Consider the following 114,562-nt stretch of genomic DNA (forward strand, 5'->3'; position numbering starts at 1 on the left):
GTCTCCTGGCGCTGCGGCGGCTGCATGACGCCCGCGTTGTTGATGAGCAGGTCGATCGGCCGACCCTCCGCGCGGAGTTCGCCGGTCAGGGCGGCCACGGAGTCCAGCGACGACAGGTCGAGGTCGCGCAGCGTGACCTTCGCGCCGGGAACAGCGTCATGGATGCCGCGAACCGCCGCCTCTCCCTTCGAGCGCGTGCGCACCGGCAGAATGACCTCGGCGCCGGCCCGCGCGAGGCGCCCGGCGATGACGCGGCCGATCCCGTCGCTCGCGCCGGTGACGACGGCGAGCGTGCCGGTCAGGTCGGGGATGAACGTGTCGTCGATGCGTGGCATGGGGGCTCCTCTGGTCTGCGGTTCACCACCGCGATGAGTGGTGTGACACCAACACTGCGACCGTGCGCGAAATGCATTCAGTGCCTGATGAGCCACTGACCGCGGGACCACCCTTCGGGCGGGCCGGCTCTGACCGAGCGCAGACATGGCTCAGTCGTGCCCCGGGTGGCTCAGTCGTGCCGGTCAGGCCATGCTCTGCGCGCCGACGACCGACAGCAGCTGCAGCTTTTCGTAACTCTCGCTGCCCGGCACCGCGGTGTAGACGAGCAGGCGGTGCGATTGCTCCGGGTCGAGCAGGGTCTGGCACTCGAGCTCGAGCGGCCCGACCGACGGGTGGAGAAAATGCTTCGTCGTGGGTGGGCGCAGGCCCACTTCGTGTTCCGCCCACAGCGCGCGAAACTCGTCGCTCTCGGCGGAGATGCGCGCGGCCAACTGGGCGGCCCGCGATTCGGGCCCACGCAGCGTCACGATCTCGCGCAGTCCGGAGGCGTAGAGGCGCGACATCACGGGCCGATCCGCCGGCGGGTAGACCTCGCGGGCTGCTGCGTCGGTGAACCAGCGGTACCCGATGCTGCGCGCGGCACCGGTGCGGAGGGACGCGTCACCGGTGAGGGCCACGCCGAGCGGGGTCTGTCGGAGGGTCTCACCCAGCTCGGTGATGATCTCGGCTGGCGTGTCATCCAATCGATCGAGAATGCGCAGCAGGCCTGGACTCACGTGATCGGTGGCGGTGCCGCGCGCGGGAGGGTTGTGGCCGGCGAGACGGAACAGGTGGTCGCGTTCGGCGAGGGTGAGGTGCAGGCCCTGCGCGATGGACGCCACCATCTGCTCCGACGGGTGAGGACCCGTGCCGCGTTCCAGCCGGGCGTAGTAGTCGGTCGACATGTGACTGAGCGCGGCGACCTCTTCGCGTCGCAGCCCACGGGTGCGCCTGCGCTGGCCCCGCGAGAGGCCCACGTCTTCTGGCTGCAGCGACTCCCGCCGTCGGAGCAGGAATGTCGCCAGGCCGGTGCGGTCGATCACGGTGCCTCCTCGTGTGGTCGCCCGAACAGCGACCCCCTCGTTCTTACCCGTCGGGGCGTTCAGGTGCCACGGCCTGACGATCCACCCCTCGCGGATGCTTCGTGGGCTCGTGAAGCTGCCGCGATCGCCGCGTTCGTCAGCCGGTGAACTGGGCGATCTGCAGCAGGTTGCCGCAGGTGTCGTCGAGCACGGCGATCGTGACAGGCCCCATGTTCGTCGGGGGCTGGGTGAACGTGACGCCGTCGCCGATGAGCCGGTCGTACTCAGCCTGCACGTCATCGACACCGAGAACGCAGAAGGGGATGCCATCGGCGAGAAGCGCGTCGGTGTAGGCGACGGCCGCGGGGTGCGCCTTGGGTTCGAGGGAGATCTGCGTGGCATCCACCCGATCTCGATCGACGACGGTGAGCCACCGGTGTTCGCCGATGGGAACGTCAGCTGCGATCGCGAAGCCGAGTTTCTGGGTGTAGAAGTCGAGTGCCCGCTGCTGGTCGTTCACGAAGATGCTGACGGTCTGGAGCTTCATTGCTGGTCCTTTCGGAGGGGCCATCGTTCCGCGATCTCGGCGAGTGGTGTGGTGTCGATCGTGTGGAGTTTGTAGCGGCCGCGGCGTTCGGTGCGCACGAGGCCGGCCGCTTCGAGCACGTCGAGGTGCTGTGAGACGGCCTGGCGAGACGGGGTGAGGTCGTGGTTCATCGCAAGTTTCGTGCAGAGTTCAAACAGGGTCTGCTCGTCGCGCGTGAGGAGTTCGTCGAGGAGAAGCCGCCGGGTCTCGTCGGCCAGGGCCCTGTAGATCTCCGACACGGAACGAGCATAGGCAAGTAGTTGCTTGCATGTCAACGGACGCTGCGTCCCGTACATTCGCGGATGACCACCCCGGTTACCACGCGGCCGGGGCGGCGCGACCTCAGTCCGACGTGAGGGATTCGTAAGCCGCCCCGGGAACCTGCGTGGCGAACTTGCCGCCGCTGACGTCGATCAGCGTGCCCGTGATGTAGCTCGCGAGATCGCTGGCCATGAAGAAGAGCAGCTTCGCGACGTCTTCGGGCTCGCCCCAGCGCCGGATGGTCAGGGTGCCGAGCTTCTCGTTCTGCTCCGCGTCCGTCATGTCGGCGAATCCGTTCATGGAGGTGGGGATCATCCCGGGCGCATAGGAATTCGCGGTGATGTTGAACGGGCCGACCTCCCCGGCGAGCGTTCGCGTGAACTGCACGACCGCAGCCTTCGATGCTCCATAGGCGGAGGCGCCGATGCTCGGGATGATGGCGGCGAACGATGCCGCGTTCAGGATGCGTCCGGATTTCTGCGTTTTCATCGTGGGGAGTACGGCCTTGCAGACGTTGAACGTGCCGCGAACGTTGACGGCGAAGCACTGGTCCCACAGGTCGACATCGAGGTCTTCGACGAGCCCGACGGCGTTGATGCCCGCGTTGTTGATGAGCACGTCGATTCGACCGAATCGCTCGACTACCCGGCCGATGACGTCACGCACGTCGGCGTCGTTGCGCACGTCGCATTCGAACTGCGCCCCCGACCACCCCTCGTCGTCGAAGCGCTGCGCAACGGCGTCGAGTTCTACACGGTTCACGTCCAGCGCGACGACCGTGGCCCCCTCGCGCGCGAAGTACTCGGCGATGACTCGGCCGATTCCGCGCGCCCCGCCGGTGATGACCACTACCTGGCCCGAGAAGTCGATCTGCATTGATCCGTCCATTCCGTGACAGTGCCGAACAGCGTGTCCCCAGCGATGAGCATACGTTTGACGACGTGAAGAACATCGAAACCAGCGACCGCACACTGTGGGTGACCGGGGCCGGGAGCGGCATGGGGCGTGCGGTTGCGAGATCGGCAGCACGAGCGGGCTACCGGGTCGCGCTCAGTGGCCGCCGACCCGAACCGCTCGACGAGACATCGACGCTGATCGCGAGCGAAGGCGGTTCTGCGCTCGCCGTTCCGCTCGACGTCACCGACCAGGAGAGCGTGCTGCGCGCGCACGAGCGAATCGTCGACCACTGGGGGCGAGTCAGCCACCTCGTGCTCTCGGCCGGGCTGAACACGCCGCAGCGCTTCTGGCGGGACCAGTCCATGACGGACTTCTCGAGAATCGTGCAGACCAACCTGGTCGCCGCGACCGGAGTCGCAAGTGCGGTGCTCCCATCGATGCGGCAGGCTCGCGACGGGGTGGTCGTGTTCGTGTCGTCGTTCGCGGCATGGCGATTCAACCCTGGTTCCGGAGTCGCCTACAGCGCGAGTAAGACCGCGGTCTCTGCGCTCGCCCACTCGCTGAACGTCGAGGAGAACCGGCACGGGGTGCGGGCATGTCACTTCTGCCCCAGTGACACCGACACCGACTTCCTTGCGATGCGACCTGCGGTGCCAGACGCCGAAGCAAGGGGAACGATGCTGACCCCCGACGACGTCGCATCTGCCGTGCAATTCGTTCTCGATGCTCCGGCCCACGTCTGCATCAACGAGTTCGTGCTCTCGCCGACGGGGGCCCAGGAGGACCCGCGGCCGTGACGTGCTCAGGCGCCATGCCGTGACGGGCGAAGGCTTCTCCCGGCCTCGGCGCATACGATCGCCCTGAGCCCCCGGACCAACCGGTGACCACCATCAGAAGGGAACGTCATGTCCATTGGCGACAAGGCAAAAGACGCCGTTCAGAAGACTGCGGGCAAGGCAGAAGAATTCGTCGGCAAGAAGACCGATGACGCAGAACTGACCGCACAGGGCCAGAAGGACCAGGCCATGGGCGAAGACCGTCTGCAGACCGAGAAGGCAAAGGACGCCTCAGACAACTAGGTCAGCAGGGGTTGCATCGCGTTAGACCGAAACGGCCGCCCCGAGGGGTGGCCGTTTTCGTGCAGTGGGGCGACGGGAGTATCCCCGCCGCCCCACTGCTGTGACTACCTACGAACTACCCGGTCAACCGCGGCTCGCGATGCGGCGTCGTGCCGCGACGAGGAGTCCGACGCCGAGGGCGAGGAGCGAGGCACCTGCGAGAAAAACGAGCGAAGCATCCGTTCCGGTCGCCGCCAGGGTGTCGGGTGCCGTTGCAGACGGAGCAGGCGCCGGTGCGACAGGTGTCGCCGGGGGCGTCGTCGGGTCGGGGGCGACCACGGCGGCGTAGCTCAGGCCGAAGCCGTATTCGAACAGTGGGTCGGCCGTGTCGTTGGGCACGTCAGATAGCTGGGCAGCGACCTGCTCCATCGAACTGGGGAGTTCGAACGGCAGCGTGCCTTCCGGCTGCGCCGCACCCGTGATGACATTCAGCAGCGCCTCGTCGGAGGCACCGTACGCGCCGATAACGGCATCGGAGTTCTCGACCACGTTGCCGAGCACCAGAGGGCGCGACAGCTGCGGTACGGCGATCGTGATCGCACCCGCGTCGTGCGCGGCCTTGAGTGCAACGAAATCCTCCTCGGCGCCGGTGAAGTCCAAGTCGGTCAGGTCGTCACCACCCGTGGGGTCGACGAGACGAATGATCGCGACATCCGCATCGGCAGCGTTCTCGACCACGGTCATGCCAGCGGCGACGGCAGCCTCGGGGGCGACCCCGTAAAGGTAGACCGACGTGCCGGGAGCTACCGTCAGCGGAAGGGTCTCGTCGTCGTTGGCGAGCAGGGTCAGCGACTTCTGCTGGATGTCGGTTCCGACCGCACGGGATTCGGCGCTACCGACGAATGCCTGGGCGGCGGTCGGGTCGACATACGGGTCCTCGAACAGGCCGAGCTCGAACTTCTGCGCGAGCACGCCGGAGGCGGCGTCGATGACCCGCTCCGGGCTGAGCAGGCCATCCTGAACCGCCTGGATGATGTACTGCGGCTGGTCGCTGCCACCGATGATGTCGACGCCGGCGTTGATCGCGCTCGCATAGCGCGCGGGCAGGCTGAGGTCTTCGACGCCCCACGGCATGCCGACGCCCCACGATCCGAAGAACGGTGCGGGTGGCTGCGTATCGCGGCACACCTGCGGGCAGTCGTTCGCGATGCCCCAGTCAGAGGTGACGACGCCGTCGAAGCCGTACTGGCCGCGCAGCAGGTCCTGCAAGAGGAACTCGTTGTGGTTGGCGCCGACCTGTTCGATCTCCTCGCCGTCGATCTCGAGGTTCTGCAGAATCGAATAGGTGGGCATGATTCCCGCGGCGTTCACGTCGAATGCGCCCTCGTACGGCAGGACGTGCTCGTCGAAGTTGTCGCCGGGGAATGCGGCGTAGCGCCCGTAGTAGTAGTGGCTGTCATACCCGTTCACTTGGGCGCCGTAGCCGACCCAGTGCTTGACGACGGTCGCGACGCCGTCGGGGGTGAGGCCGTCGGACCCGCCCTGCAGTCCCTGCACGTAGGCCCGCACCTGGTCCTTCACGGTGGCACCGACGGAGCCGAACGTTCCGTTCTGACGCGTCCAGCGCGGTTCGGTGCTGAGGTCGGCCTGGGGCGAGAGCGCCTCAGAGATACCAACGGAGCGATACTCGGCTGAGATGATTTCGGCCATCTCGAGGGTGACCGTCGGGTCACCGACGGCGCCCAGGCCGATCGCGTCGGGGAACGGGGTGAAGTCGCCGTTCGATACGGTCTGGCCCTCGGTCACGCTGAAGCCGCTGCGCGGATCGGTGCTGATCTTCAGCGGAATGCCGAACGGCTGCGACTCCGCGGCCTCCTGCAACTGGTTGTGCTGGTCGGCCAGGATGGCGGATGGCACGCTCAGTCGCGAGATATAGGTGCTGATATGCCCCGTCTCGAGTAGCGGATCGAACGCCTCCCGGTCGTACGTGCCATTGCCGGTGAGGCTCGCGTGCATCAGCAGGCCAGCCCGCTGCTCGAGCGTCAGCCGTCCGACCAGGTCGGCGGCGCGCTCCTCCGAGGTGAGGCGCCAATCCTCGTATGGCGTCAGGTCACCGCTCTTGTCGAGGTCGCGAAACTGCAGGCCATCGACCTCGATGATCGCGGTAGTTCGCGACTCGAGCGTCGGTTGGTCGGGTGCTGCAGCGGTCTCGATGGTGGATGCTGTCGCCGCCGTCATCGGCAGTGCGCCGAGGCCGAGCGAGGCGATCACGGCTCCACCGACGACGACACCCACCGCCTTTCGCCGATTGACCGACGGGGGAATGGATGCACTCATGACTACTCCTTCGTAGGCTGGCGCACCCCATTCAGGGGCCACTCAGCTCTGGCCACGATAGGCGGTCACCGCCGGCGTGCGCGCCAATTACCGTTTTCAGCGCGTCGAGCTGTACTTCCTGGTGATTCACCGTTGGAGCGAGTGACGGGAATCGAACCCGCACTACCAGCTTGGGAAGCTGGAGTTCTGCCATTGAACTACACTCGCGCGGTCCGCTCGCCTGAGATGCAACGGAACCGGTTTCGATTGTAGGCGCAGGTCGCGTCGGTGCGCAGCGCCCGGCGCCGGGGAACGCGCGCCGTACCGGAGGGCGGAGTCTGGCGGTCGCACGCCGCAGATACGATGGCGGCATGCTGCTCTCAGACCGCGACATCCGGGCCGAAATCGACGCTGGGCGGGTTGCGCTCGACCCCTGGGCGCCCGAGATGATCCAGCCCTCGAGCATCGACGTGCGACTCGACCGGTTCTTTCGCCTGTTCGACAACCACAAGTACCCGTTCATCGACCCGGCAGAAGACCAGCCCGACCTCACCCGCCTCGTCGAGGCAAAGGATGCCGAGCCGTTCATCCTGCACCCCGGCGAGTTCGTGCTCGGGTCGACGTTCGAGCGCGTCTCGCTTCCCGACGACCTCGCCGCGCGTCTCGAAGGTAAGAGCTCGCTCGGCCGCCTCGGACTGCTGACCCACTCCACGGCCGGCTTCGTGGATCCCGGATTCAGCGGCCACGTGACCCTCGAACTGAGCAATGTCGCCACGCTGCCGATCAAGCTCTGGCCCGGCATGAAGATCGGGCAGCTCTGCTTCATCCGGCTGTCGTCGCCCGCCGAGCGCCCGTACGGCTCCGCCGCGTACAGCTCGCGCTACCAGGGCCAGCGCGGGCCGACGGCGTCGCGCTCGTTCCAGAACTTCCACCGCACCGACACGCGGCGCGACGAGAGCCAACTCGACTAGAGGGTGACCCGCGCGGCCGCTAGTCGGAACGGGCGATGGAGGTCGCAATGGTGCGGGCGATCGCGCTGTCGTGGTGGGCGTCGCGCAGGCGCATCGCGAGTTCGCCGGTGACGATCAGCAGCAGCTGGTCGGCGATCTCGGTCGCTCGAGGCTCGCCAGCAGGAGCCGCGAGGTCGTGCAGGCGTGCGCGCATCGAGTCGGTGTCGCGCGTGACCGCAGCCGAGATTTCATCTGGCGCGTCGGCGTACTCGGCGGCCGACCCGAGGAAGGCGCACCAGCGCGCCCCGTCGGCGCGACCGCGAAACTCGTCGAGCGCATCGAAGATCGCGAGAACACGGCCTCGCCAGGTCTGCTGGCCACCGATCGCGCGATCCCATACCTCGAGCCATGAGGCGTGCCGCCGGTCGAGGGCCGCGGCGACCAGTGCTTCCTTGCTCGGGTAGCCGCGGTACAGGGTGGCCGCCGACACTCCGGCGCGCGCGAGCACCGCATCGATGGGCGTGGCACTGATGCCGGCAGTGAAGAACAGTTCGTCGGCGGCATCCAACAGCTTCTTCTCGGTCGATGCGCGGATACCCATGACAGCACCCTAGACTCCCCAATATGAAACGCCCGTTTTTGTTAAGCTATGTCGCTGGGTTCCGCGCCTTCGCGCTCGTCGCGGCCGGATCCGGCCTGATCGCGGCCACCTATGGTCTGGTGCGCCTGGCGTACGGCCTGTTCCTGCCCGACATCCAGGCCGACCTCGGGTTCGACGCGGCGGTCGCCGGTTTCATCTCGTCCGGGGCGTCGGTCGGCTACTGCGTGGGTGCGGTGGCGGGGATGTTCGTCGCCGCGCGGCACCCCCGGCTACTTGTCGTCACGGCCGGTATCGCCGGCACGGTCGGGCCCGCTGGCATGGCGGCGTCGACGAACGTCGGCCTCTTCGCGGTGTTCGCGATCGTGGGGGCGGTGGCTGCCGGTGTCGCGTCGCCCGGGTTGATCCAGCTCGTCACCCGCGCCGTGCGGCGGGAATCGCGCGACTCGAGCCAGGCGATCGTGAACGCGGGCACCGGTCCCGGGCTCGTCGCGGCCGGCGTGCTCGCGCTGGTCCTGCTGCCCGACTGGCGACTGGCCTGGGCCCTCGCCGCCGTGTTCAGCCTCGCGGTCGCGGCGGCGGTGCTGCTGCTCGACCGACGGCACGGGTCAGGCGACGACGGTGTGGAAGACGACGACGGCTCAGGGGACGATGGCGACGTAAACCGCGATGACGGCGCACAAGACGATGACTCGCGGATGCCGCAGCCCGCCGTCACGACGACGTGGTTCGCCGCCCACGCCAGCATCATCGTGGCCGCGTTGCTCATGGGCGCAGGGTCGGCTGCCGCCTGGAACTACGGCAGGACGCTCATGGTCGACGCCGGCGCCGGCGACAGCATGTCTGCCGTGGCCTGGATCGCCCTCGGGTTCGGCGGGGTTGCCGTGATCGCGACGGCCAGGGTGATGGCCGCCCGCACCCCGCGCGCCGCGTGGACCATCACGACGCTCACGATCACCGCGGCCACCGCCGCGCTCGCCCTGTTCCCTGGCTCGACCGCCGTGGCGCTGGTGGCGTTCGCGCTGTTCGGCTGGGGATACATCGCCGGCTCCGGTGCGCTCATCGCGTGGACCAGCCGCATCGACGAGACCCGCGCTGCGGCGGGCACCTCGCTGATGTTCGTCGTGCTCGTGCTGGGGCAGGCGGTAGGGGCATCCGCCCTGGGGCTCGTCATCACCGCCGCGGGATTCACCGTCGCGTTCCTGGTCGCTGCGGCGCTCGCCCTGGCAGCCGCGATCCTGCCTGGCAGGCGCAGGACGCGCGGTATGCCCGACACGCCCGAGGCGCAGAAGCGGACTGCGCGCAATGTCGAACGGCGGCGCGCGACCGCGAGCCCTACGCCGGCAGTCGCTCCAACTGCCAGCCGAGCCAGGGGCTGAACGCGAACGGCGCCGACTCGACGGCCGACCGCAGGTCTTCTGGCGTGAGCCACGCCCACTCCGACACCTCGTCGGGGTTGGGCCGGATCTCGTCGGTCGTCACGGCCGTGTAGACCGGGCAGATCTCGTTCTCGACGATGCCGGATGCATCGACCGCGCGATACCGAAAGTCGTCGAGCACCACGCTCACCGACTGCACCGTGACGCCCAGTTCCTGCATGGCACGGCGCGCGAGTGCGTGCTCGATGTCCTCGCCGGGGGCGGGATGACCGCAGAACGAGTTGGTCCAGACGCCGGGCCAGGTGCGCTTCGCGAGGGCCCGGCGAGTCACCAGAACGCGACCGGACGCATCGTGCAGGTGGCACGAAAACGCCTGATGGAGAGCGGTATCGGTGGTATGCACCGCCGCCTTGTCCGCGGTGCCGATGGCATTGCCATGATCGTCGAGGAGTACTACCAGTTCAGTCACTGCAGTCATACCGGTCAGCTACCCTTAGCGAGTGAACGCACAGCAGCTCGACGCACTTTCGGCGGAAAGGCAAGCTCGAGTCGATGCCGTGCTGGATCGATTCTTCAGTTTAGCCAAGAACCGGGCGGCCGTTTTCGGCACCGAGTACGTGCGCCTCTGGACGACCCTCGAGTCCAGCGCATCCGGCGGCAAGAGGTTCCGCCCCCGCATGGTCATGACCTCGTACGAGGGGCTCGGCGGAGACGATCCGGAGGCCGCCGCGTATGTCGGCGCCGCCTTCGAGCTGCTGCACACCGCGCTCATCGTGCACGACGACGTGATCGACCGCGATTTCACGCGCCGCGGCATCCCCAACGTCTCTGGCAGCTACCGCGACATCGCCACCACCGCGGGCGTCGCGATCCCCGCCGCCGAGCACCGCGGTCTGTCGGTCGCGGTCATCGCCGGCGACCTGGCGCTGTTCAACGCCTACCGGCTCATCGACCGCAGCGGAGTCACGGGCGACGTGCGCGAGCGCCTTCTCGAGATCATGGATGACGCGCTCTTCGCCTCAGCGGCGGGAGAACTGATCGACGTCGACTTGAGCGTCGGCGCCGGTATCCCCGACGTCGAAGACGTGCTCACGATGGAGCGGCTCAAGACCGCGGTGTACTCGTTCGAGTGCCCGCTGCAGGCCGGGGCCGTGCTCGCCGGGGCACCCGAGACCGTCGTCGAGGAGCTCGGCCGGTTCGGTCGCGAGATCGGCATCGCCTACCAGATCGTCGACGACCTGCTCGGGGTGTTCGGCCACGAGAGCGAGACCGGCAAGAGCACCATCGGCGACCTGCGCGAAGGCAAGCGCACCGTGCTCATCGCGCACGCGATGGCGCAGCCCGAGTGGTCGAGCATCCGTCACCTGGTCGGCAAGCCCGACATCACCACCGCCGAGGCCGCCGAGGTTCGGCGCGTCCTCGAAGAGTGCGGCAGCAGGCAGTACACCGCCGACCTCGCCCGGCAGCACGCGCACCGTGCCGTCGCCAACCTCCGGGAGCACGACATGGCAGACGCCCTCACCACCGAACTCGTCGCGGTCGTCGACACCGTGCTGGGCCGGGTCAGGTGACGCCCCGGCAGGGGGCCCGCGATTCGCTCTACGACCGGGTAGCCGAGGAGACCGCCGGCATCGTCATCCGCCGCTACTCGACCTCGTTCGGGCTCGCGTCGCGGCTGCTCGGTGCCGACGTTCGCCAGCACGTCGAGAACATCTACGCGCTGGTGCGCATCGCCGACGAGATCGTCGACGGCAGCGCGGCGGGCGCGGGGGTCGACTCCCTCGCGGTCGCCCGCATTCTCAGCGAACTCGAGGTCGCCACCAACGAGGCGATGGCGATCGGGTACAGCTCCAACCTCATCGTGCACGCGTTCGCCCTCACCGCGCGCGAGACCGGCTTCGGGGCAGAACTCGTGGGCCCCTTCTTCGACTCGATGCGCGCCGACCTCACCGAGGTCGAGCACGACCAGCAGAGCTTCGACGCCTACGTCTACGGGTCGGCCGAGGTCGTCGGGCTGATGTGCCTCCGCGCGTTCATGCTGGGGCACCCGGTGAGCGAGACGGATGACGCGGCGCTCGTCACCGGCGCCCGCCGCCTCGGTGCCGCGTTCCAGAAGGTCAACTTCCTCCGCGACCTCGCGGCAGACTTCCAGGGCCTCGGGCGCAGCTACTTTCCCGGCGTGAACGTGGGCTCGTTCACCGAACGGGACAAGGTGCGCCTGCTCGACGACATCGACGCCGACCTCGAAGCATCCGCCGCCGTCATTCCCATGCTTCCCCCATCGTCGCGTAAGGCAGTTGCTCTGGCGCAGGGGCTATTCTCCGAATTGTCGACGCGCCTGCGAGCCACGCCCGCCGACCAGCTCGTCCGCTCGCGCGTTCGCGTGCCGAACCCGGTCAAGCTGCGCATCGCCGCAGCCGCGGCATCCGGTCGCATCCCCAGAAGAACGGGATGAGCAGCATGACCGCAACACCATTCAGCAGGAGGAATGCAGCATGAGTCGCGTCGTCGTGATCGGTGCAGGTATCAGCGGGCTGGCCTCGGCCGCCCTGCTCGCCCGGGATGGCCACGATGTGACGGTTCTCGAGGGCCGCCCGTCGGTCGGCGGCAGGGCCGGATCGTGGGAGCACCGCGGGTTCCGCTTCGACCTCGGGCCCAGCTGGTACCTGATGCCGGAGGTGTTCGACCACTTCTACAAGCTGCTCGGCACCAGCGCAGATGAGCAGCTCAAGCTCGTGACCCTCGACCCCGGCTACCGGGTGCTGTTCGAGAACGCCGAATCGATCGACATCGTCGCCGACCCGGAGGAGAACCTCGAGATCTTCGAGCGCATCGAGCCCGGATCGCGCGAGCGCATGCAGAAGTACCTCGCCTCGGCTCTCGACACGTACGAGATGGCCAAGCGCCGCTTTCTCTACACGTCGTTCGCCGACCTCCGCCCGCTGCTGCGCCGCGACGTCATCAGCCGGCTGCCGAAGCTCGCCCGCCTGCTGCTCCAGCCGCTGTCGACGCTCGCCGCGAAGACCGTCACCGACCCGCGCCTCCGGCAGATCCTCGGGTTCCCCGCGGTGTTCCTCGGCTCGTCGCCGTTCATCACGCCGAGCATGTACCACCTGATGAGCCACCTCGACCTCGACGACGGCGTTCTCTACCCGATGGGCGGGTTCATCACCCTCATCGACAGCATCGAGAAGCTCGCCCGCGCCGAGGGCGTCACCGTCGTGACCGACGCGCGCGTCACCCGCATCCTCGTCACCGACGACCGCAAGCCGCGCACCACCGGGGTCGAATACGTGGATGCCGCGGGCAAGGCCCACACCATCGACGCCGACATCGTGGTGAGCGCTGCCGATCTCCACCACACCGAGACGACGATGCTTCCCCGTGAGCTGCAGACCTACCCCCAGGAGTACTGGGACAAGCGCACCCCCGGCCCCGGCGCGCTGCTGCTCTACCTGGGCGTCGAAGGCGAACTGCCGCAGCTCGAGCACCACAACCTGCTCTTCACCGAGGAGTGGAAGGAGGGGTTCGACGCCATCTTCGGCGAGAACCCGTCCATCCCCAACCCCGCGTCCCTCTACGTCTGCAAGCCCAGCGGCATCGACCCGTCGGTCGCCCCCGATGGCTTCGAGAACGTCTTCGTACTCGTGCCCATCCCGTCCGACCCGACGATCGGGCGCGGCGAGATCGACGGCGACGGCGACCCCAGGGTCGAAGCGGCAGCCGACCACGTGATCGCGCAGATCGCCAACTGGGCCGGCATCCCCGACCTCGCCGACCGCATCGTCGTGCGCCGCACCATGGGCCCCGGCGACTTCGCGACCGACCTCAACTCGTGGAGCGGCACGCTGCTCGGGCCGGCGCACACCCTCAAGCAGAGCGCGCTGTTCCGCGCCGGCAACATCAGCAAGCGCGTCGACGGGCTCTACTACGCCGGCGGCTCGACCATCCCCGGCATCGGCCTGCCGATGTGCCTGATCAGCGCCGAGATCCTCGTCAAGCGGCTGCGGGGCGACGTGTCGACCGAGCCGATGCCCGAGCCGCTGCGCCCGACGGTCGCCGCGGGTGCCGCTGCACCCGCTGGGGCTGGGACTACCGGCACCGCGGGTGCCCGCGTCGCGCGCGGTGGCGTCGCGTCAGCCGCATCGCCGGCCGCGACGGCGACGGAGCCGACGACCGGGGCGACGGCCGCGGCATCCACCTCTGACGCACCAGCCGAGATGCCAGCCGAGCGAAGCTAGTGGGGCTGCTGTACCTGGCGGCGCTGCTGGTCTCGCTCGCCGGAATGGTCGTGCTCGACCGGGGGTACTCGTTATTCTTCTGGCGTGACCCGCGCAGAGCTGCCATCGTGCTCGTTGTCGGCGTCGTGTTCTTTCTCGCGTGGGATGTCGTGGGCATCACCTCCGGCATCTTCTTTCGCGGCCAGACAGAGTTCATGACCGGGCTGCTGGTGTTCACCGAGCTGCCGATCGAAGAGATCTTCTTCCTCACCCTGCTCTGCTACCTCACGATGAACCTGGTCGGTGCTGCCGGCCGGCTGCTCGAGAAGCGGGCGACGAGATGACCTACTGGGCCATGAACGCGGTCTTCCTCGCGATCGTCGCCGGGGTGGGCATCGTCGCCGTCGCGCTCGCCGCCACCGGCTTCCGCACCGGGGTGCGCTGGGCGTCGATCGGCATCGCGATGGGTATCGTGCTCGTCATGACCGCGATCTTCGACAACGTGATGATCGGGGTCGGGCTGGTGGCCTACGACGCAGACAAGATCTCCGGCCAGTTCATCGGCATCGCCCCGCTCGAGGACTTCGCCTACGCGATCGCCGCCGTGATCCTGCTGCCGTCGCTGTGGATCATCCTGGGGCGCAGGCCCGCCGGTCTTGGTGCGGGTGACGCTGACGGTGCGGGCGGCGGGTCTGGCGGCGGGTCTGCGGTCGGACCGACCAGCCGAGTGGATGCCTCGTGAGCCTCGTTCGCAGCCTGTTCGTGGCATCGCGGCCGCTGAGCTGGGTGAACACCGCGTTCCCGTTCGCCGCTGCGTACTTCGTCACCACACGCGACGTCGACCTCGTGCTCGTGATCGGCGCGCTGTACTTTCTGATTCCCTACAACGTGGCGATGTACGGCATCAACGACGTCTTCGACTACGAATCCGACCTGCGCAACCCGCGCAAGGGCGGGGTCGAGGGGGCGCTGCTCGACCCCGGCGTGCATCGCGCGACGCTCATCGCGGCCGCCGCGAGCAACGTGCCGTTCCTCGTGTACCTGTTCGCGGTCGGGTCGCCGCTGTCGGCCGTCGTCCTCGTGATCAGCGTATTCGCCGTCGTCGCGTACTCGGCGCCCGGGCTGCGGTTCAAGGAGCGCCCGTTCGTCGACTCGATCACGTCGAGCGTGCACTTCGTCTCGCCCGCGGTATTCGGCCTCACCCTCGCTGGAGCACAGGTCACCACAGGGCTCATCGCGATCCTGGTGTCGTTCTTTCTCTGGGGCGCCGCCTCACACGCGTTCGGGGCGGTGCAGGACATCGTCGCCGACCGGGAGGGCCGCATCTCGTCGATCGCGACCGAGATCGGCGGCCGCGCCACCGTGCGGCTCGCGTTCGTGGCCTACGTGCTCGCGGGGGTGCTGCTGCTGTTCCTCGGGTTGCCCGGTGCCATCGCGTCGGTGCTCGCGCTGCCGTACGCGCTCAGCGTGCTGCCGTTCTGGTCGATCAGCGACGAGAACGCCGAGTCGGCCAACCGCGGCTGGAAGCGGTTTCTCGGGTTCAACTTCGCCAGCGGGTTCGTGGTGACGCTGCTGCTCATCTGGTGGTGCGCGACCACGTAGACGCTGCGGGTGCGGTGCGGGACCTTCGACTCTGGTCGGGCCGGGCGCCGCGAACGACTCTGTATGAGGGGGCCTTGCTGGTCGCCACCATACGGAGGGCATCCCATGACCGCACGCCTGGTGACCGGTGCGACGATCGCCGCGACCGACGGCGGCGACACGGCCTCGGCGGCCGCCGACTGGGCTGCCGACCGGGCGCAACGCTCAGAGTCTCCCATGGCACTGGTGCGCGTCGTCGAGCCGATACGCCACGAGCTGGCCACCGACGTCGACCGTCGCGTGGCAGCCGAACGCGCCGACGTGCAGGTCGAGTGTGCCCGCCTGCGCGCCTGCCACCCCACCCTCGACCTCACCACCGACGTGGTCTACGGCGATCCCGGTGAGATCCTGCGGCAGATGTCGTCATCGGCGAACCTGCTGGTGATCGGCAGTTCGTCGCGGCGCCGGCACGAGTCGTTCGTGGTCGACCGGCTCGTGGCGACCACGAACGGCCCCGTCGCGGTGATCCCCGCGGTGCCGGCCAGCACGGCCGAGATCGCCCGCCACGGCATCGTCGTCGGGGTCGACGGCACCGACGCGTCCCTCGCGGCACTCGCGTTCGCAGCCGCCGAGGCCGCCCGCTCCGGGGAGCCCCTCGACGTCGTGCACGCCTGGCTCGACTCGCGGATCATCGCCAAGGCCGACGCGGCGAGGGCCTCCGACGACGCCGCGCGCACGGCACTGCTGCGGTCGCAGCACGAGGCGCTACTCCGTGACTCGGTCACCGCGGTCACCCGCGAGCACCCGACGCTCGCCGTGCGCGAGCGGGTAGTGCAGGGCGACGCGGCCACCGTGCTGCTCGACGCCGCGAGCGGCAGGAGGATGCTCGTCGTCGGAATCAACGGGCGCTCCCGCATCGCGCGGTTCCTGCTCGGATCGGTCAGCCGCGCCATCGTGCGCGCCGCCGCGGTGCCCACCGTCGTCGTCCGCGGAGACACGGGCGAGGAGGCCCCGGCGCACGTCGAGGCCGCGTCCTCGGCACCGGGGCAGTAGCGCCGGTCAGGGCTCCCGGCGTGCCGCCCCGTAGACGGCAGCCTGCGTGCGACGCTCCATGCCGAGGGTGCGCAGCAGGCCGGTGACGTAGTTCTTCACGGTCTTCTCGGCCAACCCGAGCTCGAGCCCGATCTGCCGGTTCGTCATCCCCTCGGCGATCAGGGCCAGCACATCCGCTTCGCGCGGGGAGAGCGCGATATCCGGGCTGCGTGCCCCGCCGGTGATGGATGCCACCACCCGGCGTGACATCTGCAGGTCGACGAGCCGGCGGCCCGCGGCCACGAGCCGGATCGACTCGATCAGACGCTGCCCCCGGATGTCCTTCAGCACGTAGCCCGCCGCCCCGGCGAGCACGGCGGCGACGCTCGCCTCGTCGTCGTCGAACGCGGTGAGCATGAGGCAGTGGATCTCGGGATGCGTGGCGCGGATGTGCCGGCACAGGTCGATTCCGCTGCTGTCGGGCAGTCGAACGTCGAGCACGGCGACATCGGGCAGGGTCGCCGCGATGCGCGCCCTGGCTTGCGCGGCCGTCGATGCTTCGCCGACCACCTCGAGGTCGTCGTGCGAGTCGATGAGGGCCGCGACGCCGCCGCGCACGATCTCGTGGTCGTCGACGAGGAACACCCGGGTCATTCGGTGCCTCCCCTGTGGAGTGCGGGCCCGGGCGACGTGGGTATCTCGGCAGACCAGCGCAACCGGGTGCCGATGCCTGTGCTTGTGCTTGTGCCACTCTCCGCGCCCGTGCCGTCGCCGTCACCCGGCTCCACCCGCAGGGAACCCCGCCATCTCGCGGCACGCACCGCGAGGTTCGCGAGCCCGCTCTCGTTTCTCTCGTGCGGCATTCCGACCCCGTCATCCACTATCTGCACTTCGACCCGACCTTCGGCGGCCGACACCCGCACCGCGACAGCCGTCGCGTCGGCATGGCGCGCCACGTTGCTCAACCCTTCGCGCACGACCGCGAGCACGTCGTCGATGAGGTCGTCGGCGGCACCATCGGACCCCAGGAGGTCGAGCGGGCCCGCGAAGGCGAGCCGCGGGGTCACCGTGAACACGTCGCCGAGTTCGGCGAGAAGGTCGATCACCCGGAACTTGAGGGTCGTCCGCCCGGCCCTGGTCTGCGGGGCCAGCGCGAAGATGGCCGTCCTGATCTCGACGATCGCCGCGTCGAGCATGTCGATGTGGCGCTCGAGACGCGCGCGGGTGTCGTCGCCGACGTCGGACCGCGCCGACGCCTGCATGTCGAGTCCCGCCGCATACAGGCGCTGGATCACGTGGTCGTGCAGGTCACGGGCGATGCGTCCGCGGTCTTCGGCGCGCTCGAGCCGGTGGCGGTCGGAGCGCACCGCGGCGACGTCGATCGCGAGCGTGGCCTGGCGGGCGAAGTCGGTGATCATCTCGATGTCGGCGGCGGAGAATCCGGCGCGGCCGGGGGAGCGAGACACGGTGAGCGCGCCGTGCACGGTGTCAGGGGTCTCGAGCGGAACCGCGATGGTCGGGCCGAGCTGCAGCGGCACGCCCGAGACCTCGGTGAGGGTCTGCAGGTTGGCGGTGACGAGGATCTCGTGCGACTGCAGGGCCCGGCCGGAGAGGGTGCCGTCGGCGGGAACGACGAGGCCCTGCAGGTCGCCCGCGAGCCGACCGCGCGCCGTGTCGACGATCACGGTCGTGGCCGTCGCGGGCAGCACGATGCAGGCGAGGTCGGCGTCGGCGAGGGTGACCACGCGATCGGCGATGAGGTGCAGGGGCGACTCGGCGTCGTCGGAGAGCAGCGAGGTGGCCACCTCGGTGGATGCGGCGCTCCAGGCCTGCCGGCGGGCGGTCTCGTCGAACATTCGCGCGTTGTCGATCGCGATGCCCGCGGTGGCCGCGAGCGAGGTCAGCAGCTCCTGGTCTTCTGCCGTGAACTCGCCGGTGCGCTTCTCGGCGAAGTACAGGCTGCCGAAAAGTTCGCCGCGCACGCGGATGGGCACTCCGAGGAACGACTCCATGGCGGGGTGCGCGGCCGGAAAGCCGACCGATCGCGGGTCGTCGTGGATATGAGCCGTGCGAACGGGGGCTCCGTCGGTGAGCACGGCGCCCAGCATCCCGTGCCCCTCTGGCAGACGTCCGATGCGTGCCACCTGCTCTTCGGTCATGCCGACGTGCACGAACTGTTCGAGTCCGCCGTCGGCCGACCGCACACCCAGGGCGCCGTAGCGCGCGTCGACGAGGCCGACCGCGGCGCCGATCAGCGAGGTGAGCACGGTGGGAAGGTCGAGCTGTCCGACGACGAGCCGGTTGGCCTTGAGCAGTTCGCGAAGGCGGCCCTGCGTGTCGGCGACCTTCTGGGCGCTCGACATGAGCGCGGAGAGCGCCGCGTCGAGATCGGTGCGCGGGCCATCGGGAAAGGCGAGCGAGTGGGGAGTGTTCATTTACCTGGTCCTCGGCGTCTGCGCGGGTCTGGGCGTCTGCGCGGGTCTAGGCGTCAGAGCGAGTCTAGGCGTCGGTCGTGTCGTAGCGTGGGCGTCGAGGGGGACTCATGACCGTTGACCTGCGCTGGCTGACCGCGCCCGCCGACGAGGTCGCCTCGGCGATGGCCAGGGTGCGTCGCGGTTCGCGGCCGCGGTGGATGCCCACCAGGCGGCAGGTGCTCGTTCACGTGAACCACTGCCTGCTGCTCTGGTACCTCTTCTTCGTGCTGATGACATTCGGCATTCGCGTCGACGTCTACCAGGACGGGCGGGTGCTCGCGAGCGATATCGGGCAGTTCGTGATCACGGCGGCGGTGCTCGCGGCCTGGCTGTTCGGCACGTGGCGCCTGTACCGGTGGGCGGCCATGCCCCCGTCGCCTCGCGCGCGGCTGGCGGAGTGGAGGCAGACCCTCACGGCGCTCGCCAACGGGTTCGAGCCGCGGCCGAGCCCCGTCGCGACATTCCCCTCGCTCATCACGGGTGCGGACCGCGGGGTGCGGGAGTACCCGCGGTTCGTCGCGTCGGGCATCGAGTTCGGCAACCTGACGCGACGCCAGGGTCGGACACGGAAGTGGCGATACCTCGCGGTCAGACTGCCCGCGCCGCTGCCGCACCTCGTGCTCGACGCGACGGCGAACGACGGAGTGACCAGCGACCTCCCGGCGAACGTCGCGCGCGGCCAGTCGCTGACGCTCGAGGGCGGGTTCGAGCGGTGGTTTCGCGTGTACACGCCATCCGGCTACCACCGGGATGCCCTGTACGTACTGACGCCCGACGTGATGGCGGACCTCATCGACCACGCACCCGGCTACAACGTGGAGATCGTCGACAGGACCCTGTCGTTCTACGCGCCGGCGGCTGCGGACTACGGCGAGGCCGCCCACTGGGAGTCCCTGCACGCGATGCTCACGACCGTGACACCGCGAATCGTCGTGAAGGCCCAGCGCTACCTCGACGACCGGGTGCCGGGGCAGGAGGTGCCATTCATGCTCACCGCCTACCGCGAGGAACGCCTCCGTCCCAGCCTCCGTTGGGTGGAACCCCAGCCCCAGATCGGACCCGATGGACAGCGACTCACCACCCACGGGCGCGACACGGGCGTGTGGTCCGTACTCGGCGCGATCGGCTGGTACGCGACCCTGGCGTTCCTCTATGCGGTACCCGCCATCTTCGCCTTCGCGGGCTTCATGTCGATCGTCGACGGGTTCTGATCGCTGGCGGCCCTAGGGCTGCCCGAGCTCGCCGGGGTGGGTGAGGCGCCACCAGTCCGTCGGCGGTTCGATGGAGCCGTCGAGTCGCACGGGAGCGGTCGCGGTGTTCGGCCCCGCGGTGAAGGTGATGCTGCCGACGACCTCGCCGTCGGTGTAGGCGACCGGTGTCGTGAGCTCCATCGTCGCCGAGATCGGGGTGTCCGACCAGGTGAAGATCGACGCGTCGGTGCCGATGACCAGTTGGGCGGTGGAACCCCACGGGGTCGACAGCGAACCGACGTTCTGGCCGGCGGTCGCGACCGGCACGTCGTGAAAGCCGTCGCGAATGCTCGCGAGCAGGGTGAGGACGCTGGAGCCGACCGTCTCGCCGGAGTACCCGCCGAGCACGACTCCTGTCACGCCGAGGGGCTCGGCCGCACCGACGTCGAGCGATGCGGTGTACAGCAGGGTGCTGTTGTTCTCGCCGAGGCTGCCGGTCTTGAGGCCCGTGATCCCGAGGTTGCCGAGCAGGTAGTTGGTGTTGGAGACCCTGCCAGTGTCGGGAACCGTGATGGATTCCGTCGCCGCGATCCGCGCGATCACGGGGTTCGCCGCGGCCAGCTTGCCGATGGCGACGAGGTCACCGGGCGTGCTCGCGTTGCGGGGGTTGATGCCGGTGGGCTCCACGATCGTGGTGCCGGTGAGGCCGTGGGCGGCCAGCCATCGCCGGGTGGCGCCGACGAAGGCGTCCTGCGACCCGAAGGCCCAGGTGGACAGCGCCTCGGCGTAGTTGCTCGCCGACGGGATCAGCATGGTCGCGAGTGCCTGGTTCTGCGACATCGAGCTGCCGGTGGGCATGCCCACGGTGGTCGCCCCGAGCGAGTAGTACTTGTCGTAGAGGTCGTTGTCGGCCTCGTCGAAGGTGATGGTCGGCCCCGGGTCATCGGCGCCCGCGAGGGGCCTCTCGTCGAGGATGACCAGCGCGGTGATGAGCTTGCTGATGCTCGCGATGGAGCGGGCTTCACCGGATCCGCCGGCGGCCCAGATGCCGTTCGCCTCGGCTCCGAGGTACGCGTCGGCCCCCGAGATGCTGATCGCCGACGCGACCTCGGTGGGGATGGCCAGTTGCGCGGCAGCGGGCGCGACGACCTCCGGCGTCTCGGACGTCACGGCGGGCGCGCTGACTGGCGCGGTCAGCGCCCACCAGACATAGCTGCCGGCCGCGCCCAGCGCGAGTACGAGTACCAGGGCGACCGCGACCAGGGCCCGGCGGCGTCGGATGCGGTGTCGCTCGGCATCCCGCGGATCACGCCCGTTCACGAACTCGCGTTCGCCGCCCAGCAGCTCGTGCAGGTCGGCGAACTCCGAGTCGGAATGCTGCTGCGTCGCGATGGAGAGCCCCGTTCCTAGTGCCGGGTCTCATCCTCCATCATCGCCGAGCCGTGGGGAAGCCTCAATTTCGGGGGCGGGGGGCGCGATTCGCGAGCGAACTACTCGATTCGGCTCTGCACGGCCTTGACGGGGAGCATGAGCAGCAGGCCCGCGAGCAGCACGATCGCGATGCCGACGATGCCGTAGCGGGTGTCGCCGGTGAGGGTCACGGCGAGCGTGAACAGTCCGGGAGCGAGGAAGCTGACCGCGCGGCCGGTCGTGGCATAGAGGCCGAAGATCTCGCCCTCGCGACCGGGAGGGGTGATGCGCGCGAGGAAGCTGCGACTCGACGACTGCACCGGCCCGACGAACAGGCACAGCGCGAGTCCGGCGATCCAGAATCCGGACTTCGCGTCGCCGATGAAGAGCACGGTGGTCGCCGCGACCACGAGGCCCGCGAGCGAGAACACGATGATCTTCTTCGCACCGATGCGGTCGTCGAGGTAGCCGCCGATGAACGTTCCGATGCCGGCGGAGATGTTCGCGGCGACCGCGAAATAGATGACCTCGGATGATGTGAAGCCAAAGACCTGCGCGGCGATGATGGCACCGAAGGTGAAGACCGCGGCGAGCCCGTCGCGGAAGATGGCGCTCGCGAGCAGGAACAACAGCACCTGCGGGCTCTTTCTGGCGAGCGTCGCGATGGTGCGGAACAGCGCGCGGTAGCTGCCGAGGATGCTCGGCTTCTCGCTGGCCCGCACGCGTGCGGGGATCTCTGGGACCCGCAACAGCACGGGAATCGCGAAGGCCGCGAACCACAGGGCCGAGACGACGACGGCGAAGCGGATGTCGAGGGCTCCGCCATCCGTTCCGAAAGGCACGTTCAGCAGCCCGTTGCCGGTGTCGCTGCCGAAGCTCTGGATGAACAGCACGAGCAGGATGATGAGCAGCACGATGCCGCCGACGTATCCCATGCCCCAGCCGAACCCGGAGACCCGGCCGATGGTCGAGGGTGTCGACACCTGCACGAGCATGGCGTTGTAGTTGACGCCGGCGAACTCGAAGAAGATGTTGCCGACCGCGAGGAGGGCGGCGCCGAGGTAGATGTAGCCGGGAACCGGCTCGACGAAGAACATCGCGAGCATGGCCGCAACGACCAGCCCGGTGTTGATGCCGAGCCAGAGCTTGCGTCGCCCGCTGCCGTCGGAGCGCTGCCCGAGGATCGGCGCGATGAGCGCGATGAGCACGCCGGCGATGGTGAGGGCCCACGAGATGACGGTCGCGTTCTCGGCACGCGCGAGCGTGAGGGCGGCGTCGTTGTCGTTGCCTCCGGCGGCAGCGACGATCGCGGGATCGACGAACAGGGTGCTGGCGAGGTAGGTGCTGAACACGAACGTGGTGACGACCGCGTTGAACGACGCCGACCCCCAGTCCCACAGCGCCCAGGCCCGAACCTGACTCTTCGGTACCGGCGTCTCGTCCTGCAGTGTGTTCGCGACCGTCGCCGCGTTGCCTGCCCCGTCGTCGGGAGTGGAGTCCGTCATGCTCAGAGGCTAGTGCCCCCAGGTGAACAACGAGGAACCGTCACGATGGCCGTAGGCGCGCCACACGGCGCGGACGCCGATGACGACCTCCATGGCGGCCGCCGGCCGGAACCACGCGGATCGTGGCACGTCGAGCATGCGCCCCGCGGTGATGCTCGCGGTCGCGATCGCGATGACGGGCACGGTCCACGCCGCGAACGTCAGGCCGCGGATGACCCGGCTCGGCTCGTGGCGCACGATGAACCACGTCCAGAATGCGGTGTCCGCGAGAAAGTCGGCCTGCGTCCCGAAGCTCGTGACGGTTCCGGTGGCCCTGGCGATCTTGCCGTCGGCGAAGTCCGTGAGCAGCGAGACCACCGGCACGGCGCGCCCGAGGCGATGTTCGATCGCCGGGAGGGTGGCCCGCACCAGCGTCAACGCGTTCGGCACACCGATCGAGCGATGCCCCTCCAGCATGCCGAGGTGGGTGACGGCCATGACCCAGCTGGTACCGATCCAGACCAGCCCGCGACGGCCGGAGAGCACCGCCATCGCGGCGTGGATGAGGGTCGATTCGAGCAGTGGCCTGGGGTGTCGGCTGGCCTGGTGCACCGAGCGGATGGTGGCCAGTGCGATGAAGCGGCCCCAGGCGCGCGGGCGCCAGTGGCCGTCGTGCAGCACGGCGAGCAGGGCATTGCTCGAGTCGCGGCTCGGCAGCGGGTTGATCCGGTCGGCCTGCGCGGCCAGTGTCGGGCCGGGCGCTCCGGACAGGCCGGGCGGTCTGGACGAGCCGCCGGTACCTCGCGCGACCCGCCGTGGTCTCGCGCGCCTGCGCATCATGCCAGCGTTCCGGTGACCGCGTGGATGTGGCCACCGCGGTGCACGGTGTGCGCAAGCTCCGTGCCGGTGCGCTCGAGTTCGCGCCACGGGGCGGCCGAGAGGTCGGCGCCGCCTGCCGCGCAGGCGAGCCTGGCGAGCGGAGCGAAGACGGCAGCGGCGCCGGTGGGCAGTGCCATGTCGACGATCCCGACGCGGCCGCCGGGGCGGAGGGACTGCCGGATGCGCAGCCAGACCGGCACCCGATCGTCGACGACGCTCAGGGAGTAACTGGCGAACGCGGCATCCACCATGGGTCGTCCCCGCTCGGCCGCCGCTATCGACGCAATGGAGGCGACGTCGACCGTCATCAGGTCGGCCTCGATGAACCGCACGTTGGCCCACCCGCGCCTGGCGACGCGCGCGGCGGCGACGCGCAGCATCGACGGGCTCCGGTCGATGCCGATCACGAGTCCGGTGTGGCCCACCGCGTCGAGGAGCAGGGGGAAGTTGAGTCCGGTGCCGCAGCCGAGGTCGAGAACGATGTCGCCGCGACTGAGGCCAAGGGCGGCGATGCCGGCGATCCGACCCGAACGGTAGACGAAGAGCTCCCCCGACAGCACGTCGTAGAACCGAGCCCCCGCGCTGTATCGCTCGACCATGAGACCCCCTGCGCCCAGCCTACGGTGGCGCGCTGCGCGATGGGGGCACGCGCGCTGCGCGCATCCCCACCGCCTACGCTCGCTTTCATGGCGGATAGCGGCAACTGGGATTTCGTGGTCATCGGCGGGGGATCGGCGGGGCTGGTGGCCAGCCGCACCGCGGCGAGCTTCGGCGCGAAGACCCTGCTGATCGAGGGTGCGCGGCTCGGTGGCGACTGCCTGTGGACGGGGTGCGTGCCGTCGAAGTCTCTGATCGCGTCGGCAGCCGCAGCGACGGCCGCGCGGGATTCTGCGCACCTCGGGGTGGCGTCGGCCGAGGCATCCATCGACTTCGCTGCCGTCATGCGACACGTTCGCGGCGCGATGCATGAGATCGCGCCCGTCGACTCGCCCGAGGCGCTCGCGAAGGACGGCGTCGAGGTGCTGCGGGGACACGCTCGCTTCACCGGGCCCCGCGCGCTCGACGTGGACGGGCGGCGGATCGGGTTCGTGCAGGCCATGATCGCGACCGGGGGCTCGCCTGCGGTACCCGGGATCGCGGGCGCCGACGACCTCGAGCTCCTGACGAGCGAGAGCATCTGGGAGCTCACCGAACTGCCACGTCGCCTCGTCGTGATCGGGGGTGGGGCGATCGGGTGCGAGATCGCGCAGGCGATGGCCAGGCTCGGCTCCCAGGTCACGATCGTGCACCGCGGCCCGCGACTGCTGCCCAAGGAGGAGGAGCGGGCGAGCGCGATCGTCACCGCCGCCCTGCGACGAGACGGCGTCACCGTGCTCACCTCGCGCGGCAGCACCGCGCTGGCCGGTGACGGCACGCGACTCGGCGGCACCGTCACGCTCGACGACGGACAGTCCGTGCCGTTCGACGCGATCCTCGCCGCGGTCGGTCGGCGCCCCAATACCGGGTCGCTCGACGCCGCCACGGGAGGGGTGCGACTCGACGGCTCTGGGCACGTCGAGGTCAACGCCCGGCTGCGCACCTCGAATCCCCGGGTATGGGCTGCCGGCGACGTGACGGCGCTTGCGCACTTCACGCACACCGCCGGCGTCAACGGCAGCATCGCGGCATCCAACGCCGTGCTCGGCCTCACGCGCTCCATCGACACGGTGGCCGTGCCGCGGGTCACCTTCACCCACCCGGAGGTCGCCACAGTCGGATTGCTCGCATCGGATGCGGCGGCGAAGGGACTCATCACCCGCTCCATCGACCACCACCACGTCGACCGGGCCGTCGCCGAAGGAGCCACGACCGGCTACACGAGCCTGCTCGTCGACCGGCGAGGGAGGGTGCGCGGCGCGACGATCGTCGGTCCGCGGGCGGGGGAGAGCCTCGGCGAGGCGAGCCTGGCGGTGAAGAACGGCATGAGCACCAGCGACATCGCCGGAACCACCCACGCCTACCCGACCTTCAGCGACGCATTGTGGAATGCGGCCGTCGCCGACGTGCGCGCCCGGCTGGGGAGCGGACTCACCGCCAGGGCGACGAGGGTGCTGCGCGCGACACGGGCTCGACGGCTGCGATGACCGCGCCGGTCACTGTGCGCAGCGCGCGGTCGTCCGGCACCCAGCGCAGCGCGCGGCAGCCGGTCACTCAGCGCAGCGCGCGGTAGCCGACCACGATGCGTTGTGCGGCGCTCGCCGCGACGAAGACCGCCCAGACCGCGGCGATATGCCACGCGATCATCGGCAGGATGAGCCACACGCTGTGCACGATGATCGTCTCTGTGCCCTCCGCCAGCTTGCCGAGGAACGACAGCGAGCGGCCGTCGTCGATGCGGCGCCCGGTGCGCTCGGCGATCGAGGAGAAGGCCAGGAACGCCGCCCCGTTCACGTAGTAGGCGACGAGCACGAGCGCGAACGGCCACCACGGCGACCCGAACTCCGTGCTCGCGCCCACCGCGACGCCGAAGACCGTGCAGCCGTAGACCACGAAGTCGCACACGATGTCGAGGAACCCGCCCGCCTCGCTCGAGCCCCCGCTCGTGCGCCCGCCCGTGGACTCCCTGGCCCTGCGGCGCCGGGCGAGGGTGCCATCGAGACCGTCGAGGATGCGCGAGAGCAGCCACAGCACCAGCGCGAGCCACCACCACGCGCCCGCCGCGGCGAGCGCACTCGCCAGGCCGACCGCGAGGCCCGCGACGGTGAGTCGGTCAGGAGTGACCCACGGCCGGTCGATCGCCGCGGCGATGCGGCCGAGCGGGGCCGCGAGCAGGCGTCTGGCCCGCGAGTCAAGCACCGTCGACCACCGCGCCGCGCCGACGCAGGCGCGCCCCGACGACCACGCCGCCGAGCGTGAGCACCCCGAGGGCGCCGAGCGCGATGTAGAGCGCCGGCCCCGGTTCGAAGCCGAACGCCCCGATCGCCACATATGCGAGGGTGCCGGGGATGATTCCCACGGCGGTACCGATCGCATAGTCGCGCACCCGCACCGCAGTCAGGCTCGCCGTGTAATTGATGACCGTGAACGGCAGGAGGGGGATCAGTCGTACCCCGATCACGCTGGCCAGGCCGCGGCGACGCAGGACGGTATCGACCCTGTCGACCCGAGCGCCGGTGAATCGCTCGACGGCATCGCGTCCGAGGGCACGGCCGATCGCGAACGCGAGGGCCGCCCCGATGAGGGCACCGAGGTAGACCAGCAGGGAGCCGAGGGCGAACCCCCAGATGACGCCAGCCGCGACGCCGACGACGTTCTTCGGAACCGGGGTGAGGGTGACGAGCCCGTAGGCGATGACGAACGCGAACGCACCCGGCAAGCCGGCGGTTTCTGCCGCGGTCCGGATCTCGTCGAGGCTCGGCAGCGGAACGAGAATCCCCACCAGAACGGCGACGGCTACGAACACCACGAGAACGCCGAGCTTCACGAGAGCCCGGCGGCGCGAACGCACCTGAACACCGTCGCTCACGACGCACCTCCCCTGACACGAGAGGTAGCTCTCGGAGGCTTACCCTAGCCGAGTGATCCGTTTCGCCTCGCGCCACGAGTGAACCGTTCGAACACCACCTTCACCGCCGAGGAGTACCCCGCATTGCGTTCAGATCACCCGTGTCCCCGTCGCCGGCCCGGCGTCGCCATCGCGGTCGCCGCGGCCACCGCCATGCTCGCCCTGGCCGGGTGTTCCGCGCCGTCACCGGAGGCGGCCACCAGCGGTTTCGACAGTTGGGACGACGTCGTCGACGAAGCCCAGGGCCAGACCGTGCAGCTGTGGATGTATGGGGGAGACGAGCAGGGCAACGCCTACGTCGACGACGTGCTGGCACCCGCCGTGGCCGAACAGGGCGTCACGCTCGAGCGCGTGCCCGTGAGCGACACCGCAGACGCGCTCAATCGGGTGCTCACCGAGCTACAGGCTGGCCGCACCGACGATGGCACCGTCGACCTGATCTGGGTCAACGGTGCGAACTTCTCCACCGGCAAGCAGGCGGGGGCCTGGCTGTGTGATTGGACCGGACTGCTGCCGAACATGGAGAAGACCGCGGCCGACGACCCGCTGCTCAGCGACGACTTCGGCACCCCCGTCGACGGGTGCGAGGTGCCGTGGCACAAGGCGCAGTTCACGCTCGCCTACAACGCAGACGTGGTGACCGACCCCCCGACCACGCTGCAGGGCGTGCTCGACTGGGCGAGGGCGAACCCGGGCCGCTTCACCTACCCCGCCCCGCCCGACTTCACCGGTTCGGTCTTCGTGCGCGAGGTGCTGTCGAGCGTCTCGGGTGGCTCGGATGCCGTGCCGCTCGCCTACGACGACGAGAGCTTCGACGAGCTCACCCCCGCCCTCTACGCCGAGCTGGCCGACCTCGCCCCGTCGCTGTGGCGTGAGGGCGACACCTATCCGGCGAGTGGCGACGAGCTGAACCAGTTGTATGCCGACGGCCAGGTCGACATGACCATGACGTACGGGCCAGCCACCCTGACCGATCTCGTGGCCACCGGCGTATATCCGGCGGGCACCAGGATCCTGACCCTCGACGAGGGCACCGTCGGCAACGCGAGCTTTCTCGGGTTGCCATCCAACTCGGAGTCGGCCGCGGGAGCGATGGTCGTGGCGAACACCACCCTCTCGGTGGAACAGCAGGTGGCCAAGGCCGACCCCGAGGCGTGGGGACAGTTCACGGTGCTCGACTACGACACGCTGACCGCAGACGAGCAGCGGCTCTTCGATGCGCTCCCCGAGTCTGCCGTCGTCCCCTCGTACGACGTTCTGTCGCGCAGCGCGAACCCTGAATTGTCGGCCGAGTGGGTGCCCCCACTCGACGACGGGTGGCGCACCGACGTGCTCGGCGCCCAGTAGGCCGGCGGCGAGCACCGAGCCATGAGCCCCGCGACATGAGCCCCCGTGTGATGAGCCCGGCGTGAGCCTCGCGCCGCTGCCCACCCGTGCGCCCGTATCCGGGCGTCGGGGGATTATCGGGGCCATGCTCGTACTGCCCGCGGTCTCGCTGGCGCTCGTCGTGCTGGTGGGGGGAATCGGCGCGGCCGTGCTGCAGAGCCTCGGGCTGATGCCGCTGGTCGGACCGGTTCGGCTGAGCTTCGACGCCTACTCGGCGCAGTCGTCGTCGCTGCCGGAATCCATCGCGGTGTCGCTCGGCATCGCCACCGCATCGACCGGGATCGCGGCGGTCGTGGGTCTCGCTGCCGCCCTCGTCATCGTCTCGGGGCGGTGGGGCGGGCGCATCGTCGCGGCGATCGGGGCCGCAACGGTGACGGTGCCGCACCTGGTCGGTGCCGCCGCGATCGGACTGCTGCTCGCCGACTCCGGCCTCCTGCCCCGGCTGCTCGGCATCGAGCCCGGAGGCTGGCCGCGCCTGGTCGGCGGGCCGTGGTGGGTGGCCGTGATCGCCGAGTACTCGTGGAAGGAATCCGCGTTCGTGGCCCTGGTGGTCGCTGGCACGCTCGCCACCCGGGTGGCGCGCTACGACGAGACAGCCGCGCTGCTCGGCGCCGGGCGGCTGGGGCGCCTGCGGTTCGTCATGATCCCGCTCTGCCTTCCGGCGCTCGTCGTCTCGTCGACCATCGTCTTCGTCTACACGCTCGGTTCGTACGAGGTCGCCTGGCTGCTGGGCCGTACCTACCCGGAGCCGCTTCCCGTCATGGCCCTGCGCCTGTTCGACTCGATTACCCTCACCGCACGACCGGAGGCCGCGGCGGTCGCCGTGGTCACCACCGCGATCTCCCTGGCCGCGGTCGGCCTCGCCTTCCTCGCCCTTCGGAGAACGGCGATGTGGCGATGAGGCGACCATGAGCATCCACGCCAGTTCCCTCAGCGCGCAGCCCGCACCGACGCCGTCGGGCGGGCTGCGCCTGCCCGGCGATCCCGGCACGCGGCTCACCGACTCGCGCGGTGCCAGGCGTGCCGGCCGGGTGCTCGCCGCGACCCTTCTCGGGGCATGGTTCGTCGCGCCGCTGCTGCCATTAGCGCTGTGGGCATTCGCCGACCGCTGGTCCTTCCCCTCCGTGCTGCCGACGGCGTGGGGAACCTCCGGTGTCGAATCGGCGATCGCGCAGGGCGCGGTGCCCGCGCTGTGGCGATCGATCGCGCTTGGCCTGGTCGTCGCCGCCATCGCCACCCCGCTGGGCGCGATGGCCGCGCGGGCCCTGACGCTCGGGACCGTGCGCTGGCCGCGTATCGTCGGCCTGATCCTGCTGGCGCCCGTCGCGCTACCCCCGTTCGCCGCGGTGATGGGGCTGAACGTCGTGCTGCTGCGCGCCTACGTGCCGCCGCTGGTCGGGCTGGTACTCGTGCTCGTCGTCATCGCCCTTCCGTACACGACGTTCGCGATGCGCGTCGCCTACGCGGCACACGACGTTCGCTACGAAGAGGAGGCGCGCACCCTCGGTGCCTCGCCATGGCGGGTGCTCTGGCTCGTGCACATCCCGCTGGTCGCCCCCGCTCTCGCCCGGGCTGCGTTCCTCGCGTTCCTGGTCGGATGGAGCGACTACGTCGTCACGGTGATCATCGGGGGCGGTGCCGTCGTGAGCCTCCCGCTGGTGATCGCATCGAGTGCGGCGGGCATCGGCAACGACTCGACCGTCGCCATCCTCTCGCTCGCCGCGGTGGTGCCGCCGCTCGCGCTCCTCGCGGTGCTGGCGTTCGCCGGTCGCCCGCGCACCCATGCACAGCGCGTGGCTTTCGCCGAAGTCCACCCCGGCTCGCACCCCATCCGCGTGGCGCTCGCCCGCCCGCACCCCGCAGAACCAGGAGCACGATGACCTCCCACCTGCTGCTCAGCGACGTGTCGAAGCAGTTCTCCCACGACCAGGCACCGGCGCTCGACGCCGTGACCCTCGATGTCGCCGCGGGGTCGTGCACCGCGATCCTCGGCCCGAGCGGCTCGGGCAAGAGCACGATCCTGCGGGTCATGGCCGGCCTCGACCCCGTCTCCTCCGGGCAGGTGTTCGTCGACGGGGTGGACGTGGGAGGCCTCGCCCCCGAACGCCGCGGCATGGGCATGGTGTTCCAGCGCCCCCTGCTCTTTCCGCACCTCAGCGTGCTCGACAACGTCGCCTTCGCCGATCGCGTCGCCGGTACCGGCCGGGCCGCGGGGCGGCGCAACGCCGAACGCTACCTCGAGATGGTACAGCTCGGCGGATACGGCCGCCGCTCCGTGCGGGAGCTGTCGGGCGGCCAGGAGCAGCGGGTCGCCATCGCACGCGCACTCGCCGCTCGGCCCCGCGTGCTCCTGCTCGACGAACCGTTCAGCGCGCTCGACCCTGAACTGCGCGCCGACATGCACCGGCTCATCGACGAGATTCGTGCGGCCATCTCTCCGACGATCGTGCTCGTCACCCACGATCGCGACGAAGCGTCGGCGGTGGCGGACCACATCGCCGTGCTGCACGAGGGTGAGCTGCTGCAGCACGACACCGTCGACGCCATCTACAACCGGCCGCGCTCCCTGCGGGTCTCCCGGTTGATGGGTGGCCTCAACGAGGTGCCAGGCGAGGTGATCGGCGGCGCACACGTATCGGCGATGGGTGCGGTGCCGCTGGACGACGCGCGTCGGACGCCCGACGGGCGTGCCACCCTGGTCGTGCGGCAGGAGGCGCTGGCCGTGAGGGCGACCGACGACGTGCACCCCGCGCTGCCCGGCGTGACGGAGTTCGCAGGAGTGGTCGCGGGTATCAGGCACCTGGGGCCTCGGCGCCTGCTCACGATCGCCCTGGCCGGTGGTGCCGTCGAACTGAGCGCCGAGTTGCCGCCGGGGCAGGCGGTCGGCGTCGGCTCCCCGGTCGGGGTCACGCTGCCGCGCGCCGTCGTGTCGACGGTGCCGGACTAGTCCACGCGGGTGGGCGCGGCCGTCGCCTGCCTGCCCGTCGACCGCACGGCGGTGAGGCCGTCCGGACGCGCGACGATCGCCGGATCCGCCGCACCGCGGCCGATCAGCGGCAGCAGTTTGCGGAGGCCGATGTTCTCGATCGGGTCGAGCACCGAGTGCTGCGTGCACGCCGGAACGGTACGGCCGTCTTCGGGGTGGCTCATCGCGTACATGCACGAGCCGAGTCGCTCCTGGGTCTCGAGGATCTTCGGGTCGTCGCTGACGATGCCCTTCTCCATCAGCTCCCAGGCCGGGGCGACGACGTCGGCGTCCATGAAGTTGTGCACGACGAACGTCTTGAAGCCGAGCTTGCCCTTGCGTGCCGCGCGGATCATGCGGGCGACCCCGCCCGCGCGCTTCACGACGCGCCTCGCGAGGCCGATGAGCGGTGGGATGTCGCCTGGGTGCCCGGCGATCGCGCGGATGATCTTGATGGTCAGCACGTGACGGGGGATGTCTCCGAAGATCATGCCGCCGAAGTGGTCGAGAAAGCGGTCGCGCGCGGCGATATCGCGCGGGTCGTCGGCGTCGAGGAGCACGGCGAAGCGCCCGTCGACGCGCATCCCGACCGTCGAGCGGTTGCAGCGCGGGTCGCCGAACTGGGTCGCCTTCCACGGGATGCGGTGACCGGCCCCCTCCTCGATCTGGTCCCAGACCGAATCGATGGTGACCTCGGTGAAGTCCTCCTTCCACCGGCGGTCGTCGCCGATGAAGGCGGCGGGCTGGAACGACATCATGTCGTACGGCATCTCGAGCACGTCGCGGGTGACGCTCGCGACCTCCCCGACGTTCGACGGGGTCACCGTCATGTTGTGGGCGAGGTAGGACTTCACCCCGTGCTCGCGCTTGAGGTCGATGAACATGCGCGCGAACTTCTCGCGGAACGGGTTCAGCTCGGCCTCGTTGCGCGGGCGCACCGCACCGCGGCGGCCGCGCATGAGCGAGTCGAAGTGCGCGGCGAACGACACCTTGTCGAAACGCGGCTGTCCGTTCTCGTCGAGCACCACGTCGAGCAGGTACTCGTAGGAGAAGTCGCCGTGGGTCATCGACATCGGCTCGCGGCCGAACTTGCGCATGGTCAGCAAGGCCTCGGCGTGGTCCTTGGCCGGGAGCAGGCTCACCTCGCCGCCGATCAGCTGCGCGTGCGCGCGCGGTCCGCGCACCTGGTGCAGGAACTCCATCTGCTGGTGCACCTCCGACAGGGTGTGCTCGCCGTCGATGCGCACCTTGTTGGCGTCGGCGGAGTGGTAACAGGGGGAGCAGGTCAGGTCGCACTTCGGGAATACGCCGTGGGTGCCCTCGCACCCGACGGCACACCGGCCGAGCAGCTGGTTGTCGGTCTTGACGTGCTCCGGCAGTTCGGCCCACCGCCGATCGAGCGCGATGCGCGTGTGCGGGTGGATCGGGCGCGTTGCGAGCTCGAACTTCCTGAGCGACTGGGCTGCCTTCATCGGTATCTCTTTCGCTCGGCTCGACTGGTTCTCGATGGATGCGCCACGGCAACAGACTTCGTCGACGAAGGACCCCACTGCGATGCTATTCGTAGCCGGGGCGCCCCCGGTTTGCCCCGGCCGGCGTCACTCCCGCGGTCGACGCCGACCGGGCCGCGCGACGAGCACGCAGATTGCGAGCACCACGAGGTCGAGCGCGATGAACGCGATGAGGAACGCCAGCCCGGGGCTCACGATCAGAAGGCGAAGCCGAGTTCGCCCGGGTAGTCGCCGAGCGCCGTCAGCGTCGTCGCGGTGGCCTGCAGGTGCGCGAGCGTGAGGCCGAGGGTCCCCGGACCGAAGCTGACCCGCGCGACGCCGAGTTCGGCCAGCCTGGCGAGCGGCACCGACGACGGGTTCGCGATCACCGACACCAGCCCGTCGACCTCGTCGATGGCGCGGGCGACCTGGTCCTCGGTGCCGAGCCCGAGCACGAAGGCCACGTCAGCGCCCGCCGCGAGGTAGGCGTTGGCCCGCGTGATGGCGTCGTTCCAGTCGTCGGGGTTGCCGGCGAGGGCGTCGACCCTGGCGTTGATCACGAGCGGAACGCCCGTCTCCTCGGCAGCGGAGCGCGCGGCGGCGACCCGCGCTGCCGCGGTGGCGATGTCGAACAGGGGCGCCTTGGGCTGCCCGACGCTGTCTTCGATGTTGATTCCCGCCGCACCCGCCTCGATCAGTCGCACGACGTTGTCCTGCACTCCCGCGGCGTCGTCGGAATACCCCTTCTCGAAGTCGACGCTCACCGGCAGCTCGACCGAGCGAATGATGATGGATGTCGCGGCGATCGCTTCCTCGACGCTGAGGCCCTCGCCATCGTGCACGCCGTGCGCCTCGGAGATCGAGTGGCTGGCGGTGGCGAGTGCCCTGACGCCAGGGGCGCCCGCGACGATGCGGGCAGTGATCGAGTCCCACACGTTGGTGACGATCAGGGGCGTGCCAGGAACGTGCAGGGATCGCAGCAGTTCGGCCTTATGGATTGTGGAGTCGTTTGTCATGAGCCCAGTCAAGCCCACACGGCTCCGAACTGGGAGTTGAGCCAGTACGACTCAAGTTCTCGCCGGGAAATTTGACATGGCGCAGTGCGGCGTCCAAACTTGACACAGCGAGGCTCAAGTACTGGGCCCGCACCATCTTGAGAAGGAGCACTGAACACATGGCTCGTGCAGTAGGCATCGACCTGGGAACGACCAACTCCGTCGTTTCCGTCCTCGAAGGTGGAGAACCCACCGTCATCGCGAACGCCGAAGGCTTCCGCACCACCCCGTCCGTCGTGGCATTCACCAAGGACGGCGAAGTACTCGTCGGTGAGACCGCCAAGCGCCAGAACGTCACCAACGTCGACCGCACCATCTCCAGCGTGAAGCGCCACATGGGCACCGACTGGACCGCCGCCATCGACGGCAAGAAGTACACCCCGCAGGAGATCTCGGCCCGCATCCTCGGCAAGCTCAAGCGCGACGCCGAGCAGTACCTCGGCGAGGCCGTCACCGACGCCGTCATCACCGTGCCGGCGTACTTCAACGACGCCGAGCGCCAGGCCACCAAGGACGCCGGCGAGATCGCGGGCCTCAACGTGCTGCGCATCATCAACGAGCCCACCGCAGCCGCCCTCGCCTACGGCCTTGACCGCGGCAAGGAAGACGAGCTCATCCTGGTCTTCGACCTCGGTGGCGGAACGTTCGACGTCAGCCTGCTCGAAGTGGGCAAGGACGACGACTTCTCGACCATCCAGGTGCGTTCCACCTCGGGTGACAACCGCCTCGGTGGAGACGACTGGGACCAGCGCGTCGTCGACTACCTCGCGAAGCGCTTCAAGGACTCGACCGGCGTCGACGTCTCGAAGGACAAGATCGCGCTGCAGCGCCTCAAGGAGGCCTCGGAGCAGGCGAAGAAGGAGCTCTCGTCGTCGATGAGCACCAGCATCCAGCTTCCCTACCTCTCCCTCACCGAGAACGGCCCTGCCAACCTCGACGAGACGCTGAGCCGCGCGAAGTTCGAGGAGCTCACCTCCGACCTGCTCGACCGCACCCGCAAGCCGTTCGAGGACGTCATCAAGGAAGCCGGCATCAACGTCGCCGACGTCGCACACGTCGTGCTCGTCGGTGGATCCACCCGCATGCCGGCCGTCGCCGAGATGGTCAAGAAGCTGCTGGGCGGTAAGGACGCCAACAAGGGCGTGAACCCCGACGAGGTCGTCGCCGTGGGCGCAGCGCTGCAGGCCGGCGTGCTGAAGGGTGAGCGCAAGGACGTGCTGCTCATCGACGTCACCCCCCTGAGCCTCGGTATCGAGACCAAGGGCGGCATCATGACCAAGCTCATCGAGCGCAACACGGCCATCCCGACCAAGCGCAGCGAGACCTTCACCACGGCCGACGACAACCAGCCGTCCGTCGCGATCCAGGTCTTCCAGGGCGAGCGTGAGTTCACCCGCGACAACAAGAACCTCGGAACCTTCGAGCTCACCGGAATCGCCCCGGCCCCCCGCGGAATCCCGCAGGTCGAGGTCACCTTCGACATCGACGCCAACGGCATCGTGCACGTGTCGGCGAAGGACAAGGGAACCGGCAAGGAGCAGTCGATGACGATCACCGGCGGCTCGTCGCTGCCCAAGGACGACATCGACCGCATGGTGCGCGAGGCCGAGGAGCACGCCGCGGAGGACAAGGTGCGCCGCGAGGCCGCCGAGACCCGCAACACCGCGGAGCAGCTCGCCTACTCGACCGACAAGCTCATCAAGGACAACGACGACAAGCTGCCCGACGACGTCAAGTCCGAGGTGCAGGCCGATGTCGACGCCCTGAAGACGGCTCTCGCCGGCGAAGACGACGCGGCCATCAAGACCGCGTTCGACAAGCTGTCCGAGTCGCAGCAGAAGATCGGCCAGGCCATCTACGCCGCATCGCAGGCCGCCCCCGAGGGTGAGCAGGCAGCGCCCGACGAGACCCCGGCCGGCGACGCCAAGGCAGACGACGAGGACATCGTCGATGCCGAGGTCGTCGATGACGAGACTCCCGACTCGGAGAAGAAGTAACCGATGGCCGACGACAGCCGTAACCAGAACCCCGACGGCGAGCCCGACACCGGCGCATCGTCGGGCGAGGGCACGGATGCCTCGACCGGCGTGCCGGCGGATGCGGCATCCACCGCACCGTCGAGCGACGCGCCGGTGGCGCCCGAGCCCATGATGGAGGCGGAGGACGCCGACGTCGAGACCTCGATGTCGACGCCCCCGCCGCCCGGCGCCGAGGCGCTGAGCGACTCCGACCAGAGCGTTCTCGATGCAGCACAGGCCGACCTCGTCGGCGAGATGCGCAACGAGATGCTGCGGGCGAAGGCCGACCTCGTGAACTTTCGCACCCGCGTCGAACGTGACAGGGCCGCGAACCGCGAGGGCGTCATCGCCGAGGTCGTGCGCACGCTGCTTCCGGCGATGGACGACCTCACCCGCGCCGAGAAGCACGGCGACCTCGAGGGCAGCCCGCTCGCCCTCGTCGCGCAGAAGCTGCGCGGCGGGTTCGAGAAGTACGGGCTGCGACTCGTCGGCGAGACGGGCGAGCCGTTCGACCCGAACTTCCACGAGGCGCTCGTGCAGCTGCCATCGCCGGACGTCACGGTCAACACCATCGCCGACGTCATCGAACCGGGTTACGCGCTCGGCGACCGCCTGATCCGCGCCGCCAAGGTCGCTGTCCACGTTCCTGCCGAGTAGGCCGGACAAGGTACTCGATGGCAAGCCAGGACTGGTTCGACAAGGACTTCTACTCGGAGCTCGGCGTATCGAAGGATGCGTCGGCCGCCGAGGTCAAGAAGGCCTACCGCAAGCTCGCGCGGCAGCATCACCCGGACGCAAACCCGGGTGATCCTGCCGCCGAGGCCCGATTCAAGGAGATCAGCGAAGCCAACTCCGTACTGAGCGACCCCGAGCAGCGCAAGGAATACGACCAGGTGCGCGCCATGGGCGCCGGTCGCCCGCGTTTCACGGCGGGGGGCGGCGGGCAGCCCGGCGGCTTCGAGGACGTCTTCGGTGGCATGTTCACCGGCGGGGGTACCGGCGCGAGCCAGCGCCCGAGCGCCCAGGGCCAGGCGGGCTTCGACGACCTGTTCAGCGGCATCTTCGGAGGTGGCGGCGGTGGCTTCGGCCAGGGCGGCTTCGGATCGCCGAGCGGCGGATTCCGCGGCTCTGGCGCCCCGACCAAGGGCCGCGACCTGACCGCGACCACGACGCTCGAGTTCCTCACCGCGATTAAGGGCGACACCGTCAAGCTGCAACCGGCCGACGGACGCCCGATGAGCGTGCGGATTCCCGCCGGCGTCTCGGACGGCCAGAAGATCCGGCTGCGCGGCAAGGGCGAGCAGAGCCCCGACGGCGGCGCGACGGGCGACCTCGTGCTCACCGTCTCGGTGCGCAAGCACCCGGTGTTCGAGCGCGACGGCCTCAACCTGCGCGTTGACGTTCCGGTGACCTTCATCGAGGCGACGCTCGGCGCGACCATCGAGGTTCCGACCCTCGGCGGCGCGCCCGTCAAGCTCAAGGTCGCCGCCGGAACGCCCAGCGGACGCGTGCTCAGGGTGAAGGGGCGCGGGGTCGAGACCGACAAGGGCACCGGCGACCTGCTCGCCACCGTGCAGGTCGCGGTTCCCTCGCACCTCACCCCCGCCGCGGAGAAGGCCCTCGAAGAGTTCGCCGCGGCCCTGCCGCACGACAACCCGCGCGCCGACCTGCTGGACCGCGCGAGAGGATAGCGACCAATGGACGAGCAGACCCCGATCTTCGCCATCGCCATGGCGGCGGAGCTCTCGGGGCTGCATCCACAGACGCTCCGCCAGTACGACCGTCTCGGCCTGGTCAACCCCGGCCGCACCGCCGGCAAGTCGCGCCGCTACTCGATGCGCGACGTCGTGCAACTGCGCGAGGTCGCGCGGCTGAGCGCGGAGGGGCTCAACCTCGAGGGGATCCGCCGCATCCTCGACCTCGAGAACCAGGTCGCCACGCTGGTGACGCGTGTTCGCGAACTCGAGACGGCGCTCGCCGACGAGATGCTCAACCGCCCCGGGCGCCGCGTGTTCGCGGCCCGCGAGTCGGGCGACGTCATCTCACTGCGGGCCGGTACCCGCGCCCAGCGCAGCACCGAGCTCGTGGTCTGGCGGCCGTACCCCCGCGACTAATGGGGCCGCTCGTTCCTTTCATTATTCAGGAGCGGTTGTGCCGAAGCGTTCACCATTCAGGAGTTGGGGGTCCTGTAGGGCCGAGAAGTGGCCTGAGCCGCAGCATCCACCCCCCTACGCTCCTGAATCCTGAAACCCGGTCCTGAATGATGAAAGCCGCCCGGGCCGTAGGGTTGGTGCGTGCCTGAGTTCTCGTTCGATGCCCTGCGGCGCTACCCCGATGTCGAAGCCGACAACCTGTTCGCCGTCGATGCGAGCGACCGGCTGATCCTCGATGAGGCATCGGTGGATGTCGCGGCGGCTGGCACCGGCGAGGTCGTCGTCATCGGCGATCACTTCGGTGCGCTGACCCTCGGTGCTGCGGCGATCCACGGGGCCACGCAGCTGCGCGTCCACCAGGATCCGCTCTCAGGCGAACTCGCCCTCGCCCACAACGCCATCGCGTTCGGCCTCGACGACGTCTTCACGACGCATGAGCAGCTCGACGAGTCCCTGCTCGCTGGCGCGCGCGTCGTGCTGCTGCAGCTGCCGCGCAGCCTGACCGCGCTCGACGAGATCGCCGGCGCCATCGCCCGCTTCGCCGACCCCGACGTCGTCGTGATCGCGGGCGGCCGGCTCAAGCACATGTCGATCGCCATGAACGACATCCTCGGCCGGCACTTCGCCGACGTGCGCGCATCTCTCGGCCGCCAGAAGTCGCGCGTCATCCTCGCGCGCACGCCGCAGCCGGGCCCGCCCGCGTATCCCGTGCGCGAGTTCCACGACGAGCTCGGGCTCTGGATCTGCGCCCACGGGGCGACCTTCGCCGGCACCAAGCTCGACATCGGCACGCGCTACCTGCTGAGCTTCCTGCGGGAGATGAAGCCGGATGCCGTGACCGCCGTCGACCTCGGAAGCGGGTCGGGCATCCTCGCCAGTGCGCTGGCCACCGCGCGCCCCGGGCTCGCGATACTCGCCACCGACGAGTCGGCCGCCGCCGTGGCATCCACCAGGGCGACCGCCGAGGCCAACGGCCTGGCGATCACGGTGGCGCGCGACGACGGGCTGTCGAACCAGCCGGATGCGTGCGCCGACCTCATCGTGCTGAACCCGCCGTTCCATGCCGGATCGGCCGTGCACCCGGGTGTCGCCCTGAAGCTGTTCGACGAGGCCGCCCGCGTGCTCAAGCCGGGCGGCGAGCTGTGGACCGTGTTCAACTCGCACCTGACCTACCGGCCCGCGCTGGTGCGCTCGGTCGGCGAGACCCGGCAGGCCGGCCGTAACGCGAAGTTCACCGTCACGGTGTCCACCAAGGCGTAGCCACTCCGCCGTCGTGCGCGGTTTCGCTGCGGGCGATACCCGAACCCGCCTCATTGCCAGTAGCAGGGCGTAAACTTGAGCCGCGAAGACTCAAGTCTGCTGACAGACTGGTGTGGCGAAAGGAACGCAATGGCAAATTTGCAGGGTGCCCCCGGCACGCAGCAGGACCAGAAGAGCGCGCTCGAGCAGTACGGCGTCGACCTGACCGAGATCGCCAGGCAGGGCAGGCTCGACCCGGTCATCGGCCGGGACGCCGAGATCCGCCGCGTCAGCCAAGTGCTGACCAGGCGCACCAAGAACAACCCCGTGCTCATCGGCGAGCCCGGCGTCGGCAAGACCGCGGTCGTCGAGGGACTCGCCCAGCGCATCGTCGCGGGTGACGTCGCCGACTCCCTCAAGAACAAGCGGCTCGTGAGCCTGGACCTTGCCGCCCTCGTCGCGGGAGCCAAGTACCGCGGCGAATTCGAGGAGCGCCTCAAGGCCGTGCTCGCGGAGATCAACGCCGCTGACGGGCAGATCATCACGTTCGTCGACGAGCTCCACACCCTGATGGGTGCCGGCGGCGGAGAAGGCTCGGTCGCGGCATCCAACATGCTCAAGCCCATGCTCGCCCGCGGCGAACTGCGCCTCATCGGCGCCACCACCCTCGACGAGTACCGGCAGTACATCGAGAAGGATGCCGCGCTCGAACGCCGCTTCCAGCAGGTGTTCGTCGGCGAACCGACGGTCGAAGACACCATCGCGATCCTCCGCGGGCTCAACCCGCGCTACGAGAGCCACCACGAGGTCCCCATCTCCGACGCGGCGCTCGTTGCCGCAGCATCCCTCTCCAATCGCTACATCTCTGGTCGCCAGCTGCCGGACAAGGCGATCGACCTCATCGACGAGGCCGCCAGCCGGCTACGAATGGAGATCGACTCGGCGCCCGTCGAGATCGACGAGCTGCGTCGCAGCGTCGACCGCCTGCGCATCGAGGAGCTCGCCCTCAAGCGCGAGAAGGATGACGCGTCGAAAGCACGCCTGCAGAAGCTGCAGGCCGACCTCGCCGTGCGCGCCGCCGACCTGAAGCAGCTCGAAGCCCGCTGGAACACCGAGAAGTCGGCGATCAATCGCATCGGAACCCTGAAGAAGCGCGCGGACGCCCTGCAGGTGCAGGCCGACCGCGCCCAGCGCGACGGCAACCTCGCCGAGGCCAGCCGCCTGCTCTACGGCGAGATCCCGGTGATCGAACGAGAACTCGCCGAAGCCGAGGCCTACGTGCCGGAGCACGAGCCCATGGTGGGAGAAGAGGTCACCGCCCTCGACATCGCCGCGGTCATCGCCGCCTGGACCGGTATTCCGATGGGCCGCCTGCTGCAGGGCGAGACCGAGAAACTGCTGCACCTCGAGGCCGAGCTGGGCAAACGCCTGATCGGCCAGAAGGAGGCCGTGCGTGCGGTCGCCGACGCCGTCCGGCGCACCAGGGCGGGAATCTCCGACGCCGACCGGCCCACCGGGTCGTTCCTCTTCCTCGGGCCGACCGGTGTCGGCAAGACCGAGCTCGCCAAGGCGCTCGCCGAATTCCTGTTCGACGACGAGAAGGCCATGATCCGCATCGACATGAGCGAGTACGGCGAGAAGCACTCCGTCTCGCGGCTGCTCGGTGCCCCTCCGGGGTACGTCGGCTACGAGCAGGGCGGGCAGCTGACCGAGGCTGTGCGTCGCCGGCCGTATTCGGTCGTGCTGATGGACGAGGTGGAGAAGGCGCACCCCGAGGTCTTCGACGTGCTGCTTCAGGTGCTCGACGACGGCAGGCTGACCGACGGCCAGGGCCGAACCGTGGACTTTCGCAACACCATCCTGATCCTCACCTCCAACCTCGGCAGCCAGTTCCTCGTCGATCCGTCGCTGACCGTCGAGCAGAAGAACGAGGCGGTCGGCGCGCTGGTTCGCCAGGCGTTCAAGCCCGAGTTCGTGAACCGGCTCGACGACATCGTCATCTTCTCGGCCCTCACCATGGAGGACCTCGGGCAGATCGTCGAGCTCTACATCGACCGCCTCTCGCGCCGGCTGGCGGAACGCCGGCTCGAACTCGCGGTCACGCCAGACGCGCGGGCCTGGCTCGCCGAACGCGGGTACGACCCCATCTACGGTGCGCGCCCGCTGCGCCGCCTGATGCAGCGCGAGATCGACGACCGTCTCGCCACCTCGCTGCTGTCGGGGGACATCCTCGACGGCGACACCGTGCTGGTCTCGCTCGATGGGGACGGCCTGGCGGTCTCGAAGGCAGAGACCGCAGACGTCTGATCGACGCGCGGGGGAGAGCGCGCCGAGGAGAGCGCGCGGGAGGGCACCGGGAGGGCGCTTGGCCGTGCGTCGCGGAGCGCCTCGGGGAGCCCGGAGAGCGGCGCGGCGCCCGGCCTGCAACTCGTGTCGCGCCGCGAGTATGCATGCGCGCGTATAAGGGCATAAGGTCGTACCGGCCCACTGGCGCCGCCGCCCGACGACATCGAGAGAAGACCGCCATGGCTGAGAGTACGACCGGCACCGCAACCCCGTCCGGCGGGCTGTTCACGGGCATGACGGCCGTGCTCTTCGACCTCGACGGTGTGCTCACCCCGACCGCCGACGTGCACATGGCGGCCTGGTCGCGGTTGTTCACCCCGTTCCTCGAGGCGCGCGGTATCACCCCGGGGTATTCGGACGCGGATTACTTCGAGTACATCGACGGAAAGCAGCGCTACGACGGCGTTCGCTCGCTGCTCGACTCCCGCGGCATCCACCTCGACGAGGGCACCCCGACCGACGATGCGGCGCTCGATACGGTCGCAGGCCTCGGCAACCGCAAGAACGTGACCTTCACCGAGGTGCTCACCCAGGCCGGCGTTCAGGCATATCCCGGGTCCGTGCGCTTTCTCGATGCGGTGACGGATGCCGCACTCGAGGTCGCGGTGGTGTCGAGCAGCCGCAACGCCGTGGTCGTGCTCACGGCAGCCGGTCTCGTCGACAGGTTCGAGGTGATCGTCGACGGACTCGTCGCCTCCGCCGAATCGATCGCGGGCAAGCCCGCCCCCGACACCTACCTGCGCGCCGCCGAGCTGCTCGGCCGCACCGCCGCGGAATGCGTGGTCGTCGAAGACGCGCACTCCGGCGTGCAGGCCGGCCGCGCTGGCAACTTCGGCCTGGTGATCGGCGTCGACCGCGGCGTCGGCGCCCAGGGCCTCCTCGACTCCGGGGCCGACCTCGTCGTCGCCGACCTGGCCGACCTCCTCCCCCTCGACGGAATCGAAACGGCGGCAACCGCATGACCGACATGACCAACCCCCTCGACCGCCAGCGGTACCCCGTCGACGAGTGGGCGCTCGTCGAGACCGAGTTCAGCCCGGCCGACATGGGCCGCACCGAGACCCTGTTCGCCGTCGGCAACGGGTACTTCGGCATGCGCGGCAATGTGACCGAGGGTCGCGAAGGCCACACCCATGGCACCTTCATCAACGGGCTCCACGAGACCTGGCCGATCCGCCACGCCGAGGAGGCCTACGGCTTCGCCCGCGTCGGCCAGACCATCGTCAACGCCCCCGATGCCAAGATCATGCGCGTCTACGTCGACGACGAGCCGTTCCTCATCTCCGAAGCCGAAGTGCTCGACTACAGCCGTCGACTCGACTTTCGCACCGGCGTGCTCTCCCGCGACCTGGTCTGGCGCACCCCGTCGGGCAAGCGCGTGCTCATCCAGGCCAGCCGCATGGTGTCGTTCAGCGACCGCCACCTGGCCGTGATCCAGTACGACGTCACGCTGCTCGATGCCGATGCATCCGTCGTCGTCTCGAGCCAGATCCTCAACCGGCAGGACGGCACCGACGAATACGACAGGGCCAAGTCGACCACCGCCCCCGAGCAGTTCGACCCGCGCAAGGCGGAGTCGCTCACCGAGCGCGTGCTGCAGCCGCGGTTCAAGCGCGCCGACGGCGGCCGCTACATGCTCGGGTACCGCACGACGAACTCGAACATGACGCTGGTCTGCGGTGCCGACCACTCCATCGAGACGGAGAACGCCTGGGAGGAGTCCTCGCATATCGCCGACGACCTCGCCAAGCACGTCTACCGCATCAAGGCGAAGGCCAACAAGCCCATCCGCATCACCAAGATGGTGAGCTACCACAGCTCGCGCGGCGTGCCGACGCGCGAACTCGCCGACCGCTGCGACCGCACCCTCGACCGCGCTCGTGCCGAGGGCGCCGAGACCGCCGTCGCCCGCCAGCGCTCCTGGCTCGACGACTACTGGCAGCGCACCGACGTGGAGCTGCACGGCCAGCCGGAACTGCAGCAGGCCATGCGCTGGAACCTGTTCCAGCTGGCGCAGGCATCGGCACGCGCCGACGGCCAGGGCGTGGCGGCCAAGGGCGTCAGCGGCACCGGGTACGGCGGACACTACTTCTGGGACACCGAGATCTACGTTCTGCCGGTGCTCAGCTACACCTCGCCCATCGCGGCACGTAACGCCCTGCGCTTTAGGCAGTCCATCCTCGGCGAGTCGCGCACGCGCGCCAAGGAGCTCAACCAGCACGGCGCGCTGTTCCCGTGGCGCACCATCAGCGGGCAGGAGTCCTCCGCGTACTACGCGGCGGGCACCGCGCAGTACCACATCGACGCCGACATCTCGTATGCGCTCAGCCAGTACCTGCTCGCCACCGGCGACCGCGACTTCCTCGCGCGCGGGGCGATCGACATCCTGGTCGAGACCGCGCGCATGTGGGCCGACCTCGGCTTCTGGCGCACCAACGGCGACAGTGCGTTCCACATCCACGGCGTTACAGGGCCCGACGAGTACACGACCGTCGTGAACGACAACCTCTACACGAACGTGATGGCCCGCTCGAACCTCGGCGCGGCAGCGCACGCGGTGCGCACCCTGCGCCGTGACGACCCGGTCGCGCACTCGCGCATGGCCAAGCGGCTCGCGCTCCACGACGGCGAGGTCGACGAGTGGCTGCGCGCCGCCGAGCGAATGTACATCCCGTTCGACAAGACGGTGGGCATCCACCCGCAGGACGCGCAGTTCCTCGAGAAGGAGGTGTGGGACCTCCCCAACACCCCGCCGGACAAGCGCCCGCTGCTGCTGCACTACCACCCCCTGGTGATCTACCGCTTCCAGGTGCTCAAGCAGGCCGATGTCGTGCTCGCGCTGTTCCTGCAGGGAGACCTGTTCACCGACGAGCAGAAGCTCGCCGACTTCGACTACTACGACCCGCTGACGACCGGCGATTCGACGCTCTCCGCCGTCGTGCAGTCGATCATCGCGGCCGAGGTGGGCTACCAGGAACTCGCCATGAAGTACTTCATGGCCGGGCTCTTCGTCGACCTCGCCGACCTGCACCACAACACCTCCGACGGCGTGCACGTCGCGTCGACCGGTGGAATGTGGAGCGCGCTGGTCTTCGGATTCGGCGGGTTGCGCGACCACAACGGCAACCTCACCCTCGACCCGCGCCTGCCCGCGGACTGGGACGGCATCACGTTCCGGCTCACGGTCAAGGGATCGCGCATGCGCGTCGACCTCGTGCAGGAGAGCGTGACCCTGACGATCGAGGAGGGAACCGAGGTGAGCATTGCGGTGCGCGGCGTGCACCACACCGTCGAGGCGGGCTCTCCCGTCGTGGTGTCGCTCGCACACCAGGGGCCGCGGCTCAAGGGCACCCCGAGCTCGAAGCGCATCGAGGGCGAGCGCCGCGCAGACGGCAGCGTCATTACCGCGACAGTGCCGATCAGCTGGCCGATCGGCGACGACCTGCCGGAGCTCACCGCGGTCGACTGACGCGCGGGAGCACCCGCCAGCAGACCCGGAAGGGGCCCGTTCGAGAACGGGCCCCTTCCGCGTGCCGGCGAGCGCGTGGCGCTCGTGCTGGCTGCTGCCTACCGGTTCGCCTCGCGGAACCGGCGGATTGCCGCCGAGGTCGACGCGTCGTGGTCGAGGTCGGCGTCGTCGCCCGCCGACAGGTCGTCGGCGATGCGGGTGGCGAGCACCTTGCCGAGCTCGACGCCCCACTGGTCGAACGAGTTGATGCCCCACACGGTGCCCTGCGTGAACACCTTGTGCTCGTAGAGCGCGACGAGCTGCCCGAGCACGAACGGGGTGAGCGTCGGGGCGAGGATGGTGGTCGTCGGGCGGTTGCCCGGAAAGACACGGTGCGGCGCGACATCCACATCTACTCCCGACTCGAGCACCTCGTCGAGCGTCTTGCCGAAGGCGAGGGCTTCGGTCTGCGCGAACATGTTGGCCATCAGCAGCAGGTGGTGGTCGCCGACCTCGCGCACGGGCGTGAGATAGCCGATGAAGTCGGAGGGGATCATCTTGGTGCCCTGGTGGATGAGCTGGAAGAACGCGTGCTGCCCGTTCGTGCCGGGCTGTCCCCACGAGATCGCGCCGGTCTGGCCGTCGACGGTGCGCCCCTCGAGGTCGACGGACTTCCCGTTGCTCTCCATCTCGAGCTGCTGCAGGTAGGCCGGAAACCGGTTCAGGTACTGGCTGTACGGCAGCACCGCCTGGGTCTCGGCGTTCCAGAAGTTGTTGTACCAGATGCCGATGAGGCCGAGCAGCACCGGCAGGTTGCGATCGAGCGGCGCGGTGCGAAAGTGCGTGTCCATGGCGCGGAACCCGGAGAGCATGTCGCTGAACTGGTCACGGCCGATGGCGACCATCAACGACAGGCCGACGGCGGAATCCATCGAGTAGCGCCCGCCGACCCAGTCCCAGAAGCCGAACATGTTGGCGGTGTCGATGCCGAATTCGGCGACCTTCTCGGCGTTGGTCGATACCGCGACGAAGTGCTTGCCGATCGCCGCCTCGTCGGTGAGCGAGTCGAGCAGCCAGTCGCGGGCGGTGCGCGCGTTGGTGAGCGTCTCGAGGGTGGTGAACGTCTTGGAGCAGACGATGAACAGCGTCTCCTGCGGGTCGAGCCCGCGCAGGGCCTCGTCGATGTCCGCGCCGTCGACGTTGGAGACGAACTTCATGGTCAGGTCGCGGTCACTGTAGGCGGCGAGGGCCTCGAAGGCCATGGCGGGGCCGAGGTCGGATCCGCCGATGCCGATGTTGACGACCGAGCGGATGCGCTTGCCGGTGTGGCCGGTGAAGCTGCCGTCGCGAATGCTGTCGGCGAAGTCGCCCATGCGGTCGAGCACCTCGTGCACCTCGGGCACCACGTCGGTGCCGTCGACCACGATCGAGTCGTCGCGGCTGGCGCGCAGGGCGACGTGCAGCACCGAGCGGTGCTCCGTGGTGTTGATGGGCTTGCCGGTGAACATGTCGTCGATGCGCTGGGGCAGCCCGACCGCGCGCGCGAGGTCGGTGAGCAGGCCGATGGTCTCGCCGGTCACGATGTTCTTCGAGAAGTCGACGACCAGGTCGTTGTCGTCGACGGTCAGCGCCTCGGCGCGCTGGGGGTCGGCGGCGAACAGGTCGCGGATGGTCTCGGAGGCCATCGCCTCACGGTGCTGCGCCAGCGCCTCCCACTCCGGTCGTTCCTGAACGGGCGGGGTGACGGGGTCGGTCGTCGACATGTCGTGCCTTTCGGGTTGCGTGGTCGTGGATAACGCTAGTTGCGGGCGGGGCGGCGGGCTACCCGGGTGAGGGCGCCACCGGACCGTGCTGGTCGAGCGCGGCCCGGATGGCTGCGACGAACGCGTCGACGTCGCTCTCGGTGGTGTCGAACGCGCACATCCAGCGCACCTCGCCGCGCGCGGCATCCCAGTCGTAGAAGCGGAACGACTCGCGCACCCGGTCGGCGACACCCGCCGGCAGGATCGCGAACACCGCGTTCGCCTGGGTGGGCTGGGTCACCGTGATACCGGGCAGCGTATCGATCGCGGTGCGCAGGCGCTCGGCCATCGCGTTCGCGTGCTGCGCCGACCGCAGCCACAGGTCTCCCTCGAGCAGCGCGAGCAGCTGGGCAGACGCGAACCGCATCTTCGACGACAGCTGCATGTCCATCTTGCGCAGAAAGCGCAGGCCAGTGGATGCCTCTGGGCTGAGCACCACGACGGCCTCGCCATACATCAGGCCGTTCTTGGTGCCTCCGAAGCTCACCAGGTCGACGCCGGCGTCGGTCGTGAACGCGCGAAGCGGCACACCGAGGCTCGCCGCCGCATTCGCGAGGCGCGCGCCGTCCATGTGCACGGTCATGCCGCGGGCGTGCGCGTGCTCGGTGATCGCGCGCACCTCGTCCGGCGTGTAGACGGTGCCGAGCTCGGTCGACTGGGTGATGCTCACGGCGAGCGGCTGCGCGCGGTGCTCGTCGCCCCACCCCCACGCCTGGGTGTCGATCGCGGCCGGGGTGAGCTTGCCGTCGGGGGCGGCGACGGTGAGCAGCTTGAGGCCGGCGATGCGCTCGGGTGCTGCGTTCTCGTCGCGGTCGATGTGCGCGTGCTCCGAGCAGACCACGGCGCCCCAGCGGGGCAGCATCGACTGCAGGCTGAGCACGTTGGCCCCGGTGCCGTTGAACACCGGGAACGCCTCGGCGCGCTCGCCGAAGTGCTGCCTCATGACCTCCTGCAACCGCGCGGTGTAGGCGTCTTCGCCGTACGACACCTGGTGTCCACCGTTCGCGTCTGCGATGGCCTGCAGCACCTCGGGGTGGATGCCGGCGTAGTTGTCGGAGGCGAAACTGCGGCTGGTTGGGTCGTGCAGCTGTGTCATCCATCCAGTCTTGCTCAGTTTCGAGGTGCGGCCGTCAGCCGGCGATGGCGTCTCGCAGCCTGACCCTGCTGCCGGTGCGCAGCAGCGCGTTCGAGTAGATGCGCGCGCCGAGCGCGATCGCGCCCGCGGTGGTGAGGATGAGGATGGCGAGCGACAGGAGCGGTTCCCACCATTCGGCTGTGCCGAGGAACAGGCGCATGGGCATGCCGACCGGGGCGGAGAACGGCACGTACGACATGACCGCCAGCACCAGGGCGTTGTCGTTGAACAGAATGACGCCGAGGTACGGGATCATCACGAGCGTCATCACCGGCGAGATGACCGTACCCACGTCTTCGACGCGCGAGACGAGTGACCCGCTGGCCGCGAACAGGGCGGCCAGGAGCACGAACCCGAACACGAAGAACAGCACGAACCAGCCCACCGCCGGGCCGACCTGGCCGAGCAGCGACTGCTGCCCGGTGACCAGCAGCCCGATGGACGCGACGGTGGTGATGAGGATGATCTGCCCGAACGCGAGCAGCGAGTTGCCGATCACCTTGCCGGCGAGCAGTAACCGCGCCGAGATGGTGGCGAGCAGGATCTCGACGATGCGGGTCTGCTTCTCCTCGACGACGCTCTGCGCGATCGTCGTGCCGAAGGTGATCGACGACGCGAAGAACACCAGCCCGAAGCCGAGGGCCACCAGGTAGACCAGGAACGGATCCTGGCTGCCCGGGTCGAGGATGCGCACGTCGGGCTGCGTGCTCAGCGATGCGATGACGGCGGTCGGCGCCTGGTCGAGCCCGACGACGGTGAACCCGAGGTCGGATTCGGTGGAGCCGGAGAGCACGGCGGCCTCGACCTCTCCGTCGCGCAGCAGCTGCTCTGCCTCGGCGACCGTCTGCACGAGTACGGTCTCGTAGCTCATGACGGTGGGCAGCGCGTTGACCACCGATCGCTGCACGGCGACTTTGGGCAGGTCGGCCGTGGCGGTGAGCACCCCGCCGATGATGATCGAGGCGAGCACGGTCAGCATCAGGATCGCGCTCGAGACGAGAAAGCTCCTGCTGCGCAGCCGCGTGGTGATCTCGCGCCCGGCGACGAGGCGCACGGCCCGCGTCGCAGCGATCGGGCGGGCGCCCGAGGGGGAAGTGGGAACCGGGCGGGCCACGGGCTCTCGTGCCGGCTGGGGTGCCGACTCTGGCGCCGGGCGTGGTGGCCTGCTCACTGGATGACCTCCCGAAAGATCTGGGCGAGCGACGGTTGCTGCCGCTGGAACCCGTGCACGGCGCCGAGGCCCGCGGCGTGGTGCAGCACGGCCTGGCCGGTCGCCTCGCTGTCGACGTCGAACACCGCGCGGGTGCCGTCGATGTCGACCGCGGTCACCCCGGCGACGTCGCGCACCCACGACACGTCGCCGGCGACGGTGAGCTCGTAGCGGTGGCCGCCCCGCTCGGCCCGCAGCTGCTCGCGCGAGCCGCGCGCGCGGATGGTGCCATCGGCGATCACCACCAGGTCGTCGCAGAGCCGCTCGACGATGTCGAGCTGGTGCGAGGAGAACAGTACGGGCGCCCCGGCGGCCGCGCGCGCCGACAGCACGCCGAGCACGGTCTCGACGGCGACCGGGTCGAGGCCGGAGAACGGCTCGTCGAGAACGAGCACGTCGGGGGAGTGCACGAGGGCCGCGGCGATCTGCGCCCGCTGCTGGTTGCCGAGCGAGAGCGACTCGACGGTGTCGTTCGCGCGCTGCTCGAGGCCGAGCTGCCCCAGCAGCTCCGCCGTGTTCGCCTTCGCCTCGCGCGGGCCGAGGCCGTGCAGCAGGGCGAGGTAGACGAGCTGCTCGGCCACCCGCATCTTCGGGTAGAGCCCGCGCTCCTCCGGCATGTACCCAAAGCGCGTGCGGTCAGCTGCGGTGACGGGCGCCCCGTCGATCGTGACCGTGCCGGCATCGGGAGTCAGGACCCCCAGGATGACCCGCATCGCCGTGGTCTTGCCCGCCCCGTTGGCCCCGACGAATCCCGTCATCCGGCCGTTGCCGACGGTGAACGACACGTCGCTGAGCACGGCGCGGTCGCCGAACGAGCGCGAGATGGAGTGGAGCTCGAGCACCGGTTCCTCCTGGAATTCGGTCGGTGAGGATCCCAGTGTGCCCCGCTGGCCTGTGGCCGCGGATCAGCCGCAGTACTCGGCGGGCGTGAGGGGGCTGTCGGAGACGCTGATCACGCGCACTGCGTCGTCGTCGGGGTTGACCTCGAACGCGATGTAGGTGCCGGCATCGCCCGCGACGGCGTACGTGTTCTCGGTGCCCTCGAACTCGCCCTGCTCGAGCTCCGGGTAGGCCGCGGTCAGGTCGTCGAGTGACGAGCCGACGCCGATTCCCTCCGCGGTCGCCGGAACCATGGTCGAGTCGCCGGTCCTGCCCACCAGGGTGACGCTCACGATCGCGCCGTCGACCGACTGCGTGATGAACGAGGCGATACCGGCCGCCTCCGGCGTGAAGTCGCCGACCCCCGGGCAGTTCTCGAGGTCGACGTCGTAGACGAACTGCGCCATCCCGGCCCTCGCCGCGTCGAATTCTGCTCCGAGCTGGAGGGGACCGACCCCGGTGAAGTCGATCGTCCACGATGTCGGGTCGGAGGCGTCGGAGGCGTCGGAGGTGTCGGATGAGTCGACGGGTGCGGCATCGGTGCCGGTTGCGGGTGCGTCGCCGGTGCCGTCGGCAGCGGGGGGCGCGGTGGCCGTATCGTCCGCTGCGGGCGGTGCCGCCTCGGTGGATGCCGAGGGGATGGGCTTCGCGGCGGGGGTCGGGGCCGCGGCATCCACCGAGCACCCTGCCGTAGCGATCACCGTGGCGACGGCGAGGATCGTGAGCGCGGTACGTGACGGTGAGTGCATCGGATCCCCTGGCTGGTCGAGGCAGGCGAGCGGCGTGGTCCCCGCGCCCTCCGTGCCTGTGCACAGCCTAGGGAGCAGGGGTGTGCCGCGGGGGAAGCCGCCCCGTCCCCGGCGCAAAGCGTTACGCAATCCTGACAATCAATCGTGTTTTGACGGCGCGTGCCCCGCGGCCCGCGTCGGGAGCCGCCGCCCCCAGGGGTGAGACTGGACTGATGAATGGATCGATGGCGGGCGTACTCACGGGCTTCGCGATCATCGGTTCGGTGATCGCCGTCGGCTACGTCGTCGAGCGGCTCGGCATCCTCGGGCCCCGCGCCGGCTTCGTCCTCAATCGCATCGTGTTCTTCGTTTTGTCGCCCTGCCTGCTGTTCACCGTGCTGGCCGAGGCCGATGTCACGGTGTTGTTCTCCCGGCTGCTCGTGGTCTCGGCGCTGGCAGCGCTCTGCTGCTTTGCGCTCTACGCGATCGTCGCGTTCGGCATCTGGCGCCGCCCGGTTCCTGAGGCGCTCATCGGCACGGCCGCGTCGGGCTGGGTCAACGCCAACAACATCGGCATCCCGGTCGCCGTCTACGTGATCGGCGACCCGGCCTACGTCGCGCCGGTGATCATGTTTCAGCTGATCATCTTCACTCCCATCGTCCTCACGATCCTCGACCTGCGCACGAGCGGCACGACGTCGCTCGGCCGTGTGCTCATGCAGCCCATCCGCAACCCGATCATCATCGGGTCGGCGCTCGGTGCCATCGTGTCGGCCACCGGGCTCGAGATCCCGCAGCCGGTACTCGAGCCGTTCGAGCTGGTCGGCGCCGCGGCCGTGCCCGTCGTGCTCATCGCGTTCGGAATGTCGCTGCGCGGCCAGCGCGCGCTCGCCCCTGGCTCCGGACGCCGCGACGTTCTCCTCGCCTCCGCCATCAAGATCGCCATCATGCCGCTCATCGCGTGGGCGCTCGGCCAGTTCGCGTTCGGCCTCGAGGGCATGCAGCTGTTCGCCGTCGTGGTGATGGCGTCACTGCCCACCGCGCAGAACGTCTTCAACTACGCGCAGCGCTACGAGCGCGGCGAGATCGTCGCCCGCGACACCGTGCTCAGCACCACCATCGGATCGCTGCCGGTGCTGCTGGTCGTCGCGGCCTTCCTGAGCTGAGGGCCCCGACCTAGAAGATCATCGGCCGATCGTCGTCGTCATCGATCGCGATATCGAGGTCGACCACCACGGGAACGTGGTCGCTCGGGGCGTCGCCCTTGCGCTCGTTGCGGTAGATGCCGGCCTCGGTCACGAGCGCGTCGAACGGCGCTGAACCGAGGATGAAGTCGATGCGCATGCCCTCATTGCGGGGGAATCGCAGCTGCTGGTAGTCCCAGTAGGTGTAGCCCTCGATGTCGCGCGAGCGCAGCGCGTCGACGAGCCCCGCGCTCTCGAACGCGGCGAACGCGGCCCGCTCAGGCGCACTGACGTGGGTGTGCCCCTCGAAGACCCCGATATCCCAGACGTCCTTGTCGAACGGTGCGATGTTGAAGTCACCCATCAGGGCGAGCGGCTGCCCTGGCGCCGCGGCCAGCCAGGCGGCGGTCTCCCTCTCGAGGTTCGCCAGCCATTCGAGCTTGTAGGCGTAGTGCGGATCGTCGAGCTCGCGACCGTTGGGCACGTAAAGGCTCCACAGCCGCACGCCGTTGACCGTCACCCCCATGGCGCGGGCCTCCACCGGCACCACGCCGTTCGCGTCCGGCTTGCCGAACCGCGGTGCGCCCTCGAACCCGCGGGTGACGTCGTCCATCGGCAGGCGGCTGGCGAATGCGACGCCGTTCCACTGGTTGAGCCCGTGCATCTCGACCTCGTACCCGGCTTCGAGGAATTCGTCGAAGGGAAACTGCCCCTCCTTGCACTTGATCTCCTGCATGCCGAGAACGTCGATGTGTTCTCGCACCAACCAGTCGACGACCCTGCCGACACGAGCTCTGATCGAATTGACGTTCCAGGTGGCGACACGCATGGTGCAACGCTAGCAAGTCGGGGTGGGGCGCCCGGTCCACATCCCCGAACAAAACCCCCCATTCGGGGGCCCGCCCGCGTACGGTGAGACGGTGGACCGCAACCCGACCCCCGACGACACCCCCGACGACGCACTCGCCGCCGCTTTCGGTGACGCTTCCGACGAGCATCCGGCAGGCGAACCGGCTGGCGAATCGGCCGGTGCGCTCGCCGCGCTCCGGCGCCGGTCGCAGCTGCTGCCGAGCCTCGTGGGGGCCGTCGCGTTGGTCGTCGTCATCGGCGTCGCGACCATCGGACTGACCCGCACCCCGTCGGGCGATGCGCGGTCGATGGATGCCGCGCCCGCCGCCACCGCGGAGGCAGACGCCGCCGCATCCACCGACACCGCCCCCTTCGACACCGCGGCCGACTCCGCCACCGAGCAACCGGCCGGCGTCGTCGCTCCCGAGGCGCCGCTCGCCCGCAGCGTCACCGCGCCCGCGCGCCCGCCGCTGCTCGCGGCACCCGTGTCGCCGTTCACCACCCCGCCCGCGGTCGCCGACGGCACCCAGTCGACCGCGCCGAACCTCGTGGCCCCGAATGCGGCGGCCCCGATCCTCGCGGCGCCGGGGGCGGCATCGCCGGGCACGGGAACCGGCGGGCGCTCCCCGTGGACCCTGCCGTCGACCTCGCCCACCCTCCCCCCGCTCCTTCCGGTCAGCAGCGCCCCGCCCCGCGACACGACGCCCACGCCCGGCGGTACCACTCCGCGGCCGGGCACCGGCGGGGGCGGCGGCAATGGCGGCTCCGGCAATGGCGGGGGCAACAACGGCAACTCGGGCAACGGCGGGGGTAACAACACCCCTCCGGCGAACCCCAGCACACCGACACCCGCTCCCGCCCAGCCTGCGCCGCCCACGACTCCGCCGGCGACGCCGCCGCCCGCGACGAACCCGCCCGTGACCACCCCGCCCGCCCCGGCACCCGAGACGCCTACACCGGCCCCCGAGCCGGAACCGGCACCCGCGCCAGAACCCGAGCCGGAGCCAGAACCCGCGCCGCCCGCGGACCCGGCCCCCGAGCCCATTCCCCTGCCCGACCCCGCCGCACCGGTCGACGACCCCGCGGCGGGATCGCAGCAGAGGCAGCAGCCGCGGCTCGGCGACCCCAACCTGCGCGACGCGCTCGAGGACGTCATCATCCCGGGGCTCGAACGCATCTGGCCCTAGGCCTGACCCTGGGCCGCGGCAACCGTCAGGCGGCCGAACGAGGGCCAGCGAGCCAGTCGCCGCCCCGTATTCGCTGGCCTACAGTGAATGACGTGACCGACGCCCGCAGCCAGCTCATCCAGTACATCTCCGACGACGCCGTCTTTCACGGTGACTTCGTCCTGACGAGCGGCAAGAAGGCCACCTACTACGTCGACCTGCGCAAGGTCAGCCTCGACCACCGCGTCGCCCCGCTCATCGGGCAGGTCATGCTCGACCTCATCGCCGAGGTTCCCGACGTCGTCGCCGTCGGCGGAATGACCATGGGAGCAGACCCCGTCGCCGCCGCGGTGCTGCACCAGGGCGCCGCACGCGGACTCTCCTACGACGCGTTCGTCGTGCGCAAGGAGCCCAAGGACCACGGGCGCGGCAAGCAGGTGGAGGGCCCCGACCTCGAGGGCAAGCGCGTCATCGTGCTCGAAGACACCTCGACCACCGGTGGCTCCCCGCTTGCGGCCATCGCCGCACTCGAGCGCATCGGGGCGATCGTCGCCGCGGTCGCCGTCGTCGTCGACCGCGACACCGGGGCCAAAGAGGTCATCGAATCCGCGGGATACCCGTACTTCTCGGCGATCGGGCTCGCCGACCTCGGGCTGCTCCCGTGACGCCAGGCGGCACGGAGCCAGAAGCAGCGCAGCCGGAACGTACGGAGCAGCGCGACGGGGCCGAAGTCCTCGACGAGACCGACGAGATTGACGAGACCGACGAGCTCGTCGAAGCGGACCCGGCTGCCTGGGTCGAAGCGCAGTTCGACGGCCCATACGACGCGTCGGATGGAGTCGAACCTGCTGATGTCGAGCCTGCTGGCGTCGAGCCTGCTGGCGTCGAGTCGGCTGACGTCGAGCCTGCTGGCGACGGCCCCGCTCACGTCGCAGCGACCGACGTACCCGAGCCCGAAGCATCCACGCCCGAACGTCCTGCGCCGGGTGACCGGCTGCCAGCGCTCCGTCCGTCGTGGAATGACGCGCCCGCCCAGTCGGCAGCCGCGACCGCAGCCGCAGCCGTGACTCCGTCCAGCGCGGTCTCCGACGACGTCTTCGCTGCTGCCTCCCCGCGCCGGGCCGCGCGCGAGGCCGCGGCCCGGCAGGCCCCCATCTCGCTGCCGCCGGAACTCGCCGTCGCCCCCGACCTCACGACGGAGGGCCTGCCCGTCATGCTGCCCGCGCCCGTCGACCGCCCCTCGGGCACGGCGACAGGCACCGGGCCGCTGTCGTCGATGCCCCAGGGCCAGCGTCGAGCCATAGTCGCGCTGATCGTGGTCGTCGCGCTCGCGGTGGTCGTGCTGATGGTCATCCTGGGCGCACGCGCGGTCGCGACCCTGGGTGCACCCCAGGCGGCTACGGCGCCGGCCGCCGCTCAGTCGATGTCGGCTGTGTAGGGCTCGGTGTCCACCAGCTCGACGACCCCGCCGAGCACCTCGTCCGGCCGGAACGGGTAGCGCTCGATCTCGGCGTTGTCGCTGATGCCCGTGAGCACGAGGATCGTGTGCAGCCCGGCCTCGATGCCCGCGATGATGTCGGTGTCCATCCGGTCGCCGATCATGGCGGTGTTCTCGGAGTGCGCTCCGATCTTGTTCATCGCCGACCGGAACATCATCGGGTTGGGCTTGCCCACGATGTAGGGCTCACGTCCGGTGGCCTTCGTGATGAGGGCCGCGACGGCACCGGTGGCCGGCATCGGTCCGTCGGCGCTCGGGCCCGTGGCATCCGGATTCGTGACGATGAACCGCGACCCGGCACCGATCAGGCGGATGGCCTTGGTGATCGCGTCGAAGGAGTAGTTGCGGGTCTCGCCGACCACCACGTAGTCGGGGTCGCTCTCGGTCATGATGAAGCCCGCCTCGTGCAGAGCCGTGGTGATGCCGGCCTCGCCGATGACGAAAGCCGAGCCGCCTGGCATCTGCGACCGGAGGAAGTCGGCGGTCGCGAGCGCGGAGGTCCAGAGGAATTCCTCCGGCACGTCGAGGCCCGATGACCGCAGCCGCGCGCTCAGATCGCGCGGGGTGAAGATCGAATTGTTGGTGAGGACGAGGAAGGGATTGCCCTTGTCTCGCCACTGCCGCAGCAGGTCGGCGGCGCCGGGGAGGGCCTTGTTCTCGTGCACGAGAACGCCGTCCATGTCGGTCAGCCAGCATTCGATTTCGTCGCGGTTGCCCATGCCGTCATAGTACCGAGCCGACCCAGCGAGCGGTGGGTCTAGCCTTGCATCTGTGCCAGACGAGACCGCGACCAACCCGTCGGTCGAGCTGACCACGAACGGCGTCGGGCCGTGGGTGGGCGAGTTGCCGGACGATCCGCACTTCGACCCCGAGCTGCTCGCCCGCGGGGATTCGCGCAACGTGATCGACCGGTATCGCTACTGGCGCATGGACGCCATCGTCGCCGATCTCGACCAGCACCGGCATCCATTCCACGTCGCCATCGAGAACTGGCAGCACGACATGAACATCGGGTCGATCGTGCGCAGCGCCAACGCGTTCGCCGCCGACACCGTGCACATCATCGGCCGCCGCCGCTGGAACAAGCGCGGCGCAATGGTCACAGACCGCTACCAGCACGTGCTGCACCACGACACCGTCGAGTCATTCGCGGCATGGGCGATGGATGCCGCGCTGCCCGTCATCGCGATCGACAATGTTCCGGGCTCGGTCATCATCGAGACGTTCCCGTTTCCGCAGCGATGCGTGCTGCTCTTCGGCCAGGAGGGGCCGGGGCTGTCGGCGGAGGCGATCGCCGCGGCATCCGCCATCGTCGAGATCAGCCAGTTCGGATCGACCCGCAGCATCAACGCATCGGCAGCCGCGGCCGTCACGATGCATGCCTGGGTCACCCAGCACGTCGACTTCTCGCGACAGTGACGTGCAGCGCACCTGACCGCTGTCGGGCGACGGGCGTAGCGTTGGGGCATGACCAACAACCTCCTCGGGCCTGACCCGACACTGCTCGCGGCCGAACCCGACGTACTCGCCGACGTCGCCAACTCCGGGCTCGACGCCTCCGACGTCGTCATCGCCCACCCCTCGTCGCCCCTCGCCTGGGCACTGCTCTCGAACAACGCCTTCAACGCGGGAAAGACACTGGAGTCGTACGCGTTCGCCAGGGTCGGCTACCACCGCGGCCTGGATGCCCTGCGCAAGGCCGGTTGGAAGGGACACGGCCCCGTTCCGTGGTCGCACGCCCCGAACCGCGGGGTGCTGCGCGCGTTCTACGCGCTGCGTCGCGCGGCCGAGGCGATCGGCGAGACCAGCGAGGTCGAACGACTCGGGCAGCTGCTCGACGATTCGGACCCGACCGCGGCGCTGTCCATCGAAGAACACCACTGAGTCCTGCGCGCGCGACTAACGCGGCTGACGCGGCTGACGCGGCTCAGCGGGCCGCCGGGGCGAGTTCGGCGTGCACGCGGGGAACGTAGGCCGCGGCATCCACGTATGACAGCCCGGCGGTCGAGAGCGCCGCGATGATGACGAGGCGGTCGCCCTCCTCGGCGTCGAGGCCGGTGCGGGTCGCCTCGTCGAGCACGCTCAGCACCGCGCCCTCGATCAGCCGGGCGAGCGTCGCGGCTGACACGTCGGACCGCATCGTGCCGCCCTGGATTCCGTAGTGCGTGATGTGCTCGAGCAGGTCGCGCAGCGGGCGCAGGATCTCGTCGATGCGGGCCCGGTACGGCCCGCGCACGGCGAGCTGCGCGCGCGCCCGCACCTGGGACACCTGGCCCCACAGCGACGACGCGATGGTCGCGATGGCGAGCAGCGGATCGGAGTCGTCGACCGGCTGCAGGGTCGCCGTGACCCGGGAGGCACCGGCAGCGAGGGCCTCCTCGACGAGCTCGTCGCGGGAGGTGAAGTGCCCGTAGACGGCGCGGCGGGTGAGGCCTGCCTCGGCGGCGATGGCGTCGAGCGGGGCATCCGGGTCGACGGTCAGCACGCGCAGGGCGGCATCGAGCAGCAAGGCGCGATTCTCGCGGGCATCGCGGCGGGGGAGGCGCGGAGTCGAAGACATCCGAAAAGAATACGAACGTGCACAGGGTTGTGCAAGTTCAGTAAGGGAGAGACGTCGGGCCCGCCTACGCAGCACGCCCTCCGCCGTGCGCCCTCCACAGTGCGCCATACACAGTGCGGGCGCGGCCAACGCGGGCCGGGTGTCGCCGCCCGATAGAATTACGCGTACCCCTTTCGCAAACCGAAGGAGCGGCCCCGTGCCCGCAATCGTGATCATCGGCGCCCAGTGGGGCGACGAAGGCAAAGGCAAGGCCACCGACCTCCTCGGCAGCCGCATCGACTATGTCGTCAAGTTCAACGGCGGCAACAACGCCGGCCACACCGTGGTGATCGGCAACCAGAAGTACGCGCTGCACCTGCTGCCGTCCGGCATCCTCAGCGAGGGCGTCATCCCGGTGATCGCCAACGGTGTCGTGATCGACATCGAGGTGCTGTTCCACGAACTCGACGCTCTCATCGCGCGCGGCGTCGACGTCTCGCGGCTGAGGGTGAGCGCCAACGCGCACATCATCACGCACTACCACCGCACCCTCGACAAGGTGACCGAGCGCTTCCTCGGCAAGAAGCAGATCGGCACGACGGGTCGCGGTATCGGCCCCAGCTACGCCGACAAGATCAACCGCGTCGGCATCCGCATCCAGGATCTCTTCGACGAGAACATCCTGCGCCAGAAGGTCGAGGCGGCCCTCGACCAGAAGAACCACCTGCTGGTCAAGGTCTACAACCGGCGTGCGATCAGCGCCGACGAGATCATCGAGAACCTGCTGTCCTACACCGAGCGCCTGCGCCCGATGGTCACCGACACCGCGCTCGAACTGAACAGGGCCCTGGATGAGGGCAAGACCGTGCTCTTCGAGGGCGGCCAGGCCACCATGCTCGACGTCGACCACGGAACGTATCCCTTCGTGACGTCGAGCAACTCCACCGCGGGCGGCGCATCGACCGGATCGGGCATCGGCCCCGGGCGCATCGAACGCGTCATCGGCATCGTCAAGGCCTACACGACCCGTGTCGGTGCCGGACCGTTCCCGACCGAGCTGTTCGACGAGTCCGGCGAGTTCCTGCGCGCGCAGGGATTCGAGTTCGGCACCACCACAGGGCGCCCGCGCCGCTGCGGCTGGTACGACGCGCCGATCGCGCGCTACTCTGCACGCATCAACGGCGTGACCGACTACGTGATGACCAAGCTCGACGTTCTCACCGGTCTCGAGAAGATTCCGGTGTGCGTCGCATACGAGGTCGATGGGGTACGTGTCGACGAGGTTCCGGTGTCGCAGTCCGACTTCCACCACGCCGTGCCGATCTACGAAGAGTTCCCCGGCTGGTCTGAGGACATCACCGGCGTGCGCGAGTTCGGGGACCTTCCGGCCAACGCGCAGGCCTATGTCCTGGCCGTCGAGGCGATGAGTGGATGCCGCATCTCCGCGATCGGCGTCGGCCCCGGCCGCGACGCGATCATCGCGAGGCACGACCTGCTCGACTGATCGTCGCCGCGGTTCCGCTCTCGGGCGCTGCGATCCGGTACTGCGATTACCTCGCTGATCAGGCTTTCATCATTCAGGAGTCCTGGGCCGGTGTGACCAGTGGATGCTGCATCCACTCGTCATTCCGGCCCTTTTTCGGTCTCCGGACCCCTGAACTCCTGGATGATGCGACCCCCGCCGCGGGCGTTCCTGAATGATGAAAGCCAACCGGGCGGGGTGGCGGACGTCAGGGGTACATGTTTGTGTAGTCAAAGGGAGGTGGGGAAACCTCCCGTTAACGTCCCGGTTACTTTCTCCGCATTAGATCGGGGCACACCAACATCAAAGATCGGGGCACTTCCATGCTTGGTTCACCGAGGAATCGAACGAGGGCGGGCGTCGCGTGCGCCGTCGGATTGGCCATGGTGGCGTCACCGCTCGCCGTGGTCAGCGCCCAGGCAGCACCAGACGGGTCGTCAATCGTCATCAACGAGGCGTACCTGAACGGCGGCAGCACAGGGGCCAGCTATCTGAACAAGTTCGTCGAGCTGCACAACCCGACTGCGGCCGCCATCACCCTTGACGGGATGTCGCTGCAGTACCGCTCCGCGACCGGAGCGGGCGCTCCCAACGCAGTGCAGCCCCTGACGGGTTCCATTCCGGCGGGTGGCTACTACCTGATTCAGGGTGGCTCGAACGCTGCAAATGGCGAACCCCTGCCTGCAGCAAACGCCGTCATGTCGAACTCGTTCGCGGGCGGAACTGGCGGCACGCTCATCCTCGCGAGCCAAACCGAGCTGCTCCCCGCATTCGGCACGGGCTCAGTAGTCTCCGAGACTGACGCGATCGTCGATCTGCTGGGTTACGGAACGTCCACGACGTTCGAGACCGCCAAGACAACGGCTGCCTCCACAACTACGTCTCTCAACCGCGCCCCGGGTGTGGCTGGCGACACCGACAGCAACCTCGCCGACGTCACCACCGCGGCCCCGACCCCGACCAACGCCGCAGGCGAGACCGCCGCAGCACCGGTCGAGGAGGAGCCCCCGGTCGAGGAAGAACCAGAAGTACCCCCGACCCCGACCACCCCGATCGCCATCTCGGCGATCCAGGGCACCGGAGCCGCCAGCCCGCTGGTGGGCACCACGGTCACCACGACCGGTGTCGTGACCGCAGACCACTCGGTCGGCGGCTACAACGGCTACTACATCCAGACCGCCGGAACGGGCGGAACGTCGGCGCGCACTGCGTCCGACGGCATCTTCGTCTTCAACGGCACCTCGGGCACCGACTGGGCCATCGGCGACGTCGTCGAGGTCACCGGAGCGGTCAGCGAATACTTCGGCCTGACGCAGATCACCGCTGGCTCGTCGACGATCGTCTCGTCGAACGCCGCACTGCCGACCGCGACGCCGCTCGCCGACACCGTTCTCGGTGGCGCACGCGAGGCGTACGAGGGAATGCTCGTCACCCCGACCGGCTCCTTCCAGCTGTCGTCGACCCACGAGGTCTTCAACTACGGCACCCTGTGGCTCTCGCCAGGCACCACCCTGCCGGTCAAGAGCACCGAGGTCGTGCGCCCCGGCGCCGAGGCCGACGCGATCGCCCAGGCCAACATCGACGAGCGCCTGCTGCTCGACGACGGATACAGCATCCAGACCAGCAACGCGGCGCACCCCGGAACCCAGCCGTACCTCGAGGAGGAGACGGTCGTGCGCAACGGCGACGGCGTCGTCTTCCCGACCGAGGCATACGTGCTCGGCTACGGATTCGACTCCTGGCGCCTGCAGCCCACCGAGCCCATCTCGAGTGACACCGTCGGCGCCCCGCTGCCGACCTTCACCGCTGACAACCCGCGCGAGGAATCCGCGCCCGAGGTCGGTGGCGACATCCAGGTCGCGGCATTCAACGTGCTGAACTACTTCACGACCCTCACCTCCGAGAACCGCAACGCGCGAGGAGCGGCCACGGCCGAACTGTTCGCGGCGCAGAAGAGCAAGATCGTCGCGGCCATCACCGAACTGGATGCCGACGTCGTCGCGCTCCAGGAGATCGAGAACTCGGCCAAGCTCGGCAAGCCGGTCGACACCGCAACCGCCGACCTCGTCGACGGACTCAACGAGGCCGCGGGAAGCGAGGTGTGGGACTTCGTGCCGACGCCAGCCGCGCTCGCGAACACCGAGACCGACTTCATCACCAACGCGATCATCTACAAGACCGCGTCGGTCGAGACCGTCGGCGACAGCCAGACCGACATCGACGAGACGGTCTGGAACAACGCCCGCGAGCCCATCGCGCAGGTGTTCGACGCCGACGGCGAGCAGTTCACCGTCGTCGCGAACCACTTCAAGTCGAAGGGTTCGGGCGAGGGAGCGAACGCCGACCAGGGCGACGGGCAGGGCGCATCCAACGTCGACCGCATCGCCCAGGCGAACGCGCTGATCGACTTCACCGCCGAGCTCATCGAGACCACCGGTGAGTCGGAGGTGTTCCTGCTCGGAGACTTCAACTCCTACGCGCAGGAAGACCCGATCGCGGCCTTCGCCGCCGAGGACTACGTCGACCTGGTTCCCGAGTTCGATGCCGGGTACACCTACACCTTCGACGGTGAGCTCGGGTCGCTCGACCACGCCATTGCGACTCCGGATGCCGCATCCATCGTCACCGACATCGCGGTATGGAACATCAACTCGCCCGAGTGGAGCGACCGTCAGTACAACTTCGGCGCGTCAGACCCCGAGAGCGCATTCCGCTCGTCGGACCACGACCCGGTGATCTTCGGGCTCGACTTCGACGCGGCATCGCTCGTCGACCTCAACCTGCTGAACATCAACGACTTCCACGGACGCATCGACGCCAACACCGTCAAGTTCGCGGGCACAGTCGAGCAGCTGCGGGCCGAGGAGGGCGAGGGGAACACCCTGTTCCTCTCCGCCGGCGACAACATCGGCGCATCCCTCTTCGCTTCGGCGTCGCAAGACGACGTTCCGACCATCGACGTGCTCAACGCGCTCGAGCTCTCCAGCTCGGCCGTGGGAAACCACGAGTTCGACCAGGGCATCGATGACCTCACCGACCGCGTCGAACCCCTCGCGGACTGGAGCTACCTCGGAGCCAACGTCTACCTCGCCGACGGGGTCACCCCTGCGCTCGACGAGTACGACGTGTTCACGGTCGACGGAGTGCGCATCGCCGTGATCGGCGCCGTCACCGAGGAGACCCCGACCCTGGTCTCGCCCGGCGGTATCGAGGGACTGGTATTCGGCGACCCCGTCGACGCCATCAACCGAGTCGCCGAGCAGCTCGTCGACGACGACCTGGCCGACGTCATCGTGGCCGAGTACCACGAGGGCGCCGGAGCGGGAACGCCCGACGGAGCGACGATCGAAGAAGAGATCGCCGCAACCGACACCGCGTTCTCCGCGATCGTCACCGACACCTCCGCCGAGGTCGACGCGATCTTCACGGGGCACACCCACAAGCAGTACGCGTGGGATGCCCCGATCACCGGCCAGCCCGGAGAGACCCGTCCGATCCTGCAGACCGGCAGCTACGGCGAGTTCATCGGACAGATCGGGCTCCGCTACAACGAGGAGACCGACGAGGTCGAGTCATACACCGCACGCAACGTCGCCCGCAGCACCGCAGACGACGCGGCGCTGATCAGTGCGTACCCGCGGGTGGCCGAGGTCAACACCATCGTGACCGCGGCCCTCGCCGAGGCAGCGATCATCGGCAACCAGCCGATCGGAGAGGTGACCGCAGACATCACCCGGGCATACACGACGAATCCCGCCACGGGTGCCCTGGGCGAAGACCGCGGTGCGGAATCCACCCTCGGAAACCTCGTGGCCGACTCGCTGCTGGCGAGCCTCGGCGACGAGAGCCTGGGAGGCGCCGAGATCGGCGTCGCGAACCCCGGTGGTCTTCGCGACGACCTGGACTTCGCGGCATCGGGTGCTGAGGGCAACGGCGTCGTCACCTTCGCCGAGGCCAACGCGGTCCTGCCGTTCGTGAACAACCTGTACACGACGACCCTCACCGGGGAGCAGTTCACGACGGTGCTCGAGCAGCAGTGGCAGACGAACGCCGACGGCACCGTGCCGTCGCGTCCGTTCCTCAACCTGGGGCTCTCCGACAACGTGAGCTACACCTATGACGAGACTCGCGCCGCGGGTGACCGCATCACCAGCGTCACCGTCGACGGTGAGCCGATCGACCCGGAGCGCGACTACCGCATCGGATCGTTCAGCTTCCTCCTCGAGGGTGGCGACAACTTCCGGGAGTTCGCGAACGGCACCGACACCCGCGACTCCGGTCTCATCGACCGCGACGCGTGGATCGAGTACCTGAGCGAGAGCTCGCCGGTCAGCCCCGAGTTCGACCGTCGCGGCGTGAGCGTAACCGGCGTGCCGACCGAGGCCTTGGCCCCGGGCGCGCAGGAACTGCTGTCGCTCTCGAAGCTCGACCTCACCTCGCTCGGCAGCCCCGTCAACACCCAGGTGAGCGCTGCTTTCGAGGGAAGCGCCGCAGCACCGGTGCTCTCGCCGGTCACCGACGGGGCGTCCACGGTCGCCTTCACGGTGCCCGACGACGTGCCGGACGACGCCACGCTGGTCATCACGGCTCTCGAGTCGGGAACCACGGTTCGCGTCGCCATCCCGGTCGACTCCGACGTGACCGTGCCGGGGGAGACCCCGGGCGAGACCCCAGGGGAGACCCCGGGCAACGGCAATGGCAATGGCAATGGCAACGGGAACGGCAACGGCAATGGGAACGGCAACGGGGTCGGTAACGGCAACGGGAACGCCGGTGGGAACGGCAATGGTAACGGCAACGCCGGTGGTAGCGCCGGCGGCAACGGCAACGGCAACGGCAACGGCAACGGTAACGGCGGTGGCAACCTCGCCACCACCGGAACCGACGTCTCGCCCATCATCGCCATGGCTGCCCTGATGCTGCTCCTCGGTGCAGCGCTGGTCGGCACCCGTCGCCGCTTCGGCACGGATGCGTAACCACACGGAGGCGTAACCAGCAGCACCCGTCACCATCCAGCACCACGCACGCGGCGCCGTCGCTCCTCCGGGAGCGGCGGCGCTGCGGCGTTCCGGGGCGCGCGTTCGTGCATGGACCCACGACCAGGCGGCCCCGAGGTGGGAGAATCACTCCCGTGACTGCGACCAGGCCAGACCCCGCCGAGACCATGACGGGGCGGTTCATCCGGCTCGAGCCGCTCACCAGGGAGCGGCTCCCCGAGCTGTTCTCGGCCATCGGCCACCCGATCGTCTTCGCCGGCGGATACGGCGGCGGCCCGGCCGGCTACCGCGACACCGAGGCCGGCTTCATCGACTGGGCGGAGACCTACTACTCCTGGAACGCCGGCAACGTCTACGCCGTGATCGTGGTCGGTGGCCCACATGACGAACGCCTGGTGGGCACCACGACCCTCGGCGACTTCGAGCCGCAGTTCGAGGCGACCCACATCGGCTGGACCGCCTACGACCCGAGGGTGTGGGGAACGGCGGTCAACGCCGAGGCCAAGCGCCTGCTCCTCACCAGCGCCTTCGACCACGGCTTCGGCCGGGTCAAGATCCAGGCGGACGCGCTCAACGAGAGGTCGCGGGCGGCGATCCATCGCATCGGAGCGACCTTCGAGGGCGTGCTCCGTCGGGACCGTCCGCGCGCCGACGGCACCTGGCGCGACAGCGCGGTGTTCTCCGTCATCATCGACGACTGGCCGAAGGTGCGCGACATCCTCGACGGCCGCCTCGACCCGCACTCCGGCCGACCCGTGCTGTTCCGCTCCTGGCCGAACGAGGCGCCGACCGTACCACCTCTGCCGCGCGCCCAGCGGTGAACGCGTTCAGTCTACGGTGGTGAAGTGAAGGCATGGAAACTCTCTACACGGCCATCGCCCATGCATCCGGGGGTGGCCGCGACGGCCACGTCCGCTCCGAAGACGACTTTCTCGACTTCGACACCCGCCCTCCCAAGGAGATGGGTGGCTCCGGTGAGGGCACGAACCCCGAGCAGCTGTTCGCTGCCGGCTACTCCGCCTGCTTCCTCGGCGCCGTGCACGCGGTCGGCCGCGGCCTCAAGCTCGACACCACCGACTCGTCGGTCTCGGGCAGCGTCTCGATCGGCAAGGAGGGCGAGGGAATGAAGCTCGCCGTCGAGCTCGACGTGTACCTCCCCAACGTGCCGGCAGACCGCCGCCAGGAGCTGGCCGATGGCGCACACCAGATGTGCCCGTACTCCAACGCCACCCGCGGCAACATCGACGTCGACATCTCGCTCGTCGACTGACCGACAGCCCCGCAACACCACCCGTCACGACGGCGGCCGCTCCGGCGGCCGCCGTCTGTCGTTTCGGCCGCGCACCGACAGCCCCTAGGTTTAATGCCATGACTGAGAGCACCCCGGATGCGACGACCGCCGCCGATGCCCAGGCGGTGACCGAAGCCCTCGCCGGCCTCCGCCGCAGCATCGACAACATCGACGCGGCCCTCGTGCACATGCTCGCCGAGCGCTTCAAGTTCACGCAGGAGGTCGGTCGGCTCAAGGCGGCGCACGGCCTGCCCGCATCAGACCCCGTGCGCGAGTCCGTGCAGATCGCTCGCCTGCGCGGCCTTGCCGAGGAGTCGCGCCTCGATCCGGCCTTCGCCGAGAAGTTCCTCGGGTTCATCGTGGCGGAGGTCATCCACCATCACGAGCAGATCGCATCGACGGGCGTGCACGACACGATTCCCGGGGATCGCTGAGCCGCAGCATCCATGGTCCCCGGCGGGCCAAGCACCCCACCCAGTGTCTAGTTTTGAGTTATTCAAAACACCACTAGACTCGGTATATGACCCCGACCCGCAATGACGCACCCCCGGTCGACCCGTTGGCCACCAGTATCCGTGACGCCGGCCTCAAGGTCACGGCGCCCAGGGTCGCCGTGCTCACCGCCCTGGCCGACATGCCCCACGTCGATGCCGACACCGTTTTTCGGGCCGTGCGCGAAACCCTGCCCGGTACGTCCCTGCAGGCCGTCTACGGCGTGCTCGGCGCCCTGACGGGCGTCGGCCTGGTTCGACGCTTCGACCCCGCAGGCTCGCCCGCACTGTTCGAGCGCCGCGTCGGCGACAACCACCACCACCTGGTGTGCTCGCACTGCGGCACCATTCGCGACGTCGACTGCGTCATCGGGGCAGCGCCCTGCCTCACGCCCGTCGACACCGCCGGCTTTCGCATCCACACCGCCGAGGTCACCTTCTGGGGCCTCTGCGCGGAATGCGCCGCCGACCCCCGAAACTCATCCGACCCGATCGACAGCACCACGCACACCCACTCCGAGGAGACCCCATGACAGAACCCACCACGACCCAGACCGGCACCCCGGTCTCGAGCGACGCGCACTCGCTGACGAACGGCCCCGACGGCGTCACCGCGCTGCACGACCGCTACCTGGTCGAGAAGCTCGCCCAGTTCAACCGTGAGCGCATCCCGGAGCGCATCGTGCACGCCAAGGGCGGCGGCGCCTTCGGTACCTTCACCGTGACCGACGACGTCTCCCGCTTCACGAAGGCTGCCGTGTTCCAGCCCGGTGCCGTGACCGACACCCTGCAGCGCTTCTCCAGCGTCGCAGGCGAGCAGGGCAGCCCCGACACCTGGCGCGACGTGCGAGGCTTCTCGATGAAGTTCTACACGACCGAGGGCAACTACGACATCGTCGGCAACAACACCCCGGTGTTCTTCATCCGCGACGGCATGAAGTTTCCCGACTTCATCCACTCGCAGAAGCGCCTGCCGGGCTCCGGCCTGCGTGACGCCGACATGCAGTGGGACTTCTGGAGCCTCTCGCCCGAGTCCGCCCACCAGGTCACCTATCTCATGGGCGACCGCGGCCTGCCGCGTTCGTGGCGCGAGATGCCCGGCTACGGATCGCACACCTACCAGTGGATCAACGCCGAGGGCGAGCGCTTCTGGGTCAAGTACCACTTCACGTCGAACCAGGGCAACGTCGAGATGGAGGGCGCCGAGGCCGAGCTGATCGCCGGTGCCGATGCCGACTACTACCGCCGCGACCTCTACGAGGCCATCGAGGCGGGCAACTTTCCGTCGTGGGACCTCTACGTGCAGGTCATGCCATACGAAGAGGCCAAGACCTACCGGTTCAACCCGTTCGACCTCACCAAGGTGTGGCCGCACGCCGACTACCCGCGTATCAAGGTGGGAACCCACACCCTGAACCGCAACCCGGAGAACTTCTTCGCGCAGATCGAACAGGCGGCGTTCTCGCCGGCCAACACCGTTCCGGGCATCGACATCAGTCCCGACAAGATGCTCATGGCGCGCGTGTTCTCCTACCCGGACGCCCAGCGCTACCGCGTGGGGACCAACTACAACGAGCTGCCGGTCAATGCGCCGATTTCGAAGGTCTCGAGCTACACGCAGGACGGCCAGGGTCGCCACGGGTTCAGTGCACCGTCAGCCCCGGTCTATGCCCCGAACTCGTTCGGCGGACCGGTGGCGGATGCCGAGGCATCCGGAGCAGGAACCTGGGAGAGCGACGGCGAACTCGTGCGTGCCGCCGCCACGTTGCACGCGGAAGACGACGACTTCGGCCAGGCGGGAACCCTCTACCGCGAGGTCTATGACGCCGAGGCGAAGAAGCGATTCCTCCAGACCATCACCGGTGGCGTCGGCGGCGTGACCCGCGCCGACATCAGGGAGCGTGCCATCCAGTACTGGACCAACGTCGACGCCGAACTGGGCGCCGCGCTGCGGGCCAACCTCGAGTCGACCGGCGAGCAGGCCGGCACGACGGCGAACGAGGCCGCGGAGCCCGTCGGCGTCGTCTGAGGCGACCGCACGACCGCGTAACAACGAACGCGCTGCCGGATCCCCGAGGGGAACCGGCAGCGCGTTCGCCGTTCGTGCGGGGCCTGGCCCGGCGCTACTGCCCGACGACCGGGCCGAAGTGCTGCGGCAGGGTGGCGCGGTGCGTGCCGCGCAGTTCATCGAGCTGCACGGTGAAGTGGTCCTGCACCTCGAGTTCGCCCGAGTTGTCGGTCACGCCGATGCGCAGCACCGGATAGCCGCGCCCCGCGCACAGGCCGCGGAACTTGACGTCGTCCTCGCGCGGCACGGAAACGATGACCCTCCCGGTCGACTCGCTGAACAGCGCGGTGGTGGCGTCGACCCCGTCACGCTCCATGATCTCGGTGAGCCAGATGCGGGCGCCGACGCCGAAGCGCAGCACTGCCTCGGCCAGCGCCTGCGCGAGCCCGCCGTCGGCGAGGTCGTGCGCGCTCGCGACGAGCGACTCCGTGCCACCGGCGGCGATCAGTGCCGCCAGCGCGCGCTCCGCGTCAAGTTCGACCGCGGGCGGAAGACCGCCGAGGTGGTCGTGGATGACGCCGGCCCACGCCGAGCCGTCGAGCTCGAGCGCGGTGGTGCCCAGCAGGTAGATGTTGTCGCCCTCGTCCTGCCACCCGGACGGGATGCGGCGGGCCACGTCGTCGATGACGCCGAGCACGGCGACCACGGGCGTCGGGTGAATGGGAACGTCCCCGGTCTGGTTGTAGAAGCTCACGTTGCCGCCCGTGACGGGAATCTCGAGCTCGAGGCATCCATCGGCCAGTCCTTCGACGGCGCGGGAGAACTGCCACATCACCTCGGGGTTCTCCGGAGAGCCGAAGTTGAGGCAGTCGCTGACCGCGACCGGTGTCGCACCGGTGACGGCGACGTTGCGGAACGCCTCCGCGAGGGCCAGCCGCGCGCCCTGATACGGGTCGAGCTGGCAGTAGCGGCCATTGGCATCGGTCGCGACCGCGAAGCCGAGGCCCGACTCCTCATCGACGCGCACCATGCCGCCGTCGTCGGGGAACGACAGCGCGGTATTGCCCATCACGTAGCGGTCGTACTGGTTGGTGATCCAGTCCTTCGACGCGAGGTTCGGGCTACCCAGCAGGGCGAGGAACTGCCCGCGCAGGTCGCCGTCGCGGGGCAGGGTCGCCGCGGTGTCGGCGTTCAGCGCGTCGATCCAGGTCGGGTACGCGACCGGGCGGTCATAGACGGGGCCATTGACCGCGACGGTGCGCGGCTCGACATTGACGATCTCCTCGCCCTGCCAGTTGATGACCAGACGCCCGGTGTCGGTGACCTCACCGAGCACGCTGGTCTCGACATCCCACTTCTCGACGACCCTGAGAAAGCCGTCGAGCTTCTCGGGCGTCACGATCGCCATCATTCGCTCCTGGCTCTCCGACATGAGGATCTCCTCGGCGGTGAGGGTGGGGTCGCGCAGCAGAACCTTGTCGAGCTCGATGTACATGCCGCCGTCGCCGTTGCTGGCCAGCTCGCTCGTCGCGCACGAGATGCCGGCCGCGCCGAGGTCCTGGATGCCCTCGACGAGCTTCTCGCGGAACAGCTCGAGGCAGCACTCGATGAGCACCTTCTCGGCGAACGGGTCGCCGACCTGCACGGCGGGCCGCTTGGTGGGGCCGCCTGCCGAGAACGAGTCGGAGGCGAGGATGGATGCTCCGCCGATGCCATCGCCACCGGTGCGGGCCCCGAACAGCACGACCTTGTTGCCGACGCCGCGCGCGTTGGCGAGGTGCAGGTCTTCGTGGCGGAGCACCCCGACGGCCAGCGCGTTCACGAGCGGGTTGGCCTGGTAGACGGCGTCGAAGTAGGTCTCGCCGCCGATGTTCGGCAGCCCGAGGCAGTTGCCGTAGAACGAGATGCCCGAGACGACGCCGTGCACGACGCGCGCCGTGTCGTCGGAGTCGATCGCGCCGAAGCGCAGCGCGTCCATCACGGCGACCGGGCGGGCACCCATCGAGATGATGTCGCGCACGATGCCGCCGACGCCGGTCGCGGCGCCCTGGAACGGCTCGATGTATGACGGGTGGTTGTGCGACTCGATCTTGAACGTCACGGCCCAGCCCTCGCCGACGTCGACGACCCCGGCGTTCTCGCCCATGCCGACCATCAGGTTCTTGCGCATCGCCTCGGTGGTCTTGGTTCCGAACTGGCGCAGGTAGTTCTTGCTGCTCTTGTAGGAGCAGTGCTCGCTCCACATGACGGAGTACATGGCGAGCTCACCGCTGGTCGGGCGCCTGCCGAGGATCTCGCGAATGGAGGCGTACTCGTCGGCCTTGAGGCCCAGCGCGCCATACGGCTGCTCCCGGTCGGGCGTCGCGGCGGCGTTGGCCACGGAATCCGGGGCGGGCCGGGTGGGTGCGGTGGTGGTCGGCGCAGCGGGGGCAGACGGGAACAGGTCGGTCACGAGTGGTACTCCCAGGGAGGATTCGAGGATGCCGCGCAGTCGGATGCCAGCGCCCCGAGTCTACCGGCGGCCTGCGCCCCGCCCGGCGGCGGCGGGATTCGGATGGCCTCCCCGTGCGGTGCGCCTCAGCCGGCCGGCGAGATGGACGCGAGTACCTGCGCCGTCTCGTCCAGCAGCTCGTTGCGTGCTGCCGGGTCGGAGTCGTCCTGGCGGAGCTGTCGATCGAGGGCGGCCAGCTGGTACCGGAGCGCGTCCGTCACGGCGGGATCGTCGCAGGTGTAGGCGAGGTCGGAGATCACCTGCAGGAACCGTCGCACCAGCACCGCGTCGGTCGCACCATAGTGGCGGATCTGCGACAGCGCCAGGTGCACCGTCTCGCCCGGGAGCACCCGCCTGGTCACGACCCGCAGCGTTCCGTCGGAATCGGCCAGCGCGGCAGGCGTCGTCGGCATGGTCACGATCCTCGTCACGAGGGCCCCGAGGTGCCCGAGCGCGTTCACGGCCGTGATCGGGTCGTTGATTCCGGGAGACAGGGCGCGCACGCCGATGTCGACGATCTGCTGCACGCCGAAGTCGATGTCCTGCGCCGCGGTGCGTTCGTAGCCGATCTTGTGGGCAGTGCGCACCTCGTCGGCGATGGCGTCGTGATCGAGCGGGGTGCTGGAGTTGCCGGAGCGCCACCAGCGCGCCAACGGGGTGCCATCGACCACGTTGTCTCCTACCCGACGTACCTCTTCGATCACGAGGCCGCGTTCGCTGGCGACATCCAGCAGTCCCGTCCTGTCGAGGCTGGTGATGAACCCACTCGACGTCGCGAGGATGGATGTCGCGTTCTGCGGGGTGCTGAACCGATGCGGGTACGCCGGCAGGTCGGCGACGCTGCCCGCGATCAGGTCGATGGTCTCATCGGTTTCGCCGTGGATGTCCTTGACGATGGTCTCGAGTCGCAGCTGCGAGGCGAGGTGCGCGAGGAACACCACGAGCATGATGACGCTGAGGAGGGTCAGCACGAATGCCGCGGTGATCGCGATGCGGGGTACGAACTCGGGTACCTCGTCGGTGTCGTTGCGAACGGTGCGCAGCACGGTGAGCGAATAGGCGAAGGTGCCGAGGAACGCCGCGAGGGTGAGGTGCACCTGCCGGTCGCGGGCGAACAGTCGCAGCACGCGCGGGGAGGCCTGGCTGCTGGCGAGCTGCAGCGCGACCACGGTGAGCGAGAACGTGAGGGAGGTCGCGGTGATCAGCGACCCGGCGATCGACGACAGCACGGAGCGGGCGGTGTCGGCTCCACCGTTGAACACCGCGGACCCGACACCAGTGGGAAGGTCGGAATCCACCCGCAGGTCGAGCTGCGGGATGACGATCCCCACCGCGACCGCGACGACGATGGCCAGCACCGGGATAGGCCACAGGCGGGATTCCAGTGATTCCACGACGAGCGCGGTTCGGCCCTTCGCCCGGGAACGTCGACGTCGGTTCGGTGCTGAAGCCATGTCGCACATCGAACCACACGATCGAAGGTGCGGCGCGCAGGTGCTGGCGTGCGGTCGGGTCAGTCGCCGACGGGCGGTGGGGTCAGTCGCCGACGGGCGGCCCGGCGATGAGGAGCACGGTCACGATACCGACCAGCAGCACGACGAAGATGGTGACCAGCAGCGCCGGGTGGTTCACGAACCAGCGCAGCAGCCGGTTCAGCGGGCGGTGGTCGCGCGGATCGTCGGTGGCGACGCGCCGCCAGGTGCCCTCGAGCTGGCGGGTGCGCTCGAGGTGCCGGTCCATGGGGATCGTCGCGTACGGCACGACCGCGGTCACCAGCGACAGCACGATGGTCTTGAGCGACCAGTGCTGGTTGATGCCGACCAGCACCGCGCCCATGCAGAACGCCACGAACACGATGCCGTGCGCCGCGCCGCCGATGGAGACCCCGACGTCGGTGCTCTGCACCACGTACTTGAGGATCATGCCCACGATGAGCATGGTCCAGGTCACGGCCTCGGCGATCGCGAGGGTGCGGTAGAGCAGGCGCGGGCTCACGATGCGTCCGTCGCGGAACCCGCCGTCCACCAGGAGTCGGTCGGCGTCACCGGCGTGCGGCGCTTGTGCTCGGTCGCGAGATAGCGGTTCTCGATCGTCTCGGCGACGGAGGTCGCGACATCCATGCCCTCGAGAAAATCGTCGATGTCGTGGTAGCTGAGTCCGAGGTTGGCCTCGTCGGTCTGGCCGGGGTTCTCGTCGAGGAGGTCGGCGGTCGGGGCCTTGAGGTAGAGGCGCTCCGGGGCGTCGAGGTGCTTCAGCAGGGCGGCGCCCTGCCGCTTCGAGAGGCCGGAGAGCGGCAGGATGTCGGCACCGCCGTCGCCGTACTTGGTGAAGAACCCGGTGACGGCCTCCGCGGCGTGGTCGGTGCCCACCACGAGCAGCGAGCGCTGCCCGGCGATCGCGTACTGCGCGACCATGCGCGAGCGGGCCTTCGCGTTGCCCTTGGTGAAGTCGAGCATGCGGTCGCCGACGGCATCGGCGTATTCCGCGGCGAATCCGTCGACCGCGCGCTTGATGTCGAAGGTCACGGTGCGGTCGGCGCAGATGAACGACAGGGCGAGCCGGGCGTCGTCTTCGTCGGCCTGAACCGCGTATGGCAGGCGCACGGCGACGAACTCCGCCGTGATACCGCGTGCCGCGAGGCGTTCGACGGCGAGCTGGCACAGCCGCCCGGCGAGCGACGAATCCTGCCCGCCGCTGATGCCGAGCACGAACCCGCGCGCTCCGGTGTGCTCGAGGTAGCGGCAGAGGAACGCGACACGCTCCTCGATCTCGACCGCCGGGTCGATGGTGGCCTTCACGGCGAGGTCGGTGATGATCCTGGTCTGGAGTTCGCGCATGCTCCAACGCTAAGCGGCGGGGGAGCGCCCGATGATCACACGGGCCGTCCGGGCGGGCATTCGGATCGCATTGGTAGCCTCGGGCGATGACCTGGAGCCCGCGCCACCTGCCCGACCAGACCGACCGCCGATTCGTCATCACCGGGGGCAACGGCGGGCTCGGCTACTTCGCCGCGGAGCAGCTCGCCGGGGCGGGCTCGACCGTCGTGCTGGCCACCAGGAGCGCGGAGCGGGCGGATGCCGCGATCGCCTCGATCCGCGACCGGGTCGCCGGTGCCCGGCTCGAACGCCTGCAGCTCGACCTCTCCTCGCTCGAATCGGCCCGCGCCGCGGGTGACCGCATCGCCGCGTTCGACCACGTCGACGGCCTGGTGCTCAACGCGGGCATGACGTCGGGTTCGCGCGAGCGCGAGGTCACCGACGACGGCCACGAGCGCATCTTCGCCACGAACTACCTGGGGCACTTCGCGCTCGCCGCGCACGCCTGGCCGGCGCTCGAGCGCGCCGAGGGCAGCCGGGTGGTCGGTCTCGGCAGCATCTCGACCCTCTTGGTGACGCTCGACGCCGCCGACCTGCAGACCGCGCACCAGTACTCGTTCTTTCGGGCCTACGCGCTGTCGAAGCACGCCGTGCACGGGTTCGTCTTCGAGCTCGACCGGCGGCTGCGGGCATCCACTTCGACCGTCGGCTCGCTGCTCGCGCACCCCGGGTTCGCGATCGACAGCCTCAGCGAACCCCGCCCCGGCATCGTGCACGGCATCGCCGCCGGACGGGCGATGGCGTTCGGCGCCCAGGGCAAGAACCGTGGTGCCGCACCGATCGTGCGCGCGCTGGTCGACCCGGCCGCGCGCAGCGGGGAGTTCTACGGACCGCAGTTCGGCGTGAAGGGCCCGCCCGTGCTCACCCGTCCGGTTCCGTCGAGCTCGTCTCCTGCGTTCGGACGTGAGCTGTGGCGGCTGTCGGAGGAGTGGACGGGCGAGGCGTTCCGTCCGTAGCCCGGGCTCTCCCTAGTGCCCGGCGCCCAGGTTGCCCGCCAGGCGGTCGTGAATGGCTGCACTCGCCGAGTTCATGCCGATGATGGTCGCGCTCTTGCCGTGCCTCGCATACTTGGTGGTGATGGCGTCGAGGGTGGCGACGGATGACGCGTCCCACACGTGCGACGCCGACATGTCGATGACGACGTGGGCTGGATCGTCGGCGTAGTCGAATTGCGTGGTGAGGTCGTTGCTCGACGCGAAGAACAGCTCGCCGGTCACCGTGTAGTGGGCGGTGTCGACGCCCTCGGGGCTGGTGTCGACGACGCGCTCGACCGTGGCGAAGTGGGCGACCCGGCGGGCGAACGCGATCATCGCCACGACGACGCCGAGGATCACCCCGATTGCGAGGTTGTGGGTGATGACGACGGCGGCGACCGTTGCGAGCATCACGGTGGTCTCGCTTTTCGGCATGCGCTTCAGTGTCGACAGGCGCACGCTGTGCCAGTCGAAAGTACCGACGGAGACCATCACCATGACGGCCACGAGGGCGGCCATCGGAATGATGGCGACGATGTCGCCGAGAACCACGATGAGGATGATGAGGAAGACGCCGGCCATGAAGGTCGAGATGCGGGTGCGCGCACCCGACGCCTTGACGTTGATCATGGTCTGCCCGATCATCGCGCAGCCTCCCATGCCGCCGAAGAAGCCGGAGAGCATGTTGGACACGCCCTGTGCCCAGCTCTCGCGGGTCTTCTGCGATCGCGTGTCGGTGATGTCGTCGACCAGCTTGGCGGTCATCAGCGACTCGAGCAGCCCGACCAGCGCCATCGCCAGGGCGTAGGGCGCGATGATCGTGAACGTCTCGACCGTCAGGGGCACGTCGGGAAAGAACAGCGACGGCAGGCCGTCGGGCAGTTCGCCCTGGTCGCCGACCGTTGGAACGGCGATCGCCCACACGATGGTCGCGGTGGTGATCACGACGATGGCGACGAGGGGAGCGGGAACGACCCGGGTGATGCGGGGGAGCAGCACCAGGATGGCGATACCCAGCGCTACCAGCGGATAGACCAGCCACGGCACGTCGACGAGGTATTCGAGCTGGGCGATGAAGATCAGGATCGCGAGGGAATTGACGAATCCGACCATGACGCTGCGCGGGATGAACCGCATGAGCTTGGCGACCCCCGTCACGGCCAGGAGCACCTGGAAGATGCCGCCGAGGATGACAGTGGCGATGAGGTAGTCGACCCCGTAGTCGCGGGCGACGGGAGCGATGACGAGGGCGATGGCCCCGGTGGCCGCCGTGATCATCGCGGGTCGGCCGCCGAGGATCGCGATGGAGATGGCCATGACGAACGACGAGAACAGCCCGAGTCGCGGGTCGACGCCCGCGAGGATCGAGAACGAGATCGCCTCGGGAATCAGCGCGAGCGCGACGACGAGGCCGGCGAGTACCTCGCGGGTAAGGATGCGGGGGTTTCGCAGCGCAGACATGACGCTGTGTGGCTCGCGGGCGCCGCGAGGCGTGGCGGCAGGAGGACGTTCGGTGATGGGCACTGGAAAACACTACGCTGACGCCCCCGCGGCACCCATAACCACCCCTGAATCCGCCTCGCACCTCGAGGGTGGAGAATAGGGGGTGCCAGGACAGCACAAAGGCGTGTCCGGCCCACAGACGCATTCCTGCAGCACCCACCACATCTCGAAAGAAGCCCTATGACAATGCACCCGCTCGACCTCTCGAAACCGCCCCGCCTCGCCGACGGTGGCCTGCGCGTCACCGCCCTCGGTGGGCTCGGCGAGATCGGCCGCAACATGACCGTGTTCGAACACCACGGCAAGTTGCTCATCGTCGACTGCGGCGTGCTCTTTCCCGAGGAGACGCAGCCCGGGATCGACGTCATCCTGCCGGACTTCTCGTCGATCAGGAACCGCCTCGACGACATCGAGGCGATCGTGCTCACGCACGGCCACGAAGACCACATCGGCGGCGTGCCCTACCTGCTCAAGGAGCGCGAGGACATTCCCGTGATCGGGTCGGAGCTCACCCTGGCGTTCCTTGGTGCCAAGCTCCAGGAGCACAAGCTCAAGCCGCCCTTCATCACCGTGAAGGAAGGCGAGACCCGCAAGGCCGGTCCGTTCGACCTCGAGTTCGTCGCGGTGAACCACTCCATCCCCGACGGCCTCGCCATCGCGATCCGCACCGATGCCGGCATGGTGCTGCACACCGGTGACTTCAAGATGGACCAGTTTCCCCTCGACAAGCGCATCACCGACCTCGGCGCATTCGCCCGGCTCGCCGAGGAGGGTGTCGACCTGTTCCTCGTCGACTCCACCAACGCCGAGGTGCCAGGGTTCACCATGTCGGAGGAGGGCATCCGCCCCGCCGTCGACGAGGTGTTCCGCACCGCGCCGCGCCGCATCGTCGTGTCGAGCTTCGCGAGCCACGTGCACCGCATCCAGCAGGTGCTCGACGCCGCGGTACGACACAACCGCAAGGTCGCGTTCGTCGGCCGCTCCATGGTGCGCAACATGGGTATCGCCGGCGACCTGGGCTACCTCAACGTGCCCAAGGGCCTCGTCGTCGATATGAAGGAACTCGAGCGGATGCCGGCCAACAAGGTCGTGCTCATCTGCACCGGGTCGCAGGGCGAGCCGATGGCGGCGCTGTCGCGCATGGCCAGCCGTGAGCACATCATCAAGATCGGCGAGGGCGACACCGTGCTGCTCGCCAGCTCGCTGATTCCCGGCAACGAGAACGCGATCTACCGCGTGATCAACGGCCTCACCCGCTGGGGCGCCAATGTCGTGCACAAGGGCAACGCGAAGGTGCACGTGTCGGGGCACGCCAGCGCCGGCGAGCTCGTCTACTGCTACAACATCGTCAAGCCGACGAACGTGATGCCGGTGCACGGCGAATGGCGTCACCTGGTGGCGAACGCGGAGCTCGCGATTCGCACCGGAGTGCCCGAGAACCGCACCCTCATCGCCGAGAACGGCGTCACCATCGACCTCGTCGACGGCGTCGCATCCATCACCGGGCGCATCAAGGTCGACTACATCTTCGTCGACGGTGCCCACGTCGGCGGTGCGAGCGAGGAAGCACTCAACGACCGCAAGATCCTGGCCGAAGAGGGCGCCATCACGGTGCTCGGCATCTTCGACCAGAAGACCGGCAAGCTCGTGGAGCCCGTCGAGTTCCTTGCGCGCGGATTCGTGCACGACGACAACTGGATTCGCGAGGCCACCCGTGCCATCGACGACGCCATGAAGTCGCAGCGCGTGCGCAACGGCGAGGAGCTCGAGCAGCTGTTCACCAAGACGCTCGGCCGCTGGCTGCAGCGCAAGCACCGCCGCGCTCCCGTGATCACCTCGATCGTGGTCGACGCGTAGGCGCACCAGCGACAACGACGAAGGGCCCGGCAACCAGATGGTTGCCGGGCCCTTCTCGTTGTCGCTAGGCCTTGCTGTCGGGGCCTGCACCGCGACGGTCGCGCACCCGCTGCGACCAGCGGCGCAGCGGGTGGTCGGGCTCGCGGTCGACGGGTGCTTCGACCTCGAGGCCGTAGTACTCGCCGATGTCACCGACGAACGCGGCCTGCTTGGCGCGATCGTAGGCGCGCAGCTCGCGGCGGAACGCCGTGACGGTCGCGACGCACATCAGGATCATCACGATGCTGAACGGCAGGGCCGACAGGATCGCCGCGGTCTGCAGTGCGCTGAGGCCGCCCGCGATGAGCAACGCGATGGCGAGGACGGCGGTGGCCACGGCGAAGAAGATGCGCACGGGATTGCGCGGCTCCAGGGACCCGCCAGTGGCGATCATCGACATCACGAGCGAACCGGAGTCCGACGACGTGACGAAGAAGATGGCGATGAGGATGATGGCGCCGATGGTGAGGATCAACCCGCCCGGCATGTCCTGCAGGAGCGAGAACAATGCGGTGTTGCTGTCGACGGTTCCGTCGTCGGCCACGATTCCGCCGCCTTCGTACAGCTCGCGGTACAGGGCGCTGCCGCCGAGCACGGCGAACCACAGGAACGTGATGAGGGTGGGAACGAGCAGCACGCCGGCGACGAACTCACGCACGGTGCGACCCTTCGAGACGCGGGCGATGAACACGCCGACGAACGGGGCCCACGACATCCACCATCCCCAGTAGAACGTGGTCCAGCCGGACTGCCACACTTCGCCGTCCGTGCCCGCGTAGGCGCTGACGGTGAAGGACAGCCCGAGGAAGTTCTGCAGGTAGTTGCCGATGGACTGCACGAACTCACGCAGCAGGAACTGCGTGGGGCCGGCGAACAGCAGGAACACCAGAAGAGCGCCGGCGAGGATGAGGTTGGCGGTCGACAGCCACTTCATTCCCTTGCCGAGGCCGGAGATGAGCGACCCGATCGTGATGGTGGTGATCACGACGATGACGGCAATTTGCACGAACAGCGACGATTCGACGATGCCCGCGGCGTCGAGTCCCGCAGAGATCTGCAGAACCCCGAGCCCGAGCGACGTAGCGACGCCGAATACCGTGCCGACGAGGGCGACCACGTCGATGGTGTTGCCCCATCCGCCGCGCACGCGCTTGCCGAGCAGGGGTTCGAGTGCCCATCGGATCGATACCGGCCGCCCCCGGCGGTGGATGGCATAGGCGAGGGCGAGGCCGACGACCACGTAGATGGCCCAGGCGTGCAGGCCCCAGTGCAGGTAGGTCTGGCTCATCGCACTCTGCGCAAGCTCAGCCGGCGTGCCGGTGACGCCGGGGCGGGGGTTGGCGAAGTGGGTGAGCGGTTCGGCGACGCCGAAGAAGACCAGTCCGATGCCCATACCCGCCGCGAAGAGCAGCGAGATCCAGGCGAGCAGCGAGAACTCGGGCTTGTCGTCGTCATTGCCGAGCTTGATGTCGCCGAAGCGGCTCACGCCCATCCAGATCGCGAAGACCACGAACATGGCCGCGAGGAGCACGTAATACCAGCTGAACGCGTTGACGACGGTGGTCTGAAGGCTGGCGAATACCGAGGTTGCGAGCTCGGGGGCGATGAGCGCGAATGCGGTGATGCCGAGGATGATCATGGCCGACGGCCAGAACACCCACTTCGCGATACGCGGGGTCGCCGCGGGTGGCGCTTGTGGCGCGGGGGGATCGACGGTCGTCGGGTTGACAGCCTGATCGGTCATTGGCGCCTCATTTCTCTGTGAATTTGCTATGCAAGTTGGCTATCAAGGGTAGCGGAGATGAGTGCCCCCGTTGTGGGGCCTTGATTTTCGGGCGCGATCGTAGGTGGTTTTCGCCGTCTGCCGTCTGCCGTCTGCCGTCTGCCGTCTGCCGCAGTCGTCTGTCTTTCTGGCGCTGGCGCTGGCGCTACGCGCGACCGAACGCCGCGACCTCGCCGAGCAGAACCTCGGGGTGGAGCTTCTGGATGGCCTGCAGGCGCCACTGCGTGCTGAACAGGGCGATGAGTGCGCCGTCGGAGCGGGTGAGCACCTCGCACTGGCGTTCCTTCTCGAGCACCGCCGCACCCTCGCGGTCGGTTCCGCGTGCCACCTCGTATGGCAGCGCCTCGAGGCGGATCGCGGCACCGAAGTCGTGCGTCATCCGTTCGACCACGACCTCGAACTGCATCGGTCCGACCGCGCCGAGCACGGGGGCCTGGTCGCCGCGCAGGTCGGAACGCATCACCTGGATGACGCCCTCGTGGTCGAGTTGCTCGATTCCCCGCCGAAACTGCTTGTGCTTGCTCGAGTCGGCCGACCGCACGACGCGGAAGTGCTCTGGCGAGAACATCGGCAGCCGCGGGAACTCGACCGGGGTGCCCTCGAACACCGAGTCGCCCACCCGCAGGGCCGACGCGTTGACGAGGCCGACGACGTCGCCGGGCCAGGCGTGGTCGGCGACCTCGCGCACCCGCCCGAAGAGCTGCTGGGCGTACTTGGTGGCGAAGGGACGGCCGGTCGCCTGGTGCGTGACGATCATTCCCCGGGTGAAGAGGCCGGAGCAGACCCGCACGAACGCGACGTGGTCGCGGTGCGCGGTGTTCATGCCCGACTGCACCTTGAAGACGAACCCCGAGAAGTCGGTGTCGACGGCGCGGCGTTCGCCCGTGGCATCCACCCTGGCCTCGGCGGGCGGGGCGATCTGCACGAGCGATTCGAGCAGCTCGTGCACGCCGAAACCGGCGACCGCGGCGCTGAACAGCACCGGCGTGGTCTCGTTGCCGAGAAAACGCTCGTCGTCGTGGTCCTGGCCCTCGGCGTCGAGCAGCTCGACCTCCTCGACCGCGGTCTCCCACGCGACGCCCTCGCGCTCGAGCGCCTCGGCGGGGGTGAGTCGTTCGGCGATCGGCCGGGTCGCGCCGCCGGGGGAGCGGTCGAAGTGCACGAACTCGCCTGTGGCCCGGTCGAGCACGCCGCGAAAGTCCCCCGCGATTCCGACGGGCCAGGTGAGCGGCGTCGGCACGAGGCCCGTGCGTTCCTTGATCTCGTCGAGCAGGGCGAGGGCGTCGAGTCCTGGCCGGTCCCACTTGTTGATGACCGTGATGACCGGCAGGTCGCGCTGCTTGCACACGGCGAACAGCTTCATGGTCTGCACCTCGAGGCCCTTGGCCGCGTCGACGAGCATGACGGCGGCGTCGACCGCCGAGAGCACGCGGTAGGTGTCCTCGGAGAAGTCGGCGTGGCCGGGGGTGTCGACGAGGTTGATGATCGTGTCGTCGTAGTCGAACTGGATCGCGGTCGAGGTGACCGAGATGCCGCGTTCCTGCTCCATGGCCATCCAGTCGGAGACCGTGCCGCGGCGGCCCGCCTTGCCGTGCGTGGCGCCCGCGGTCGTGATCGCGCGGGCGTGCAGCAGCAGCGCTTCGGTGAGCGTCGACTTGCCGGCATCCGGGTGCGAGATGACGGCGAAGGTGCGGCGGCGGCGCGCCTCGGTCGCGATGTCGAGAGTGGATGCTTCGGCGGAGGGAGACATGCTTACCAAATGTTCGGGGGCGAAAGGGTGCGGTGCGACGCAGCCCGGTCGGGGCGGCCTCGCGGGTGGTGCGCGCGGGTGGTCGCGCGACGGGAGCGCTAGGCGGCTGCGGCCGCGAGCGACGCGACCGCCGAGGTGAAGATCGTGAGCCCGTCGATGCCGGAGCGCATCGCGGCCGGGGTGTCGGGGCCGAAGCCCTCCTGCACGGCGTGCTCGGGGTGCGGCATGAGCCCGACCACGTTGCCGCGGGCGTTCGTGATGCCGGCGATGTCGTTCATCGACCCGTTCGGGTTGACGTCGAGGTAGCGGAACGCGACCAACCCCTCGCCCTCGAGCCGCGCGATGGTCTCGTCGGAGGCGATGTAGCCACCCTCGCCGTTCTTCAGCGGAATGGTGATCTGCTGCTGGTCGGCGAACCCGGAGGTCCAGGCGGTCGAGGCGTTCTCGACCCGCAGCGCCTGGTCGCGGCAGATGAAGCTGCCGTGGTCGTTGCGAACCAGGCCGCCGGGCAGCAGGTGCGCCTCGGCGAGCATCTGGAACCCGTTGCAGATGCCGAGCACGGGCATTCCGGCCTCGGCCGCGGCGATGACCTCGGCCATGATCGGCGAGAGGCTCGCGATCGCGCCGGCGCGCAGGTAGTCGCCGTAGCTGAACCCGCCGGGCAGCACGATGGCCTCGACGCCCTGCAGGTCGTGCTCGCCGTGCCAGAGCGCTACCGGCTCCGCGCCGGCGAGGCGCACCGCGCGCTGCGCGTCACGGTCGTCGAGGCTGCCGGGAAAGGTGATGACGCCGATGCGCATCAGTTGCCTGCCAGGGTGGAGCGCTCGGTCTCGCTGGGAACGGATGCGGGGGTGGATGCCGCGGCGCCCGCCAGCCCGGGAGCGAACGCCACCGACACGACATCCTCGATCACCGAGTTCGACAGCATGGAGTCGGCCAGCGCACGCGCGTCGTCGAGCGCCGCGTCATCCATCGGTCCGTCGAACGACAGCTCGAAACGCTTGCCGATGCGCACACCGGTGAAGCGGGATCCCAGTCGGGAGAGGGCGCCGGTGACGGCCTTGCCCTGGGGGTCGAGAAGTTCGGCCTTGGGCATGACCTCGACGATGATTGTGGGCACCGGGCACTCCGTTTGCGAGTCGGGCGAAGGCGTTCAGCGCGAGATAGCGAGAAACCGCCGGGAAACCCCCAGTCTACCGCCGCGTGCCGCGCCCCACCGCAAGCCCCCTATGGGTGATGCGCTCCCCCTGTACTGTCGAAACCTGACGAGTAGGGGTGACCATGTTGAAACGTTCACGCGTGGCCGAAGTGGCCGACCAGATCGAGCCGGAGCGCACGCCGACATCATTGTGGACCGACCCGCTCGGCCGGTCCGCGACCCGGGCGGCGCAGGTCATCCTGCTGCTGGTGATCGCAAGCGTCATCGTGTACGCGGCGGTGACCCTGTCCTTGGTGGTCATCCCCGTGATCATCGCGCTCATCCTCGCGTCGGCGCTGCGCCCGGTGGTGCGCTTCCTCGAGAGCGTCATGCCGCGCACGCTCGCGGCGATCCTGTCGCTCCTGCTCGGAGTCTCGGTGCTGGGCGGCATCGTGACCGGAGTGGTATTCGCCGTGCGGTCCGAGTACGACAGCCTCGAAGAGTCGGTGCTGTCGGGCATCGACGAGCTCGTCGCGCTGTTCGAAAATGGGGGCCTGCCGGTCAACCAGGACGTCATCGACGAGGCGATCTCGGCGGGCCAGGACTTCCTCACCAGCAGCGCGTTCGGCTCAGGTGCGCTCGCGGGGGTCACGTCGGTCGTGTCGTTCCTGACCGGGCTCGTGCTGTTCCTCTTCATCCTGTTCTTCTTCCTCAAGGAGGGCCCGCAGATGTGGGCGTTCCTGATCAAGGCGTTCGACGCCGAGACCCACACCAAGGCGCGCAACGCCGGCAACCGCGCCGTCGAGGTGCTCGGTGGCTATATCCGCGGAACGGCGACCGTCGCCGCGGTCGACGCGATCATCATCGGTGCCGGGCTGTTCTTCCTCGACGTGCAACTCGCACTGCCGCTGGCCGTCATCGTGTTCATCGGTGCCTTCATTCCCATCGTCGGAGCGACGGCGGCCGGCATCATCGCAGCGCTCGTCGCGCTGGTCACCAATGACTTCAATACGGCAGTCATCGTGATCATCATCGTGGTCGTCGTCAACCAGCTCGAGGGCAACCTGCTCGCGCCGTTCGTGCTCGGCAATGCTCTCAAGCTCAACGGCCTCGTCGTGCTGCTCGCCCTGACCGCGGGGACCGTGCTCGGCGGCATCGTCGGCACGCTGCTCTCGGTGCCGCTCGCCGCCGTGGCGTGGGCGATCATCAAGTCGTGGAGCGGGGAGAACGTTCCCGTGCCGGGCATCGACACGCCGAAGTCCGCCAGGGGCAGGTACGTATCGCAGGTCGCCGACCGCAAGTCGTGGGTCTCCCGCGGCCGGATCGGCAAGCTCGGCAAACCCGGCAAGGACGGCAAGACCGCCAAGACCGGCAAGGACGCGGTTCCCTCCGGCGCCTGATCCGCGCCGGCGGGCCCCCGCCCGAAAGTCATCACAAAAAAGTTCGATGTCGCTGCATCCAAAACGGCACTGTCGCCGGAAGTACCTCCTGTAAGCACAACCCCCAATGCCCCTCGGGGCGCGAACAGGAGCAGATTGTGAAATCACGTATCGCCGCAGGCAGTGCAGCAGGCGCACTTCTCATCGCCGCAGTCGCAGTCCCCATGTCGGCATCCGCAAGCACCACCGACGCGCAGCTCTCCGTGGTGCACGGCGTGCCCGGCGTCACGGTCGACGTATGGGTCAACGGTGCCCTCACCCTCGACGACTTCACCCCTGGCACCGTCGCCGGACCGCTCGCCCTGCCGGCCGGAACCTATTCCGTCGCGATCACCGGGTCCGACGCCGCATCCGCAACCGAAGGCGTCGTCATCGGGCCCGCCGACCTGCCGCTCGCAGCCGGGGGCAACTACACCGCTGTCGCGCACCTCACCGAGGCCGGTGAGCCCACGGCGTCGCTGTTCACCAACGACATCTCGGCCACCGCAGCGGGTGAAGGTCGCTTGACCGTTCGCCACACCGCAGCGGCACCCGCCGTCGACGTGCTCGCGGGCGGCTCGGCCGTCGTCAGCGGACTCACCAACCCGAACGAGCAGATCCTCAACCTCGCCCCGGCCACCGTGTCGGCATCGGTCGTCGCAGCCGGAACCACCGAGCCCGCGCTGATCGGCCCGGCCGACGTTCCGGTCACCGAGGGATCGAACACCATCGTGTACGCCTATGGCAGCCTGGCCGACGACACCCTCGCGGTCGCCGTTCAGACGATCGACGGACTGCACACCCCGCCCGCCGGAATCCCGGCAGGACAGACCGGTGAGGCAGCACTCGCCGGCTCATCAGAGAACCTGTGGACCGGCCTCGGAGTCTTCGGACTCCTGCTCGCCGCCGCCGGCGCGCTGATCGCCACCCGCAAGTACTCGGCCCAGCGCTAAGCGCCGACCCGAGTAGCCGAGGTGCACATGAGCAGGGGACGACTGACGGCGACACTCATCGCGAGTGTGCTCGTCGGTCTTCCCCTGCTCGTGGCGTGCGCCCCGCAGGCCACGCTCACCAGGGTTCCGCCCCGCCCGATCGCGCTGTCCCCGTCGGCCTCGGCGTCACCTTCGCCGACCCCGAGCCCCACCCCGTCGCCGACCCCCACCCCGTCCCCGTCGGCCACCGCCATCCCCGCGCCTCCCGCTCCCGAGCCGCAACCCGCGGCTCCCGCACCCGTGCCCGACATACCCCGGTCGGATGCCGCCGCCAGCACGTACCTCCCCCCGGGAGTGGTCGCACCGCAGCGCATCTCCATTCCGCAACTCGGCATCGACATGCCCATCGAGGCGGAAGGCGTCGACGACAACGGGGCCATGGCGCTCCCCCCTGAAGCCGCGATCGCTGGCTGGTACCAGTACGGGCCCGGCATCCACAACGACGAGGGCGCCACCGTGATCGCCGCGCACATCGACTCGTTCCACGACGGCGTCGGGCCGTTCAGCCGGCTCCGCGACGCATCGGCGGGAAGCACCGTCACCGTCAGCGGCTCGGACGGGTCATCCGTCGACTACACCATCACCGAGGTGCGCTCGGTCGGCAAGATCGATGCCCCAATGGCCGAGGTGTTCGACCGCTCAGGCGACCCGCGCCTCACCCTGGTCACCTGCGGCGGCATCTTCGACTCGAGCACCGGACACTACCTCGACAACGTCATCGTCACCGCGGTTCCCGCATCGTCCGCGGGCGGGTGAGGTGGCCAGCCGGGGTCTCCACAGGCGGGAGACCGTTACGCGTCGACAGGAGCTACGTTAGTGACGGGCGCAGGGTGCGTCTCGATGACGAGAACTCAGCGGACGCAATTGACTGACATCGTGCACGACGACGACCAGGAATCGGTCACCGCCGATTTCGTGGCCGGTGACGAGCGCGCGCTCGCGGCGATGTACGATCGCTGGTCGCGCCTCGTCTACAGCATGGCGGCCAGGTCACTCGGGGATGCCACGGAGGCGGAAGATGTCACGCAGAAGGTGTTCGTCGCCGCGTGGCTCGGCCGGCACACCTTCGATCCGTCCCGCGCGAGGCTCGGCGGGTGGCTCGTCGGCATCACCAAGAACACGATCGCCGATTCCCACGCCCGCATCGCCCGCGAGCGCCGCGACCGCGAGGCGATCATCGCCAGCCTCGACCGCGAGGTCTCGTGGTGGTCGGAAGACCTCGCCGACCGCCTGCTGGTGGCCGATGAGCTCGCGCTGCTGCCAGAGGCCCCGCGCCAGATCATGCAGCTCGCTTTCTACGACCACCTCACGCACTCCCAGATTGCCGCCCGACTCGACATGCCCCTCGGCACGGTCAAAAGTCATATCCGTCGAAGTCTCGATCGGCTCCGAACACGATTGGAGGTGAATGATGACGCATAGCGACCCCGACGTACTCGCCATGAAGGCCATGGGCGAGTCGATACCCGCCGACGACGAACTGCACATCGAGCAGTGCGCGTCGTGCGCGAGCGAACTCCGCAGCCTCCTGCGGGTCGCCGACCTCGCGAGGTCCGGCACCCCCGGCGAGCAGCTCGCCGCCCCCGATGACTCGGTCTGGCGACGCATCAGTGCGACCCTGTCGTTCCCCTCCGACGTCGTGCCGCGGTCGGTCGCCGCGCGCGCCTCCGGTGAAGAAGTGGATGCCGCGGCATCCACCACCCCGCCGGTCGCCGTCGACCTCGCCCCCGATCCGCGGCTCGCCGCCCCCGCGACCACGGCTGCGACCACGGCTGCGCCCGAGGCCGCCCAGCGTCACGACACCGAGGCCGGGACCACGCCGACTGCGGCCGCCGGCCCCGTGCCGCTGCACGACCCGCAGCGGCGCCCGCGTCGCGCCTCGCGCCGTTCCCGCGTGCCCTACCTTCTCGCCGCGGCTGCCGCGGCCGTCATCGTCGGCGGAACCGCCGCGGTCATCGTGTCTCAGCTCCCCGCATCGCCCGACGTGCTCGCCGAGGCGCCGCTCGAGCCGCTCCCCGACTGGTCGGGATCGACCGGCGACGCGCTGCTCGAGCAGTCGGCTGACGGCCCCCGCGAGGTCGTCGTGACGCTCGACGCCCCCGAGGCCGACGGCGCATACCGCGAGGTCTGGCTGATCGCCCCCGACCTCAGCGGGCTGATCAGCATCGGCGTGCTGTCAGGCACCGAGGGCCGGTTCGTCGTGCCGGACGGCATCGACATCGCCGACTACCCGATCGTCGACGTGTCGGCGGAGCCGCTCGACGGCAACCCCGAGCACTCCGGCGACTCGATCGTGCGCGGCTCGCTCGAGTCGTAGGCGCCCTGCGTCAGGCGAGCAGGCACGCCAGAGCCCGCGGCAGGGCCGAGCCCGCGGCAGGGTCGAGCCCGCGCCGAGCGGCGCCGCTCAGGCCGCGTCGCCCGTCAGTCGCGAAATCAGCTCGCGATAGCGGTCGGCCGTGCGGTCGACGATGTGCGCGGGCAGGGTCGGCGGCACGGCCTCGGCTGCGGAATCCCAGTTCTGCACCAGCCAGTCCCGCACGATCTGCTTGTCGAAGCTGTCGGTGCGATTTCCGGATGCCCAGGCATCCGCATCCCAGAACCGGCTGCTGTCGCTCGTCAGGACCTCGTCGGCGAGCGTGATCTCGCCGGTCTCGCGGTCCGTTCCGAACTCGAACTTCGTGTCGGCGAGGATCACGCCGCGCGCCTCCGCGATCGCCGTCGCCCGGCGAAAGATATCGAGGCTGCGCTCGCGCAACTCGGTCGCGGCACCCTCTCCGACGAGTTCTACGGTGCGTTCGAACGTGATGTTCTCGTCGTGGTCGCCGAGCTGCGCCTTGAACGCCGGCGTGTAGATCGGCTCAGGCAGCCGGTCGCCGCGGCCGAGGCCGGCGGGTAGCGGGATGCCGCACACGGTCTGCGATTCCTCGTACTCGAGCAGCCCGGAGCCCGCGAGATACCCGCGCACGACGCATTCGACGGGGAACATGTCGAGGGTCTTCACGAACATCGCACGGGCCACCACGTCGGCGGGAACGGTCTCCGGCACCGGGTCGACGAGGTGGTTCGCGACGCCGTCGAGCTGGTCGAACCACCAGCGGCTCAGCCGGGTGAGCAATTCACCCTTGGATGGGATGCCGGGCTCGAGCACGTGGTCGAAGGCGCTGACACGGTCGCTGGCGACGACGAGCAGGCGATCGGGGTGATCCGGTGACGCGTAGAGGTCGCGCACCTTGCCGGAATAGGCGTGCGTCCAGCCGGCGAGAGCCGTGGCATCCATCACAGTCCTGCCCTCACTCGGCGACGCGCTGCGCGATGTCGGTGCGGTACTGGGCGCCGCGCAGGTCGATGGCGCCCAGGGCGCGGTACGCACGGGCGCGGGCCTCGGCGAAGTCGGGGGCGGTGGCGACGACGCTGAGCACGCGTCCACCGATCGAGACGAGCTCGTCGCCCGTGACCGCGGTCGCCGCGTGCGCGATGGAGACCCCCTCGACCGCGAGGGCGGCGTCGAGCCCGGTGATGGGGCGGCCGGTCTCGGGGGTGTCGGGGTATCCCTCGCTCGCGAGCACCACGGTGACCGCGACGTCACTGGTGAACTCGGGGCGCGGGTGCGACCCGAGCGACCCGGTCGCCGCCGCGAACAGCAGGCCGCTCAGCGGCGTGACCAGGCGCGGCAGCACGACCTGGGTCTCGGGGTCGCCGAACCGGGCGTTGAACTCGATGACGCGCACACCGTCGCCGGTGATGATGAGGCCGCAGTAGAGCAGGCCGATGAACGGCGTCTGCTCGGCCGCGAGCTGGCGGATCGTCGGGAGCGCGACCGTCTCGATGACCTCGTCGACGAAGCCGTCGTCGAGCCAGGGGAGCGGCGAATAAGCGCCCATGCCGCCGGTGTTCGGGCCCTCGTCGCCGTCGAGGAGCCGCTTGTAGTCCTGCGCGGGCGAGAGCGGAAGCACGGTGTGACCGTCGCTGAGCAGAAAGAGCGAGACCTCCTGGCCGTCGAGGAACTCCTCGACGAGCACGGTGCCGTACTGCAGCCAGTGCGTGGCGTGCGCGATCGCGGCGTCGCGGTCGTCGGTCACCAGAACGCCCTTGCCCGCGGCAAGGCCGTCGGCCTTCACGACGTAGGGGGATCCGTAGTCGTCGAGGGCGGCGGTCGCCTCAGCGAGGTTGCCGGAGCGGATGGCGCGGCCGGTCGGAACTCCGGCGTCGTCCATGATGCGCTTGGCGAAGGTCTTGCTGCCCTCGAGCTGCGCGGCGGCCTTGCCAGGCCCGAAGACTGCGACCCCGCGCTGGCGGAGCCGGTCCGCGACGCCCGCGACGAGCGGGGCCTCCGGCCCGATGACGACCAGGTCGATGTCGTTGTCGAGGGCGAAGCCGGTGACGACGTTGCCGTTGGTCGGGTCGAGGTGGATGATCGGCACGTCCATCGCGATACCCGCATTGCCGGGGGCCGCGGTGATCTCGTGGCCGGCATTCTCGGCACGCAACGCACTGATGATGGCGTGCTCACGTGCGCCAGACCCGAGGACGAGGATTCTCACCCTGCAAGGCTAGTGGTGGAGGTCCGCGAGGCGAACCAGGTGCGCGAGGCGAACCAGGTCCGCGAGGCTAACCAGGTGCGCGAGGCGAACCAGCGCGCGGGCCGCCGCCCAGTTGTTACCGTGGAGCATGGCCAGAGCGAAGATAGTCGCACTCGTGGGCGAAGCCGCCGTGCGGCAGGCGCTCGCCCCCGACGCGGATGACACGACCATGGCACTCGCGGTGCGCTACACGCTGCAGGTGCTCGCCGAGAACGCCCCTGGCAACACCGTCGAGGTGCGGGTACCCCCGTTCGGCGCCGTGCAGTGCATCGAGGGGCCCGTGCATACCCGTGGCACCCCGCCCAACGTGATCGAGACCGATCCGTCGACCTGGGTGCAGCTCGCGACCGGGGCGGTCAGCTGGGGCGACGCGGTGGCGAGCGGCAGGATCTCGGCGTCGGGGCAGCGGGCGAACCTCACCGGGCAGCTTCCCGTGAGCTGGCAGCGAACGCCCGTCTGAGTCGGCGAGACCGGCGCGCGTCGGCGAGAATAGACGGATGACCGATAACGCGCCCCGCCCGGCCGACCCCTCCGGGGCCGGTGCGACGCCTGACGGCCAGGCCCCTCCCGCCCCGACGCCCGGGGAACCGGCGTCGACCGTCGACACCCGCCGGGTCACGGTGCGCAGGGCCCCCAAGTACCCGCGGTTCATCATCATCGGCGCGGGGCTCGCCGCGATCATCACGTTCATCCTCACCGCGATCTATCCGGTCGATCCCGAGGTGGGCTTCGGCGCCCTGTTCGGGTACTTCGCCCTGATCGCGGTGCCGATCGGAGCCGCCATCGGCGGACTGGTCGCGGTACTCCTCGACGTGGTCGCTACCCGGCGCGCGAAGCAGTTCGAGGCCGAGCACACCACCGTCGACGCGCTGCCAGAAGAGGTCGACGGCGACCTCGAGGACTGACGGGAGCCCGCCGCCAAAAGACCTGAGGCCTGTGGAGCCGCGGTCTAGCGCGGCGCCGCCTCAGCTCAGCTGGTTGCGCTCGACCCAGGCCAGGTATTCCGGGGTGACGCTGCCCGTGACGTAGTCGCCGGTGAAGCAGCTCATCTCGAGGTCGGTCACGTTCGACCCCTCGAGGATCGCCGACTTCATGTCGGCGACCTCCTGGTAGATGAGGTAGTCCGAGCCGAGCACCGTCGCGATGTCGGGGATCTTGCGCCCGTGCGCCACGAGCTCGTGCCGGGTCGGCATGTTGATGCCGTACACGTGCGGGTAGCGCACCGGGGGAGCGGCCGACGTGAACGTCACCTTGTTGGCACCCGCCTGCCGCGCCATCTCGACGATCTCCTTCGACGTCGTGCCGCGCACGATCGAGTCGTCGACGATCAGGATGTTCTTGCCCTTGAACTCCGAGCTCATCGCGTTGAGCTTCTGCTTGACCGACTTCTTGCGCTCGGCCTGCCCGGGCATGATGAAGGTGCGTCCGACGTAGCGGTTCTTGTAGAACCCCTCGCGGTACTCGATGCCGAGCTTGCGAGCGACCTGCATGGCGGCGGGGCGTGAGGAGTCGGGAATCGGCATGACGACGTCGATGTCGCCGCGCGGCGTGTATTCCGCCACGGTGTCGGCCAGCCGGTCGCCGAGGCGCAGGCGCGCGTCGTAGACCGAGATGCCGTTCATGATCGAGTCGGGCCTCGCGAGGTACACGTACTCGAACGAGCACGGGATCAGCTGCGGGTTCTTGGCGCACTGGCGTGAGGTCATCTCGCCGTCGATCGCGATGAACACTGCCTCACCGGGGGCGATGTCGCGAACCAGCTCGTAACCGCCGCTCTCGAGAACGAGGCTTTCGGATGCCACGACCCAGTCCCACCCCACCATGCCGCGGGGCTTGCGGCCGAGGACCAGCGGGCGGATGCCGAACGGATCGCGGAACGCCAGCAGCCCATGCCCCGGGATGATCGCGATGGATGCATACGATCCCTCGACCCGCTCGTGCAGGCTCTCGACGGCGTCGAAGATCTGGTCGGGGTCGAGGTTCGCCCCCGTCACCTTCTGCTGCAGCTCGTTCGCGAGCACGTTGACGAGCAGCTCGGTGTCGGAGGTGGTGTTGAGGTGCCGGCGGTCGATGTCGAACAGTTCCTGCGTGAGCTCGCGGGTGTTCGTGAGGTTGCCGTTGTGCACGAGCACGATGCCGTAGGGGGCACTCACGTAGAAGGGCTGCGCCTCTTCTTCGTTGGCTGCCGATCCGCGGGTGGCGTAGCGCACGTGTCCGAGGCCGATCGTGCCGGGCAGGGCACGCATGTCCCGGGTGCGGAATGCCTCGCGCACCTGGCCCTTGGCCTTCACCATGTGGAAGGTGCGGCCATCCGCCGTCGCGATACCGGTCGAATCCTGTCCGCGGTGCTGCAGCAGCAGAAGACTGTCGTAGACCAGTTGGTTAGCGGGTTCCGAGGATACGATGCCGACGATTCCGCACATACTTCAGCGGGCTCCAGTGCTTGGGGGTCATGGTCCGAGCGGGCCGGATACAGTTTTGCACATCGCGCAGCCCCTCCGTGCTGGCCCCGGTGGCCGCCGCTATGCCAGGGCGAATGGATGCTGCGGCTCCCGCCGGTACTCTGGGGGCGTGACTACAGACACCTCGAGAAGCTACCGCGACGCCGGCGTCGACACCGCAGCGGGCGACCTCGCGGTCGAATTGATGAAGTCCGCCGTGTCGGCCACGCACGGCCCCAATGTCGTCGGCGGGGTCGGCGGATTCGCCGGGATGTTCGACGTCTCGTTCCTCAAGTCCTTCGAGCGCCCGCTGCTCGCGACCTCGACCGACGGCGTCGGTACCAAGGTCGCCATCGCGCAGGCGATCGACAAGCACGACACCATCGGGCTCGACCTCGTCGGCATGGTCGTCGACGACATCGTCGTGGTGGGAGCCGCTCCACTCTTCATGACCGACTACATCGCGTGCGGCCGGGTCGTTCCGACGCGCATCGCCGACATCGTCGCTGGCATCGCGCGCGGCTGCGCCGAGACGGGAACCGCCCTCGTCGGCGGCGAGACCGCGGAGCACCCCGGCCTCCTCGGCCCTGACGACTACGACGTCGCCGGTGCCGCGGTCGGCGCGGTCGAAGCGGATGCCATGCTCGGAGCGCACCGGGTCGTCGACGGCGACGTGATCATCGGCATCGCGTCATCCGGGCTCCACAGCAACGGGTTCTCCCTCGTTCGCCACATCCTGCGCGGTCGCGATGTCGGATACACCGACCAGTCCGACGAGCTCGGTGGGCTCATCGGCGAGCAGCTGCTCGAGCCCACCCGCCTCTACACCGCACCGCTGTTGGCGCTGCTGCAGGCCGGCGTCGACGTGCACGCGCTCAGCCACGTGACGGGTGGGGGTATCGCCGCGAACCTCGCCCGCGTGCTGCCCGTCGGATCGTGGGCCGAGCTCGAGCGCTCGACCTGGTCGCCGCAGCCTGTGTTCCGGGTGCTCGCCGAGTGGGGCGGCCTCGACCTGACCGAGACCGAGGGAACGTGGAACCTCGGCGTCGGTATGATCGCCGTGGTCGACCAGGCCGCGGCTGCGGCGACAATCGAGGGGCTCGAGGCCGGCGGCATCCATGCCTGGCAGCTCGGCGTGGTGTCGACCGCACTCGTCACCGGTGACCGGCTCGCCGGCAAGGGCTGGGAACAGGGCGCCAAGGGCGTCGACGGCGGAGCGGTTCGGCTGGTCGGGCAGTACGCCTGACCATGGCGATGCCTGGCGCGCGGGGCTGACTTACCCTGGCTCGCGGGGCTGACTCGCCCTGACTCGGGTGGTGCCTGATTCAGGTAGTTCCTGAGTAGGGCCGTATACCCGGAAGTCGCGTGCTACGCGGTCTTGCTGTGCGGGGGAGCGTCGTCGGACTGGCCGGCGGGGAACTCGGTGTCGGTGTCGTCGTCTTCGTCAGCGTCGTCGGCCCAGCGATCGACGTACTGGTCCTGCTGTGCCGACTTCAGCATGAGCTCGCGCTCGAGTGCCGTGTAGTTGGTATCAGGGCTGAAATACTTCAGGTCCCGGGCAACCTTGGTGTGCTTAGCCTTCTGGCGACCGCGTCCCATGGGTGACCCCCCTTACGAATCCAGCCCGCACGCGAGAGCGGCGCCGGGTAGTGGCCAACAGGAATGCAACGAACTAAGCGCTTACTTTAGCACTAAGCCCCGCATCATCCGGTGCACTGCACAGCCCCCATTCCGCCCGTCGTGGGGGAGGGGTGACGCACCGGTCAGCCGACCTCGATGGTGGCGCCGGTGGCTTCTGCGACCTCGCCGTCGGCATTCAGGTGGATTGACACGGCATTTCCGGTGAAGCGAAACCCGTCGACGCGCATCGGGCACAGTCCCGACGCCGCTGGTGAGACATTGAGCACGCCCATGCTGGCGTCGGGATCGAGTCCCAGGACGCTTGCGAGCACCGAGACCGCTGACGCCGCAGACCACGCCTGGGGCCGGCACGCGGCGGGATACGGAATCGGGCGCGATGCGTCGTCGGCCGGGTCGCCGGAGTGCAGCTCCGGCATGCGGTAGTCGAACCCAGCGGCGGCGGCGAGCAGTCCGGATGCCAGAAGCCCCGACTCGTCGCGAAAGCCCGCGCGTGACAGACCGGAGATCGCGATCGCCGTATCGTGCGCCCAGACGCTGCCTCCGTGGTAGCTCAGCGGCCAGTATCCGGCGGAATCGGTGCTCATCGTGCGCAGCCCGTAGCCACTGACCATCTGCGGCGAGACGAGGTGAGCGGCGATGCGGGCCGACTGGTCGGCGTCGAGCAACCCGGTGCCGAGCAGGTGCCCGAGGTTGCTCGTGACGGTGTCGACCGGCCGCTTCTGCGCGTCGAGGGCGATCGCCGGGTACGCGCCGTCGGTCGAGGGAATCCAGAAGCTCTCGTGGAACCGCGTCCTGAGTACGGCCGCCCAGTCGCGCCATTCCGATCCGTCCTGGCCGAAGTGGTCGAGCAGGTCGGCGCCGTGCATCGCCGCCTCGTACGCGTAAGCCTGCACCTCGCAGAGTGCGATCGGGCCGTCGGCCAGGGTGCCGTCTCGCCACTGCACCGAGTCGCCCGAATCCTTCCAGCCCTGGTTCGCCAGCCCGTGGCCGGTCTCGTCGACGTATTCGAGGAGTCCGTCGCCGTCGGCGTCGCCGAAGTCACGCATCCACTCGAGGGCAGCGGTGAGATTGGGCAGCAGCGCGCGCACTTCATCGTCGGCCATCCCCCATCGCCAGGCGTCGTGTAGCAGGCAGACCCACAACGGTGTCGCGTCGACCGTGCCGTAGTACAGCGGAGGCAGGTGCAGCCCCTCGCCCGGCATCGACAGCGCCCCGCGCCGCAGCTCGTGCATGATCTTGCCCGGTTGCTCCGCGGTGTCGGGGATGGATGCTGCGCCCTGCAGCCGCGCGAGAATCCGCAGGGTGTCGGCGGCGAGCGACGTGCCCAGCGGGAGCATCATCCGGGCCGCCCAGATGGAGTCGCGTCCGAAGAGCGTGAAGAACCACGGGGCGCCGGCCGCGAGGAACACCTCGTCGGGGTGATCGACGGGGCTGAGGCGTAGGGCGGCGAGATCGTCGAGGGCGACCGACAGCCAGCGGGAGAGCCGCTCGTCGGCGGCCGTCACGACGGGCACGCTCCAGGGGAGGGGCGACGTCACTCCGCGCACCACCGCGCTCGCGTCGCTGGCGCGAATCGTCCAGTCGACGGTGGCCGACCCACGAGCGGGCACCGTGATCTCCCACGTCGCCCGCAACTCCCCGTCGTCGAGCGTGTCGAGGGTGCCGCCGTTGATGCGCAGGGTCGCCGTGACGGTCTCGGTGTGCCAGGTGGCCGTTGCATCCGCCGTGCCCTCCAGGCCGGCGGCGTCAGTCGTGAGCACGATCTCCGGCACGGGAACGCGCGGCCCGAAGCCAGCCTTGACGTGGTCCATGTCGGCGAGGTCGGGCCGCAGTGACAGCACGACGGTGGTCGCGATGGCGGTGTCGAGGTTCGATTCGAGGCGGAAAGACTCGGTGACGCCATCGATGCTCGCGGTGCGCGTGTGCTTCGAGCGCACGCGCGGATCGGGCATCCGGTCATCAAGGTGTCGCTGCAGGGACACGATGGTCACCGACTCCGCGCCGCCCGGAATGGTGGCGATGCGCTCGCCGTCACGGTTTCCGACCGTGACGGATGCCGCGTGCACGAGCCGCACGTCGGAGAAGTAGATGCCGTGGATGGCCGACGATCCGATCGACCCGTCTGCCGCGGACCACGCCTGGGTGGGGGCCTTCAGCACGATGGATTGGTCGTGGATGAGGGGTTGCAGGTGGTTCGACATGTTGTGTCACGACTCCTCGTCGATTGGCGCGATCGTGGACTTTCGGAAGGGCGGGGCGGGTGTCGGTCGTCGTCGCCGTCGGCCCCCGGTGAGGCAGGGGGCGAGCCGCTGCCGAAAAACTTTCGGCACCTCGATTGACATTCCCCGGCTCTGAGGTAACGTAACACTAGAAATTTGATCGATCAAACTTTTCTCACCGCATCGCCTGGGGCCTTCGGGGGAGCGCAGCATCGCGCGGTTTGAACGATCGAATAGCCGCAGTGTCGAGGCCGAAGGGGGCCCAATGGGAGTGCAACCCACCGTCGAGGACGTCGCGAAGTTGGCGCAGGTCTCCCGGCAGACGGTCTCGAACGTGCTCAACAGCCCGGACATCGTGAAGCAGGCCACCCGCACCAGGGTCCAGTCCGCCATCGCCGAGTTGGGCTACCGGCCCAACCTGTCGGCCAGGCGCCTGCGCCAGCAGAAGTCGGCAACGCTCGGCGTGCGCCTCGACCCGATGCGCAACGGCATCTCCGGCGCGGTACTCGACCACTTCGTGCACGCCCTCACAGAGCACGCCGATGCCCGTGCGATGCGGGTCCTGCTGTTCACCGCCGACGGCCCGGAGCAGGAGATCGAGCAGATCCGCCGCCTGCACGAGGGCGCAGACGTCGACGCGTTCGTGCTCACCGCGACATTCCATGGCGACCCTCGCACGTCATGGCTGATCGAGAACCGCGTTCCGTTCGTGACCTTCGGGCGCCCGTGGGGCATCGACGACATGAACGACCCGCAGCACCTCTGGGTCGACGTCGACGGCCGCGCCGGCGTGCGCCACGCCACCGAACACCTCCTCGACGCTGGCGCACGGCAGGTGCACTGGGTCGGCTGGCCCGCCCCGTCCGGCACCGGCGACGACCGGCGCGGCGGTTGGGAAGACGCCATGCGCGACCGCCTCGACCTGACGGATGCCGCGGTCGGCGCCCTCTCCAGCGCGAGCTACGACGGGGTCGCCGAGGCCACGGCCACCGTCACCCGCGTGCTCGAGCGCGCAGCGGCGGGGGAGACAGCGCCGGTCGACGCCATCGTCTGCGCCAGCGACACGCTGGCACTGGGGGCGCTCGTCGCCGCGTCATCCGCCGGCCTTCCCCGAATGCCGATCATCGGCTTCGATGACACGCCGGTCGCCCAGGCCATCGGGCTTTCGAGTGTCGAGCAGCAGCTCGACCAGGTCGCGGCGTCCGTGCTCGAGCTGCTGCTCGGGCCGACCGGCAACGACATCGTTCCGCGCGAGATCACCGCCAACGCCGCGCACCGCCTCGTGACGCCCCGCCTGGTCGCGCGGACTCCGGGCACCCTGCCGCTGAACGGCAGCACCGACACCACCTCCACCGACACCACCTCCACAGACGGCACCACCACAGAGAGGGCGGCCGTCGCCGCCCGCAATCACCCCCGGAAGGACATGAAATGAATACCAAGCCATGGGTCGCAGCGACCCTCGCTGTCGGCCTCACCGCCACCCTCGCAGGATGCGCGTCGGGAGGCGACGGCGGCGGCAGCGCTGACGGGCAGGAACTCAGCGTGCTCATCGGCTCGAGCGGAGAAGCCGAGACGGCCGCAGTCGAGGCGGCCACCTCCGCCTGGGCAGAGGAGAACGATGCGACCGTCGAGGTCATCGTCGCGAACGACCTCAACCAGCAGCTCAGCCAGGGCTTCGCCGGAGACAGCGCGCCCGACCTCTTCTACATGGGGTGGGACCAGTTCGCCACCTACGGGGCCAACCGCTACCTCGAGCCATACGCCGCAGACCTCGCCAATGCCGACGACTTCTACCCCAACCTGGTCGACACCTTCACCTACGACGACGCCTTCACCTGCGCGCCGAAGGACTTCTCGACCCTCGGACTCATCATCAACACCGACGCGTGGGCGGCCGCGGGACTGACCGACGCCGACGTACCCACCGACTGGGACAGCCTCGAAGCCGCGGCCACCGCCCTCACCACCGACACCCAGGTCGGTCTCTCGTTCGGCCTCGAGTACGCCCGCGCCGGCGCGTTCATGAACCAGGCGGGCGGTGAGCTGATCAGTGACGACGGCGAAACCGTCACCGCAGACACCCCGGAGAATGTCGCGGGACTCGAGTACATCCAGAAGCTCGCCGACGCCGGCGTCTACATGACGCCGTCCGCCCTCGATGCTGGCTGGTCAGGTGAGGCCCTGGGCCTCGGCAAGGCGGCCATGGTGATCGAGGGGCCCTGGATCAAGGGAATCGACGCGGACTTCCCCGACACGAACTATGCGGCGTACGAACTGCCGGCCGGCCCCGGCGGTCAGTCGACCTTCACCTTCAGCAACTGCTGGGGAATCCCGCAGGGATCCGAGACGGCGGATGCCGCGGCATCCCTCGTCGAATTCCTGACGAGTGACGAGCAGCAGATGGCTGCCGCCGATGCGTTCGGCGTCATCCCGTCGACGGAGTCGGCCGCAGCCCTCTACGCCGCGGCATACCCGGAGAATGCATCGTTCGTCGAGAGCGCCGACTACGCGGTGAGCCCGGTGAACTTCGCCGGATCCGCATCTGCCATCACGGACTTCAACTCGCAGCTGGAGTCGCTCATCGGTGGCGACGCCCAGTCGATCCTCGAGTCCGTGCAGACCAGCCTGCAGGCCGCGCTCGACGAGTCGAACGCCCAGTAGCGTTCCCCATCCCCGGTCGGGCAGCGGAACACCCGCTGCCCGGCCCCCATTAGAAGGGAGGCGACATGAGCAAGGGAATGCGGGCCGGTGAGGCGCGCTACGGCTGGCTGTTCGTCAGTCCGGCCATCATCATCATCGGTGTCTTTCTCGTGGCGCCGATCTTCCTGGCGCTGTACGTGAGCGTCAGCGACTGGAACGGACTCGGGTCGCCGGTGGGCAACTCATCGTTCGTGGGCGGCGAGAACTACCAGAAGGTCCTCATCGACGAGGGCCTGAGCCGGAGTGACTTCGGCACGGCTATTCGCAACAACATCTACTTCGTGATCTTCGTGGTGCCGACGCAGACGGCGCTTGCACTGTTCCTCGCCGTGCAGGTCAACCGCAAGGTACTGCGCGGACGCGGTTTCTTTCGCACCGCGTTCTATTTTCCGTCGGTAACGAGTTCGATCGCGATCACCACGATCTTCCTGTTCCTGTTCACCGCCTCTGGCGTGGTCAACTCGATCCTGCGTTTCTTCGGCATCAATGGACCCAACTGGTTCAAGGACCCGAGCGGGGTCATCCACAACCTGCTCGGGGCCGTGGGCGTCACATCAGCGCCCGCGTTCCTCGACGTCGAGGGGCCGCTCGGCATCAGCTGGTGGCAGTGGGTGTCCGGGCCATCAACCGCGATGTGCGCGATCATCGTGCTCGTCGTGTTCACGACCTCCGGGACCTTCATGCTGCTGTTCCTCGCGGCGCTTCAGAATATCGGTGCGGAGATCGACGAGGCCGCGCTGATGGACGGCTCCGGTCCGTTCCGCAAGTTCTTCTCGGTGACGCTCCCCATGCTCAAGCCCACCCTGTTCACCGTGCTGACCCTCGGCTTGATCGGCACGTGGCAGCTGTTCGACCAGGTGTACCTCACGGGCGGCGGCGGAGCGCCGGGCAAGACCCTCCTGACCCCTGCCTACCTTGCCTTCCAGTCGTCGTTCACCGACCTGAACTGGGGGCAGGGTGCGGCGATCTCGTTCATCCTGTTCGCGATCATCGTGTCGCTGACCCTGCTGCAGCGGGTCATCCTGCGTGACCGCGACACCGGCAAGCGCGCCGAGCGCAATGCGCGCAAGGCCGAGGCCGACCTGCGCACCTCCGCCGAGCGCGATCGGGCGAGATCCGATTCGCTGGGCACCGACACCAGCATCGACCAGCAGAAGGCAGGCACCCGGTGAGCACCCTCACGCCAGAGACCGCGATCCAGGCGGAGTCGACAGGGGGAGAGCCGACCAGACGCCGCGTCGGCCGGTCCCCACGCCTCCGCGCGTCGATCGCCGCCAGCTACCTGCTGCTGATCATCATGGCGCTGGTCTACATCTACCCGTTCCTCATCTCGGTCGCCGGTAGCTTCAAGACGGACGCGGATGCAACGGCGAACCCGTTATCGCTCATACCGGAGACCTGGACCTACGCGGCCTACGACCGGCTGTTCACCGACGTGCCCCTGCCGCGTTGGGCGATGAATTCGACGATCATCACGCTGATCGTGACCTGTGGTCGGGTGTTCTTCTGCTCGCTCGCCGGATACGCGCTGTCGCGACTGCACTTTCGCGGACGCAACGTGATCTTCGCGATCGTGATCGCCGTGATGGCGGTACCCGGGGTGGTCCTGCTCATCCCACGCTTCCTCATCCTCAAGGAACTCGGCCTGTACGACAGCTATGCCGGCATGATCATCCCGCTCATCGTCGATGCCGCCGGCATCTTCATCATGAAGCAGTTCTTCGAGTCGATCCCGCTCAGCGTCGAGGAAGCGGCACGCATCGACGGGGCGGGGGTATTCCGCACCTTCTGGACCATCGTGCTGCCGATGGCGCGGCCCGCGGTCGTGACCCTGGTGATCCTGAGCTTTCAGGGATCGTGGAACGAGTTCTCGCACTTCATCGTGTCGCGCTCGGACCCGGACCTGAATACGCTGACCACCGGCGTCGCGTCGCTCGTCTCCGGGCAGCTGGGCTCCGGCAACCAGTTCCCGCTCGTGCTCGCCTCGGCGATGCTGATGACCATCCCGGTCGCCGTGGTGTTCTTCATCTTCCAGAAGCGGCTGATGAACACTACCGAGGGTGCCGAGAAGGGCTGACGCCGGGTACGTCCGATGGCGCGAACACAACGAACCGTCCGCCCAGTGCGCTACAGGTCGGACGGGTCGGTGTTCGAGCCGCACAGCACGAGGGCGACGCGCTCGCCGGGCTGCGGAACGTACACGCCTGACAGCAGGGCGGCGATCGGGGTCGAAGCACCGTGCTCGAGCGCGATGCGCCAGTTCTCCCACGCCCAGCGGCGGGCGGCCACGATCTCGTCGTCGGAGACGAGCATGCCGAGCACGCCGGCGCGGGTGGCGACGGCGAACCCCGCCTCGCCGATGCGACGGGCGCCGAGGCTGTCGGCCGCGACACCCGACACCGCGACATCGGTGGGTGCCCCGCTCGCCAGCGCGGTGTGCAACGTCGGCGCGTTCTCGGGTTCGACGCCGACGACCCGCGCCCTACCCTCTACCGCCGCGGCGACGCCCGCCATCAGCCCGCCACCGCCGACCGCGACGAGAACGGTGTCGACGGCGCCGTCCGTCTGCTCCAACAACTCGAGCCCGAGCGTTCCCGCCCCGGCCACGATCTCGGGCTGGTCGTAGGCGTGGCAATACAGCGCGCCCGTCTCGGCCACGAATTCCATCGCCGCGAGGTACGCCTCCGCGTACTCCGACCCGCCGAGCACGACCGTCGCGCCGTACGAACGCAGTCGTTCGACCTTCACGCGCGGCGCGGCCTCCGGAACGAACACCGTCGCCGGCACTCCGAGCTCGCGCGCGGCGTAGCTGTTGGCGAGCCCCGCATTGCCGCCGGATGCCACGGCGATCCCCACCGCCGGATCGAGCAGCCCCGACTCCTGGGACGCCAGGATGCGGTTGAATGCCCCGCGCGCCTTGAACGTTCCGGTGTGCTGCACGAACTCCAGTTTCGCCCACACGTCGTCGTGCCCGGCGACGTCGAGCCGGGCAACCGGGGTGCGGCGAACGTGCTGTCGAATGCGTGCATGGGCCGACGAGACATCGGCGGTGGTCACGGTCACGGTTGCGTGCAGTCGGTCCGGTGCAGAGTAGTCACCGGCCACAGGATAGCCGCCATCGCGGTCGGTTTCAGGGGCATGGATGCTGCCCGCCGCGTCACCCCAGGCGCAGGCGCGCCTCGGACGCCGTGGCCGCAGCCGCCGTTCCCAGCAGGTCGGCGTCAGACCCCACCGCGATCACCGTGAACCCGATGGCGGCGAGTGCGACCGCGCGCTCCACCGACCCCGCGTACACGCCAGCGGCTATACCCGCCGCCTCGCAGGCGGCGACGATGCTCGGCAGGGGAGCGCTCGGCGACCTATCCCCGACCAACTCGTCCACGCCTATCCCCAGCGCGATGGAGAGGTCGAACGGGCCGACGAAGATGCCGTCGATCCCCTCGGTGGTCGCGATGGCGTCCACCTGCGCCACGGCGTCGGGTGTCTCGACCATTACGAGGCAGGTCACGGCGTCATTCGTCGCCGCGGTGTCGGTGGCACCCGCGGAGTACAGGGCGCGGGCCGGGCCCCAGCTTCGCTGGCCCTGCGGTGCATAGCGGCTCGCGCGGGCCGCCGCCGCGGCATCCATCGCCGACTGCACCATCGGAACGATCACCCCGGCCGCTCCGCTGTCGAGCGCCCGCCCGATGAGTTCTGGGCGGTTGGCCGCCACCCGCACCAGGGTGTTCGCCCCGGCCGCGGCGGCGACCCCGATCAGGTCGACCGAGCGATCGGGCGTTGCCGACCCGTGCTGCTCGTCGATGCAGATCCAGTCATAGCCGGCGGTGGCCAGGATGGCGGCGGAGAACGGATCGGTCATTGTCGACCACGCTCCGGTCAGCACGCGGGTTCCGTCGAGGATCTCGGATCGCAGGGTTGTCATCATCGCTCCGGGTTCGGAGGCGCAGGCGCGGATGCATCCGGGTGCACCACGCGACCACCCGAGACCTCGAGCCCCGGCACGGCGCGGTAGGCGGGCCGGCGCGGCTCGCCCCGTCTGTCGGCCCCCGGCAGCGGACGTGACGGCCGACGGTACAGCTTCTTCGACGAGTCCAGCAGCCACGGCACGAGGGCGATGGTGACGCCGTGCACGAGCATGAGCTTGTGACGGATGCGCCTGGCCTTGTGGTTGTGCAGCATGTGCTCCCACCACCGGCCGACGATGTACTGCGGCGTGTACACCGTGACGACCTCGGCGCCGTGCTCTGCGCGCCTGGCCTTGATGTACTGCACGAGCGGCGCGCTGATGTCGCGATACGGTGACGCGACGATGCGCAGTGGGATCTGGATGCCCATCTCGTCCCACTGACGGTCGAGCTTCTCCGATTCCGCATCGTCGACGTTGATGTGCACGGCCTCGATGGTCTCGTGGCGGGCGGCGACCGCATAGTCGAGCGCCTTGAGGGTGGGCTTCTGCATCTTGCCCACGAGCACGATCGCGTGGTCGCCGGTCGACCCGAACGTGGTCGAGTCGTCGACCGCGATGCCCTTCTCGACATCGCCGTAGTACCGGTTAACGCGCAGCATGAGCAGGTACAGCAGGGGCATGATCGCGAACACGAGCCAGGCCCCGTGGGTGAACTTGGTGACGGTGACGACGATGAGCACCACTCCGGTCATCGCGGCGCCGACGGCGTTGATGGCGCGGCTGCGCAGCACGACCCCGCGGTCGGCGCACCCGGCACGCAGCATCCGGGTCCAGTGCACCACCATGCCGCTCTGCCCCAGGGTGAAGCTCACGAAGACGCCGATGATGTACAGCTGGATCAGCTGCGTCAGGTTCGCGCGGTAGGCGATGAGCAGCACGATGGCGGCGAGCCCCAGCACGATGACGCCGTTCGAGTACACCAGGCGGTCGCCGCGGGTCGACAGTGACTTGGGTGCGTAGCCGTCGCGCGCCAGCACCGAGCCGAGCAGCGGAAAGCCATTGAACGCGGTGTTGGCGGCGAGCAGAAGTACCGCGGCGGTCGCGCCCTGGATGACGTAGAACATGATCGTGGTGTCGCCGCCGAAGATCGCGGCCGCTAGTTGCGCGATCACGCTGCGTTGCGGTGTCGTCTCGCAGTTCGCGAACCCGATGAGGGTGCACGGGTCTTCGGCGTAGTGCACCCGGCTGACCAGCGAGAGGGTGACGACCCCGATGAACAGCACGATGGCGATACCGCCCATCAGCACCAGGGTGGCCTGCGCGTTCCTGACCTTCGGGCGGCGGAATGCCGGCACGCCGTTCGCGATCGCCTCGACACCGGTCAGGGCGCTGCATCCACTCGCGAATGCGCGAAGCAGGAGGAGCACGAACGCCACCTGGCTGAGGTTCTCGCCCTCGACCTGGAACCCTGCGGACTCGGCAATCGGGGTGTCGCCCAGGGCGACCCGCACGAGTCCGGTGACGATCATCAGCAGCACGCTGGCGATGAAGAGGTAGGTGGGAAGCGCGAATGCCTTGCTCGACTCGGCGACACCGCGCAGGTTCACGGCCGCGAGGGCGATCACGAAGAACACCGCGATCTCGACGCGCGCCGGGTTCAGTTCGGGGAACGCCGAGATGATGTTGTCGACCCCGCTCGCGACCGACACCGTCACCGTCAGGATGTAGTCGACGAGCAGGGCGGATGCCACGACCAGCCCGGCGCGCTCGCCCAGGTTCTTGTGCGCGACCTCGTAGTCGCCGCCTCCCGACGGGTAGGCCTTGATGAGCTGCCGGTACGACGCCACGACGACCACGAGCAGCAGAACGACAGCCGCGGCGATCCACGGGGTGAAGCTGAGGAAGGCGAGGCCACCCAGGGTGAGGATAAGCAGAAGCTCCTGGGGCGCATACGCCACTGAGGAGAGAGGGTCACTCGCGAAGATCGGGAGTGCCAAATGCTTCGGGAGGAGCTGGCCCTCGAGCTTCTCTGAGGCCAGCGGTTCGCCGATCAGCCACCGCTTGGGCGACCGAACTACGTTCGTCACGAGGGGCGACACTACTCCCTTTTTCGAGCATCGTTTCACCATTTCCTCCGGCCCGATTCCGCGGTCGGTCACCCCCCTTTCGGGGCGACGCGCGCCTGTACGTGGACCGTGATGAAACCGTGTCGAACATGGGTCTATGAGTTTGATTCACGGGGTGTTAGCTTTCGGCCAGGACCGCGCGGCTTCCGCGGGTCCCGCCTCCCTTTCACCCCATTCGACAAAGGAAAACCATGTCTGCTCGGTCAGTGCTGCGGCGGTTCGCCGCGGCGACCACCGTCGCCGTTCTCGCCTTCGGCGGGGCGCTTCTCGCCTCAGGGCCCGCGTCTGCGGCGCCGGTCGCATCGACCGTCATCGCGCCACCGGAGGGGGAGAGTGCGGGGAGTGACGCTCCCGCTGTCGGGGAGGCCCCGGTTGCAGAAGTCCCCGTTGCAGATATCCCCGTTGCCGAGGAGGAGCCGCTGCAGAGCGCGCCTCCCGCACCGCCCGCACCTTCCGCCGCACCGGCGGCGAACCCGGCGGGCGCGGTCGTCATCACCTCGCCCGTCGACGGTGCCGTACTCGGCTCGCGCGGGATCCTCATCACCGGCACCGCCCCGCAGGGTTCGATCGTGCAGGTGACGGTCGATGGAACTCCGGTGGGATCGACGCGCGACGCCTTCGAGGGCAACTGGAGGCAGATCGTCGAGTTCGAGCTCGACGACCCCGACGGTGGAACCATCGTCGTGACGGGTACGGACCCGGCCGGCGCCACGCTCACCCCGGCGCAGATCACCATCACCGTGCCGCCGGTCGAGACTGCGCCCGTGGTCATCGCGCCATTCGCCGGCCAGGTCGTGCAGGGCAACACCGTCACGTTCTCGGGCACCGGCACGCCCAACGGGTTTGTTCTGCTGAGGTATGAGCCGGCAGACGAGGCTACCCGGCGGGCGTTCGATATTGCGCACCTCGCCGGTCAGGTCCCGTCCGAATATCCGATTCTGGTTGTCGGCTCCGACGGCACATGGGTCTGCGAGACCTTCGTGCCGTTCGGTTCCTACACGGTCACCGCGGTGCACATGGCGGAGAATGCGGACTACTTCGGACCGCAGGTGTCCCCCTTCTCGGAGGAGCGCCCATTCACCGTCGTACCCGTCGCCGCCGCGAAGCCCGCCACGCCCGGCACGCCGACCCTCGCGGCCACCGGTCCGGTCGTCGACGGCGGGCCCGAACTCGGCGCTGTCCTGCTGGTCGTCGGCGCAGCGCTTGTGCTGCAGGCGCGACGACCTCGTTCCGCGGTCGGCTCGGCGGCAGCATCCACGGTGATCTCATGACCGATCCTGCTGCCGCCCCCTACCGCAACGTGCAGGTCGGCCCACGCCCCCTGCCCGAGGGCACTCCCGTCTACACGCCGTGGATCTGGGCGATCACCCTGTCGCCACTGCTGACGCTCCTCGCCCTGCTGTTCTGGGACGTCGAGTCGTACATGTCGCAGGTGATGGGTGCCTCGACCGCACCTACCGTGACGCCCGGCTATCTCTTCGACCCCGGCTACCTGCTGCTGCAGGGCGTCGGCGTGGTCGTCTGGCTCGCCGGCGCGCTGTTCGCCTACCTCGACGGGAAAGAGCTGAAGCGCCGCGAGCTCGACCGCCCGTTCCACTGGGCCTGGGCATTCCTCGGCGGGCTCGTCTACGTGATCGGACGCTCGGTCATCGTGCGCCGGCGCTCCGGCCGCGGCATCGCCCCGATGTGGGTCGGGATCGCGCTCGCCGTGGCGTCGTTCGTCATCGCGACCTGGGTCTCGCTCGCCGCGCTGTCGAGCGCCTTCGAGAGCGCCACGTTCGGGCCGTAGCCGGCAGGATCCACGACACCCGGAGGTGCCCCGCCCGGCCGCGGCGGGGCACCATCGGGTCATGACGAAATACCTGATCTCTTTTCCCAGTGCCGCCATGGTCGTGGCGCCCGACGACATGCCCGCGGTGGTCGAGGAATCGCACGCCGTGATCGCCGACGCGAAGGCCGCCGGCGTGTACGTGTTCGGCGGCGGCATCGACGAGGGGGTCGCCCCGGTGCTGGTCGCCGCCGACGGGTCGGTGAGCGCGGGAACCTACCCGGGCAGTGTGCTGACGGGCGGTTTCGCCGTGCTCGAGCTGCCGACCCGGAATGACGCCGTCGAGTGGGCGGGGCGGATCGCCGCGGCGTGCCGCTGTCCGCAGGAGCTGCGCGAGTTCGGGTACGACCCGGAGAGCTGACCCGGGTTTGGTGGCGGTCGCCGCGGCATCCACCGATATTCGCGACCGCGCAGCCGCACTCCCGCGACAGGCGTCTTGACGTTGACGCGGCGTAAACCCCTACCGTGGGCTCAATACGAGATGAGCGCGGGGGCCGCCGAGAGGAGAAGAAGCGCATGAGCATGAGCACGAGAACGGCCGACACCATCGCCGCGAACCCGAGGACACTCGACTGGCCGATCTGGGATGTCGCCCGCATGACGGGCACGACGTCGCGAACGCTGCGCCACTACGGGGACATCGGCCTGCTGCGGCCGAGCCGCGTCGGCTCCAACGGCACCCGGTACTACGACGGCACCGCGCTCTCGCGGCTGCAGCGCATCCTGTTGCTGCGGCAGCTCGGCCTCGGGCTCCCCGCGATCGGCGAGGTGCTCGCGGGAACCGAGAGCCACGTCGCTGCGCTCGAGACGCACCTCGCGCTGCTGCGCTCGGAGCTTCACCGGCTGCACCGCCAGATCGGCGCGGTCGAGACGACCATCCTGAGGATCAAGAGAGGAGAACAGCTGATGGCAGAAGACATGTTCGACGGCTTCGACCACACCGTGCACAAGGACGAGGTGACCGAGCAATGGGGTGCCGACGCCTACGCGACCGGCGACCGCTGGTGGCGATCGATGTCGACCGGCGAGAAGGCCGCGTGGAAGGCGCGCCAGCAGGCACTCAGTTCAGCCTGGGTGGATGCCGCCTCCCGCGGCGTTTCGCCCGGCAGCGACGAGGCACAGCAGCTCGCGACGCGGCACGTCGAGTGGCTCGCGGCGGTGCCTGGCACCCCGCGCGACCACACCGGCGCACCGCCGGAGGGCTACCTGCTCGGGCTGGTCGGCATGTACGTCGACGACGAGCGGTTCGCGTCGCACTACGGAGGCCGCCGGGGTGCAGAGTTCGTGCGCGACGCTGTGACGGCGTGGGTCGAGCGCAACCGCCGTGGGGTGCACGCCCCGGTGCAGTAACCCTGGTGCAGTAACCCTGGTGCAGTAACGCTGGTGCGGTGAGCCCGATGCGGTGAGCCCCGCGCCCGTGCTCCCAGCGCGGGATGGGAGAATCACGCCAGGGCACGCGGGCGTGCTCGTCTGTGTGCGCCCACCGGGCGCCGTGTCGTCATCGGGGAGAGTCCGTGCATTTTCTGTCTGTGTTCAGCCTGCGCAACCGCGCACTGATCGCGCTGGTCACCATCGTGGCCGCCATCTTCGGGTCGCTCGCCCTCACGAACCTGCGACAGGAACTCATCCCGTCGGTGTCGTTCCCGCAGCTCGTCGTTGTCACCGCCTACCCCGGTGCATCGCCGGAGGTGGTCAACACCGACGTGAGCATTCCGATCGAGACGGCCATCCAGGGTGTGGCGGGCCTCGAGGCGACTACCGCGACCTCGAATGCGAACATCTCCACGGTGTCGGCCTCGTTCGCCTACGGCACCGACATCGTCATCGCCGAGCAGCGCGTGACACAGGCCATCAACCGCATCTCGTCGCAGCTGCCGGACAGCGTCGACCCGCAGGCGCTCAGCGGCAGCATCGACGACCTGCCCGTCATCCAGCTCGCCGTCACCAGCGACCTTCCCGGCCAGGAGCTCGCGAGCCTGCTCGAGTCGTCGACCATCAACGACATCCAGGGCATCGACGGCGTGCGCGAGGCCGACGTGCTGGGTGCGGCTACGCAACGCGTGACGATCACACCCGACGTCGCCGCCATCACGGCGGCCGGCGCATCCACCCAGGACATCCGCGACGCGCTCGACGCCAACGGCACCCTGCTGCCCGCGGGGTCGATCACCGAAGACGGCTCCACCCTGACCGTGCAGACCGGCACCAGGCTCGCCTCCGCCGACGAGCTCGGCGCGCTGCCCCTCGTCGGTGCGACGTCGGCGACCGGCGGCATCGTGACCATCGCAGATGTCGCGACCGTCGCCGTCGTCGACGACCCGGTGACCGGGATCTCACGGGTCAACGGCGAACCGTCGCTGACGATCGCGGTGACCAAGACCCCCGCCGGCAACACCGTGCAGGTGTCGGAGGCGGTCTCCGAACTCATTCCCGATCTCGAGCAGTCGCTCGGGAGCAACACCGTCTTCACCGTGGTCTTCGACCAGGCACCGTTCATCGAGCAGTCCATCGAGTCGCTGGCGACGGAAGGCGTGCTCGGCCTCGTCTTCGCGGTGATCGTGATCCTGGTCTTCTTGCTGTCGATCCGCTCGACCCTGGTCACCGCGATCTCGATCCCGACCTCGGTTCTCATCACCTTCATCGGCATGCAGGCATCCGGCTACACGCTGAACATCATCACCCTCGGCGCCCTCACCATCTCGATCGGCCGGGTGGTCGACGACTCGATCGTCGTCATCGAGAACATCAAGAGGCACCTGAGCCTCGGTGAGACGAAAATGCAGGCCATCACGACCGGCGTGAAGGAGGTCGCGTCGGCCATCACCGCGTCGACCGTCACCACCATCGCCGTATTCCTGCCGCTCGCCCTGGTCGGCGACATCACCGGCGAGCTGTTCCGCCCGTTCGCCCTCACGGTGAGCATCGCGCTCGCCGCATCGCTGTTCGTCTCGCTCACCATCGTGCCCGTGCTCGCCTACTGGCTGCTGCGCGCACCCAAGGTGCACAAGCACGTCGGGGAGAGTCACCCCGGCAGCAAGAGCCACCCCGGCAGCAATTCCGACCCCGAGCACGCCGAGGAGGTCACCCGACTGCAGCGCGGCTACCTGCCCGTCATCCGCTGGACCCTCGCCCGCCCCGTCGCGACACTGCTCATCGCCCTGCTCGTGCTGGGCGGAACGGCCGCACTCGCGCCGTTCCTCAAGACCAACTTCATCGGCGACAGCGGCCAGAACACCCTGACTGTCACGCAGACCCTGCCCGTCGGAACCAGCCTCGAAGAGCAGGATGCCGCGGCCAGCCAGGTCGAAGACGTGCTGCTCGACCTCGACGGCATCGACGTCGTGCAGCTCTCGCTCGGGCAGAGCAGCGGGCTGCTCTCGCAGTTCGGTGGGGGCGGCGACATCTCCTACTCGATCACGACCGATCCCGACGTCGACCAGGAGGCGCTGCAGGCCGACGTGCGCGACGCGATCTCCGAGGTCGAGGGTGCGGGCGACATCAGCCTGGCCGCCGCGGCGAGCGGCTTCGCGTCATCCGACATCGAGATCACCATCCAGGCCGCAGGTTCCGACGACCTCAACGCCGCAGCCGACGAGGTGCTCTCGGTCATGCGCGACCTCGACGTCACGGCCGAAGCGACCAGCGACCTCGCGGCCGCACAGCCGTTCATTTCCATCGACGTCGACCGCGCGGCCGCCGCGGAGGCCGGCCTGAGCGAGATCGCGGTCGGCGGCATCGTCGCCGAGGCGAAACTGCCCGCCGCCGTGGGCAGCGTCGTCATCGACGAATCCACCCTGTCGATCTACATCGACAACGAGGGCGCGCCGACGACCATCCAGGAGCTGCGCGACTTCACGATTCCCAGCGCGACGGGCCCGATCCCGCTCTCGCAGGTCGCGACGGTCGAGGAGATCGACGGACCCGCCAGCATCACGACCATCCAGGGCGTGCGCGCCGCGACGATCAGCATCACCCCGAACGGTGACGACGTGGGCGCGGCATCCACCGCCGTCACCGAGGCGCTCGACGGCATCGAGCTGCCGGCCAGCGCGAGCGCCGAGGTGGGTGGGGTCACGGCGGAGCAGGGCGACGCGTTCGAGCAGCTCGGACTCGCGCTGCTCGTCGCGATCCTGATCGTCTACGTCGTGATGGTCGCGACCTTCAAGTCGCTGCGCCAGCCGCTGCTGCTGCTCGTGTCGATCCCGTTCGCGGCGACCGGTGCGATCATCCTGCAGGTGGCGACGGGCATTCCGCTCGGGGTGCCGTCGATCATCGGCGTGATCATGCTGATCGGCATCGTGGTCACGAACGCGATCGTGCTCGTCGACCTGATCAACCAGTACCGCGAGCGGGGCATGAAGGCGGGCCAGGCCGTGATCGAGGGGTCGTCGCGTCGTCTGCGTCCGATTCTGATGACCTCGGCCGCGACGATCTTCGCGCTGCTGCCACTCGCGCTCGGCGTCACCGGCAGCGGCGGTTTCATCTCGCAGCCGCTCGCGATCATCGTCATCGGCGGCCTGGTGTCGTCGACCATCCTCACCCTGGTCGTGCTGCCCACCCTCTACTACCTGGTCGAGGGTGCCAAGGAGCGGCGCATGGACCGCCGTGCCGACGCGGCCGCCGCCGAGGCATCCGCAATCGACGCCCCCGCGACGTCATAGCCGCATTCGGGACGGCGGGATGGCCCGAACGGGGGCGTCCCGCCGTCCGATATTGCCTGCCCGGTCAACGGACGCCTGTCGTACACTTTTGACACATCTCCGGCGAGTCCCACCGCAGCTGCTCGCGCCGTCCTTTTCGAGAGCAGGCAGCATGGTGCACGCGTTTCGCGCAGTGTTCGGCGCATACGCGCTCGCGTGCCTGCTGGTGGTGCTCTGGCCCACGCCCGTCGACCGGCCGGCGGCTCGGCAGCTGGATGCGGTCATCGCGCTCGCTCAGCGGGTGGGGTTCGAGGTGGTGACCTATGCGCGCATCGAGGTCGCCGCGAACGTCGTGATGTTCGCGCTGCTCGCCGCATTCGCCGTGCTCGCGCTGCCCCGCCTGCGCTGGTGGATCGTGCCCGTGCTGTGCGCGGGGTTGTCGGGTTCCATCGAGCTCGTTCAGTTTCTGTTCATAGAAGCGAGGTTCGCTTCGGTAATGGATGTCGCGGCGAACGGCATCGGTGGCGCGCTGGGCACCGCGGTCGCGATCGTCGGCCGCCGAGGCATCGGCGGGCCGGGGGCGCCCGCCGCAGCATCCATCGACACAGCAGCCAGGCCAGCCGACACCGCGCCAGCCGACACCGCGCCAGCCGACACCAGGCCAGCCGAGACCGCGCCAGCCGCCCCCGGACCAATCCACCCAAGACCAGCCGAGACCGAGAGCGGGCGACCCGTGACCACCCAGATCTGCGCGCCCGTGCTCGCCTTCGGCGCGCTGCTCGCAGCCGTCACCCGTCGTCGGCTCGACCGCGCCCGCCGCTGCGCTCTGTGCGGCAGGCAGACCGGCACCCCTGTCGCCACCTACGGCAGCTACCGGTTCTGCTCTACCTCGCACGCGGGGGAGTGGCACCAGTACTCGGTGATGTGAGCGCTCAGGGGTTCTCGAGCACCAGGTTCTCGTGCAGGAACGCGATGATGCGCGACCGCAGGTCATCGTCGAGCATCGCGATCGAATGCATCGCGCCGTCCACCGTGATGTAGGTCGTCGGCACCCCGGCCTCCCGCAGCGCAGAGACCAGCGCGTCTGACTGCTCCTGCGGAATGATCTCGTTCGTCGAGTGCGCCACGAACACCGGCGGGTCGCTCGGGTCGACGAAGTACAGCGGCGATGCCGCTTCCGCCTGCGGGCAGTCGGCGTACGACGCGCAGCCGAGGTAGTCGAGTTGGATGCTCCGGAATCCGGGTTCCACGCCGCCGAGGGCGAAGCCGTTCGTTGTCAGGTCGACCGGTCCGCTCAGGTCGACCACGGCGGCGACCCGCGACCCGTCGGTCAGGTCTCCGGTGCCCTCGAGCCCGAGCAGCGCCGCGAGGTTGCCGCCGGCCGAACCTCCGAACGCCCCGATGCGGTCGGGGTCGATGTTGAAGCGTTCCGCCTGCTCGTCGTCGCGCAGCCAGCGCACTGCAGCACGCACGTCGTCGATCGCGGCCGGGAACGTGTTCTCCGGTGCGAGCCGGTAGTTCACCGACACTCCGACGAATCCCTCGGAGGCCAGCCATTCGCAGACGCTGCGCCAGTAGATGCCCGCCTTGTCGCCCTGGCGCCAGCTACCGCCGTGGATCGACATGACCACGGGGCGGGGAGCCGAGACGGCGGCGCTGGCAGTGCCGGAGACGGTCACCGGGTCGGTGTTCTCCGGGAGGCACACATCGAGCAGGGTGTCGTCGGCCGCCGACCCGAACGCGAGGTCCTCGACGACCGAGATACCCGTGTAGGTCTCGAGCACCGGAAGCGGCGTCGTCGAGGTGTCCTCGACCGTGGCATCCGGAGTATCGCCAACCGGGGCGCAGCCACCGAGCACGAGAAGTGCGCCGATCGCGAGCGCGAGAACCCGAGTGATTGCCATGGTGAATCCACCGTAGCGGCACCGTCGCGGGCCCGATGAACGGGGCAGGAGAGCTGCGGGCCCCCAGTAGACGGGGTCAGGAGACCTGCAGGCCCCCGTTGATGTCGTAGGTCGCGGCGGTGATGAAACCGGCATCCTCGCTGAGCAGGAACGTGATCAGTGCCGCGACGTCCGACGGCGTTCCGACCCGTCCGACCAGGATGTCGGCCGACATCTCGCTCTTGCGCTCGTCGCTGAGCGTGCCTCCCATGATGTCGGTGTCGATCGGTCCCGGCGCCACCGCGTTGACGGTGATGCCGTGTTCGCCCATCTCGCGGGCGAGTGCCCGGGTGAAGCCGATGATGCCGGCCTTCGATGCGCTGTAGGCGACCTTCGAGTAGGTGCCGCCGCCGCGCTGTGCGGAGATCGACGAGACGCTGACGATGCGCCCGAGCCGGCGTTCGATCATGCCGCGCAGCACGCGCTGCGACACGATGAACGTGCCGCGCATGTTGATGGCGAAGACGCGGTCCCACGCCTCGACGGTCTCCGACATGAACTCGGTGGGCGAGCTGATGCCCGCGAGGTTCGCGAGGCCGACGATGGGCGGCAGTTCGGCTTCCACGCGGGAGATGGCGGCGTCGACGGATGCCTCGTCCGAGACGTCCGCGCCGACGCCGAGTGCGCGCACGCCGCGCCGCGTGGCGATGTCTGCCGCGGCGTCGGCTGCGGCATCCGCATCGATATCGAGGATGGCGATGGACCAGCCCGCTGCCGCGAGGCGGTCGGCGGTGACTCGGCCGATTCCCCGCGCTGAGGCGGCTCCGGTGAGGACGACGGTGCGCTCGGTCGGGAAGTGGGTCAGCATGGGTCTCGTTCCTGTCAGGTGCCGGTGGCACCGCGGGCGGTTCCGGGTGCGCCCGCCGTGGGATGAGATCCGTCGCCATCGTGCGGGTCGCTGGCACCGATTATGCCAACCGGATTGCGATGCGCGAAACATTCGGACACAGTGGACTGCGTCGGGCACCGTCGCCCGGCAGTTGCTCCCGAGGGGGATCCGTGGACATCCAATTGCTTCTCGCGCTCGTTCTGGGAATCGCGACGATCGTCGTGCTCGTGCTGCGCACCCGCCTCGATGCCTTCGTCGCCCTGCTAATCGCCTCCCTGGTCACCGGGGC

The 114,562-nt window shown here is 69.0% G+C and carries 104 protein-coding genes and 1 tRNA gene (2 of these 105 running past the window's edge); 59 read left to right on the forward strand and 46 right to left on the reverse strand.

Translation table 11 applies throughout. The annotated features are described in order from the left end of the window. The 5 genes from G5S38_RS00280 to G5S38_RS00300 form a co-directional block, all read right to left on the reverse strand. Window positions 1-335, reverse strand: the start of a protein-coding gene (locus tag G5S38_RS00280; RefSeq protein ID WP_165063192.1) for an SDR family oxidoreductase. The gene continues 595 nt to the left of window position 1, outside the view; only the first 335 of its 930 coding nucleotides appear in the window; its start codon is at window positions 333-335; its stop codon lies off the left edge, out of view. Between the two features lie 183 nt (window positions 336-518). After that, window positions 519-1,358, reverse strand: a complete 840-nt coding sequence (locus G5S38_RS00285) for a helix-turn-helix transcriptional regulator (protein WP_165063193.1) — start codon at window positions 1,356-1,358, stop codon at window positions 519-521. A gap of 136 nt (window positions 1,359-1,494) precedes the next feature. Beyond that, window positions 1,495-1,884, reverse strand: coding sequence for a VOC family protein (locus tag G5S38_RS00290; RefSeq protein ID WP_165063194.1), 390 nt, complete (start codon window positions 1,882-1,884; stop codon window positions 1,495-1,497). After that, the gene (locus G5S38_RS00295) at window positions 1,881-2,162 is read right to left on the reverse strand and encodes an ArsR/SmtB family transcription factor (RefSeq protein WP_165063195.1); all 282 of its coding nucleotides are present in this window, start codon (window positions 2,160-2,162) and stop codon (window positions 1,881-1,883) included. The genes G5S38_RS00290 and G5S38_RS00295 overlap by 4 nt, the downstream gene beginning before the upstream one ends. A gap of 103 nt (window positions 2,163-2,265) precedes the next feature. Continuing rightward, on the reverse strand, window positions 2,266-3,072 hold the full coding sequence (locus tag G5S38_RS00300; RefSeq protein ID WP_328796022.1) for an SDR family NAD(P)-dependent oxidoreductase: 807 nt from the start codon (window positions 3,070-3,072) through the stop codon (window positions 2,266-2,268). Between the two features lie 53 nt (window positions 3,073-3,125). Between G5S38_RS00300 and G5S38_RS00305 the strand changes: the two genes are divergently transcribed. Both G5S38_RS00305 and G5S38_RS00310 read left to right on the forward strand, forming a co-directional pair. Next, a complete protein-coding gene (locus tag G5S38_RS00305) occupies window positions 3,126-3,878 on the forward strand; it encodes an SDR family oxidoreductase (protein WP_235928819.1) in 753 nt (250 codons plus the stop codon). Window positions 3,879-3,986: 108 nt separating this feature from the next. Further along, on the forward strand, window positions 3,987-4,160 hold the full coding sequence (locus G5S38_RS00310; RefSeq protein WP_165063196.1) for a CsbD family protein: 174 nt from the start codon (window positions 3,987-3,989) through the stop codon (window positions 4,158-4,160). A gap of 123 nt (window positions 4,161-4,283) precedes the next feature. Here G5S38_RS00310 and G5S38_RS00315 read toward each other — a convergent pair whose 3' ends face one another. Both G5S38_RS00315 and G5S38_RS00320 read right to left on the reverse strand, forming a co-directional pair. Further along, window positions 4,284-6,476 carry a glycoside hydrolase family 3 protein gene (locus tag G5S38_RS00315; protein ID WP_201276537.1) on the reverse strand — a complete coding sequence of 731 codons (2,193 nt, stop codon included), beginning with the start codon at window positions 6,474-6,476 and terminating at the stop codon, window positions 4,284-4,286. 133 nt (window positions 6,477-6,609) lie between these two features. Next, window positions 6,610-6,683: transfer RNA gene (locus G5S38_RS00320), tRNA-Gly, on the reverse strand. 143 nt (window positions 6,684-6,826) lie between these two features. Here G5S38_RS00320 and dcd point away from each other — a divergent pair. After that, window positions 6,827-7,426, forward strand: a complete 600-nt coding sequence (gene dcd, locus G5S38_RS00325; protein WP_165063197.1) for a dCTP deaminase — start codon at window positions 6,827-6,829, stop codon at window positions 7,424-7,426. A gap of 19 nt (window positions 7,427-7,445) precedes the next feature. Here the strand turns inward: dcd and G5S38_RS00330 are convergent, their stop codons facing one another. Next, window positions 7,446-8,006, reverse strand: a complete 561-nt coding sequence (locus G5S38_RS00330; RefSeq protein ID WP_165063198.1) for a TetR/AcrR family transcriptional regulator — start codon at window positions 8,004-8,006, stop codon at window positions 7,446-7,448. Between the two features lie 23 nt (window positions 8,007-8,029). On the opposite strand from G5S38_RS00330, the gene G5S38_RS00335 reads away from it, so the two are divergent. Continuing rightward, entirely contained in the window at window positions 8,030-9,382 is a 1,353-nt protein-coding gene (locus tag G5S38_RS00335) for an MFS transporter (RefSeq protein ID WP_165063199.1), read from the forward strand. Here the strand turns inward: G5S38_RS00335 and idi are convergent. Next, window positions 9,339-9,860, reverse strand: coding sequence for an isopentenyl-diphosphate Delta-isomerase (idi, locus tag G5S38_RS00340; protein ID WP_165063200.1), 522 nt, complete (start codon window positions 9,858-9,860; stop codon window positions 9,339-9,341). The two genes, G5S38_RS00335 and idi, sit on opposite strands and share 44 nt — an antisense overlap. 22 nt (window positions 9,861-9,882) lie before the next feature. On the opposite strand from idi, the gene G5S38_RS00345 reads away from it, so the two are divergent. The 7 genes from G5S38_RS00345 (at window position 9,883) to G5S38_RS00375 (ending at window position 16,236) form a co-directional block, all read left to right on the forward strand. Then, entirely contained in the window at window positions 9,883-10,953 is a 1,071-nt protein-coding gene (locus G5S38_RS00345) for a polyprenyl synthetase family protein (protein ID WP_165063201.1), read from the forward strand. Then, complete coding sequence (locus G5S38_RS00350; protein WP_165063202.1) at window positions 10,950-11,837, forward strand: phytoene/squalene synthase family protein; 888 nt, start codon at window positions 10,950-10,952, stop codon at window positions 11,835-11,837. Before G5S38_RS00345 ends, G5S38_RS00350 begins: the two co-directional genes overlap by 4 nt. Window positions 11,838-11,877: 40 nt before the next feature. Next, entirely contained in the window at window positions 11,878-13,623 is a 1,746-nt protein-coding gene (gene crtI / locus G5S38_RS00355; protein ID WP_165063203.1) for a phytoene desaturase family protein, read from the forward strand. After that, the gene (locus G5S38_RS00360; protein WP_165063204.1) at window positions 13,623-13,946 is read left to right on the forward strand and encodes a lycopene cyclase domain-containing protein; all 324 of its coding nucleotides are present in this window, start codon (window positions 13,623-13,625) and stop codon (window positions 13,944-13,946) included. Before crtI ends, G5S38_RS00360 begins: the two co-directional genes overlap by 1 nt. Continuing rightward, entirely contained in the window at window positions 13,943-14,344 is a 402-nt protein-coding gene (locus G5S38_RS00365) for a lycopene cyclase domain-containing protein (RefSeq protein ID WP_165063205.1), read from the forward strand. Before G5S38_RS00360 ends, G5S38_RS00365 begins: the two co-directional genes overlap by 4 nt. After that, window positions 14,341-15,204, forward strand: a complete 864-nt coding sequence (locus G5S38_RS00370; protein WP_165063206.1) for a prenyltransferase — start codon at window positions 14,341-14,343, stop codon at window positions 15,202-15,204. Before G5S38_RS00365 ends, G5S38_RS00370 begins: the two co-directional genes overlap by 4 nt. Window positions 15,205-15,309: 105 nt before the next feature. Beyond that, a complete protein-coding gene (locus G5S38_RS00375; protein ID WP_165063207.1) occupies window positions 15,310-16,236 on the forward strand; it encodes a universal stress protein in 927 nt (308 codons plus the stop codon). 6 nt (window positions 16,237-16,242) lie between these two features. Here the strand turns inward: G5S38_RS00375 and G5S38_RS00380 are convergent, their stop codons facing one another. After that, a complete protein-coding gene (locus tag G5S38_RS00380; RefSeq protein WP_165063208.1) occupies window positions 16,243-16,869 on the reverse strand; it encodes a response regulator in 627 nt (208 codons plus the stop codon). Further along, the gene (locus tag G5S38_RS00385; protein WP_165063209.1) at window positions 16,866-18,650 is read right to left on the reverse strand and encodes a sensor histidine kinase; all 1,785 of its coding nucleotides are present in this window, start codon (window positions 18,648-18,650) and stop codon (window positions 16,866-16,868) included. Before G5S38_RS00385 ends, G5S38_RS00380 begins: the two co-directional genes overlap by 4 nt. A gap of 107 nt (window positions 18,651-18,757) precedes the next feature. Between G5S38_RS00385 and G5S38_RS00390 the strand changes: the two genes are divergently transcribed. Beyond that, a complete protein-coding gene (locus G5S38_RS00390; RefSeq protein WP_165063210.1) occupies window positions 18,758-19,900 on the forward strand; it encodes a hypothetical protein in 1,143 nt (380 codons plus the stop codon). A gap of 12 nt (window positions 19,901-19,912) precedes the next feature. On the opposite strand, the gene G5S38_RS00395 is transcribed toward G5S38_RS00390, so the two are convergent. From G5S38_RS00395 to G5S38_RS00410, 4 genes are all read right to left on the reverse strand, one after another. Next, a complete protein-coding gene (locus G5S38_RS00395) occupies window positions 19,913-21,199 on the reverse strand; it encodes a D-alanyl-D-alanine carboxypeptidase family protein (RefSeq protein WP_235928820.1) in 1,287 nt (428 codons plus the stop codon). Between the two features lie 170 nt (window positions 21,200-21,369). After that, the gene (locus tag G5S38_RS00400; protein ID WP_165063211.1) at window positions 21,370-22,794 is read right to left on the reverse strand and encodes an MFS transporter; all 1,425 of its coding nucleotides are present in this window, start codon (window positions 22,792-22,794) and stop codon (window positions 21,370-21,372) included. A gap of 9 nt (window positions 22,795-22,803) precedes the next feature. Further along, window positions 22,804-23,610 (reverse strand): CDP-alcohol phosphatidyltransferase family protein, encoded by an 807-nt coding sequence (locus G5S38_RS15600; RefSeq protein ID WP_235928821.1) that lies wholly within the window; start codon window positions 23,608-23,610, stop codon window positions 22,804-22,806. Next, window positions 23,610-24,251, reverse strand: a complete 642-nt coding sequence (locus G5S38_RS00410) for a class I SAM-dependent methyltransferase (protein WP_165063212.1) — start codon at window positions 24,249-24,251, stop codon at window positions 23,610-23,612. Before G5S38_RS00410 ends, G5S38_RS15600 begins: the two co-directional genes overlap by 1 nt. Before the next feature lie 87 nt (window positions 24,252-24,338). On the opposite strand from G5S38_RS00410, the gene G5S38_RS00415 reads away from it, so the two are divergent. Beyond that, the gene (locus G5S38_RS00415) at window positions 24,339-25,775 is read left to right on the forward strand and encodes a dihydrolipoyl dehydrogenase family protein (RefSeq protein ID WP_165063213.1); all 1,437 of its coding nucleotides are present in this window, start codon (window positions 24,339-24,341) and stop codon (window positions 25,773-25,775) included. 67 nt (window positions 25,776-25,842) lie between these two features. Here the strand turns inward: G5S38_RS00415 and G5S38_RS00420 are convergent, their stop codons facing one another. Together G5S38_RS00420 and G5S38_RS00425 are read right to left on the reverse strand one after the other, a co-directional pair. Further along, window positions 25,843-26,487, reverse strand: coding sequence for a CDP-alcohol phosphatidyltransferase family protein (locus G5S38_RS00420; RefSeq protein WP_165063214.1), 645 nt, complete (start codon window positions 26,485-26,487; stop codon window positions 25,843-25,845). Next, complete coding sequence (locus G5S38_RS00425; RefSeq protein WP_235928822.1) at window positions 26,480-27,157, reverse strand: TVP38/TMEM64 family protein; 678 nt, start codon at window positions 27,155-27,157, stop codon at window positions 26,480-26,482. Before G5S38_RS00425 ends, G5S38_RS00420 begins: the two co-directional genes overlap by 8 nt. 78 nt (window positions 27,158-27,235) lie before the next feature. On the opposite strand from G5S38_RS00425, the gene G5S38_RS00430 reads away from it, so the two are divergent. The 4 genes from G5S38_RS00430 to G5S38_RS00445 all read left to right on the forward strand — a co-directional run bounded on the left by G5S38_RS00430 (window position 27,236) and on the right by G5S38_RS00445 (window position 31,529). After that, window positions 27,236-28,543, forward strand: coding sequence for an ABC transporter substrate-binding protein (locus tag G5S38_RS00430; protein ID WP_201276538.1), 1,308 nt, complete (start codon window positions 27,236-27,238; stop codon window positions 28,541-28,543). Between the two features lie 124 nt (window positions 28,544-28,667). Next, window positions 28,668-29,483, forward strand: coding sequence for an ABC transporter permease (locus G5S38_RS00435; RefSeq protein ID WP_165063215.1), 816 nt, complete (start codon window positions 28,668-28,670; stop codon window positions 29,481-29,483). A gap of 7 nt (window positions 29,484-29,490) precedes the next feature. Continuing rightward, the gene (locus G5S38_RS00440) at window positions 29,491-30,462 is read left to right on the forward strand and encodes an ABC transporter permease (RefSeq protein WP_165063216.1); all 972 of its coding nucleotides are present in this window, start codon (window positions 29,491-29,493) and stop codon (window positions 30,460-30,462) included. Next, the gene (locus G5S38_RS00445; protein WP_165063217.1) at window positions 30,459-31,529 is read left to right on the forward strand and encodes an ABC transporter ATP-binding protein; all 1,071 of its coding nucleotides are present in this window, start codon (window positions 30,459-30,461) and stop codon (window positions 31,527-31,529) included. The genes G5S38_RS00440 and G5S38_RS00445 overlap by 4 nt, the downstream gene beginning before the upstream one ends. Here G5S38_RS00445 and G5S38_RS00450 read toward each other — a convergent pair. Beyond that, window positions 31,526-33,019, reverse strand: a complete 1,494-nt coding sequence (locus G5S38_RS00450) for a hypothetical protein (RefSeq protein ID WP_201276539.1) — start codon at window positions 33,017-33,019, stop codon at window positions 31,526-31,528. The genes G5S38_RS00445 and G5S38_RS00450 overlap by 4 nt on opposite strands. 236 nt (window positions 33,020-33,255) lie before the next feature. Then, window positions 33,256-34,053: an isocitrate lyase/PEP mutase family protein gene (locus G5S38_RS00455; protein ID WP_165063218.1), complete on the reverse strand. Its 798-nt coding sequence runs from the start codon at window positions 34,051-34,053 to the stop codon at window positions 33,256-33,258. A 158-nt stretch (window positions 34,054-34,211) separates the two neighbouring features. On the opposite strand from G5S38_RS00455, the gene dnaK reads away from it, so the two are divergent. The 8 genes from dnaK (at window position 34,212) to G5S38_RS00495 (ending at window position 45,317) form a co-directional block, all read left to right on the forward strand. Continuing rightward, window positions 34,212-36,089, forward strand: a complete 1,878-nt coding sequence (dnaK, locus tag G5S38_RS00460) for a molecular chaperone DnaK (RefSeq protein WP_165063219.1) — start codon at window positions 34,212-34,214, stop codon at window positions 36,087-36,089. Between the two features lie 3 nt (window positions 36,090-36,092). Then, window positions 36,093-36,767 carry a nucleotide exchange factor GrpE gene (gene grpE, locus G5S38_RS00465; RefSeq protein WP_235928823.1) on the forward strand — a complete coding sequence of 225 codons (675 nt, stop codon included), beginning with the start codon at window positions 36,093-36,095 and terminating at the stop codon, window positions 36,765-36,767. 17 nt (window positions 36,768-36,784) lie between these two features. After that, window positions 36,785-37,801 carry a DnaJ C-terminal domain-containing protein gene (locus G5S38_RS00470; protein WP_165063220.1) on the forward strand — a complete coding sequence of 339 codons (1,017 nt, stop codon included), beginning with the start codon at window positions 36,785-36,787 and terminating at the stop codon, window positions 37,799-37,801. Window positions 37,802-37,807: 6 nt separating this feature from the next. Then, window positions 37,808-38,224, forward strand: a complete 417-nt coding sequence (locus tag G5S38_RS00475) for a heat shock protein transcriptional repressor HspR (RefSeq protein WP_165063221.1) — start codon at window positions 37,808-37,810, stop codon at window positions 38,222-38,224. 180 nt (window positions 38,225-38,404) lie between these two features. Next, window positions 38,405-39,523 carry a class I SAM-dependent methyltransferase gene (locus G5S38_RS00480; protein WP_165063222.1) on the forward strand — a complete coding sequence of 373 codons (1,119 nt, stop codon included), beginning with the start codon at window positions 38,405-38,407 and terminating at the stop codon, window positions 39,521-39,523. A gap of 129 nt (window positions 39,524-39,652) precedes the next feature. Continuing rightward, on the forward strand, window positions 39,653-41,809 hold the full coding sequence (locus tag G5S38_RS00485; protein WP_165063223.1) for an ATP-dependent Clp protease ATP-binding subunit: 2,157 nt from the start codon (window positions 39,653-39,655) through the stop codon (window positions 41,807-41,809). A gap of 218 nt (window positions 41,810-42,027) precedes the next feature. Then, window positions 42,028-42,810, forward strand: coding sequence for an HAD family hydrolase (locus G5S38_RS00490; RefSeq protein ID WP_165063224.1), 783 nt, complete (start codon window positions 42,028-42,030; stop codon window positions 42,808-42,810). Then, on the forward strand, window positions 42,807-45,317 hold the full coding sequence (locus G5S38_RS00495; RefSeq protein ID WP_165063225.1) for a glycoside hydrolase family 65 protein: 2,511 nt from the start codon (window positions 42,807-42,809) through the stop codon (window positions 45,315-45,317). Before G5S38_RS00490 ends, G5S38_RS00495 begins: the two co-directional genes overlap by 4 nt. Before the next feature lie 98 nt (window positions 45,318-45,415). On the opposite strand, the gene pgi is transcribed toward G5S38_RS00495, so the two are convergent. The 5 genes from pgi to G5S38_RS00520 form a co-directional block, all read right to left on the reverse strand. Next, window positions 45,416-47,059, reverse strand: coding sequence for a glucose-6-phosphate isomerase (gene pgi, locus G5S38_RS00500; RefSeq protein ID WP_165063226.1), 1,644 nt, complete (start codon window positions 47,057-47,059; stop codon window positions 45,416-45,418). 58 nt (window positions 47,060-47,117) lie between these two features. Beyond that, a complete protein-coding gene (locus tag G5S38_RS00505) occupies window positions 47,118-48,194 on the reverse strand; it encodes a threonine aldolase family protein (RefSeq protein ID WP_165063227.1) in 1,077 nt (358 codons plus the stop codon). Between the two features lie 34 nt (window positions 48,195-48,228). After that, the gene (locus tag G5S38_RS00510) at window positions 48,229-49,347 is read right to left on the reverse strand and encodes an ABC transporter permease (protein ID WP_165063228.1); all 1,119 of its coding nucleotides are present in this window, start codon (window positions 49,345-49,347) and stop codon (window positions 48,229-48,231) included. A 53-nt stretch (window positions 49,348-49,400) separates the two neighbouring features. Continuing rightward, a complete protein-coding gene (locus G5S38_RS00515) occupies window positions 49,401-50,285 on the reverse strand; it encodes an ABC transporter ATP-binding protein (RefSeq protein WP_165063229.1) in 885 nt (294 codons plus the stop codon). 63 nt (window positions 50,286-50,348) lie between these two features. Beyond that, window positions 50,349-51,071, reverse strand: a complete 723-nt coding sequence (locus G5S38_RS00520) for a hypothetical protein (protein WP_165063230.1) — start codon at window positions 51,069-51,071, stop codon at window positions 50,349-50,351. A gap of 224 nt (window positions 51,072-51,295) precedes the next feature. Between G5S38_RS00520 and G5S38_RS00525 the strand changes: the two genes are divergently transcribed. Next, window positions 51,296-52,216, forward strand: a complete 921-nt coding sequence (locus G5S38_RS00525) for an AEC family transporter (RefSeq protein WP_165063500.1) — start codon at window positions 51,296-51,298, stop codon at window positions 52,214-52,216. Between the two features lie 10 nt (window positions 52,217-52,226). Here the strand turns inward: G5S38_RS00525 and G5S38_RS00530 are convergent, their stop codons facing one another. After that, window positions 52,227-53,063, reverse strand: a complete 837-nt coding sequence (locus tag G5S38_RS00530; RefSeq protein WP_165063231.1) for an exodeoxyribonuclease III — start codon at window positions 53,061-53,063, stop codon at window positions 52,227-52,229. A 91-nt stretch (window positions 53,064-53,154) separates the two neighbouring features. Between G5S38_RS00530 and G5S38_RS00535 the strand changes: the two genes are divergently transcribed. From G5S38_RS00535 to G5S38_RS00545, 3 genes are all read left to right on the forward strand, one after another. Continuing rightward, window positions 53,155-54,270: a hypothetical protein gene (locus G5S38_RS00535; RefSeq protein ID WP_165063232.1), complete on the forward strand. Its 1,116-nt coding sequence runs from the start codon at window positions 53,155-53,157 to the stop codon at window positions 54,268-54,270. 92 nt (window positions 54,271-54,362) lie between these two features. Then, window positions 54,363-54,914: an orotate phosphoribosyltransferase gene (gene pyrE / locus G5S38_RS00540; RefSeq protein ID WP_165063233.1), complete on the forward strand. Its 552-nt coding sequence runs from the start codon at window positions 54,363-54,365 to the stop codon at window positions 54,912-54,914. After that, window positions 54,911-55,687, forward strand: a complete 777-nt coding sequence (locus tag G5S38_RS00545; protein ID WP_165063234.1) for a hypothetical protein — start codon at window positions 54,911-54,913, stop codon at window positions 55,685-55,687. The genes pyrE and G5S38_RS00545 overlap by 4 nt, the downstream gene beginning before the upstream one ends. Here the strand turns inward: G5S38_RS00545 and G5S38_RS00550 are convergent. Further along, window positions 55,666-56,466: an HAD-IIA family hydrolase gene (locus G5S38_RS00550; RefSeq protein WP_165063235.1), complete on the reverse strand. Its 801-nt coding sequence runs from the start codon at window positions 56,464-56,466 to the stop codon at window positions 55,666-55,668. The genes G5S38_RS00545 and G5S38_RS00550 overlap by 22 nt on opposite strands. A 52-nt stretch (window positions 56,467-56,518) precedes the next feature. Here G5S38_RS00550 and G5S38_RS00555 point away from each other — a divergent pair, with 52 nt between their 5' ends. Together G5S38_RS00555 and G5S38_RS00560 are read left to right on the forward strand one after the other, a co-directional pair. After that, a complete protein-coding gene (locus tag G5S38_RS00555) occupies window positions 56,519-57,166 on the forward strand; it encodes an RNA methyltransferase (protein WP_165063236.1) in 648 nt (215 codons plus the stop codon). Window positions 57,167-57,214: 48 nt separating this feature from the next. Continuing rightward, window positions 57,215-57,631, forward strand: a complete 417-nt coding sequence (locus G5S38_RS00560; protein ID WP_165063237.1) for a DUF3151 domain-containing protein — start codon at window positions 57,215-57,217, stop codon at window positions 57,629-57,631. 43 nt (window positions 57,632-57,674) lie between these two features. Here the strand turns inward: G5S38_RS00560 and G5S38_RS00565 are convergent, their stop codons facing one another. Then, a complete protein-coding gene (locus G5S38_RS00565; RefSeq protein WP_165063238.1) occupies window positions 57,675-58,307 on the reverse strand; it encodes a TetR/AcrR family transcriptional regulator in 633 nt (210 codons plus the stop codon). A 196-nt stretch (window positions 58,308-58,503) separates the two neighbouring features. Here G5S38_RS00565 and G5S38_RS00570 point away from each other — a divergent pair, with 196 nt between their 5' ends. From G5S38_RS00570 to G5S38_RS00600, 7 genes are all read left to right on the forward strand, one after another. After that, window positions 58,504-59,790, forward strand: coding sequence for an adenylosuccinate synthase (locus G5S38_RS00570; RefSeq protein WP_165063239.1), 1,287 nt, complete (start codon window positions 58,504-58,506; stop codon window positions 59,788-59,790). A gap of 401 nt (window positions 59,791-60,191) precedes the next feature. Next, window positions 60,192-64,784, forward strand: coding sequence for an ExeM/NucH family extracellular endonuclease (locus G5S38_RS00575; RefSeq protein ID WP_165063240.1), 4,593 nt, complete (start codon window positions 60,192-60,194; stop codon window positions 64,782-64,784). 155 nt (window positions 64,785-64,939) lie between these two features. Further along, window positions 64,940-65,626: a GNAT family N-acetyltransferase gene (locus G5S38_RS00580; protein ID WP_165063241.1), complete on the forward strand. Its 687-nt coding sequence runs from the start codon at window positions 64,940-64,942 to the stop codon at window positions 65,624-65,626. 32 nt (window positions 65,627-65,658) lie between these two features. Further along, window positions 65,659-66,075: an organic hydroperoxide resistance protein gene (locus tag G5S38_RS00585; RefSeq protein WP_165063242.1), complete on the forward strand. Its 417-nt coding sequence runs from the start codon at window positions 65,659-65,661 to the stop codon at window positions 66,073-66,075. 98 nt (window positions 66,076-66,173) lie between these two features. Next, a complete protein-coding gene (locus G5S38_RS00590) occupies window positions 66,174-66,530 on the forward strand; it encodes a chorismate mutase (protein ID WP_165063243.1) in 357 nt (118 codons plus the stop codon). Between the two features lie 86 nt (window positions 66,531-66,616). Continuing rightward, entirely contained in the window at window positions 66,617-67,120 is a 504-nt protein-coding gene (locus G5S38_RS00595; RefSeq protein ID WP_165063244.1) for a Fur family transcriptional regulator, read from the forward strand. Further along, window positions 67,117-68,616 carry a catalase gene (locus tag G5S38_RS00600; protein WP_165063245.1) on the forward strand — a complete coding sequence of 500 codons (1,500 nt, stop codon included), beginning with the start codon at window positions 67,117-67,119 and terminating at the stop codon, window positions 68,614-68,616. The genes G5S38_RS00595 and G5S38_RS00600 overlap by 4 nt, the downstream gene beginning before the upstream one ends. A gap of 94 nt (window positions 68,617-68,710) precedes the next feature. Here the strand turns inward: G5S38_RS00600 and purL are convergent, their stop codons facing one another. The 4 genes from purL to nadE form a co-directional block, all read right to left on the reverse strand. Beyond that, window positions 68,711-71,038 (reverse strand): phosphoribosylformylglycinamidine synthase subunit PurL, encoded by a 2,328-nt coding sequence (gene purL, locus G5S38_RS00605; protein ID WP_165063502.1) that lies wholly within the window; start codon window positions 71,036-71,038, stop codon window positions 68,711-68,713. A gap of 134 nt (window positions 71,039-71,172) precedes the next feature. Continuing rightward, the gene (locus tag G5S38_RS00610; protein ID WP_165063246.1) at window positions 71,173-72,540 is read right to left on the reverse strand and encodes a DUF2254 domain-containing protein; all 1,368 of its coding nucleotides are present in this window, start codon (window positions 72,538-72,540) and stop codon (window positions 71,173-71,175) included. An 82-nt stretch (window positions 72,541-72,622) separates the two neighbouring features. Continuing rightward, entirely contained in the window at window positions 72,623-73,111 is a 489-nt protein-coding gene (locus G5S38_RS00615) for a DUF3817 domain-containing protein (protein ID WP_235928824.1), read from the reverse strand. Further along, window positions 73,078-73,923 (reverse strand): ammonia-dependent NAD(+) synthetase, encoded by an 846-nt coding sequence (nadE, locus tag G5S38_RS00620; RefSeq protein WP_165063247.1) that lies wholly within the window; start codon window positions 73,921-73,923, stop codon window positions 73,078-73,080. The genes G5S38_RS00615 and nadE overlap by 34 nt, the downstream gene beginning before the upstream one ends. 86 nt (window positions 73,924-74,009) lie before the next feature. On the opposite strand from nadE, the gene G5S38_RS00625 reads away from it, so the two are divergent. Continuing rightward, on the forward strand, window positions 74,010-74,918 hold the full coding sequence (locus tag G5S38_RS00625) for an SDR family NAD(P)-dependent oxidoreductase (protein ID WP_165063248.1): 909 nt from the start codon (window positions 74,010-74,012) through the stop codon (window positions 74,916-74,918). A 12-nt stretch (window positions 74,919-74,930) separates the two neighbouring features. Here G5S38_RS00625 and G5S38_RS00630 read toward each other — a convergent pair whose 3' ends face one another. Further along, entirely contained in the window at window positions 74,931-76,397 is a 1,467-nt protein-coding gene (locus G5S38_RS00630; protein ID WP_165063249.1) for a SulP family inorganic anion transporter, read from the reverse strand. 222 nt (window positions 76,398-76,619) lie between these two features. Here G5S38_RS00630 and G5S38_RS00635 point away from each other — a divergent pair, with 222 nt between their 5' ends. Next, window positions 76,620-78,296 carry a ribonuclease J gene (locus G5S38_RS00635; RefSeq protein WP_165063250.1) on the forward strand — a complete coding sequence of 559 codons (1,677 nt, stop codon included), beginning with the start codon at window positions 76,620-76,622 and terminating at the stop codon, window positions 78,294-78,296. A 64-nt stretch (window positions 78,297-78,360) separates the two neighbouring features. Here the strand turns inward: G5S38_RS00635 and G5S38_RS00640 are convergent, their stop codons facing one another. From G5S38_RS00640 to G5S38_RS00655, 4 genes are all read right to left on the reverse strand, one after another. Further along, entirely contained in the window at window positions 78,361-80,079 is a 1,719-nt protein-coding gene (locus G5S38_RS00640; protein ID WP_165063251.1) for a BCCT family transporter, read from the reverse strand. Between the two features lie 184 nt (window positions 80,080-80,263). Then, window positions 80,264-81,868: a peptide chain release factor 3 gene (locus G5S38_RS00645; RefSeq protein ID WP_165063252.1), complete on the reverse strand. Its 1,605-nt coding sequence runs from the start codon at window positions 81,866-81,868 to the stop codon at window positions 80,264-80,266. A gap of 98 nt (window positions 81,869-81,966) precedes the next feature. Then, a complete protein-coding gene (purQ, locus tag G5S38_RS00650; protein ID WP_165063253.1) occupies window positions 81,967-82,668 on the reverse strand; it encodes a phosphoribosylformylglycinamidine synthase subunit PurQ in 702 nt (233 codons plus the stop codon). Next, complete coding sequence (locus G5S38_RS00655; RefSeq protein WP_165063254.1) at window positions 82,668-82,988, reverse strand: phosphoribosylformylglycinamidine synthase subunit PurS; 321 nt, start codon at window positions 82,986-82,988, stop codon at window positions 82,668-82,670. The genes purQ and G5S38_RS00655 overlap by 1 nt, the downstream gene beginning before the upstream one ends. A gap of 161 nt (window positions 82,989-83,149) precedes the next feature. On the opposite strand from G5S38_RS00655, the gene G5S38_RS00660 reads away from it, so the two are divergent. The 5 genes from G5S38_RS00660 (at window position 83,150) to G5S38_RS00680 (ending at window position 87,733) form a co-directional block, all read left to right on the forward strand. Then, a complete protein-coding gene (locus G5S38_RS00660) occupies window positions 83,150-84,406 on the forward strand; it encodes an AI-2E family transporter (RefSeq protein WP_165063255.1) in 1,257 nt (418 codons plus the stop codon). 137 nt (window positions 84,407-84,543) lie between these two features. Continuing rightward, window positions 84,544-85,377, forward strand: a complete 834-nt coding sequence (locus G5S38_RS00665; RefSeq protein WP_201276540.1) for a DUF4397 domain-containing protein — start codon at window positions 84,544-84,546, stop codon at window positions 85,375-85,377. A 27-nt stretch (window positions 85,378-85,404) separates the two neighbouring features. Then, entirely contained in the window at window positions 85,405-86,172 is a 768-nt protein-coding gene (locus tag G5S38_RS00670; RefSeq protein WP_165063256.1) for a class F sortase, read from the forward strand. Between the two features lie 84 nt (window positions 86,173-86,256). Then, the gene (locus G5S38_RS00675; RefSeq protein ID WP_165063257.1) at window positions 86,257-86,838 is read left to right on the forward strand and encodes an RNA polymerase sigma factor; all 582 of its coding nucleotides are present in this window, start codon (window positions 86,257-86,259) and stop codon (window positions 86,836-86,838) included. Continuing rightward, a complete protein-coding gene (locus G5S38_RS00680; RefSeq protein WP_165063258.1) occupies window positions 86,828-87,733 on the forward strand; it encodes an anti-sigma factor in 906 nt (301 codons plus the stop codon). Before G5S38_RS00675 ends, G5S38_RS00680 begins: the two co-directional genes overlap by 11 nt. A gap of 87 nt (window positions 87,734-87,820) precedes the next feature. Here the strand turns inward: G5S38_RS00680 and G5S38_RS00685 are convergent, their stop codons facing one another. Beyond that, window positions 87,821-88,693, reverse strand: a complete 873-nt coding sequence (locus G5S38_RS00685) for a phosphoribosylaminoimidazolesuccinocarboxamide synthase (protein ID WP_165063259.1) — start codon at window positions 88,691-88,693, stop codon at window positions 87,821-87,823. A gap of 13 nt (window positions 88,694-88,706) precedes the next feature. After that, window positions 88,707-89,957 (reverse strand): phosphoribosylamine--glycine ligase, encoded by a 1,251-nt coding sequence (gene purD, locus G5S38_RS00690; protein ID WP_165063260.1) that lies wholly within the window; start codon window positions 89,955-89,957, stop codon window positions 88,707-88,709. A gap of 127 nt (window positions 89,958-90,084) precedes the next feature. Between purD and G5S38_RS00695 the strand changes: the two genes are divergently transcribed. Next, complete coding sequence (locus G5S38_RS00695; RefSeq protein ID WP_165063261.1) at window positions 90,085-90,456, forward strand: sterol carrier family protein; 372 nt, start codon at window positions 90,085-90,087, stop codon at window positions 90,454-90,456. Window positions 90,457-90,493: 37 nt separating this feature from the next. Next, complete coding sequence (locus G5S38_RS00700; RefSeq protein ID WP_165063262.1) at window positions 90,494-90,901, forward strand: hypothetical protein; 408 nt, start codon at window positions 90,494-90,496, stop codon at window positions 90,899-90,901. A 60-nt stretch (window positions 90,902-90,961) separates the two neighbouring features. Here the strand turns inward: G5S38_RS00700 and purF are convergent, their stop codons facing one another. After that, entirely contained in the window at window positions 90,962-92,419 is a 1,458-nt protein-coding gene (gene purF, locus G5S38_RS00705; protein ID WP_165063263.1) for an amidophosphoribosyltransferase, read from the reverse strand. A gap of 148 nt (window positions 92,420-92,567) precedes the next feature. Between purF and purM the strand changes: the two genes are divergently transcribed. Further along, window positions 92,568-93,683, forward strand: coding sequence for a phosphoribosylformylglycinamidine cyclo-ligase (purM, locus tag G5S38_RS00710; protein WP_268921029.1), 1,116 nt, complete (start codon window positions 92,568-92,570; stop codon window positions 93,681-93,683). Between the two features lie 122 nt (window positions 93,684-93,805). On the opposite strand, the gene G5S38_RS00715 is transcribed toward purM, so the two are convergent. After that, window positions 93,806-94,036: a DUF3073 domain-containing protein gene (locus G5S38_RS00715; protein ID WP_165063265.1), complete on the reverse strand. Its 231-nt coding sequence runs from the start codon at window positions 94,034-94,036 to the stop codon at window positions 93,806-93,808. A gap of 164 nt (window positions 94,037-94,200) precedes the next feature. Further along, the gene (locus G5S38_RS00720; RefSeq protein ID WP_165063266.1) at window positions 94,201-96,279 is read right to left on the reverse strand and encodes a glycogen debranching N-terminal domain-containing protein; all 2,079 of its coding nucleotides are present in this window, start codon (window positions 96,277-96,279) and stop codon (window positions 94,201-94,203) included. Window positions 96,280-96,562: 283 nt separating this feature from the next. Here G5S38_RS00720 and G5S38_RS00725 point away from each other — a divergent pair, with 283 nt between their 5' ends. The 4 genes from G5S38_RS00725 to G5S38_RS00740 all read left to right on the forward strand — a co-directional run bounded on the left by G5S38_RS00725 (window position 96,563) and on the right by G5S38_RS00740 (window position 101,077). Continuing rightward, entirely contained in the window at window positions 96,563-97,732 is a 1,170-nt protein-coding gene (locus G5S38_RS00725) for a LacI family DNA-binding transcriptional regulator (RefSeq protein ID WP_165063267.1), read from the forward strand. After that, entirely contained in the window at window positions 97,729-98,961 is a 1,233-nt protein-coding gene (locus tag G5S38_RS00730; RefSeq protein WP_165063268.1) for a sugar ABC transporter substrate-binding protein, read from the forward strand. Before G5S38_RS00725 ends, G5S38_RS00730 begins: the two co-directional genes overlap by 4 nt. Before the next feature lie 65 nt (window positions 98,962-99,026). Next, window positions 99,027-100,172, forward strand: coding sequence for a carbohydrate ABC transporter permease (locus tag G5S38_RS00735; RefSeq protein WP_165063269.1), 1,146 nt, complete (start codon window positions 99,027-99,029; stop codon window positions 100,170-100,172). Further along, window positions 100,169-101,077 (forward strand): carbohydrate ABC transporter permease, encoded by a 909-nt coding sequence (locus G5S38_RS00740; RefSeq protein ID WP_407943816.1) that lies wholly within the window; start codon window positions 100,169-100,171, stop codon window positions 101,075-101,077. The genes G5S38_RS00735 and G5S38_RS00740 overlap by 4 nt, the downstream gene beginning before the upstream one ends. Before the next feature lie 50 nt (window positions 101,078-101,127). Here G5S38_RS00740 and G5S38_RS00745 read toward each other — a convergent pair whose 3' ends face one another. The 3 genes from G5S38_RS00745 to G5S38_RS00755 form a co-directional block, all read right to left on the reverse strand. Beyond that, window positions 101,128-102,063 (reverse strand): threonine/serine dehydratase, encoded by a 936-nt coding sequence (locus tag G5S38_RS00745; RefSeq protein WP_165063270.1) that lies wholly within the window; start codon window positions 102,061-102,063, stop codon window positions 101,128-101,130. Window positions 102,064-102,157: 94 nt separating this feature from the next. Then, window positions 102,158-102,922 (reverse strand): HpcH/HpaI aldolase family protein, encoded by a 765-nt coding sequence (locus G5S38_RS00750; protein ID WP_165063271.1) that lies wholly within the window; start codon window positions 102,920-102,922, stop codon window positions 102,158-102,160. Beyond that, complete coding sequence (locus G5S38_RS00755; RefSeq protein WP_165063510.1) at window positions 102,922-105,036, reverse strand: APC family permease; 2,115 nt, start codon at window positions 105,034-105,036, stop codon at window positions 102,922-102,924. The genes G5S38_RS00750 and G5S38_RS00755 overlap by 1 nt, the downstream gene beginning before the upstream one ends. 188 nt (window positions 105,037-105,224) lie before the next feature. On the opposite strand from G5S38_RS00755, the gene G5S38_RS00760 reads away from it, so the two are divergent. The 6 genes from G5S38_RS00760 to G5S38_RS00785 all read left to right on the forward strand — a co-directional run bounded on the left by G5S38_RS00760 (window position 105,225) and on the right by G5S38_RS00785 (window position 112,429). Beyond that, complete coding sequence (locus tag G5S38_RS00760) at window positions 105,225-106,304, forward strand: hypothetical protein (RefSeq protein WP_165063272.1); 1,080 nt, start codon at window positions 105,225-105,227, stop codon at window positions 106,302-106,304. Beyond that, on the forward strand, window positions 106,301-106,822 hold the full coding sequence (locus G5S38_RS00765) for a hypothetical protein (protein WP_165063273.1): 522 nt from the start codon (window positions 106,301-106,303) through the stop codon (window positions 106,820-106,822). The genes G5S38_RS00760 and G5S38_RS00765 overlap by 4 nt, the downstream gene beginning before the upstream one ends. 61 nt (window positions 106,823-106,883) lie before the next feature. Beyond that, a complete protein-coding gene (locus G5S38_RS00770) occupies window positions 106,884-107,222 on the forward strand; it encodes a YciI family protein (RefSeq protein WP_165063274.1) in 339 nt (112 codons plus the stop codon). Window positions 107,223-107,383: 161 nt separating this feature from the next. Continuing rightward, window positions 107,384-108,211, forward strand: a complete 828-nt coding sequence (locus G5S38_RS00775; protein WP_235928825.1) for a MerR family transcriptional regulator — start codon at window positions 107,384-107,386, stop codon at window positions 108,209-108,211. A 164-nt stretch (window positions 108,212-108,375) separates the two neighbouring features. Continuing rightward, the gene (locus tag G5S38_RS00780) at window positions 108,376-111,522 is read left to right on the forward strand and encodes an efflux RND transporter permease subunit (RefSeq protein WP_165063275.1); all 3,147 of its coding nucleotides are present in this window, start codon (window positions 108,376-108,378) and stop codon (window positions 111,520-111,522) included. A 151-nt stretch (window positions 111,523-111,673) separates the two neighbouring features. Continuing rightward, a complete protein-coding gene (locus tag G5S38_RS00785) occupies window positions 111,674-112,429 on the forward strand; it encodes a VanZ family protein (RefSeq protein WP_165063276.1) in 756 nt (251 codons plus the stop codon). A gap of 4 nt (window positions 112,430-112,433) precedes the next feature. Here the strand turns inward: G5S38_RS00785 and G5S38_RS00790 are convergent, their stop codons facing one another. Continuing rightward, a complete protein-coding gene (locus G5S38_RS00790; protein WP_165063277.1) occupies window positions 112,434-113,405 on the reverse strand; it encodes an alpha/beta hydrolase in 972 nt (323 codons plus the stop codon). 76 nt (window positions 113,406-113,481) lie between these two features. Continuing rightward, window positions 113,482-114,252, reverse strand: coding sequence for an SDR family NAD(P)-dependent oxidoreductase (locus G5S38_RS00795; protein ID WP_165063278.1), 771 nt, complete (start codon window positions 114,250-114,252; stop codon window positions 113,482-113,484). A gap of 191 nt (window positions 114,253-114,443) precedes the next feature. Here G5S38_RS00795 and G5S38_RS00800 point away from each other — a divergent pair, with 191 nt between their 5' ends. Beyond that, window positions 114,444-114,562, forward strand: the beginning of a protein-coding gene (locus tag G5S38_RS00800; protein ID WP_201276541.1) for a GntP family permease. 1,381 nt of this gene lie beyond the right edge of the window; the window shows 119 of its 1,500 coding nt (coding positions 1-119); the start codon lies at window positions 114,444-114,446; its stop codon lies beyond the right edge, outside the window.

It is taken from the genome of Marisediminicola senii (genome assembly GCF_011057645.1).
Taxonomy (GTDB): domain Bacteria; phylum Actinomycetota; class Actinomycetes; order Actinomycetales; family Microbacteriaceae; genus Marisediminicola; species Marisediminicola senii.

Bases quoted from the DNA above. Each gene is read 5' to 3' on its own strand.
- G5S38_RS00575 (WP_165063240.1), top strand. From the start codon at position 60,192: ATGGTGGCGTCACCGCTCGCCGTGGTCAGCGCCCAGGCAGCACCAGAC.
- G5S38_RS00725 (WP_165063267.1), top strand. From the start codon at position 96,563: ATGGGAGTGCAACCCACCGTCGAGGACGTCGCGAAGTTGGCGCAGGTC.
- G5S38_RS00785 (WP_165063276.1), top strand. From the start codon at position 111,674: ATGGTGCACGCGTTTCGCGCAGTGTTCGGCGCATACGCGCTCGCGTGC.
- G5S38_RS00435 (WP_165063215.1), top strand. From the start codon at position 28,668: ATGCTCGTACTGCCCGCGGTCTCGCTGGCGCTCGTCGTGCTGGTGGGG.
- G5S38_RS00730 (WP_165063268.1), top strand. From the start codon at position 97,729: ATGAATACCAAGCCATGGGTCGCAGCGACCCTCGCTGTCGGCCTCACC.
- G5S38_RS00560 (WP_165063237.1), top strand. From the start codon at position 57,215: ATGACCAACAACCTCCTCGGGCCTGACCCGACACTGCTCGCGGCCGAA.
- G5S38_RS00625 (WP_165063248.1), top strand. From the start codon at position 74,010: ATGACCTGGAGCCCGCGCCACCTGCCCGACCAGACCGACCGCCGATTC.
- pgi (WP_165063226.1), bottom strand. From the start codon at position 47,059: ATGTCGACGACCGACCCCGTCACCCCGCCCGTTCAGGAACGACCGGAG.
- G5S38_RS00330 (WP_165063198.1), bottom strand. From the start codon at position 8,006: ATGGGTATCCGCGCATCGACCGAGAAGAAGCTGTTGGATGCCGCCGAC.
- G5S38_RS00660 (WP_165063255.1), top strand. From the start codon at position 83,150: ATGTTGAAACGTTCACGCGTGGCCGAAGTGGCCGACCAGATCGAGCCG.
- G5S38_RS00470 (WP_165063220.1), top strand. From the start codon at position 36,785: ATGGCAAGCCAGGACTGGTTCGACAAGGACTTCTACTCGGAGCTCGGC.
- G5S38_RS00760 (WP_165063272.1), top strand. From the start codon at position 105,225: ATGTCTGCTCGGTCAGTGCTGCGGCGGTTCGCCGCGGCGACCACCGTC.
- G5S38_RS00610 (WP_165063246.1), bottom strand. From the start codon at position 72,540: ATGGCTTCAGCACCGAACCGACGTCGACGTTCCCGGGCGAAGGGCCGA.
- G5S38_RS00315 (WP_201276537.1), bottom strand. From the start codon at position 6,476: ATGAGTGCATCCATTCCCCCGTCGGTCAATCGGCGAAAGGCGGTGGGT.
- G5S38_RS00380 (WP_165063208.1), bottom strand. From the start codon at position 16,869: ATGACCCGGGTGTTCCTCGTCGACGACCACGAGATCGTGCGCGGCGGC.
- nadE (WP_165063247.1), bottom strand. From the start codon at position 73,923: ATGCGCGAACTCCAGACCAGGATCATCACCGACCTCGCCGTGAAGGCC.
- dcd (WP_165063197.1), top strand. From the start codon at position 6,827: ATGCTGCTCTCAGACCGCGACATCCGGGCCGAAATCGACGCTGGGCGG.
- G5S38_RS15600 (WP_235928821.1), bottom strand. From the start codon at position 23,610: ATGCGCAGGCGCGCGAGACCACGGCGGGTCGCGCGAGGTACCGGCGGC.
- G5S38_RS00475 (WP_165063221.1), top strand. From the start codon at position 37,808: ATGGACGAGCAGACCCCGATCTTCGCCATCGCCATGGCGGCGGAGCTC.
- G5S38_RS00755 (WP_165063510.1), bottom strand. From the start codon at position 105,036: ATGGTGAAACGATGCTCGAAAAAGGGAGTAGTGTCGCCCCTCGTGACG.
- G5S38_RS00290 (WP_165063194.1), bottom strand. From the start codon at position 1,884: ATGAAGCTCCAGACCGTCAGCATCTTCGTGAACGACCAGCAGCGGGCA.
- G5S38_RS00775 (WP_235928825.1), top strand. From the start codon at position 107,384: ATGAGCACGAGAACGGCCGACACCATCGCCGCGAACCCGAGGACACTC.
- G5S38_RS00720 (WP_165063266.1), bottom strand. From the start codon at position 96,279: ATGTCGAACCACCTGCAACCCCTCATCCACGACCAATCCATCGTGCTG.
- G5S38_RS00385 (WP_165063209.1), bottom strand. From the start codon at position 18,650: ATGAACACTCCCCACTCGCTCGCCTTTCCCGATGGCCCGCGCACCGAT.
- G5S38_RS00390 (WP_165063210.1), top strand. From the start codon at position 18,758: ATGACCGTTGACCTGCGCTGGCTGACCGCGCCCGCCGACGAGGTCGCC.
- G5S38_RS00530 (WP_165063231.1), bottom strand. From the start codon at position 53,063: ATGCGTGTCGCCACCTGGAACGTCAATTCGATCAGAGCTCGTGTCGGC.
- G5S38_RS00640 (WP_165063251.1), bottom strand. From the start codon at position 80,079: ATGACCGATCAGGCTGTCAACCCGACGACCGTCGATCCCCCCGCGCCA.
- G5S38_RS00790 (WP_165063277.1), bottom strand. From the start codon at position 113,405: ATGGCAATCACTCGGGTTCTCGCGCTCGCGATCGGCGCACTTCTCGTG.
- G5S38_RS00445 (WP_165063217.1), top strand. From the start codon at position 30,459: ATGACCTCCCACCTGCTGCTCAGCGACGTGTCGAAGCAGTTCTCCCAC.
- G5S38_RS00595 (WP_165063244.1), top strand. From the start codon at position 66,617: ATGACCCCGACCCGCAATGACGCACCCCCGGTCGACCCGTTGGCCACC.
- G5S38_RS00770 (WP_165063274.1), top strand. From the start codon at position 106,884: ATGACGAAATACCTGATCTCTTTTCCCAGTGCCGCCATGGTCGTGGCG.
- G5S38_RS00505 (WP_165063227.1), bottom strand. From the start codon at position 48,194: ATGACACAGCTGCACGACCCAACCAGCCGCAGTTTCGCCTCCGACAAC.
- G5S38_RS00765 (WP_165063273.1), top strand. From the start codon at position 106,301: ATGACCGATCCTGCTGCCGCCCCCTACCGCAACGTGCAGGTCGGCCCA.
- G5S38_RS00365 (WP_165063205.1), top strand. From the start codon at position 13,943: ATGACCTACTGGGCCATGAACGCGGTCTTCCTCGCGATCGTCGCCGGG.
- G5S38_RS00440 (WP_165063216.1), top strand. From the start codon at position 29,491: ATGAGCATCCACGCCAGTTCCCTCAGCGCGCAGCCCGCACCGACGCCG.
- G5S38_RS00590 (WP_165063243.1), top strand. From the start codon at position 66,174: ATGACTGAGAGCACCCCGGATGCGACGACCGCCGCCGATGCCCAGGCG.
- G5S38_RS00675 (WP_165063257.1), top strand. From the start codon at position 86,257: ATGACGAGAACTCAGCGGACGCAATTGACTGACATCGTGCACGACGAC.
- G5S38_RS00415 (WP_165063213.1), top strand. From the start codon at position 24,339: ATGGCGGATAGCGGCAACTGGGATTTCGTGGTCATCGGCGGGGGATCG.
- G5S38_RS00585 (WP_165063242.1), top strand. From the start codon at position 65,659: ATGGAAACTCTCTACACGGCCATCGCCCATGCATCCGGGGGTGGCCGC.
- G5S38_RS00375 (WP_165063207.1), top strand. From the start codon at position 15,310: ATGACCGCACGCCTGGTGACCGGTGCGACGATCGCCGCGACCGACGGC.
- crtI (WP_165063203.1), top strand. From the start codon at position 11,878: ATGAGTCGCGTCGTCGTGATCGGTGCAGGTATCAGCGGGCTGGCCTCG.
- G5S38_RS00335 (WP_165063199.1), top strand. From the start codon at position 8,030: ATGAAACGCCCGTTTTTGTTAAGCTATGTCGCTGGGTTCCGCGCCTTC.
- G5S38_RS00455 (WP_165063218.1), bottom strand. From the start codon at position 34,053: ATGACAAACGACTCCACAATCCATAAGGCCGAACTGCTGCGATCCCTG.
- G5S38_RS00630 (WP_165063249.1), bottom strand. From the start codon at position 76,397: ATGTCTGCGCTGCGAAACCCCCGCATCCTTACCCGCGAGGTACTCGCC.
- G5S38_RS00485 (WP_165063223.1), top strand. From the start codon at position 39,653: ATGGCAAATTTGCAGGGTGCCCCCGGCACGCAGCAGGACCAGAAGAGC.
- G5S38_RS00520 (WP_165063230.1), bottom strand. From the start codon at position 51,071: ATGCACTCACCGTCACGTACCGCGCTCACGATCCTCGCCGTCGCCACG.
- G5S38_RS00685 (WP_165063259.1), bottom strand. From the start codon at position 88,693: ATGGATGCCACGGCTCTCGCCGGCTGGACGCACGCCTATTCCGGCAAG.
- G5S38_RS00645 (WP_165063252.1), bottom strand. From the start codon at position 81,868: ATGTCTCCCTCCGCCGAAGCATCCACTCTCGACATCGCGACCGAGGCG.
- G5S38_RS00700 (WP_165063262.1), top strand. From the start codon at position 90,494: ATGACCGATAACGCGCCCCGCCCGGCCGACCCCTCCGGGGCCGGTGCG.
- G5S38_RS00495 (WP_165063225.1), top strand. From the start codon at position 42,807: ATGACCGACATGACCAACCCCCTCGACCGCCAGCGGTACCCCGTCGAC.
- G5S38_RS00525 (WP_165063500.1), top strand. From the start codon at position 51,296: ATGGCGGGCGTACTCACGGGCTTCGCGATCATCGGTTCGGTGATCGCC.
- G5S38_RS00400 (WP_165063211.1), bottom strand. From the start codon at position 22,794: ATGACGGACTCCACTCCCGACGACGGGGCAGGCAACGCGGCGACGGTC.
- G5S38_RS00750 (WP_165063271.1), bottom strand. From the start codon at position 102,922: ATGACAACCCTGCGATCCGAGATCCTCGACGGAACCCGCGTGCTGACC.
- G5S38_RS00300 (WP_328796022.1), bottom strand. From the start codon at position 3,072: ATGGACGGATCAATGCAGATCGACTTCTCGGGCCAGGTAGTGGTCATC.
- G5S38_RS00600 (WP_165063245.1), top strand. From the start codon at position 67,117: ATGACAGAACCCACCACGACCCAGACCGGCACCCCGGTCTCGAGCGAC.
- G5S38_RS00565 (WP_165063238.1), bottom strand. From the start codon at position 58,307: ATGTCTTCGACTCCGCGCCTCCCCCGCCGCGATGCCCGCGAGAATCGC.
- G5S38_RS00450 (WP_201276539.1), bottom strand. From the start codon at position 33,019: ATGAAGGCAGCCCAGTCGCTCAGGAAGTTCGAGCTCGCAACGCGCCCG.
- G5S38_RS00680 (WP_165063258.1), top strand. From the start codon at position 86,828: ATGACGCATAGCGACCCCGACGTACTCGCCATGAAGGCCATGGGCGAG.
- G5S38_RS00795 (WP_165063278.1), bottom strand. From the start codon at position 114,252: ATGCTGACCCACTTCCCGACCGAGCGCACCGTCGTCCTCACCGGAGCC.
- G5S38_RS00410 (WP_165063212.1), bottom strand. From the start codon at position 24,251: ATGGTCGAGCGATACAGCGCGGGGGCTCGGTTCTACGACGTGCTGTCG.
- G5S38_RS00490 (WP_165063224.1), top strand. From the start codon at position 42,028: ATGGCTGAGAGTACGACCGGCACCGCAACCCCGTCCGGCGGGCTGTTC.
- G5S38_RS00695 (WP_165063261.1), top strand. From the start codon at position 90,085: ATGGCCAGAGCGAAGATAGTCGCACTCGTGGGCGAAGCCGCCGTGCGG.
- dnaK (WP_165063219.1), top strand. From the start codon at position 34,212: ATGGCTCGTGCAGTAGGCATCGACCTGGGAACGACCAACTCCGTCGTT.
- purF (WP_165063263.1), bottom strand. From the start codon at position 92,419: ATGTGCGGAATCGTCGGCATCGTATCCTCGGAACCCGCTAACCAACTG.
- G5S38_RS00310 (WP_165063196.1), top strand. From the start codon at position 3,987: ATGTCCATTGGCGACAAGGCAAAAGACGCCGTTCAGAAGACTGCGGGC.
- G5S38_RS00635 (WP_165063250.1), top strand. From the start codon at position 76,620: ATGACAATGCACCCGCTCGACCTCTCGAAACCGCCCCGCCTCGCCGAC.
- idi (WP_165063200.1), bottom strand. From the start codon at position 9,860: ATGACTGCAGTGACTGAACTGGTAGTACTCCTCGACGATCATGGCAAT.
- G5S38_RS00715 (WP_165063265.1), bottom strand. From the start codon at position 94,036: ATGGGACGCGGTCGCCAGAAGGCTAAGCACACCAAGGTTGCCCGGGAC.
- G5S38_RS00735 (WP_165063269.1), top strand. From the start codon at position 99,027: ATGAGCAAGGGAATGCGGGCCGGTGAGGCGCGCTACGGCTGGCTGTTC.
- purQ (WP_165063253.1), bottom strand. From the start codon at position 82,668: ATGCGCATCGGCGTCATCACCTTTCCCGGCAGCCTCGACGACCGTGAC.
- grpE (WP_235928823.1), top strand. From the start codon at position 36,093: ATGGCCGACGACAGCCGTAACCAGAACCCCGACGGCGAGCCCGACACC.
- G5S38_RS00550 (WP_165063235.1), bottom strand. From the start codon at position 56,466: ATGGGCAACCGCGACGAAATCGAATGCTGGCTGACCGACATGGACGGC.
- G5S38_RS00670 (WP_165063256.1), top strand. From the start codon at position 85,405: ATGAGCAGGGGACGACTGACGGCGACACTCATCGCGAGTGTGCTCGTC.